At 66.3% G+C, this 113,286-nt stretch carries 104 protein-coding genes, 6 tRNA genes and 1 pseudogene (2 of these 111 only partly in view); 47 read left to right on the top strand and 64 right to left on the bottom strand.

From position 1 onward, the window contains the following. Positions 1–574, bottom strand: the 5' portion of a protein-coding gene (locus CAFEA_RS08410; RefSeq protein WP_034998297.1) for a hypothetical protein. 95 nt of this gene lie to the left of the window's left edge; the window shows 574 of its 669 coding nt (coding positions 1–574); the start codon lies at positions 572–574; the stop codon falls past the left edge of the window. Positions 575–661: 87 nt separating this feature from the next. Next, positions 662–2,500 carry an AMP-dependent synthetase/ligase gene (locus tag CAFEA_RS08415; RefSeq protein ID WP_063938163.1) on the bottom strand — a complete coding sequence of 613 codons (1,839 nt, stop codon included), beginning with the start codon at positions 2,498–2,500 and terminating at the stop codon, positions 662–664. Positions 2,501–2,553: 53 nt separating this feature from the next. On the opposite strand from CAFEA_RS08415, the gene malQ reads away from it, so the two are divergent. After that, entirely contained in the window at positions 2,554–4,689 is a 2,136-nt protein-coding gene (malQ, locus tag CAFEA_RS08420) for a 4-alpha-glucanotransferase (protein ID WP_063938161.1), read from the top strand. Here malQ and CAFEA_RS08425 read toward each other — a convergent pair. The 4 genes from CAFEA_RS08425 to CAFEA_RS08440 all read right to left on the bottom strand — a co-directional run bounded on the left by CAFEA_RS08425 (position 4,686) and on the right by CAFEA_RS08440 (position 8,243). Beyond that, positions 4,686–4,826 carry a hypothetical protein gene (locus CAFEA_RS08425; protein WP_172796724.1) on the bottom strand — a complete coding sequence of 47 codons (141 nt, stop codon included), beginning with the start codon at positions 4,824–4,826 and terminating at the stop codon, positions 4,686–4,688. The genes malQ and CAFEA_RS08425 overlap by 4 nt on opposite strands. A 24-nt stretch (positions 4,827–4,850) precedes the next feature. Continuing rightward, on the bottom strand, positions 4,851–5,015 hold the full coding sequence (locus CAFEA_RS08430; protein ID WP_156490103.1) for a hypothetical protein: 165 nt from the start codon (positions 5,013–5,015) through the stop codon (positions 4,851–4,853). Beyond that, positions 5,015–6,196, bottom strand: coding sequence for a chymotrypsin family serine protease (locus tag CAFEA_RS08435; RefSeq protein WP_063937992.1), 1,182 nt, complete (start codon positions 6,194–6,196; stop codon positions 5,015–5,017). The genes CAFEA_RS08430 and CAFEA_RS08435 overlap by 1 nt, the downstream gene beginning before the upstream one ends. 91 nt (positions 6,197–6,287) lie before the next feature. Next, positions 6,288–8,243 (bottom strand): M3 family metallopeptidase, encoded by a 1,956-nt coding sequence (locus CAFEA_RS08440; RefSeq protein ID WP_063937989.1) that lies wholly within the window; start codon positions 8,241–8,243, stop codon positions 6,288–6,290. Between the two features lie 32 nt (positions 8,244–8,275). Here CAFEA_RS08440 and CAFEA_RS08445 point away from each other — a divergent pair, with 32 nt between their 5' ends. Beyond that, a complete protein-coding gene (locus CAFEA_RS08445; protein ID WP_063937987.1) occupies positions 8,276–9,049 on the top strand; it encodes a carboxylesterase family protein in 774 nt (257 codons plus the stop codon). On the opposite strand, the gene CAFEA_RS08450 is transcribed toward CAFEA_RS08445, so the two are convergent. Then, the gene (locus tag CAFEA_RS08450; protein WP_063937985.1) at positions 9,046–9,642 is read right to left on the bottom strand and encodes a hypothetical protein; all 597 of its coding nucleotides are present in this window, start codon (positions 9,640–9,642) and stop codon (positions 9,046–9,048) included. The genes CAFEA_RS08445 and CAFEA_RS08450 overlap by 4 nt on opposite strands. Positions 9,643–9,716: 74 nt before the next feature. Here CAFEA_RS08450 and CAFEA_RS08455 point away from each other — a divergent pair, with 74 nt between their 5' ends. The 11 genes from CAFEA_RS08455 (at position 9,717) to CAFEA_RS08505 (ending at position 24,242) form a co-directional block, all read left to right on the top strand. Then, on the top strand, positions 9,717–11,606 hold the full coding sequence (locus tag CAFEA_RS08455) for an ABC transporter ATP-binding protein (RefSeq protein ID WP_063937984.1): 1,890 nt from the start codon (positions 9,717–9,719) through the stop codon (positions 11,604–11,606). A gap of 278 nt (positions 11,607–11,884) precedes the next feature. Then, a complete protein-coding gene (locus CAFEA_RS08460) occupies positions 11,885–14,401 on the top strand; it encodes a glycosyltransferase 87 family protein (protein WP_082855685.1) in 2,517 nt (838 codons plus the stop codon). After that, entirely contained in the window at positions 14,334–15,455 is a 1,122-nt protein-coding gene (locus tag CAFEA_RS08465; RefSeq protein ID WP_076589967.1) for a MalY/PatB family protein, read from the top strand. The genes CAFEA_RS08460 and CAFEA_RS08465 overlap by 68 nt, the downstream gene beginning before the upstream one ends. An 87-nt stretch (positions 15,456–15,542) precedes the next feature. Beyond that, on the top strand, positions 15,543–16,973 hold the full coding sequence (brnQ, locus tag CAFEA_RS08470; protein ID WP_063937980.1) for a branched-chain amino acid transport system II carrier protein: 1,431 nt from the start codon (positions 15,543–15,545) through the stop codon (positions 16,971–16,973). 13 nt (positions 16,974–16,986) lie between these two features. Further along, positions 16,987–17,970, top strand: coding sequence for an LLM class flavin-dependent oxidoreductase (locus tag CAFEA_RS08475; protein ID WP_063937978.1), 984 nt, complete (start codon positions 16,987–16,989; stop codon positions 17,968–17,970). 120 nt (positions 17,971–18,090) lie between these two features. Next, on the top strand, positions 18,091–18,870 hold the full coding sequence (locus CAFEA_RS08480) for a GntR family transcriptional regulator (RefSeq protein WP_063937976.1): 780 nt from the start codon (positions 18,091–18,093) through the stop codon (positions 18,868–18,870). A gap of 10 nt (positions 18,871–18,880) precedes the next feature. After that, the gene (locus tag CAFEA_RS08485) at positions 18,881–20,308 is read left to right on the top strand and encodes an ABC transporter substrate-binding protein (RefSeq protein WP_082855684.1); all 1,428 of its coding nucleotides are present in this window, start codon (positions 18,881–18,883) and stop codon (positions 20,306–20,308) included. Then, on the top strand, positions 20,305–21,228 hold the full coding sequence (locus CAFEA_RS08490) for an ABC transporter permease (RefSeq protein WP_063937974.1): 924 nt from the start codon (positions 20,305–20,307) through the stop codon (positions 21,226–21,228). The genes CAFEA_RS08485 and CAFEA_RS08490 overlap by 4 nt, the downstream gene beginning before the upstream one ends. Next, positions 21,225–22,004: an ABC transporter permease gene (locus CAFEA_RS08495; protein WP_063937972.1), complete on the top strand. Its 780-nt coding sequence runs from the start codon at positions 21,225–21,227 to the stop codon at positions 22,002–22,004. Before CAFEA_RS08490 ends, CAFEA_RS08495 begins: the two co-directional genes overlap by 4 nt. Then, on the top strand, positions 21,991–23,322 hold the full coding sequence (locus CAFEA_RS08500; RefSeq protein WP_063937970.1) for an ATP-binding cassette domain-containing protein: 1,332 nt from the start codon (positions 21,991–21,993) through the stop codon (positions 23,320–23,322). The genes CAFEA_RS08495 and CAFEA_RS08500 overlap by 14 nt, the downstream gene beginning before the upstream one ends. Before the next feature lie 23 nt (positions 23,323–23,345). Further along, positions 23,346–24,242: a ribokinase gene (locus CAFEA_RS08505; protein WP_034998270.1), complete on the top strand. Its 897-nt coding sequence runs from the start codon at positions 23,346–23,348 to the stop codon at positions 24,240–24,242. A gap of 112 nt (positions 24,243–24,354) precedes the next feature. Here the strand turns inward: CAFEA_RS08505 and CAFEA_RS08510 are convergent, their stop codons facing one another. Then, on the bottom strand, positions 24,355–25,572 hold the full coding sequence (locus tag CAFEA_RS08510; protein WP_063937968.1) for an alpha/beta fold hydrolase: 1,218 nt from the start codon (positions 25,570–25,572) through the stop codon (positions 24,355–24,357). Between the two features lie 16 nt (positions 25,573–25,588). Between CAFEA_RS08510 and CAFEA_RS08515 the strand changes: the two genes are divergently transcribed. Then, positions 25,589–27,580, top strand: coding sequence for a hypothetical protein (locus CAFEA_RS08515; protein WP_063937966.1), 1,992 nt, complete (start codon positions 25,589–25,591; stop codon positions 27,578–27,580). On the opposite strand, the gene lepA is transcribed toward CAFEA_RS08515, so the two are convergent. Continuing rightward, positions 27,581–29,455: a translation elongation factor 4 gene (gene lepA / locus CAFEA_RS08520; protein ID WP_034998263.1), complete on the bottom strand. Its 1,875-nt coding sequence runs from the start codon at positions 29,453–29,455 to the stop codon at positions 27,581–27,583. A gap of 46 nt (positions 29,456–29,501) precedes the next feature. Here lepA and CAFEA_RS08525 point away from each other — a divergent pair, with 46 nt between their 5' ends. The 4 genes from CAFEA_RS08525 to CAFEA_RS08540 all read left to right on the top strand — a co-directional run bounded on the left by CAFEA_RS08525 (position 29,502) and on the right by CAFEA_RS08540 (position 32,440). Beyond that, a complete protein-coding gene (locus CAFEA_RS08525) occupies positions 29,502–30,371 on the top strand; it encodes a CPBP family intramembrane glutamic endopeptidase (protein ID WP_159437629.1) in 870 nt (289 codons plus the stop codon). Positions 30,372–30,404: 33 nt separating this feature from the next. Next, positions 30,405–30,911, top strand: a complete 507-nt coding sequence (locus CAFEA_RS08530) for a type II toxin-antitoxin system PemK/MazF family toxin (RefSeq protein WP_063937962.1) — start codon at positions 30,405–30,407, stop codon at positions 30,909–30,911. A 187-nt stretch (positions 30,912–31,098) separates the two neighbouring features. Continuing rightward, positions 31,099–31,362 carry a 30S ribosomal protein S20 gene (gene rpsT, locus CAFEA_RS08535; protein WP_034998260.1) on the top strand — a complete coding sequence of 88 codons (264 nt, stop codon included), beginning with the start codon at positions 31,099–31,101 and terminating at the stop codon, positions 31,360–31,362. 91 nt (positions 31,363–31,453) lie between these two features. Further along, on the top strand, positions 31,454–32,440 hold the full coding sequence (locus CAFEA_RS08540) for a CE1 family esterase (protein ID WP_082855683.1): 987 nt from the start codon (positions 31,454–31,456) through the stop codon (positions 32,438–32,440). Here the strand turns inward: CAFEA_RS08540 and CAFEA_RS08545 are convergent. Next, the gene (locus CAFEA_RS08545) at positions 32,437–33,084 is read right to left on the bottom strand and encodes a LysE family translocator (RefSeq protein ID WP_063937960.1); all 648 of its coding nucleotides are present in this window, start codon (positions 33,082–33,084) and stop codon (positions 32,437–32,439) included. The genes CAFEA_RS08540 and CAFEA_RS08545 overlap by 4 nt on opposite strands. Continuing rightward, on the bottom strand, positions 33,081–34,016 hold the full coding sequence (gene holA / locus CAFEA_RS08550) for a DNA polymerase III subunit delta (RefSeq protein ID WP_063937958.1): 936 nt from the start codon (positions 34,014–34,016) through the stop codon (positions 33,081–33,083). The genes CAFEA_RS08545 and holA overlap by 4 nt, the downstream gene beginning before the upstream one ends. A 203-nt stretch (positions 34,017–34,219) precedes the next feature. On the opposite strand from holA, the gene CAFEA_RS08555 reads away from it, so the two are divergent. Continuing rightward, positions 34,220–42,964 (top strand): Rib/alpha-like domain-containing protein, encoded by an 8,745-nt coding sequence (locus CAFEA_RS08555; RefSeq protein WP_076589969.1) that lies wholly within the window; start codon positions 34,220–34,222, stop codon positions 42,962–42,964. Positions 42,965–43,012: 48 nt separating this feature from the next. Here CAFEA_RS08555 and CAFEA_RS08560 read toward each other — a convergent pair whose 3' ends face one another. The 11 genes and pseudogenes from CAFEA_RS08560 to proB all read right to left on the bottom strand — a co-directional run bounded on the left by CAFEA_RS08560 (position 43,013) and on the right by proB (position 51,769). After that, positions 43,013–44,590: a ComEC/Rec2 family competence protein gene (locus CAFEA_RS08560; protein WP_063937954.1), complete on the bottom strand. Its 1,578-nt coding sequence runs from the start codon at positions 44,588–44,590 to the stop codon at positions 43,013–43,015. A gap of 3 nt (positions 44,591–44,593) precedes the next feature. Next, the gene (locus tag CAFEA_RS08565) at positions 44,594–45,259 is read right to left on the bottom strand and encodes a ComEA family DNA-binding protein (RefSeq protein ID WP_063937952.1); all 666 of its coding nucleotides are present in this window, start codon (positions 45,257–45,259) and stop codon (positions 44,594–44,596) included. 102 nt (positions 45,260–45,361) lie between these two features. Beyond that, positions 45,362–46,162 carry a DegV family protein gene (locus CAFEA_RS08570; protein WP_063937950.1) on the bottom strand — a complete coding sequence of 267 codons (801 nt, stop codon included), beginning with the start codon at positions 46,160–46,162 and terminating at the stop codon, positions 45,362–45,364. Then, on the bottom strand, positions 46,163–46,795 hold the full coding sequence (locus CAFEA_RS08575; RefSeq protein ID WP_063937949.1) for a histidine phosphatase family protein: 633 nt from the start codon (positions 46,793–46,795) through the stop codon (positions 46,163–46,165). A 3-nt stretch (positions 46,796–46,798) separates the two neighbouring features. Further along, entirely contained in the window at positions 46,799–47,272 is a 474-nt protein-coding gene (gene rsfS, locus CAFEA_RS08580) for a ribosome silencing factor (protein ID WP_034998223.1), read from the bottom strand. A 65-nt stretch (positions 47,273–47,337) separates the two neighbouring features. Beyond that, positions 47,338–47,958, bottom strand: a complete 621-nt coding sequence (gene nadD, locus CAFEA_RS08585) for a nicotinate-nucleotide adenylyltransferase (RefSeq protein WP_063937947.1) — start codon at positions 47,956–47,958, stop codon at positions 47,338–47,340. Between the two features lie 6 nt (positions 47,959–47,964). Continuing rightward, positions 47,965–48,363, bottom strand: coding sequence for a hypothetical protein (locus CAFEA_RS08590; protein WP_063937945.1), 399 nt, complete (start codon positions 48,361–48,363; stop codon positions 47,965–47,967). Then, the gene (locus CAFEA_RS08595) at positions 48,363–49,301 is read right to left on the bottom strand and encodes a hypothetical protein (RefSeq protein WP_159437630.1); all 939 of its coding nucleotides are present in this window, start codon (positions 49,299–49,301) and stop codon (positions 48,363–48,365) included. Before CAFEA_RS08595 ends, CAFEA_RS08590 begins: the two co-directional genes overlap by 1 nt. Before the next feature lie 9 nt (positions 49,302–49,310). Next, positions 49,311–49,658 (bottom strand): annotated as a pseudogene (locus CAFEA_RS08600) (glutamate-5-semialdehyde dehydrogenase); the annotation flags it as partial. Positions 49,659–49,726: 68 nt separating this feature from the next. Next, positions 49,727–50,635: a D-isomer specific 2-hydroxyacid dehydrogenase family protein gene (locus CAFEA_RS08605; RefSeq protein ID WP_063937941.1), complete on the bottom strand. Its 909-nt coding sequence runs from the start codon at positions 50,633–50,635 to the stop codon at positions 49,727–49,729. Between the two features lie 18 nt (positions 50,636–50,653). Then, positions 50,654–51,769, bottom strand: a complete 1,116-nt coding sequence (gene proB, locus CAFEA_RS08610; protein ID WP_063937939.1) for a glutamate 5-kinase — start codon at positions 51,767–51,769, stop codon at positions 50,654–50,656. A gap of 308 nt (positions 51,770–52,077) precedes the next feature. Between proB and CAFEA_RS08615 the strand changes: the two genes are divergently transcribed. After that, on the top strand, positions 52,078–52,713 hold the full coding sequence (locus tag CAFEA_RS08615; RefSeq protein ID WP_063937937.1) for a DUF3053 domain-containing protein: 636 nt from the start codon (positions 52,078–52,080) through the stop codon (positions 52,711–52,713). Here the strand turns inward: CAFEA_RS08615 and obgE are convergent. From obgE to CAFEA_RS08650, 7 genes are all read right to left on the bottom strand, one after another. After that, positions 52,710–54,215, bottom strand: coding sequence for a GTPase ObgE (obgE, locus tag CAFEA_RS08620; protein ID WP_063937935.1), 1,506 nt, complete (start codon positions 54,213–54,215; stop codon positions 52,710–52,712). The genes CAFEA_RS08615 and obgE overlap by 4 nt on opposite strands. Before the next feature lie 90 nt (positions 54,216–54,305). After that, entirely contained in the window at positions 54,306–54,650 is a 345-nt protein-coding gene (gene rpmA / locus CAFEA_RS08625) for a 50S ribosomal protein L27 (protein ID WP_034998211.1), read from the bottom strand. A 20-nt stretch (positions 54,651–54,670) separates the two neighbouring features. After that, positions 54,671–54,976, bottom strand: a complete 306-nt coding sequence (gene rplU, locus CAFEA_RS08630; protein WP_063937933.1) for a 50S ribosomal protein L21 — start codon at positions 54,974–54,976, stop codon at positions 54,671–54,673. 184 nt (positions 54,977–55,160) lie between these two features. Further along, a complete protein-coding gene (locus tag CAFEA_RS08635) occupies positions 55,161–57,881 on the bottom strand; it encodes a translation initiation factor IF-2 N-terminal domain-containing protein (protein WP_082855682.1) in 2,721 nt (906 codons plus the stop codon). 186 nt (positions 57,882–58,067) lie between these two features. Next, positions 58,068–58,625, bottom strand: coding sequence for a TetR/AcrR family transcriptional regulator (locus CAFEA_RS08640; RefSeq protein WP_159437631.1), 558 nt, complete (start codon positions 58,623–58,625; stop codon positions 58,068–58,070). A gap of 138 nt (positions 58,626–58,763) precedes the next feature. Continuing rightward, positions 58,764–59,174: a nucleoside-diphosphate kinase gene (gene ndk / locus CAFEA_RS08645; protein WP_034998207.1), complete on the bottom strand. Its 411-nt coding sequence runs from the start codon at positions 59,172–59,174 to the stop codon at positions 58,764–58,766. 28 nt (positions 59,175–59,202) lie between these two features. Further along, positions 59,203–59,508 carry a hypothetical protein gene (locus tag CAFEA_RS08650; protein ID WP_063937929.1) on the bottom strand — a complete coding sequence of 102 codons (306 nt, stop codon included), beginning with the start codon at positions 59,506–59,508 and terminating at the stop codon, positions 59,203–59,205. Positions 59,509–59,533: 25 nt separating this feature from the next. On the opposite strand from CAFEA_RS08650, the gene CAFEA_RS08655 reads away from it, so the two are divergent. Further along, on the top strand, positions 59,534–60,943 hold the full coding sequence (locus CAFEA_RS08655) for an AMP-binding protein (protein ID WP_063937927.1): 1,410 nt from the start codon (positions 59,534–59,536) through the stop codon (positions 60,941–60,943). Positions 60,944–60,951: 8 nt separating this feature from the next. Here the strand turns inward: CAFEA_RS08655 and CAFEA_RS08660 are convergent, their stop codons facing one another. From CAFEA_RS08660 to CAFEA_RS08675, 4 genes are read right to left on the bottom strand one after another with little or no spacing between them, the layout of a single operon-like run. Continuing rightward, positions 60,952–61,377, bottom strand: a complete 426-nt coding sequence (locus tag CAFEA_RS08660) for a DUF4233 domain-containing protein (protein ID WP_063937925.1) — start codon at positions 61,375–61,377, stop codon at positions 60,952–60,954. Continuing rightward, positions 61,374–62,867 carry a bifunctional tetrahydrofolate synthase/dihydrofolate synthase gene (gene folC / locus CAFEA_RS08665; RefSeq protein ID WP_063937923.1) on the bottom strand — a complete coding sequence of 498 codons (1,494 nt, stop codon included), beginning with the start codon at positions 62,865–62,867 and terminating at the stop codon, positions 61,374–61,376. The genes CAFEA_RS08660 and folC overlap by 4 nt, the downstream gene beginning before the upstream one ends. Further along, positions 62,868–65,579: a valine--tRNA ligase gene (locus CAFEA_RS08670; protein ID WP_063937921.1), complete on the bottom strand. Its 2,712-nt coding sequence runs from the start codon at positions 65,577–65,579 to the stop codon at positions 62,868–62,870. A gap of 22 nt (positions 65,580–65,601) precedes the next feature. After that, positions 65,602–66,555 carry a malate dehydrogenase gene (locus CAFEA_RS08675; RefSeq protein ID WP_063937919.1) on the bottom strand — a complete coding sequence of 318 codons (954 nt, stop codon included), beginning with the start codon at positions 66,553–66,555 and terminating at the stop codon, positions 65,602–65,604. A 143-nt stretch (positions 66,556–66,698) separates the two neighbouring features. Here CAFEA_RS08675 and CAFEA_RS08680 point away from each other — a divergent pair, with 143 nt between their 5' ends. Beyond that, positions 66,699–67,424, top strand: a complete 726-nt coding sequence (locus CAFEA_RS08680) for a TetR/AcrR family transcriptional regulator (protein WP_063937916.1) — start codon at positions 66,699–66,701, stop codon at positions 67,422–67,424. Positions 67,425–67,442: 18 nt separating this feature from the next. Here the strand turns inward: CAFEA_RS08680 and clpX are convergent, their stop codons facing one another. Beyond that, positions 67,443–68,723 carry an ATP-dependent Clp protease ATP-binding subunit ClpX gene (gene clpX / locus CAFEA_RS08685; protein WP_063937914.1) on the bottom strand — a complete coding sequence of 427 codons (1,281 nt, stop codon included), beginning with the start codon at positions 68,721–68,723 and terminating at the stop codon, positions 67,443–67,445. A 187-nt stretch (positions 68,724–68,910) separates the two neighbouring features. Here clpX and CAFEA_RS08690 point away from each other — a divergent pair, with 187 nt between their 5' ends. After that, on the top strand, positions 68,911–69,552 hold the full coding sequence (locus tag CAFEA_RS08690; RefSeq protein ID WP_034998196.1) for a hypothetical protein: 642 nt from the start codon (positions 68,911–68,913) through the stop codon (positions 69,550–69,552). A 63-nt stretch (positions 69,553–69,615) separates the two neighbouring features. On the opposite strand, the gene CAFEA_RS08695 is transcribed toward CAFEA_RS08690, so the two are convergent. From CAFEA_RS08695 to CAFEA_RS08715, 5 genes are all read right to left on the bottom strand, one after another. Beyond that, the gene (locus CAFEA_RS08695; RefSeq protein ID WP_063937911.1) at positions 69,616–70,236 is read right to left on the bottom strand and encodes an ATP-dependent Clp protease proteolytic subunit; all 621 of its coding nucleotides are present in this window, start codon (positions 70,234–70,236) and stop codon (positions 69,616–69,618) included. A gap of 30 nt (positions 70,237–70,266) precedes the next feature. Next, positions 70,267–70,863 carry an ATP-dependent Clp protease proteolytic subunit gene (locus CAFEA_RS08700; RefSeq protein ID WP_063937909.1) on the bottom strand — a complete coding sequence of 199 codons (597 nt, stop codon included), beginning with the start codon at positions 70,861–70,863 and terminating at the stop codon, positions 70,267–70,269. Positions 70,864–71,242: 379 nt separating this feature from the next. Next, positions 71,243–72,604, bottom strand: a complete 1,362-nt coding sequence (gene tig, locus CAFEA_RS08705; RefSeq protein ID WP_063937907.1) for a trigger factor — start codon at positions 72,602–72,604, stop codon at positions 71,243–71,245. Positions 72,605–72,683: 79 nt separating this feature from the next. Continuing rightward, positions 72,684–72,760, bottom strand: a tRNA-Pro gene (locus tag CAFEA_RS08710). 139 nt (positions 72,761–72,899) lie between these two features. Beyond that, positions 72,900–72,974: transfer RNA gene (locus tag CAFEA_RS08715), tRNA-Gly, on the bottom strand. Positions 72,975–73,114: 140 nt separating this feature from the next. Between CAFEA_RS08715 and CAFEA_RS08720 the strand changes: the two genes are divergently transcribed. The 5 genes from CAFEA_RS08720 to CAFEA_RS08740 all read left to right on the top strand — a co-directional run bounded on the left by CAFEA_RS08720 (position 73,115) and on the right by CAFEA_RS08740 (position 78,203). Next, positions 73,115–73,849 (top strand): DUF1542 domain-containing protein, encoded by a 735-nt coding sequence (locus CAFEA_RS08720; RefSeq protein ID WP_253704991.1) that lies wholly within the window; start codon positions 73,115–73,117, stop codon positions 73,847–73,849. A 60-nt stretch (positions 73,850–73,909) separates the two neighbouring features. Beyond that, entirely contained in the window at positions 73,910–74,683 is a 774-nt protein-coding gene (locus CAFEA_RS08725; protein ID WP_063937905.1) for an electron transfer flavoprotein subunit beta/FixA family protein, read from the top strand. Between the two features lie 9 nt (positions 74,684–74,692). After that, positions 74,693–75,622: an electron transfer flavoprotein subunit alpha/FixB family protein gene (locus CAFEA_RS08730; RefSeq protein WP_063937903.1), complete on the top strand. Its 930-nt coding sequence runs from the start codon at positions 74,693–74,695 to the stop codon at positions 75,620–75,622. Continuing rightward, positions 75,622–77,055 carry a cytochrome b/b6 domain-containing protein gene (locus tag CAFEA_RS08735; protein WP_063937901.1) on the top strand — a complete coding sequence of 478 codons (1,434 nt, stop codon included), beginning with the start codon at positions 75,622–75,624 and terminating at the stop codon, positions 77,053–77,055. The genes CAFEA_RS08730 and CAFEA_RS08735 overlap by 1 nt, the downstream gene beginning before the upstream one ends. 110 nt (positions 77,056–77,165) lie before the next feature. Then, the gene (locus CAFEA_RS08740; RefSeq protein WP_063937899.1) at positions 77,166–78,203 is read left to right on the top strand and encodes an HNH endonuclease signature motif containing protein; all 1,038 of its coding nucleotides are present in this window, start codon (positions 77,166–77,168) and stop codon (positions 78,201–78,203) included. A gap of 60 nt (positions 78,204–78,263) precedes the next feature. On the opposite strand, the gene CAFEA_RS08745 is transcribed toward CAFEA_RS08740, so the two are convergent. From CAFEA_RS08745 to CAFEA_RS08760, 4 genes are read right to left on the bottom strand one after another with little or no spacing between them, the layout of a single operon-like run. Then, positions 78,264–79,058, bottom strand: coding sequence for an N-formylglutamate amidohydrolase (locus CAFEA_RS08745; RefSeq protein ID WP_063937897.1), 795 nt, complete (start codon positions 79,056–79,058; stop codon positions 78,264–78,266). After that, positions 79,027–80,802, bottom strand: a complete 1,776-nt coding sequence (locus CAFEA_RS08750; protein WP_063937895.1) for a glycosyltransferase — start codon at positions 80,800–80,802, stop codon at positions 79,027–79,029. The genes CAFEA_RS08745 and CAFEA_RS08750 overlap by 32 nt, the downstream gene beginning before the upstream one ends. Beyond that, positions 80,799–81,914, bottom strand: coding sequence for a glycosyltransferase (locus CAFEA_RS08755; protein WP_253704984.1), 1,116 nt, complete (start codon positions 81,912–81,914; stop codon positions 80,799–80,801). The genes CAFEA_RS08750 and CAFEA_RS08755 overlap by 4 nt, the downstream gene beginning before the upstream one ends. Further along, complete coding sequence (locus CAFEA_RS08760; protein WP_253704982.1) at positions 81,911–82,840, bottom strand: glycosyltransferase; 930 nt, start codon at positions 82,838–82,840, stop codon at positions 81,911–81,913. The genes CAFEA_RS08755 and CAFEA_RS08760 overlap by 4 nt, the downstream gene beginning before the upstream one ends. 36 nt (positions 82,841–82,876) lie before the next feature. On the opposite strand from CAFEA_RS08760, the gene CAFEA_RS08765 reads away from it, so the two are divergent. From CAFEA_RS08765 to CAFEA_RS08775, 3 genes are read left to right on the top strand one after another with little or no spacing between them, the layout of a single operon-like run. Continuing rightward, on the top strand, positions 82,877–83,701 hold the full coding sequence (locus CAFEA_RS08765) for a WcbI family polysaccharide biosynthesis putative acetyltransferase (protein ID WP_063938143.1): 825 nt from the start codon (positions 82,877–82,879) through the stop codon (positions 83,699–83,701). After that, positions 83,698–84,567 (top strand): glycosyltransferase family protein, encoded by an 870-nt coding sequence (locus CAFEA_RS08770; protein ID WP_063937893.1) that lies wholly within the window; start codon positions 83,698–83,700, stop codon positions 84,565–84,567. The genes CAFEA_RS08765 and CAFEA_RS08770 overlap by 4 nt, the downstream gene beginning before the upstream one ends. Continuing rightward, positions 84,543–85,649, top strand: a complete 1,107-nt coding sequence (locus CAFEA_RS08775; protein WP_063937891.1) for a glycosyltransferase family 2 protein — start codon at positions 84,543–84,545, stop codon at positions 85,647–85,649. Before CAFEA_RS08770 ends, CAFEA_RS08775 begins: the two co-directional genes overlap by 25 nt. 4 nt (positions 85,650–85,653) lie before the next feature. Here CAFEA_RS08775 and CAFEA_RS08780 read toward each other — a convergent pair whose 3' ends face one another. Both CAFEA_RS08780 and CAFEA_RS08785 read right to left on the bottom strand, forming a co-directional pair. Continuing rightward, positions 85,654–86,121: a ribose-5-phosphate isomerase gene (locus tag CAFEA_RS08780; RefSeq protein WP_063937889.1), complete on the bottom strand. Its 468-nt coding sequence runs from the start codon at positions 86,119–86,121 to the stop codon at positions 85,654–85,656. Between the two features lie 5 nt (positions 86,122–86,126). Continuing rightward, positions 86,127–86,744 carry a mycothiol-dependent nitroreductase Rv2466c family protein gene (locus tag CAFEA_RS08785; protein ID WP_063937887.1) on the bottom strand — a complete coding sequence of 206 codons (618 nt, stop codon included), beginning with the start codon at positions 86,742–86,744 and terminating at the stop codon, positions 86,127–86,129. A gap of 33 nt (positions 86,745–86,777) precedes the next feature. Here CAFEA_RS08785 and pepN point away from each other — a divergent pair, with 33 nt between their 5' ends. After that, the gene (pepN, locus tag CAFEA_RS08790) at positions 86,778–89,171 is read left to right on the top strand and encodes an aminopeptidase N (protein ID WP_063937885.1); all 2,394 of its coding nucleotides are present in this window, start codon (positions 86,778–86,780) and stop codon (positions 89,169–89,171) included. Here pepN and CAFEA_RS08795 read toward each other — a convergent pair. After that, complete coding sequence (locus CAFEA_RS08795) at positions 89,158–90,300, bottom strand: cystathionine gamma-synthase (protein ID WP_063937883.1); 1,143 nt, start codon at positions 90,298–90,300, stop codon at positions 89,158–89,160. The genes pepN and CAFEA_RS08795 overlap by 14 nt on opposite strands. Positions 90,301–90,365: 65 nt before the next feature. Here CAFEA_RS08795 and CAFEA_RS08800 point away from each other — a divergent pair, with 65 nt between their 5' ends. Then, positions 90,366–91,322: a mechanosensitive ion channel family protein gene (locus tag CAFEA_RS08800; RefSeq protein WP_063937881.1), complete on the top strand. Its 957-nt coding sequence runs from the start codon at positions 90,366–90,368 to the stop codon at positions 91,320–91,322. Beyond that, the gene (locus CAFEA_RS08805) at positions 91,306–91,719 is read left to right on the top strand and encodes a globin (protein ID WP_063937879.1); all 414 of its coding nucleotides are present in this window, start codon (positions 91,306–91,308) and stop codon (positions 91,717–91,719) included. The genes CAFEA_RS08800 and CAFEA_RS08805 overlap by 17 nt, the downstream gene beginning before the upstream one ends. Here the strand turns inward: CAFEA_RS08805 and CAFEA_RS08810 are convergent. From CAFEA_RS08810 to CAFEA_RS08830, 5 genes are all read right to left on the bottom strand, one after another. Then, positions 91,716–92,342, bottom strand: coding sequence for a DUF8185 domain-containing protein (locus CAFEA_RS08810; protein ID WP_063937877.1), 627 nt, complete (start codon positions 92,340–92,342; stop codon positions 91,716–91,718). The two genes, CAFEA_RS08805 and CAFEA_RS08810, sit on opposite strands and share 4 nt — an antisense overlap. After that, positions 92,343–92,756 carry an acyl-CoA thioesterase gene (locus CAFEA_RS08815; protein WP_034998136.1) on the bottom strand — a complete coding sequence of 138 codons (414 nt, stop codon included), beginning with the start codon at positions 92,754–92,756 and terminating at the stop codon, positions 92,343–92,345. It lies immediately after the preceding gene. 9 nt (positions 92,757–92,765) lie between these two features. Further along, positions 92,766–94,436, bottom strand: coding sequence for an energy-dependent translational throttle protein EttA (gene ettA / locus CAFEA_RS08820; protein ID WP_063937875.1), 1,671 nt, complete (start codon positions 94,434–94,436; stop codon positions 92,766–92,768). Between the two features lie 118 nt (positions 94,437–94,554). After that, positions 94,555–95,187: a single-stranded DNA-binding protein gene (locus CAFEA_RS08825; protein WP_051106317.1), complete on the bottom strand. Its 633-nt coding sequence runs from the start codon at positions 95,185–95,187 to the stop codon at positions 94,555–94,557. 169 nt (positions 95,188–95,356) lie between these two features. Beyond that, complete coding sequence (locus CAFEA_RS08830) at positions 95,357–97,339, bottom strand: bifunctional copper resistance protein CopD/cytochrome c oxidase assembly protein (protein ID WP_063937873.1); 1,983 nt, start codon at positions 97,337–97,339, stop codon at positions 95,357–95,359. Positions 97,340–97,394: 55 nt separating this feature from the next. On the opposite strand from CAFEA_RS08830, the gene CAFEA_RS08835 reads away from it, so the two are divergent. Further along, positions 97,395–97,468 (top strand) — tRNA-Arg (locus CAFEA_RS08835). 20 nt (positions 97,469–97,488) lie between these two features. On the opposite strand, the gene CAFEA_RS08840 is transcribed toward CAFEA_RS08835, so the two are convergent. Then, the gene (locus CAFEA_RS08840) at positions 97,489–97,677 is read right to left on the bottom strand and encodes a PspC domain-containing protein (protein ID WP_074431983.1); all 189 of its coding nucleotides are present in this window, start codon (positions 97,675–97,677) and stop codon (positions 97,489–97,491) included. Positions 97,678–97,929: 252 nt separating this feature from the next. On the opposite strand from CAFEA_RS08840, the gene CAFEA_RS08845 reads away from it, so the two are divergent. From CAFEA_RS08845 to CAFEA_RS08870, 6 genes are all read left to right on the top strand, one after another. Continuing rightward, complete coding sequence (locus CAFEA_RS08845) at positions 97,930–99,312, top strand: MFS transporter (RefSeq protein WP_082855678.1); 1,383 nt, start codon at positions 97,930–97,932, stop codon at positions 99,310–99,312. 41 nt (positions 99,313–99,353) lie between these two features. After that, positions 99,354–99,794: a hypothetical protein gene (locus tag CAFEA_RS08850; RefSeq protein WP_076590047.1), complete on the top strand. Its 441-nt coding sequence runs from the start codon at positions 99,354–99,356 to the stop codon at positions 99,792–99,794. Then, the gene (locus CAFEA_RS08855) at positions 99,791–100,111 is read left to right on the top strand and encodes a transcriptional regulator (RefSeq protein ID WP_063937869.1); all 321 of its coding nucleotides are present in this window, start codon (positions 99,791–99,793) and stop codon (positions 100,109–100,111) included. Before CAFEA_RS08850 ends, CAFEA_RS08855 begins: the two co-directional genes overlap by 4 nt. A gap of 10 nt (positions 100,112–100,121) precedes the next feature. Next, on the top strand, positions 100,122–100,928 hold the full coding sequence (gene cmrA, locus CAFEA_RS08860) for a mycolate reductase (RefSeq protein WP_063937867.1): 807 nt from the start codon (positions 100,122–100,124) through the stop codon (positions 100,926–100,928). After that, positions 100,929–101,558, top strand: a complete 630-nt coding sequence (gene orn, locus CAFEA_RS08865; RefSeq protein WP_063937865.1) for an oligoribonuclease — start codon at positions 100,929–100,931, stop codon at positions 101,556–101,558. It begins immediately after the preceding gene. Positions 101,559–101,605: 47 nt separating this feature from the next. Continuing rightward, positions 101,606–101,681 (top strand) — tRNA-His (locus CAFEA_RS08870). 149 nt (positions 101,682–101,830) lie between these two features. Here the strand turns inward: CAFEA_RS08870 and CAFEA_RS08875 are convergent. Further along, positions 101,831–103,027, bottom strand: coding sequence for a L,D-transpeptidase (locus CAFEA_RS08875; protein WP_063937863.1), 1,197 nt, complete (start codon positions 103,025–103,027; stop codon positions 101,831–101,833). Between the two features lie 210 nt (positions 103,028–103,237). Here CAFEA_RS08875 and CAFEA_RS08880 point away from each other — a divergent pair. Both CAFEA_RS08880 and CAFEA_RS08885 read left to right on the top strand, forming a co-directional pair. Beyond that, a tRNA-Lys gene (locus CAFEA_RS08880) sits at positions 103,238–103,310 on the top strand. A gap of 151 nt (positions 103,311–103,461) precedes the next feature. Continuing rightward, a complete protein-coding gene (locus tag CAFEA_RS08885) occupies positions 103,462–104,028 on the top strand; it encodes an isochorismatase family protein (RefSeq protein ID WP_063937861.1) in 567 nt (188 codons plus the stop codon). A gap of 6 nt (positions 104,029–104,034) precedes the next feature. Here CAFEA_RS08885 and CAFEA_RS08890 read toward each other — a convergent pair whose 3' ends face one another. Then, positions 104,035–104,679, bottom strand: coding sequence for a DUF305 domain-containing protein (locus tag CAFEA_RS08890; protein ID WP_253704981.1), 645 nt, complete (start codon positions 104,677–104,679; stop codon positions 104,035–104,037). A gap of 113 nt (positions 104,680–104,792) precedes the next feature. Continuing rightward, positions 104,793–105,068: a DUF3618 domain-containing protein gene (locus tag CAFEA_RS08895; RefSeq protein WP_034998105.1), complete on the bottom strand. Its 276-nt coding sequence runs from the start codon at positions 105,066–105,068 to the stop codon at positions 104,793–104,795. Between the two features lie 79 nt (positions 105,069–105,147). Between CAFEA_RS08895 and bcp the strand changes: the two genes are divergently transcribed. Beyond that, positions 105,148–105,633, top strand: a complete 486-nt coding sequence (gene bcp / locus CAFEA_RS08900) for a thioredoxin-dependent thiol peroxidase (RefSeq protein ID WP_063937859.1) — start codon at positions 105,148–105,150, stop codon at positions 105,631–105,633. Positions 105,634–105,644: 11 nt separating this feature from the next. Here the strand turns inward: bcp and CAFEA_RS08905 are convergent. Continuing rightward, a tRNA-Leu gene (locus tag CAFEA_RS08905) sits at positions 105,645–105,729 on the bottom strand. A 108-nt stretch (positions 105,730–105,837) separates the two neighbouring features. Between CAFEA_RS08905 and CAFEA_RS08910 the strand changes: the two genes are divergently transcribed. Beyond that, complete coding sequence (locus CAFEA_RS08910) at positions 105,838–106,290, top strand: hypothetical protein (RefSeq protein ID WP_172796723.1); 453 nt, start codon at positions 105,838–105,840, stop codon at positions 106,288–106,290. Next, entirely contained in the window at positions 106,287–106,664 is a 378-nt protein-coding gene (locus CAFEA_RS08915; protein WP_051106315.1) for a DUF3817 domain-containing protein, read from the top strand. The genes CAFEA_RS08910 and CAFEA_RS08915 overlap by 4 nt, the downstream gene beginning before the upstream one ends. Positions 106,665–106,718: 54 nt before the next feature. On the opposite strand, the gene lptM is transcribed toward CAFEA_RS08915, so the two are convergent. The 8 genes from lptM to clpS form a co-directional block, all read right to left on the bottom strand. After that, positions 106,719–107,093 (bottom strand): LPS translocon maturation chaperone LptM, encoded by a 375-nt coding sequence (lptM, locus tag CAFEA_RS08920; RefSeq protein WP_253704979.1) that lies wholly within the window; start codon positions 107,091–107,093, stop codon positions 106,719–106,721. 25 nt (positions 107,094–107,118) lie between these two features. Then, positions 107,119–107,718, bottom strand: coding sequence for an RdgB/HAM1 family non-canonical purine NTP pyrophosphatase (rdgB, locus tag CAFEA_RS08925; protein WP_063937855.1), 600 nt, complete (start codon positions 107,716–107,718; stop codon positions 107,119–107,121). Next, entirely contained in the window at positions 107,712–108,440 is a 729-nt protein-coding gene (gene rph, locus CAFEA_RS08930) for a ribonuclease PH (protein ID WP_034998096.1), read from the bottom strand. Before rph ends, rdgB begins: the two co-directional genes overlap by 7 nt. A gap of 23 nt (positions 108,441–108,463) precedes the next feature. Continuing rightward, positions 108,464–109,231: an MBL fold metallo-hydrolase gene (locus tag CAFEA_RS08935; RefSeq protein WP_063937853.1), complete on the bottom strand. Its 768-nt coding sequence runs from the start codon at positions 109,229–109,231 to the stop codon at positions 108,464–108,466. 33 nt (positions 109,232–109,264) lie between these two features. Then, positions 109,265–110,086, bottom strand: coding sequence for a glutamate racemase (gene murI / locus CAFEA_RS08940; RefSeq protein WP_253704977.1), 822 nt, complete (start codon positions 110,084–110,086; stop codon positions 109,265–109,267). Between the two features lie 10 nt (positions 110,087–110,096). Continuing rightward, a complete protein-coding gene (locus CAFEA_RS08945; protein ID WP_082855677.1) occupies positions 110,097–110,936 on the bottom strand; it encodes a rhomboid family intramembrane serine protease in 840 nt (279 codons plus the stop codon). 228 nt (positions 110,937–111,164) lie between these two features. Next, on the bottom strand, positions 111,165–111,704 hold the full coding sequence (locus CAFEA_RS08950) for a DUF2017 domain-containing protein (RefSeq protein WP_063937849.1): 540 nt from the start codon (positions 111,702–111,704) through the stop codon (positions 111,165–111,167). A gap of 9 nt (positions 111,705–111,713) precedes the next feature. Further along, positions 111,714–112,013, bottom strand: coding sequence for an ATP-dependent Clp protease adapter ClpS (clpS, locus tag CAFEA_RS08955; RefSeq protein ID WP_034999101.1), 300 nt, complete (start codon positions 112,011–112,013; stop codon positions 111,714–111,716). 91 nt (positions 112,014–112,104) lie between these two features. On the opposite strand from clpS, the gene CAFEA_RS08960 reads away from it, so the two are divergent. After that, positions 112,105–113,286: the 5' portion of a nicotinate phosphoribosyltransferase gene (locus CAFEA_RS08960; protein ID WP_063937847.1), read on the top strand. The gene runs 165 nt beyond the window's last position; 1,182 of the gene's 1,347 nt are visible here — the first part of the coding sequence; its start codon is at positions 112,105–112,107; its stop codon lies beyond the right edge, outside the window.

Below are 113,286 nucleotides of genomic sequence, written 5' to 3' on the forward strand. Positions count from 1 at the left end.
GCATGGTGCGCACGAACGCCGGGTGGTCCAGGCAGACGGTCTCCACCCAGCCCACCACGGCCTCCTCGACGATCTCGCCGACACGGGCGTACATCTGCGGCAGCGACACCACGCCGAGCTCGCGGGCGACCATGTCGGTCTGCTCCAGGCAGTAGGACACGATCTCGCCTAAGTGCTGCACCACCAAGTCAGTGCGGCCGGTCAGCGCGTCCTGCATGGTCTGCACCGAGAACGGGGCTTTCAGGGGGAAGAGGTCGTTCAAACCGGAGGCGTCGAGAAGCTCGGGCTCCGGAATGCGCTCCTCCGGTTTCGCACCTGCGGACAGGTGGCCGGCGGCGCGGCCCGAGGTCAGCGCCTGGCGCAAACCGATCAGCTCCGCCACCACGCGGCGGGCGTCCTGGCGCGCATCGTCGACGATCTCCACGAACTCGGCGAGGCAGTCTTCGGTGAGCTCGCCGTCGTAATCGGCGATGGCCTCAGCGAGGTGCTCGGTGTACTCCGCCACCTCGTCGCCGATGTTGTAAATCTCCTGCGTGAGCTCGCGGTGCCGCAGCACGGCGGCAGTCTTGTGCATCGCAAGCCCTCCTTGGAAACGCCTGTGGGAAGTGACAAATTGGCATGCTATGCCACAGGCTCAAAGGAGGAAGGAAGGCGCGCCGAACTAGCGCTGATACAGCTTGTCGATGTCGTCCTGGAAACGCTGGAACACCACGTTGCGCTTGACCTTCATCGTCGGGGTCATCTCGTCGTGCTGCTCGGACAGGTCGCGGTCTAAGATGCGGAACTTCTTAATCGCCTCGGCGCGCGAGACGGTGGCGTTGGCCAGGTTCACCGCGTCCTGAACCTCCGCGCGCAGCGCCGGGTCCTGGGCGAGCTCGGAGACCTTCTTGTTCGCCGGGATGTTGCGGTCGGCCTTCCAGCGCTTGAGCTCTGCCTCGTCCAGGGTGACCAGCACGCCGACGAACGGCTTGCCGTCGCCGACCACCAGCGCGTTCGCGATCAGCGGGTCCTGGCGGATGATCTCTTCCATCGGGCCGGGCGAGATGTTTTTGCCGCCGGCGGTGACGATCAGGTCCTTCTTGCGGCCGGTGATGGACACGTAGCCGTCGTCGTCCACCTCGCCGAGGTCGCCGGTGTTGAACCAGCCGTCCGTGAGCGTCTCCTCGGTGGCGGCCGGGTTGCCCCAGTATTTGTGAAACACGCCGGGGCCTTTGAACTCGATCTCGCCGTCGTCGTTGATGCGCACCGAGTAGCCGTTGACCGGCCGGCCCACCGTGCCGATCTTGTTGGCGTGGGCGTTGTTCACGCAGGCCGCCGCGCACGTTTCGGTCAGGCCGTAGCCCTCGTAGACCGGCACGCCCATGCCGCGGAAAAAGTGCGATAGATCCGCGCTCATGGCCGACCCGCCGGTGATGCCGTACCAGACGGAGCCACCCATGGCCTCCTTGATTTTGCCGTAGACGATCTTGTCGTAGACCGCCCGCTTCGCCTTCTGCAGCCGCGACGGGCCTTCAGCGGTGTCCAGCGCCTTCGAGTACTCGATGGCGGCCTTCTCGGCCTCCAAGAACATGCGCTTGCCAATCGCGGAGCCGTCGGCGGCCTTGTTGTAGGCGCCCTCGCGCACCTTCTCAAACACGCGCGGCACGCCCACGACCAGGTTCGGGCGCACGCGCTGCAGCTCCATTGTCAGCGTTGAGGTGTCGGACCAGTGCGACTGCGTCGCGCCCGAGATCGTCCACGCCAGCGACACCGCGCGCGCCAGCACGTGCGCCAGCGGCAAAAACGTCACCATGCGCTGGCCGGGGAAAGACACCGAGCCGATCTCGTTTTCCAGAAGCGCCCAGCACTGGTACGCCCAGTTGCCGTGGGAAATCTCCACGCCCTTCGGCCGGCCGGTGGTGCCGGAGGTGTAGACGATGGAGCCGAGGGTTTCGTGGCGGGTGGCGGCGACGCGTTCGTCGATAAGCGATTGCTCGACGTCGCGCCCCTCAAACTTCAGCGTCTCCACGCCCGCGGCGTTGAACTCGTAGATGCGCTCGAGCTTTGATGGGGAGTCCGCGAACTTCGGCTTGCCCGTCTCGTCCAGCAGAAACGGGCTCATCAGCTGGGTGTGGTCGCGCGTTTCTGTGAACGCGATTTTCGCGCCGGAATCCTCCAGGATCCACTGGATCTGGTGCATCGAACTCGACGGGTAGATCGGCACCGAGGCGGCACCGGCGGCCCAGATGGCGAAGTCCACCAGCGACCACTCGTAGCGCGTCGACGACAAAATGGCCACGCGGTCCCCCGGCTGGATCCCGGCGGCGACGAGCCCCTTGGCAACCTCGTAGACCTCCTCCAAAAACTCCGCAGCCGTGACCGAGACCCACTCGTAGTTGCGCGGCCGGTAGTACAGCACCAGGTGCGGGCTCTGCTCGCAGGTGCGAATCAGCCGGCTGAGGCACGTGTCCGTGTCTTTGAGCGTGAATCCAAGTTCCGTGGTGTGCGCGTTTGAAGGCATGGTGCCCAAGACTACCCCAGCGTGCGGGCCTGAGCTTTGGCACAATGCGTGGCGTGACCAACGCTCAATTGCTGCACGCCCTCGCCGAGTCCTATGGTTTCGGCACGTCCTACCGCGCCTCGAACGGGCTGGTCACCGAGCCGCCCGCCGAGTCCTTTATCAAGCTGCTGCGAGCCTTGGGGCTTTCGCTTAACGACGAACCTTCGGACGAGGAACTCCAATTCCACCTCGACGCCCGCAGCGAATTCTGGGCGACCAGGCCCATGCCGCCGTGCGTGGTGGCCACCGAGGGCACGGAGAAGCACTTCAACGTGCACGTCCACGACGGGCACTACGCGCACTGCTGGATCCGGCTGGAAGACGGCTCCTCGCGCGACGCCCACCAGGACGAGAACTGGGCGGCGTCGTTTACCGCCGCCGACGGTGTGGTGTGGGGCGAGGCCACGTTCCACGTGCCGGGCGACCTGCCCGCCGGCTACCACGAGCTGCACTTGGAGTCCGACAACTTGGACGAGGTCTGCCCGCTGATCGTGGTGCCGGAAACCTTGTCCACCACCGCCGAGGTTGTGCAGGACCCAGTGTGGGGTGTGATGGCGCAGCTGTACTCGGTGCGCTCGCTGGAGTCCTGGGGCATCGGCGACTTCAACGACTTGGGCGCGGTTGCCGAGGCGGTGGCGGCCGAGGGCGCGGACTACCTGTTGATCAACCCGGTGCACGCCGCCGAACCCGTCCCGCCGATCGAGGACTCGCCGTATCTGCCAACCTCCCGCCGGTTTGTGAACCCGATCTACATCGCGGTGGAGCAGGTGCCGGAGTATGCGCTGTTGGACGAGGGGGACCGGAGGGACGTCGAGAAGCTTGCTGCGGAATTCAAGGCGATGAACCACACCGCGCAGCCGTTGGAGCGCGACCGGATTTTCGCCGCGAAGCTCGCGGCGCTTCGCACCCTGTTTTACCTCTCGGCGGCGGACGAGGCGCGCACGCGGGACTTCGAGCTGTTCTGCCTGGACGAGGGCGAGGGGCTGCGCCAGTTCGCCGAGTGGTGCGCGGCGCAGGCCAGCGAGTCGGAGCACCACGGCGCGCCGAAGCACGCGGGGCGCGACCCGCAGGAGCTGGTGCAGTTCCACATGTGGCTGCAGTTCATCGCCGACGAGCAACGCCGCGTGGCGCAAGAGCGCGCGGTGGCGGCCGGGATGCGGCTGGGCATCATGACGGACCTGGCGGTGGGCATCCACCCCGGCGGGGCCGATGCGGCGACGTTGCACGAGGTGCTGGTTCCCGACGCCTCGGTGGGCGCGCCGCCGGACCAGTACTCGCAGCAGGGCCAGGACTGGTCGCAGCCGCCGTGGAACCCGCAGCAGCTGGCCGAGGCCGGCTACGGGCCGTGGCGCGACCTTTTGCGCACGGTGCTGCGCCACTCGGGTGGGATCAGAGTGGACCACGTGCTGGGTCTATTCCGCCTGTTCTGGCTGCCGCGCATGGACACCCCGATGCACGGCGCGTACATGAACTACGACTTCGAAGCCATGGTCGGCGTATTAGTGCTCGAGGCGCAGCGCGCCGGCGCCGTGGTGGTGGGCGAAGACCTGGGCACGTTCGAGCCGTGGGTGCAAGACGTGCTTCGCGACAAGGGCATCCTCGGCACCTCCGTGCTGTGGTTCGAGTCCGTGCCGCCAGAGGCACCGCGGCCGTCGCAGCAGTACCGCAACTTGGCGCTGACCGCGGTGGGCACCCACGACCTGCCGCCCACCGCCGGGTACCTGGAGGGCGCGCACAACGCGCTGCGCCACAAGCTCGGGCTGGTCAAAGAGTCGCTGGAGGAGCTCAACGCCACCGACGCGGTGTGGATCTCGCAGGTGCTCGCCGCCGCCCAGGCGGAGGGGGCGTTCGACAATTCCCCGCTCGCTGACGTGGACTTCCACGACCGGGACCTTGGCGAGTACGACGACGTGGACACCCTCGTCGAGGGGCTGACCCGCTTCATCGCCTCCACCCCGTCCGCAATGACATGCACGAACCTGGTGGACATGGTGGGCGACACCCGCATTCAAAACCAGCCGGGCACCAACCGCGAGATGTACCCGAACTGGTGCATCCCGCTTTGCGACGCCTCCGGCACCCCCGTCCTCATCGAAGACCTCCCCGACGTCGCGCTGTTTCAGCGCATCGCGGCCGCGAGCGCGCGTTAGAGCGCCCCGGCCAGCGCCGCGACGACGACGAGCGCGATGAGCACCCACATCACCTGGGTCACCCGCGACTGCGGGTACTTGCGCTGCGGCTTGGGCAGCTTTTGATCCTGCTTGCGCAGCTCTTCCGGGTTGGCCATGGTGTGTAAGCCTAGCGCCGCGAGCTAGCGGCGGGAAACCAGGCGGGCCGCGGCTCGCGCGACGCCGTCGATAACGCGCAGCAGCGCGTAGCCGGCCGCGGCAGACAAAGGCGCGGCGGCGGCGAGGAGCACGGGCACCTGCAGCCAGGGGCTTAAGCCCATCACCCAGCCGAGCAACACGCTGCTCATCAGATCAGGCCCATCATGTAGCCGATCGCCGGCACGAGCGCCGCCACGGCAGCCACGATGCCGAGGGTGATCAGCAGCGCATTGGCAACGCTGCGGTCGCGGGTCTCCTCCGCGGTGTCCTCGCTGCTTTGCGCCTCGTCCTCCGCTGGGGCCTCAGGCGTGACCACGGGCGCCTCACTCGGCACACTCGACGGCGTGGCCGCGCCGACCGGGATCGGCGCCTGCAACGTCGCGGCCGGGATCACCACCGACCGCTTCGTCGGCCCAGCAATGTGGATGGTGTTGCCCGATACGGAGGTCACGGCGGGCGACGGCTCGCGGGTGACCTCCGCAACGGGGGTCACCACCGTGCTGCGCACCGGGGACGGCGCCGCCGGCGTTTTCCTGCTCGGCGAGGGCGACGTTGTCGTCGCAGCGAGGTGGGAGCGGAGGAAGGTGTCGATGCGGGAGTCGTCGTAAAGCGCACCGCTTTGCAGCGAGCTGGCGCGCTCGAAGCCGACGATCTCCTCGCCACTCTCGTCCACGAGCGCGTTCGCCCCGGACATCACGCCGACGAGCCCGCGGCCCGGCGCGTAAACCGGCCCGCCGGAGTCGCCGTAGTCGGGCATGCCTGGGGCGTCGAAGTAGATGGTTTTCTCGATCATGCCCACAAATGGCCCGCACGAGGCTTCGGTGGTGCCGCCGTGGGAGGCGTAGCCGTGGTAGCACAGGGTCTCGCCGGGTTCGAGATCCTGGATGGGCACGTACTCGCCGCCGTAGGGGTTTGCGCCGACTTCCACGCCGTTGAACCAGTAGATAACCGCCCAGTCGTTGGCGTTGGAGGCGCCGTAGTAGGCGGCGGCCGGGTAGATCATGCCGGCAGGGGTGGACATTTCGCGGCCCTTGCTGTCGGCGAGGTAGACCAGCGAGCCGGTTTGCCACCCGTAGTCGCCGTTGTCGGCGCAGTGGCCCGCGGTGTAGCTGCGGCGCTGCTCAGGGTCGTTAAAGCCGATTGTGCAGGCGGTGAGGGTGTCGTTGTGCTGGTTGTCCACGAACATGCGGGCGCCTTGCTTGACCACGAGACGCTCCGCCGCCGGCGCCTCCGCCCCACCGACGAGACCAGAAGCTGCCAGCGCAACAGCCGCGGCCGACGCGGCAATACGTGCGCCCGCACGGGGGCGTCGCACTGTTGCGTCCGCCATACAGCTTTCCTTGTCTTTTAAAGGTGGTTCGACTCCGAGAACTGTACCGCACCAAACTGCGGAAACGGTAGACGAGCGCAGCTACACGGCGCTACGCATCGGTGCCGGCGAGCCCGCGGCGCTCGAGCAGCGGGCGGGTGTCCTTGTCGCGGCCGCGGAACGCTCGGTATGCCTCCGCGTAGTCGCGCGAGGAGCCCTTGGACAGGATCGTCTCGCGGAACGTCGCGCCGGTTTCTCGGTTGATGCCCTCCTCGGCGACGAGCTGGTAGCCGTCCGCGTCCAACGCCTCGGCCCACAGGTAGGAGTAGTAGCCCGCGGAGTAGCCGCCGGCGAAGATGTGGTTGAACCAGGTGGAGCGGTAGCGCGGCTCCAACCCTTCGACGTCCAGGCCGAGCTCGCGCAGGACGTCTGCTTCGAAGGCGTCGATGTCCGAAGGGACGTCGCCAGGCAGCGAGTGCCACGCAAGGTCGATCGCTGAGGCCGCGAGGTACTCGGCGGTGGTGAAGCCCTGGCCGAACTGGCGCGAGGCGTCCATCGCCTCCAGCAGCGGCGCTGGGATGACCTCGCCGGTGTCCACGTGGCGGGCGTAGTTGCGGGCGATCTCCGGGGCGAAGGCGTAGTTCTCGTTGATCTGGGAGGGAAACTCCACCCAGTCGCGCGGGACGTTGGTGCCGGAGTGCGAGGGGTAGCGCACGTCGGAGAGCAGGCCGTGCAGGGCGTGGCCGAACTCGTGGAACAGGGTGGTCACCTCGTCGATAGTGAGCAGGTTGGAGCTGATCGACATGACGTTGACCACAACCGGCTTCGTCCCGGCGAGGTGGGACTGGTCCACAAACGAGCTCATCCAGGCGCCGCCGCGCTTGGACGGGCGGGCGTTGTAGTCGGTGAGCAGCAGCCCGATGCCGGTGCCGTCTTCTTCCTTGACCTCCCAGACGTCCACGTCCTCGCGGTAGCCGGCCAAATCCTCGCGCTTTTGCACCGTGACGCCGTAGAGCAGGTTCGCGGCATAGAACACGCCGTCGGTGAGCACCTGCTCGAGCGGGAAGTACTTGCGCAGCTCCGCCTCGTCGATGCCCAGCTCCTCCTCGCGTCGCTTCGCCTGCCAGTACGGCCAGTCCGCGCCACCGAGCTCCTCGCCGGCCAGTTCGCCGGCGAGCTTGCGCTCGGCCTCGGCGTTCGCGGCCGCCGCCGGCGCCAGGTCGGCGATGAGCTGGCGCGCTGCCGCGGCTGTGCCGGCGGTCTCCTCCGCGATGACGTAGTCGGCGTGCGTGTCAAAGCCGAGCAGCTTCGCGCGCTCCTGGCGCAGCGCCACCGATTCCAGCACGATGTCCGGGTTGGTGTCCTTGCCGCGGGCACGGGAGGCGTCGAAAAGCTTGTGACGCGCGGCAGACTCTTCGAGCTCCGATTGCAGCGCCTGGGTGGTGGGCAGCTCGATCGGCACCACGTAGCGCCCGCCGTCCTCGTAGGCGGCGAGCTGGCCCTCGGAGAGCCCCGCGAGCTCGTCGCGGGTGAACTCCACCGCGAGCTTCTTCGTGTCTGCCAGCAGGTTGCGGCCGAAGCGCTCGGACAGCTCGCTCAAGCGCCGGTTGATCTCCTGCAGGCGCGACTTGCCCGCGGCGTCCAGGTCGGCGCCGCGGCGGGTGAAGCGGCGGAGCAGCTCGTCGTGAAGCCTGCGCGATTCGGCGTCTTCCGGCACATCGACGCCCTTAATGCGCTGGTAAAGCGCGTCGTTTTGGTAGATCGAGTCCACGTGCGCAGACAGCTTCGGCACGATGCGGTCCGCCACCGCGTCGAACTCGTCGGTGGAATCGGTGCCCTGCAGGTTGAAGAACCAGGACATCACCCGGTCCAAGTCTTGGCCGGCCAACTCGAAGGCTTCGACGGTGTTCGCCCACGTCGCTTCCGCCGCCGTGGTGATGTCGGCGATTTCGGCGGCGTGGCGTTTGAGTGCCTCTTCAAACGCCGGCTCCACGTGCTCCAGCCGGATCGCGGCGAAGTCCGGCAGGTTGTACGGCAGGGTCGAGGGGGTCAGAAGCGGGTTTGTCATGGCGGTCAGTGTATGCGGATACGATCTGGCGCATGGGTGAAACGGAAATCACATGCGCGGCCGGCACCATCGTGGGCACCACCCGCGGCGGCAAACGCGTCTTCGACGCCATCCCGTACCTCGCCGAGACCCGCCCCTTCGACGACCCGGCGCCCGTCGAGCAGGGATTGCTTATCGACGCCACCGCGCCGAACCCCAACGCCCTGGCCATCAGCACCCCGGCGAGCGCGCGGCCCGGCACGGACTGTCCCGTGATCGTGTGGCTCTCGCAGCCGGTGGAGCCGGGCGACGGCATCGTCCACGTGCACGTGCCCCACCGCCGAGGTTTCGAGGGCTTCCTCCCCTTCGCCGCGGACGCCATCGGGCACTTCCGCGGTGTGGCGGACGTCAAGCTCGCCCTGCGCTGGGTCCAGCAAAACATCGAGGCGTTCGGGGGTGATCCCACCAACGTCGCCGTCGTCGGCGCCGGCGAGGAGGCCGCGGTGGCGCTGTGGCTGTGTCGGCGCGACCACTACGCCGGCGAGTTCCGCCGCGTGTGGGCCGCGGATCCGGTGTTCCCGCGCGCGCCGTACGAGAAACGTAAGTGGATCGTGCGCTACCTACTGTCCGCGCCGCTGACGCGTGCGAAGCTCAACGAGTTGGCGGAAAATCGGCCGGCGCGGCTTGGGCGGAGCTATCGTCGATACGCAAAGTTCTTCGGACCCATGGGCCCGCAGCCTTACGACGCTGCCGAGCTCGCCGACCTCGCAACCGTGCGCGTCGAAGAAGCGCTGGACCCGCACGCGATCGCGGAATTTGCCCGCTAGTTGTTCAGGTTGCCCTTGAAGGTGACGTTGCCGATGGTGAACTCCGCGTCCCACAGGTTGCCGGTGGACACGTCGAAGGGGTACTTCGCGTTCACAGTCGCGCCCGGGCCCAGCGGGCGGTCCAGGCCCACGATGTCCACGCCGGCCTCCTCCGCGATGGGGACGAACTTCGCGTCCTTCATGTTCGGGTTCGAGGTGGAGTTGACGTTGTAGCGCAGCTTCGGCTCGAGGGCGTCCTCCGGCAGCGGGGCGTCCGACTCGTTGGTGATTGCCACCACCACGACCGAGCCGCCGTTCGGCGCGTACGAGGAGCCCTGCCACTTGTAGGACAGCTCCATCGCCGGGTCCTTCATCCGTTCGCCGGTGGTTTCGTCGCTGACCAGCGGCTCCGCCTCGTTGACCTCGAAGGGCTTGCGCTGCACACCGATGCGGTCGTCGGCCTGACCCTGCGGGGCATCCTCGGCGGCGGTGACCTGGGTGGAGCTGACGGTGTCCTCCCCCACCTCGGCGTCCGCGCAGGCAGAAAGCGCCAAGGCGGCTGCCAGGGCTGCGGAGGCCAGGGCGGCCTTGGGGCGGCGGGTGCGGTGGGACATGTGCGCCTCTTCTGTTGTCGCGGTGGTTTTGACAGTTCTGCCCCACTTTACAGCCCTAGTAGGGTGTCGAAATTATGCAGTCTTTGATGCGCGTTATCCGCAGCGCTTCCGCCCTCTGGCCTTTCTATATCGCCGTTGTGGCGGTCTCGACGCTGGTGGCGGGTTTGGGGTTGGTCTCGCCGTTTCTGATTCGGGAGGCGACGGACACCATCGTGGCCAAGCTTGGCGACGCCTCCCTGCCCGACCCCACCCGCACCGTCATCTGGCTCGCCGTGGCACTCTTCGCCGCCGAGGCGTTGGCCTCAGTGCTGCGCAACGTCTCCGGCTACTTGGGCGACGTGATGGTCGCCCGGATCCGCCAGATCCTGTCCACCCGGTATTTTGCCAAGCTGCTGGCGCTGCCGCAGCGCTACTACGACAACCAGGTCACCGGCACGATCATCGCCCGGCTGGACCGCTCAATCGCCAACGTCACGCAGTTCATCCAGTCCTTCACCAACAATTTCCTGCCCATGCTGATGCAGGTGGTGGCGATTTTGGTTATCACCGCCTACTACTACTGGCCGCTGACGGTGCTGCTGGCCCTGCTGTTCCCGCTCTACACCTGGCTCACCGCGCTGACGTCGAAGCGCTGGCAGGTGTTTGAGAAGAACAAAAACGCCAACATTGACCAAGGCAACGGCCGCTTCGCCGAGGTCGTGGGCCAGGTGAAGGTGACCAAGTCCTACGGCGCCGAGATGCGCGAGCTGGAGAAGTTCGGCCGCCACTACACCAACACCGTGGACATCACCCGCCCCCAGTCGCGCTGGTGGCACTCCATGGACACGCTGCGCGGCGTGGCCATGAACCTGATTTTCCTGGGCATCTACCTCATCTTGTTCACCCGCACCCTGGACGGGCACTTCACGGTCGGCGAGATGGTCATGCTCATCCAGATGGTCACCATGGCGCGCCAGCCGGTGACGATGATGAGCTGGATCGTGGATTCCGCGCAGCGCGCCATCGCCGGCTCGCGCGACTACTTCAAGGTGATGGACGAGCCGGTCGAGCCGACCGCGAACCGGCAGCTCGTCGAGGCGACGAAGGCGTCGGACATGCCGGAGGTCGTCGCTAAGCAGCAGGCTCCCCTGCAGGTGCGCGAGCCGGTCATCGCTTTCGAGGACGTCACCTTCGAATACATGGAGGGCGAGCCTGTGCTTCACAGCGTCAACTTCGCCGCCCACGAAGGCGAAACCATCGCGCTTGTCGGCGAATCCGGCGGCGGCAAATCCACCATCGTGAACCTGCTTTTGGGGCTCTACCCCATCACCCGCGGCCGGCTGCGCGTGTGCGGCGAGGAGCTGTCCGAGCTGGACGTCGAAAAACTGCGTGCCACCACCGGCGTGGTGTTCCAGGAGGCCGCGCTGTTTTCCGGCTCGGTGTTTGAAAACATCGCCTACGGCAAGCCGGACGCCACGCTCGAGGAAGTTGTGGAGGTGGCGAAGCGGGCCAACGCGCACGAGTTCATCATGAAGTTCACCGACGGCTACGACACCGTCATCGGCGAGCGCGGCCTGCGGCTTTCCGGCGGGCAGCGCCAGCGCGTGGCCGTCGCGCGCGCAATGCTCAAAGACGCGCCGATTCTGATCCTGGACGAGGCCACCTCCGCCCTGGACACCAAGGCCGAGCGCGCCGTGCAGGCCGGCCTGGACCAGCTGATGGAGGGCCGCACCACCATCATGATCGCGCACCGTTTGTCCACCATCGCTGGGGTGGACACGATCATCACACTTCGCGACGGACACGTGGACGAAATCGGCTCGCCTTCCGAGCTGGCCGTCTCCGGCGGCATCTACTCCGAGCTTTTGCGCCTGACCGCGTCGTCCTCCGCCGCGGACCGGGAACGCCTCAAGGCGTTCGGGTTCCACGTCGACGGCGCCGGTGGCGACGAGGACGAAGACGACGACGGTTCTATCGAGGCGTAGTCCTAGTCACGAGGATCGATCCTCTGGTCGACGTAGGCGTCTACATCTTCGCGGAACTGCTTGAAGTCCACCTTCGGCGACCCTTTAAGTGCGACAATCAGGTCTTCTTTCCGCGCGAACCGAGGTTTTCTCAATGGCCGGAGTTCCCCCACCGGCTGCGAATTGCTTGTAATCATCTCGGTCATACACCGAACGCAGCACCGCGTGCCACGCCTGAGGAAGACGAAGAGTAGGCACTAGCCCGCGGACGGCGCGCTTACCCCCTAATATGCCCATCTGTGCGAAAACTCATCCTTTCGGTGCCGATGATGGCGGTGGCGCTCATCCTGTGCCTGGCCAGCTTGCTGGTGGGCTGGTACCAGCACAGTTACGTGCCCTTCTACACCACGGACCGGCGCGATGTAGAGGATTTTTTGGTCTACTACCGCGGCGCGAAAGCGTTCTGGGACAGCCCGAACGTTTACGAGTCCCTGATCAACACCGGCGCGGCGGGAGAGCTGCCGTACTCCTACCCGCCGTCGTCGCTGCTGTTCTTTTCCCCGCTGACGCTGTTCGGGGAGACGGTGGGCCTGGTGTTGTTTTCGCTGGTGTCGCTGGCGGCACTCTGGTGGGTAATCACGCTCACGCTGCGCAGGTGCCGCATCGACGATGCCGGCAAGTGGGCGCTGGTGGCGCTGCCGCTCGCGTTCTGGATCGACCCGATCCACAACACCTTCCACCACGGCCAGGTCAACATCGTGCTCATGGCGCTGGTGCTCACGGACCTGTGGTGGGACTCGCCGAAGCGTAAGTACCTGCCCACGGGCGTGCTCACCGGCGTCGCCGCCGCGGTGAAGATGACGCCGGCCCTGTTCGGGCTGTACTTCATCTTTACCCGCAACTGGAAAGCGCTGGCCGCGACGTTTCTCACCGGCGTGATGTCGCTGGGGGTTGCGGGTGCGGTGAAACCGGCGGCGCTGGGGTACTACTTCACCACCCAGATCGGGCAGATGTCCGGTGTGCTGGGACTGAACCGCGCGCACAACCAGTCCGCCCGCGGCCTGGTCGCCCGCTTCGTGCCGGCAGACGCGCAGACGTACTTCACCGCGATCATGTTCGCCGGCATCCTCGCCCTTGCGCTTTTGGCGCTGCGCAGCCTGCTCGCCGCGCGCGCCAACGAGGCGGCGGTGCTATGCGTCGCGCTGCTGTCGCTGCTCGTCGCCCCGATTACCTGGCAGCACCACTACGTGTGGGTGGTTCCGCTGTGCATCGTCATGGCCGTCGGCGGCATCCGCAACGCCAACCCGTGGCCGCCGTTTCTGGTGGCGGTGTATTTGACCATCTCCACGATCTTCATCCCGCACAAGCAGATCCTGAACCCGATGGCCACCACGCCGGACTCGTACACCGTGCGCGACTTGGCGCAGTCCAGCCTGGTCGTGTGGGCGATTCTGGTGGTGTTTGTGATGTGGGTGCAGGCGCGGGGCTTCGTGCTCGTCGATAGGCAAAAGCCCCTGCGTTTTACCCAGTTCGTGGCCTTTCCGCCGCTGGTGGCCTACGCGGTGCTGAGTACCTTTGCCACGGCGTGGTGGCGCAAGATGGAATCGCCGATGCTGTCGGCCTACGAGGGCGTGTTCCACCCGCTGGAGCATCTGCAGATGCTGCGCGGGGCGGGCGACGGTTTCTTCGCCGAGCCGGACATCTACTCGGTGGCGTTTAGCTACCCCGACGGGCGGCAAGACTACTTCCTGCATCCCCCGGTGACCATGCTGTTTGGCAAGCTGCTCGGCGCCGGCGAGATGGGCACGTGGGAGGCGTTGCACACCATCGCGGGCACGCTGGCGGTGTGGTGGATCATCTACCTGCTGTTCAAGCGGTTCCGGTGGCCGTCGCCGGTCGCGTGCGCGACGGTGCTGCTGCCGGCGGTGCTGTGGCTGGACCCGGTGCGGTTCAACTTCTACTACGGCGAGCTGACTATCTTCGCCGTGGCGTTCATGGCGACGGACCTGTGGTGGACCCGCCCCGGGCAGTGGCAGCGCTGGGTGCCTGAAGGCCTACTCACCGGCATCGCCGCGGCGTTTACCCTGCGGCCTGCGGTCTTCGCGCTGTATTTCCTCTTCCGCAAGGACTACCGGGCGCTCGGCTGGATGGCGGGCGCGTTCGCGTCCTTCACCGCGCTCGGTGCGGTGGCGCGCCCGGGCATGACAGCCGCGTATTTCACCGACTACGTGCTGCACATCGGCGAGCGCTACGACCTTTCCCAGGCGCAGAACCTCACACTGTTCGGCGCGGCCCAGCGGTTCACGGGCGCAGACGGCGCGAGCGCGCTTTGGGTGCTCGCGGTCCTTGCCGCCGGCGGCGCGCTGATCTACGCCGCCCGCGTTTTTATTCAGCGCGGCGAGACACCGATGGCGGCACTCAGCCTCGCACTGGTGGCACTCACCGCATCCTCCTGGGCCCCGCCGTACGCGTGGGCGTGGATGCTGCCGGGCGCGTTGATCATCGGCGAGTTCGCGTGGCGCCGCCGCGACATCCCCGCGCTGCTGACCACCCTTGTCTACCTGGGGCTTTCCACCGTGTTCGTGCCGCATTCGCAGTTCAAGAACATGGACACGATCGACGGGCGCGACCGGGTCATCGGCGACTGGGTCATGTCGTCCGTGGTGTGGTGGACGCTGCTCGCCGCCGCGGTGTTCGCCGTGTGGACCTCCAAGCATGCCAAGAGCGATGATGGCTACCGTGGGCCCCATGCAATTCCCCGACCTTCACACCCTGCAAGCCCGCGGCACGAGGAAGTGGACGCAGTTCAACCCTGACGTGCTGCCGCTGTTTATCGCGGAGAGCGATTTTCCAACCGCGCCCGCTGTGAAGCAGGCGATCGTGGATGCGGCCGAGCGCGAGATGTTCGGCTACACGCCCGCCCCGCACGCGCACCGGCTGGGCGAGGCGGTCGCCGGCTTCTACGCGGACCGTTACGGCTGGCGCCCGGACGCGGAGGAGATCTTCCCGGTTGCGGACGTGGTGCGCGGCGTAATGCTGGCCATTCAGTACTTCACCGAGGGCGATGTCGTGGTCCCGGTCCCCGCCTACTTCCCGTTTTTGGACGTTGCGGAGGTCGCGGGGCGCAAGCGTATCGACGTCAACTCCGCCGGCGGCCTCAACCTGGCCGAGGTCGAGGCCGCGTTTGCCAACGGCGCGGGCAGCATCATCGTGACCAACCCGTTCAACCCGGGCGGCTACGTGTTCACCGAGAAGCAGCTCGACGAGGTCTGCGCCTTGGCGCGCAAGTACGGCGCCCGGGTGATCGTGGACGAGATTCACGCCCCGCTGGTCTACGACGGCACCCACGTCTGCGCCGCGGCGAACAACCCGGACGTGTGCATCACCGTCACCGCCACCTCCAAGGCGTGGAACGTCGCGGGGCTGAAGTGCGCGCAGATGATCTTCTCCAACGACGAGGACGCAAAGACCTGGAACGCGATGTCGGGCGTGGCCAAGGACGGCGTGGGCACCCTGGGCATCGTCGCGGCGGAGGCCTGCTACGACCACGGCCGCGAGTTCTTGGACGAGGAGATCGCCCAGCTCAAGGCCAACCGCGACTGGCTGGTAGAAAACCTGCCGAAGGCGGTGCCGGGCATCGAGATTGAGGTGCCGGCGGCGACCTACCTGATGTTTTTGAATTTCAAGAACACCAAGCTTGTCGACGAAAAACCTGCCGCGTGGCTGCGCCGCCACGCCAAGGTGGCCATGAACGAGGGAATGGACTTCGGCCCCGGCGGCAAGCACCGCGCGCGGATGAACTTCGCCACCTCCCCGGAGATCCTCGAAGAGGCGGTGCGGCGGATTGGCGGAGCCGTCGCAAAGCTTTAGCGTTTCACTTTATGGAACCCTATTCCCATCTAGCGGTCGGATGGTTTAGACTCTAGGGAACTTCAACCCAATTAGAGAGGACCAACCATGGGTTCCACAGTGGTGTCACAGCCTGAAGGTGGCTCGCAGCGCTCCGCCAGCGCGATCGTTGTCACCAGCCTCGCGCTGTTTTCGATGTTCTTCGGCGCGGGCAACCTCATCTTCCCGCCCATGCTGGCCGTGGAAGCCGGCGACAACTTCTGGCCGGCGCTCATCGGCTTCCTCGCCACCGCTTCCCTGCTTCCGGTGCTGGCCGTGATCGCCATCGCGCTGTCCGGCTCGAACCTCCGCGACCTGGCGCAGCGCGCCGGCTCCATCTTCGGCGTAGTCTTCCCGGTGCTGGCGTACCTGTCCATCGGCGCGTTTTACGCGCTGCCGCGCACCGGCGCCGTCTCCTTTGAAACGGCGATCACCCCGCTGTTCGGCCTCGAATCCTTCGCGGCCTCCGCCGTGTTCAACGTGGTGTTTTTCGGCATTGCCCTGGCGCTGAGCTGGAACCCCACCACCATCATGGAAAAACTGGGCAAATTCCTCACCCCGGCACTTCTAGTGCTGTTGGCCGTGATGATCTCGGTGTCCGCGTTCCGCTGGAGCGCCGAACCGGCCGCGCCGAACGAGCCGTACGACGACGGCCCGCTGTCCGCCGGCTTGCTCGAGGGCTACCTCACCATGGATTCCATCGCCGCACTGGCGTTTTCCATCGTGGTCATTTCCACCCTGCGCCACCGCGGCTTCAGCGAGGGCAAGCAGCTTGTCAACGGCACCATCACCGCCGGTGTGGGCGCCGGCCTGATGCTGGGCCTGGTCTACATCGGCTTGGGGCTGATCGGCCGCGTCATGCCGAACGCCAGCGAGTTCGACAACGGTGCCGGGCTGCTCGCTGAGGCCGCCAACCTGACCATGGGCGGCGCCGGCCAGGCCGTGTTCTCCGCCATCGTGCTGCTGGCCTGCCTGACCACCGCGGTGGGTCTGATCACCGCAACCGGAGAGTACTTCTCCGAGCAGTTCGCAGGCTCCTACCGCCTCTGGGCCGTGATCTTCGCGGTCGCCTCCATGGTGATCGCCACCCAGGGCCTGGAGTTCGTCATGGCCATCGCCGCACCGGTGATTGGCTTCCTCTACCCGCCGGCGATCACCTTGATCGTGCTCACCCTCATCGAGCCGGCCTTCCGCGGCCGCACCCGCTTCAGCTGGGCGTTCTTCCTGCCGCTGTGGACGGCCGTGGTGTGGTCAGCCATCGAGACGTTGATCTCTCTGGAGTGGGGTGCAGATGCCCTGACCCCGATTGTGCAGTGGGCGCCGATGTTCGACGCCGGGCTCGGCTGGGTTGTGCCGGTGGTCATCGCCTTCGCCATCGGCCTTGTCGTGGACGTCACCCGCCCCAAGCCCGCCATGATCCCGGGCACCATGGAATCCGTCGAGGGCGAAGACCTGTCCGCGGAGGGCGACGCTGTCCCCGTCCTGCAAGCCAAGGACTAGTACGGTGGGGCGCATGAACGCCCCACTTTCTCTCATTGATTTCTGCACCCGCTACCCCGGCGAATCCGTCGGCGAAGCGACGCAGCGCTCCGTGGCCTTCGCCCAGCAGGCGGAGGCCTTGGGGTATTCGCGCATCTGGTACGCGGAGCACCACAACATGTCCAGCATCGTCTCCTCGTCGCCGGCGGTGCTGATCAGCCACATCGGCGCGAAAACCAGCCGCATCCGCCTCGGCGCCGGCGGTGTGATGCTGCCGAACCACTCCCCGTACGTGATCGCCGAGCAGTTCGGCATGCTGGAGGAGCTCTACCCCGGCCGCATCGATCTGGGTCTCGGCCGCGCGCCCGGCACCGACCAGCAGACCCTGGGCAGGGCGCTGCGCCGCGACCCGCGCGCAGCCGAAAACTTCCCGCAGGACGTCCAGGAGCTGCAGGCGTGGCTGTCCAACACCTCGCCGCTTCCCGGTGTGACCGCGATGCCGGGCTTTAACACCAACGTGCCGCTGATCATCTTGGGCTCGTCCATGTTCGGCGCCTCCCTGGCCGCGCAGCTGGGTCTGCCGTACGCGTTCGCCTCCCACTTCGCCCCGCAGCACCTGGAGCAGGCCACCGCCTACTACCGCGACAACTACCAGCCGTCCGAGCGCCACCCGGAGCCGTACTGCATTGCGGCGGTCAACGTCACCGCCGCCGAGACCGAAGAGGACGCGAAGCGCCAGACGAAGGTGGTGCACCGCAACCGCGTGCGCGCGTTTATGGGCCGGCAGGGCAAGCAGCTTTCCGACGACCAGCTGGACACCGTGGTCAACTCCCACCAGGGCCGCCAGATCATCGACATGCTGCGCTACACCGCCGAGGGCACCGGCGAGCAGGTCGCCGAGTACCTGGAGGCGTTCCGGGAAACCGCCCAGGCCGACGAGCTGATGATCTCCCTGCAGTCCGGCAGCCACGACGAGGTGAGCCGGTCCATGGAAATCCTCGCCGAAGCCTGGGGCTAACCTGCGGAACACCCCGGGGTTTGTAGGACAGACCTCCAACTACTAGGAGTTACGCTGTGGCTGGTTTAGTATCAGGTGTCGTTACATTCCCGGTTGTCTACAAAGGACGTGATTCCGCCCATGGCGCAACTGCCTACCGGCCCGCTTCGCCGCCCGCAGCAGCACGAAGAGATCGCGGACTACCTGCGCGACGAGATCTTCGCGGGCCACATTCCGGCCGGCGAGTCGCTGCCCAGCGAAGTCGAGCTGTGCGAGCAGTTCAACACCTCCCGCGGGCCGGTGCGCCAGGCGGTGGCCACGTTGCGCGCCGAGGGGCTGTTGTCCTCCGGCCGCGGCCGCCGCTCGTTGGTGCTGTCCAACACGCGCACCGAGACGTTCGAGGAGATTTTGTCCAACACCTCCTGGCTGTTTCGCATGGGCAAAGACCCCAGCGAGGACGTGGAGCAGTTCGGCATGGACACCGCCAGTGAGGAATTGGCGGAGCACATGGGCATTAACCCGGGCGACGAGGTCTTCGTGGTCCGCCGCGTGCGCCGCGCCGACGGTGAGCCGGCGGTGATTGAGCGGATGGCATTTTTGCCGTCGCTGGCAGAGGTCATCGAAACGGTGGACACGTCCGAACAGTCAATCCACCGCGAGCTCATCCGCGCGGGCGCCGACTTCAACAACATCTCACGCGCCTTCACCATCGAGCAGGCGGACGCGGATACCGCCTCCAAGCTGGGCATTGCCGAAAATGCGCCGGTGCTGCGTGTGAAGATCAAGGCGTTGACCCACAACGGTGACGTGCTCGAAGCCGCCGAACACATCTTCCGCGTGGACAATCTCTCCTTCGGCCTGAACAACGTGCGCGGGCACTCCTCCCCGATCTGGTTCCAGACTGAATCCGAGATCCACTAACCTTTCCCTCATGCATCCAAAGACTCTGGTGGCCGCGGCTGCCTTGGCCCTCCCGTTGGCCGCGTGCGGTGATTCCGCACCGCGCGACAACGTGGTGGTGGCGGCGTCGGCGGCCCCTGCGGGGTTGGACTTCACCACCACCGGCGGCGCGGCCGCGCCCCAGGCGCTGGTGGGCAACGTGTATGAAACGCTGGTGCGTATCGACGCCTCCGGCACCCCCGTGCCCCACCTCGCCGAACGCGTCGAGCGAGACGGCGGCGTATTTACATTCCACCTGCGCGACGGCGTGACGTTTGCAGACGGCACACCGTTTACCGCCGACGACGCGGCGTATTCAATCCACTACGTACAAAACGAGTGGACCAACGGGCTGAAGGCCCAAATGGATCCGGTCACACACGTCGAGGTGGTAGACGAGCACACACTGCGCGTGGCCGTCGAAGGCGGCGAGGCTGCCGAAGATGCCTGGCTGTGGTCCATGGGCACCCTGACGGGGGCGATGATGACACCGGCAGGCGTCGATAAGCTTGCGACCGCTCCCCTGGGCACCGGGCCGTACACCGTGAAACGCTTCGATGTGGGCGAGGCCATCGAGTTCGACGCGCGCGAGGATTACTGGGGCGGCGACGTCGCGCGCGACGGGCTGATCCGCTACTTCGACGACCCGGTCTCCGCCGTCAACGCCCTGCGAGTGGGCGATGCGGACGTGGTGTGGGGCATGCAGGCGCCGCAACTGATCGACACCCTGCCGGAGAACATCCGCGTCGGGGTCGGCACCACCAACGGCGAGGTGCTGCTTTCCATGAACAACACCCGCGCGCCTTTCGACGACCCAGACGTGCGCCGCGCCGTGGCCTACGCGGTGGACCGGGCGGCGGTCAACGAGGTGGTCTACAACGGCCTGGGCACCGACACCGGAGGCGCGCCCGTGCCGCCGACGGACCCCTGGTACCCGGGCCGCGACTTCTACCCCTTCGACCCGGACAAAGCCCGCGAGCTGCTCGCCGGGCGCACTCCGGAGATCACCATCACCGTCCCCAACCGCCCCTACGCGCAAGAGGCGAGCGAGCTGTTGTACTCGCAGCTTCACGACGTCGGCTTCCGCGTGCGCCTCGAGACCGTCGAGTTCCCCGCAGTCTGGTTGAACCAGGTGCTCAAGGGCCACGACTACCAGGCCTCGCTGGTGTCCCACGTGGAGCCGCGCGACGTGCCCATGCTGTTTGGCAACCCGGAGTACTACCTGGGCTACGACAACGCGGTGGTGCGCGAGCGCATCGCCGCCGGCGACATGGCCGGGGCGGTGGAGCAGATCATGGACGACGCCGCGGCGCTGACCCTGACCAACGCGCCGAACATCGTGCTCTACGCCCCCGGGGTCTCCGGCCTGGACCCGAACGTGGTCACCGACTCGCTGCCGCTGAACGAGGTGGAGAAATGATCCGCACCATCGGCAAACACATCCTGCGCTTCGTCCTGCTGCTCGCGGCCGCCAGCGTGGTCATTTTCACCCTGCTGCGTTCGGTACCCGGCGACCCGGCGCGCGTGGCGCTGGGTGTCTCGGCCACCGAAGAGGCCGTCGCGGAGCTGTCGGCGCGCCTCGGGCTGGATCAGCCGCTGCCGGTGCAGTACTTCGACTGGGTTTCCGGTCTGCTCACCGGCGACTTCGGCATTTCCATGGCCTCGGGCAAAGACATCACCGACACGGTGCTCGAGCGCGCCGGGGTCTCGCTGACACTCACCCTTGTGGCCATGGCGGTCTCCCTTGCCGTGGCGGTGCCGGTGGGTGTGTACCTGGCGCGGCGCACCCACTCCCCTGACGGCGTGCTCGTCGGCGCGCTGTCGCAGGTGGGCATCATCGTGCCGTCGTTTTTGGTCGGCATCGCCCTTGTCGCCCTGTTTTCGGTGCGGCTGGGCTGGCTGCCCGCCAACGGCTGGGGCACACCTGCGCATGCGGTGCTGCCGGTGGCCTCGCTCGCACTCGTGCAGACATCGATCCTCACGCGCTACGTCGCAGCTTCCGTGCGCGAGGAGATGGGCACGGATTATGTGCGGACGGGCAGGGCCCTTGGTGCGTCGATAGGCAATGTGCTTTTCACCTCGGCGCTGCGAAACGCCGCGCTGCCGGTGTTCACGGTCGTCGGCGTGCAGCTGGCGTCGCTGGTGGTGGGCGCGGTGGTGATCGAGCGCGTGTTCACCATCCCCGGTTTGGGCACCATGCTCCTCGACGCGGTGGGCAACCGCGACCTGGCCACCGTCCAAACCGTGATGATGGTCATCGTCGCGTTCACCCTGGTGGTGAACCTGATCGTGGACCTGACGTACGCGGTGGTGGACCCGCGGATTCGGAGGCAGGCATGAGCTGGCAGCGCAAAGCAGGCGCGGTGATCGTCGCGCTAGTCGCCCTGGCGGCTGTGGTCTCGCTTGCGTGGACGCCCTACGACCCGCTGCAGACCGAAGTCGCCGCGCGGCTGCAAGATTCTTCCCCGGCGCACTGGATGGGCACCGACCAGTTCGGGCGCGACATCGCATCGCGCGTGATGGACGGCGCGCGGCTGACGCTGACGGTAGCCGTGGGCGCCGTCGCGCTGTCCGGGCTTGTCGGCGTGCCGCTGGGGATCTGGGCCGGCATGCGCCGCGGCGCCTCACGGGTGGTCATGGCCGGTGCCGACCTGCTTTTGGCCTTCCCCGCGCTGCTTCTCGCGATTGTGTTCACCGCCGTGTTCGGCGCCTCCATCTGGATTGTGGTGCTGGCCATCGGCATCGCCGGCATCCCCGCCTTCGTGCGCGTGGCGCGCGCCGGGACCATGCAGGTGATGCAGCGCGACTACATCCTGGCCGCGCGCATCGCCAAGGTTTCCGGCCCTGCGATCGCGTGGCGGCACGTGCTGCCGAACATCTGGCCGTTCGTGCTCACCCAGGTCTCCGTCGCCGTTGCGCTGGCCATCCTGGCGGAGGCCGGCCTGTCGTTCCTCGGCCTCGGCGCGCCGGCACCGTACGCCTCCTGGGGCCGCATGCTGCAGGCATCCCAGCCGCACCTGGCCACCTCCCCGCACCTGGCGCTGTGGCCCGGAGCCGCAATCGCCCTGACCATGCTGGGCTTCAACCTTTTGGGAAACGCTGATGATCGACGTTAACCACCTTTCCATCCCCGGCATCCTCGACGACATCACCTTCTCGGTCGCGCCGGGCGAACGCGTCGGCATCATCGGCGAGTCCGGCTCCGGCAAGTCCGTCACAGCGCTTTCCATCATGGGACTGAGCGACCTGCCGGCGGAAGGCTCCATCACCGTCGACGGCACCGAGATGGTGGGCACCCCGGACCGGATGCGCCGGCGCGTGCGCGGCACAAAGGTCGCGATGGTGTTCCAGGAGCCGATGACGGCGCTGGACCCGCTGAAAAAGATCGGCGCCCTCGTCTCCCCTGAGGCATTGCGCGAGGTCGGCGTGGACCGCCCGAACGCCTACCCGCACGAGCTGTCTGGCGGGCAGCGCCAGCGCGTGCTTATCGCGTTGGCCCTGAGCAAAAACCCGGACGTGCTGATCTGCGACGAGCCCACCACCGCCTTAGACGCCATCGTGCAGGCGGAAATCCTGGAGCTTTTGGACCTCCTCGTGCGCGAGCGCGGCATGGCGCTGTTGTTCATCTCCCACGACCTCGCCGTGGTGCGCCGCATGACCGACCGGGTGCTCGTGTTCAAAGGCGGGCGCATGATGGCGCCGGACTCCGACTACGCCCAAGCACTTACCGCGGCGGCGGTGCCCGGCCCGCCCGCCGAGCCCGCCTCGCTCGGCGAGCCGGTGGTCACACTCGACGGGGTCTCGTTGCGGCGCGGGCACACCCTCGCCGTCAACGACGTGGACCTCACCGTGCGCGCCGGCGAGCGCCTCGCCATCGTCGGCGGGTCCGGCTCCGGCAAAACGTCGCTGTTGCACCTCATCGCGGGCCTGCGCGAACCGACCGCCGGCACCGTGCGCGTGCAAGGCGACGTGCAGATGGTTTTCCAGGACCCGTACTCGTCGCTGGATCCGCGGATGGCCGTGAGGACGTCGATACGCGAGGCAGGCGTCGATGCCGCCCGCGCCGACGAAGTGCTCGCGCGCGTGGGGCTCGAAGGCACCGGCGACCGCACGCCACGGCAGTTTTCGGGCGGGCAGCGCCAGCGCATCTCGATCGCGCGCGCCGCGGCACCACACCCGAGCATTTTGCTTGCCGACGAGCCCGTCTCCGCCCTCGACGCCACCATCCAAGACCAGGTGCTGGACCTGCTGCGCGATACCGTCGGCAAGCACACGCTCATCTTTGTCACCCACGACCTGAAAGTCGCCCGCGAGCTGTGCCCCACTGTGGCGGTGATGCGGCACGGGCGCATCGTGGAACGCGGCGCGACCGAAAAGATCTGGGCGGCACCTGAGCACCCGTACACGCGCGAGCTACTCGACGCTGTGCTGTAACTGGGTGCTGTAAGTTAGCGCCCATGAGTATGTGCGTCGTCGGATCCATCAACGCCGACCTGACCGTCAACGTCGAACGCCACCCCACACCGGGCGAGACCCTACTGGGCGCAGGCGGCGGGATTACCGCCGGCGGCAAGGGCGCGAACCAGGCCGTCGCCGCGGCGAAGCTGGGCACCCCGGTCGCGCTCGTCGGCGCAACCGGCACCGACGCCAACGCCGACCCCGCCACCGCGATCCTTCGCGAGGCCGGGGTGGATCTACGCCACGTCGAAGAAGTCGAGGAAGTCACCGGCCTGGCCGTGATCACCGTTGCGGCCAACGGCGAGAACACCGTGCTCGTGGTGCCTGGGGCGAACGCGCTGGTGGACGCGGCATTCGTAGACAGCCACGCAGACGCCGTGGAGACCGCCGAGCTGGTGCTGCTGCAAGGCGAGATCCCCGCCGACGGGTTTGCGCGCGCCGTGGAGTTGGCGCGGGGGCGCGTGGTGGTCAACCTCGCGCCCGTCGTCGACGTGCAGCAGCAGGCGCTGCTTGCGGCCGATCCCCTCATGGCCAACGAGCACGAAGCAGGCCTGATCCTGGAGCAGCTCGGCCTCGACGGCGCGGGCACGCCAGAGGAGCTGGCGCGGCGCCTGCTGGACGCCGGGTTCGCCTCCGTGGTGCTCACCTTGGGCTCCGCGGGCGCGCTGGTGGCCACCGCCGAGGAGCTCACCCACATCGACTCGCCCAAGGTGGAGGCGGTGGACACCGTCGGCGCGGGCGACTCGTTCGCGGGCGCGTTCTGCCACCGCATCCTCGAGGGCGACAGTATGGCCGACGCCGCGGCGTTCGCCTGCCGCGTCGGCGCGTTCTCGGTCACCCGGCCCGGCGCGCAGCCGTCCTACCCGTCTGTGGGAGACGACCTGCCTGAGATCTAGACCGCAGTTTTGGGCCTCGGGTTCAGACCCCAGCCATGCGCCGGGGCCTGGGTCTCGCCCAGCACGCGGGCGAAGACGGTGAATCCGCCGCGGGCGATTTCGATCTCGCGCATCAGTCGAGCCGTTCAAACAGGCCGCGGGCAACTTCGGCGCCGTGCGCCCAGATGCCGTCGTGGAACCACTCGGAGTGCGTCCACACCTGCAAGTTCGGGGTCTTGCGGGCGGATTGGATGGTCAGCTCGTACGGGATGAACACGTCCTTTTCGTACAGGATCGCCGCGGCCGGAACCGTGTTTGCGGACATGTCCTGCGCCTGCGCCTTTAAGTCCGTGCGATGATGCACCTGGTCCACCGCCTCGTAGAAGGGGGTCAGCGCCGGGTCTTCGGCGAAGTGGGTGCGGAAGAAGTGGTTGCCAAGCAGGGGCAGATCATAGAACTCGTCGCGCCAGATGCGGTCCGCGGACCAGTTCACCGCGTGGCCCGGCCGCGCCATCACGGTCTCGTGGATCACGGCCCACAGCGGCATGGTCTCCAGCGAAATGATGCTGCCGAGCTGCGCCAGGAAATCTCCGCGCAGGCGCTTCTCCCCGCCACGGGTGGTAAACGGTGCCTCGAACAGGTTGGCCAGCTGGGCGAAGTCGTCGTCCTCGCCCAGCAGCACGCCGGCCATCTTCATCCTGGTTGCGGACAGGCGCTCCCCGGTGGGCATTCGCTCGTCGTGGTTGTCCAGGTGGTCGGCGACCTCTTCGACTCTGTCTTTCATCCACGGAATCGCGCGGAAAAGCTGCTGCTGCCTCTGCGCAAGCAATTGGAACGTCAGGCGGTTGAACGCGTCGACGTCCATCTCCGGCTCCGGCACCGCGCCCGCCAGATGCACGCGGCGCAAGCCTGACGGGAAATAGGACAGGTACGAGCTCGCGCACGCCGCACCGAAGGAATTGCCCAACAGGTCCCACTGCTCAAGGCCCAAATGTTGGCGCATCGCCTCGGCGTCCGCGGCCACATCCGGCGGGCGCAGGTGCGCGAGCATGTCCGCGGTGATGCGCTCGGGCGTGGTGCGGTCGATCTTGTGGGAGCGGCCCGTGCCGCGCTCGTCCATCAAAAACACGCGGTAGCGCTTCAGCGCCTCCGGAATCCACTCCATCAGCGTCCGGGGGCCGGGCTTGCCGGGCCCGCCCTGGAAATACGCGATGGCCGGCAGGGAGTCGTCGGTAGAAAGCTCGCGGCAAAAGACGCTGATATTGCCTAAGGACGCATCCTCTCGGCTCACCGGCACCTCAATCTCGTGCTCGCGCACGGCGACATCCGGCAAGAAAACGGTGGAGCCCATGGGATACCCTCCAACTATGAAAGTGCGTTCTTACCAGGACATCGGACACGATTTCCTCGTCCCGGAATCGTTCAGTGCAACGATGCTACCGGAGTGGCGGTTAGCGTCCTTTTCTCTGGTGCTTCCCATCCCGGAAGCCGCAAGCCTCACTGCGGACGGAAAACCGTTCGACCTCGGCGCACACGGCTGGGCCTACGGCCGCGACAAAGGCCTTCGCACCATTGAAAACCCCATGTGGGACCATTCGCGCGGCGTCTTCCGCAAACCCGACGAGCGCGAGGGCTACTACGGCGACATCATCGTTGAAGGCGGCCGGCCCTACTACAACGACGCGCGCAACCGGTTCTTGGAGCCGATGCACGACGCCGTGGGCGCAGGCTCCGTCGATGCGGACGTGAAGCGCACCGTGGATAACCGCCCGCACGCGAACCGGGAGGTGTTCGACCACTCGGAGCTGGAAAACGTGGTGGAGAAAAACCGGAGGCGTCGCCAAGCAAACGCCACCACCACCGAAGAGAAGGACCTGGCTGATACCGGCTGGGACCCGGCGATCGCCGCGCACCACTTCGCCTTCGACTCAGTCCCCAACGAAACTGCCTTCGAGCTGGTTAACTACGACCACCAGGTGGCGTGGGAGGACCAGGTGCGCGGCACACGCGGAAGCCACGGCACCGCGACGTTGCGTCTCATGTCGGCGGAGGTGCTGCAGTTCCACGACCTGCACCTGACCAACCTGGCCGCCAAAGTGCCGGAGCCGGCGCACGTGGTCAGCGAGTTTTTGGTGCTCAACGTTGTGGCGGAGAACCTCTCTTCGGCCACGCTAGGATTCTTGAGCGCCGCGCTGACCAAGCCGCGCAACTCGGTGCAGTTCTACGACCGCGCCGGCGACTACGACTACAGCCCGCCGCAGCTGTTCGCCCTGACCAAGTTCGTCAACATCGCCGTGCGCGAAATCGATTCCGCGCTCGGGCGCGAGACCTCGATGAAGCTGTCCACCAGCGGCGGGCTCGTGGCCACCTGCGAAGGCGAGTGCTCGAGCACATTCACGTTGCCCGCCCCGCAGCGCGTGGCCATGGCCATCCCCAACCCCGCGAAGCCGAAGTCGGTGCTGGAAACCTTGAGCGAGGGCAACAACGGCTCGGTGCCTTCGCGTATCGACGCTCCGTTGGTGCTCGACGACCCAGACAGCACCTGGAAGTGGCACGAGCAATGGGCCTGGCAGATCCTCACCGGGGCGGACTCCTACCCCGAGCAGGTGCCACTGCAAACACCCGAGGCGCTAAGCGGGTTCGTGGCGGCGAAGCTGTCGTCCTGGACCGTGATGACCTCCGAGTCCGGCGTGGGCCTGGTGCGCAGCAAATCCGCCAGCCGCGAAGGCATGCGCTACTGGTCTTTGGCCAACACCCGGTTCGTGGACCTAGTGATGCTGCAGATGCGCGCCCAGGCGGGCGAGACGCACCTGCGCAAGTCGCTGAAGATCATCGGCGACTCCGCGGCGCACACCAGCCGCGCAGATGGCGCCGCCGGTACCGAGCAGGTGCAACGCCAAGCGTTGCAGTCGGACCTGGAGCGTCTGGAGAAGCTGCAGCTGGACCACATTGAGATCCGCGACAAGCTGTGGTTTAGGCGCGTGCCGGGCCGCGACATCGACACCCGCGTGCTCAAAGGGCTGCAGCGCGCCACCGGTTTTGACCAGCTACGCGACGATTTCGACACCAAGGTCAAGTCCCGCCAAGGCGTGATCCGCACCCAGTTCGAGCAGGTCTCCGGCGAAATCGCCGAGGCGGAGGCGAAACGATCCGAAGCGATGAACCTGATTTTGGGTTTCGTCGCCGCGGCAATCGGTGCCCCGGACTGGGCCCAGGCCGCCGGCTGGGAGGGCCTGTGGGGCAACCTCGGCATGGGGCTGATCATCTTCGTGCTGATGTTCGCGCTGGTGTGGGCTCTGCAGGCGGTGTTCAGGAAGGCCACGAAGCAGGGACGCCACCTCCGCTTCGTGGAGGAGTAGCTACTCCTCGCCTTCGGTGGACAGCGCCGCCACGAACGCCTCCTGCGGCACGGTGACGGAGCCGATGTTCTTCATGCGCTTCTTACCGGCCTTCTGCTTCTCCAGCAGCTTGCGTTTGCGGGAGATATCGCCGCCGTAGCACTTGGACAGCACGTCCTTGCGCAGCGCGCGGATGTTTTCGCGGGCGATGATCTTCGAGCCGATGGCGGCCTGAACCGGAACCTCGAACTGTTGGCGCGGGATGAGCTCTTTGAGCTTTTTGGTCATCTTATTGCCGTACCACTGCGCCGAGTCCTTGTGCACGATGGCGGAGAAGGCGTCCACCGGCTCGCCTTGGAGCAGGATGTCCACCTTGACCAGGTCGGCGAGCTGCTCGCCGGCCTCCTCGTAGTTGAGCGAGGCGTAGCCTTTGGTGCGGGATTTCAGCATGTCGAAGAAGTCGAAGATGATCTCGCCGAGCGGCATGATGTAGCGCAGCTCCACGCGGTCCTCGGAGAGGTACTCCATGTTCTTCATCTGTCCGCGCTTGGACTGGCACAGCTCCATAGTGGAGCCGACGAACTCCTGGGGCACGATGATGGTCATGTTCACGATCGGCTCGTAGACCTCGGGGGTCTTGCCGCTGGGCCAGTCCGAGGGGTTGTGCACGAGCTGCTCGGTGCCGTCCTCGGAGACCACGCGGTAGGTCACGGAAGGCGCGGTCGAGATCAGGTCCAGGTCGAACTCGCGCTCCAGGCGGGTGCGGGTGATCTCCATGTGCAACAGGCCCAAGAATCCGCAGCGGAAGCCGAAGCCCAACGCGACGGAGGTTTCCGGCTCCCAGGTCAGGGAGGCGTCGTTAAGCTGCAGCTTCTCCAGGCTCTCGCGCAGCGTGGGAAAGTCCTCCTGGCTGACCGGGAACAGGCCCGAGTACACCATGGGCTTGACCTCTTCGAAGCCCTCGAGCGGTTCCTCAGCACCCTTGGAAGCCCAGGTGACGGTGTCGCCGACGCGGGTGTCGCGCACGTCTTTCACACCGGTGATGAGGTAGCCCACCTCGCCGGGGCCTAGCCCCTTGGTCTTTTTCATCGTGGGCGAGACAACGCCGATCTCGAGGATCTCGAGCGTCTTGCCGGTGTTCATCATCAGCACCTTCTGGTTCGGCTCGAGCGTGCCGTCCATCATGCGGATGTAGGTGACCACGCCGCGGTAGGTGTCGTAGACCGAGTCGAAAATCAGCGCGCGGGCCGGCGCGTCGGCGTCAGGCGCTGCCGCGCCCGCCGGGGACGTCGGCGCCGGGATGAGATCCACCACGCGGTCCAGCAGCTCCGGCACGCCCTCGCCGGTTTTGCCGGAGACGCGCAGCACATCCTCCGGCTCGCAGCCGATGATGTTGGCGATCTCCAGGGCGTATTTCTCCGGGTCCGCCGCCGGCAGGTCGATCTTGTTCAAAACCGGGATGATCTCGAGGTCGTTGTCGATGGCCATGTACAGGTTGGCCAGGGTTTGTGCCTCGATGCCCTGGGCTGCGTCGACAAGCAAAATTGCCCCCTCGCAGGCGTCCAAGCTGCGGGCGACCTCGTAGGAGAAGTCAACGTGGCCCGGGGTGTCGATCATCTGCAGCACCATTTGCTCGCCGACGTGATCGCCGGTCTTGGGCACCCACGGCAGGCGCACGTTTTGCGCCTTGATGGTGATGCCGCGTTCGCGCTCGATGTCCATGTTGTCGAGGTACTGGTCGCGCATCTCGCGCTCGGCGACGACGTTGGACAGCTGCAAGATGCGGTCTGCCAGCGTGGACTTGCCGTGGTCGATGTGCGCGATGATGCAGAAGTTGCGGATCCGGGCGGGATCCGTGAACGTTTCCTCTGCAAAATTTGTCGATTTGGCGGCCATAGTTGCCACATCCTACTTTGCGTCACCCCGCGCTACGGTACGCACCATGCCTTATCACCGTCTCGGACTCACTGATCGCACCCGACCCGCCGCGTGGTGGCGGGCGCTGATTGAACTTCTCGTGCTGGTGGGGTTGGTCATCGCCTTCGTGGCTATCTCCGCGATGCTCCTCGGGCTGGCGGCGGGCCTGAGCGGGCGGAACTATCTTGACCTGCTGGCGGGCACGGCGGATCCGCTTACCCCGCTGGTCCAGGTGCTGCTCATCGCCGCGATCCTGCCGGCGCCGTTTCTCGCAGCACTTATCGCCGGCCGCCGCCCGCGTGCGCTGCACAGCACCGCGTTGCGGCTGCGGTGGGGTGTGCTGGGGCGCTCGCTCGCTGTGGTGGGTGCGGTGTACGCAGTATCTTTGCTTATCGACGTCCTCCGGGGCGCCGCCGCCGATACCACCATCAACCCGTTCCGGTTGACCCTAATCGCGGCCCTGTTGATCGCCGTGCCGCTGCAGTCCGCGGCCGAGGAGTACGTCTTCCGTGGCGCGCTGCCGCAGATCCTCGGGCAGTGGCGCGCGCCGGCGTGGCTCGCCTACGCGCTACCGGGCGTGCTGTTTGTGGCCAGCCACACCTACAACTGGATCGGGCTGATCGATATCGCCGTATTCGCCGTGTGCACCGCGGTGCTGACGTGGCGCACCGGCGGGCTTGAGGCCGGGATCGCGCTGCACGCCGTCGGCAACACCGTGTTCTTCTGCTCCGGCGCGGTGGACATGCTCGACCCGAACGCCACGGAGATCGGGTGGCAGCAGATGCTCGGGGCCGCCCTGATGACGATCGTGTGCACCATCCTGCTGCTGTGGGCGCTCAAAGGAGTTTCAGCCGATCAGCAGAAACCCCTTGTCCCAGCAGGCGAGACAGCTTAAGGTTGCAGATAACTGCAATGTGGAGGTGCCAACGTGGCGTTCGAGCGATTTAAGCGCAAAAGTGCGCGACCCCGCACGGCATCGCTCGACCAGGGTCTGGCTCTGCTGCACGACCGGGTGGCCAACCAGATTGAGATGCGCCGCAAGCGCGCCTCGCGCATGGACGTGCGCCCCACCGGCTCGGTGCCCCGCAACGTCTACTACGCCCCCGACATGGACGGCGGCGCCGAACCCGGCGAGGTGGTGTGGGTGACCGTGCCGTCGCACCCGCCGAAAGAGCGCTCGATGCTGGTGGTGGGCCGGGAGCACAGCGACATCTTGGGCCTGCTGATCTCCCCGGAAGCAGGCCACGCGGAAGACGACCGCTGGTTTGAGATCGGCCCCGGCGACTGGGACGCATCCGGCCACCCCTGCTGGGTGCGCTTGGACAAGACCCTCATTGTGCCGGAGGCCGACGTGCACCGGCGCGGCACAACCGTGCCGCAGCGTCGCTTCGAGCGTGTGGCGAACACGCTGCGCGAGCGCTTCCAGTGGCTCTAAGGCCAGTTTGTCCCGGTAGAGACGGGCTGTTATCCTGCTCAAGTTGACCGTCTCCGGCCACTTTCGGGTGCGTGCTGCTACGCGGGCAGGACCTTGGGTTCGCGTTCATAGCCAAAGCAGTGCGCGTTTTTACCCGGCTGGGGCGACGACATCCGTGTTCGATTGAGAAACCAAGAGGTATTTCATAATGGCTAACATCAAGCAGCAGAAGAAGCGCGTTCTCACCAACGAGAAGCGTCGTCAGCGCAACAAGTCCGTCCGCTCCGCCACCCGCACGGAGATCCGCAAGTTCCGCGAGGCTGTGGAGTCCGGCGACAAGGCTGCCGCTGAGGCGCAGCTGCGCGTGGCTTCCCGCAAGCTGGACAAGGCTGTGACCAAGGGCGTGTTCCACCGCAACTCCGCGGCGAACAAGAAGTCCAACATGGCTCGCGCCCTGAACAAGATGGACTAATTCCATCGTGTTTCGCCCCGTGCATCGTTTAACCGGTGCACGGGGCGTTTCGTGTGTAAACCCCTTTGAACCAAGAATCGATGTACCCGCTGTGAAACACTCACGCCGCGCGCTCGCAGCTGCGCTTGCCACCTCCCTGTCGCTGTCGTCGCCGGTCGCGCCGGCCGAGGCGCAGCAGCTAAGTTCCTCCCCCGAGTTTGAGGCGCTATTGGCCCGCTACGCTCCGGGCGTGGACCCGGAGCAGGTGCGCGCGCTCGGGGTGCTGGCGGCGTTGTTGGCCAGCATCGCTATCGCGATTCCGATGGTGAAAAACGGCAAGGTCACCTCGCCTTCGCGCGAGCACACCCACTCGCTGCAGGTTGATGGGCGCACCCGCACCTACGACGTGGTGCTGCCGCGCGGCTTCGACGCGGAGAAGTCCTACCCGGTGGTGCTAGGCTTCGGCGGCTGGCACCACACCTCGGGCAACATGCACGACTACTCCAACCTGGAAAGCCAGTTCCCGGACGCGATCGTGGTCTACGGCCAGGGCGTCGACAACGCCTGGGGAGGCGCGCCGTACGCGGACACCAGCATCGACGAGGATGTCGCGTACACAAAAGCCGTGCTTAACGACGTTGCTTCGCGCTACAACGCCGACACCTCCCGCACCGTCGCCGTGGGGCTGTCCAACGGCGGCGGCATGGTCGCCGCGCTGGCCTGCCACGCCCCGGAGACGGTGCGCGGCGTGGCGTCGGTGGCGGGCGCGTTTTACTCCCCCACCGTCACCGGCTGCACGTCAGGCGAAGTGCCGACGATGATCATGCACGGCACCAAGGACGGCGTGGTGGGCTACAACGGCGGTTTCCGCCACGGCGCGCCTTTCGAGTCCGTGGAGAACGTGGCGCGCACCCTCGCCCGCAAAAACGATTGCACCATGGTGGCATCAACATCGCGCTCCGGCAGCATCACCACCTTCGACTTCGAGCTCTGCTCCGCACCTGTGCGCATCGAGCGCGTCGAGGGCGGCGGCCACACCTGGTTCGACTCGCCTAGCGCGACGCACCGGACGGCACAGTTTTTGCGCCGCTACCTCTAGACCACGCCGACCAGCCCGCGGGCGATGAGCACGGCGCCGACCACCATGAAAAACGCGCCCGCGGCAATGTCGATGTACGGCCCGGCGCGGAGGAACTTCCGGCGCACCCGTTCTGCCGAGGTGATCTGCGCGACCGCCCCGAACAGGGCGAATGAGCTGAGCCAGAGCGCGGCGATGACAATCACCGCGGTTGTCAGTGATGGGTTCGCGGGCAAAAGCGGCGCGATCATGGCGGTCAGCGCGACCACGATTTTGGGGTTGGCCAGGTTGGTGGCCACGCCTCGTCGATAGGCAGCTTGCACCGAGCCCAACCGCTGCACCGCTTCCTCCAGATCCGCGGGTGGATCGTGCCTGTCGCGCAGCCCGCCGCGCAGGTTGTGCTGGCCCATCCAGATCAGCGCCGCGCCGCCGACGACCTGTATGGCGGCGACGGCCTGCGGCACCGCGTGCAGCAGCGCCGCCGCGCCCACGACGGTGAGCGTGAACCACAACGCGGCGCCGGTGTGGATGCCCAGATTGGTCGCCCAGGCGTGCTTTCGCGATCGGGTCGCCGTGCGCATGAGCAGGACCATGTCCGGGCCGGGGGCGGCGGCACCGATCAGGTTGAGCCCGACGATGACCGCAAGATCGCCCGGCGCGATCATGCCAGCTCAGCGATGCGTCGCACCGCGTTTTCGAGGGCGAACTCCGGGTCGCCGCCTTGGCCTTTCACCTCGGCGTCCAAATCGGAGACGATGATCACGGCGTGGGAGACCGCGTCCCCGCTCCACTGGCGCGCCACCTGCATGGTCTTTTTCGCCACGTACGGATGCATGCCGACGGTGCGCGCCAGCTGGTCCGGGTTGCCGCGCACGCCGTGCAGTTTGGCGATGTCGCCGACCTTGCGTGCGAGCGCCGCCGCGATGGACACCGGGCTGGTGCCCAGCTGCAGCGCGCGACGGGTGGAGGCGAGCGCCCGGTCCGCGCGTCCCGCCACTGCCTGGTCCGCGATGTCGAAACCGGCGACCTCAGCCACGCCCACGTAGTAGGCACGCACGGCTTCGACCGTGAGCTCGCCCTCGGTGTCGCTGACCAGCTGGCTGACGGCGGAGGCGAGCTCGCGAAGGTCCGAGCCGACCGATTCCAGCACCGCGGCGGCCACGTCCGGGGTGGGGCGCACACCGTGGCTGCGGAACTCCTCCATCAGCCAGGAGCGGCGTTCGTTGTCTTTCAGCGCATCAGCCTTGTGCACCTCGGCGACCTTGGCAAACTTCTTCACCATCGCCTTTTGGCGTCCGCCGCCGGTGTGCTCGACGATCAGCGTGATGCCCGGCACGGGGTTCACACACGCCTGCAGGAGGATCTCGGTGGGTTCCTTGCCGGCAAGTTCCGCGTGCTTGACCACCACTACGCGGTCCTCCGCGAACAGCGACGGGCTGGTGGCCATCGCGATCTCACCCTCGGAGACGTCGCCGGCGCGCAGGGTGGTCACCTCCACGCCCTCGCCGGCTTGGGCGACGATGGCTTTGGTTGCGCGCTCGGCGAGGAAATCGTCCTCGCCGAGCACCAGGTGCACGGGGTTGAGCATGCGCGCCATCTTACGTCCCGAGCCGCTGCCGCACAGACTTCCATCGCACCGGGGTATTCCCCACAATCACACAGGGTTTTAGTCCCCGTAAAACCCTGGCAAATTCCGCAGTGTGGCTTCATACTTCTATTGGAGACTGCGCAAAGCGTCACCGCCCGTGAGCATCCGCCGGGCCCGTACCGGACCAGCACAACACAACGGAAGGATCCCCTTTGAGCACGCACCTGACCTCCCGCCGCCGCGGCACCTCCATCGCTGCCGCCGCACTTGCCCTTGCCACCGTTGCCCCGCTTACGCATGCGGTGGCCTCCCCCGACACCGCCCCAGAAGCTGAGGCTGTGACCAACAGCAGCCCGGCCGACTCGAAGTGGTCTGCCCCGGCTGGAACCATCGACGCAGACGCCATCAAAAACGGCTACGTCAACAGCGCTGCCGACCTCACTAACGCCGGGAGCCTGCTGTCCGGGCGCGTCGGCGTCATGGAGTCAACCGCGCCGTCGAGCATCAACGACTCCATGGGTCTCAACGGTGTCACCGTGTTCATGCAGTTCCGCGACTCCGACGGCACGCTTTCTCCCGTCTACGCAGCCCAGTCCCAGCCCCTTGCAGGGCAGGCCGCCGGCGCCTACGCCTTCGACCTGCGCATGCGCGACGCAAACGGCAACCTGGTCAAGGATAAAAAGGGCAACTACGTCTCCTTCTACGACGCCAACGGCAAACCGCACCTGTTCAACGCCTCCGGCGTGGGCAACGGCCAGCAGGCGTACCGCCTGTGGGTGGCGGAAAAAGACCTGGTCAACCCGGAAACGGGCAACCAGTACGTCTACACCCGCCAATCCGGCGGCATCGTGCCCAACTCCTGGGTCGGCGTGGCACCGGGCTCTGGCCAGTACCCCGCGGACGCGTCAGGCATGTTCCAGCTGGCTGGCCAGAATATCCAGCGCACCGGCATTTTCCTCACCGAGGTGGTAGACCCCGCCACAAGCTACATGTCCGCCCCCAGCGTCAAGGTTGATCCCCTCGGCCCGCTGAACAACCCGGCGACTACCCTGCAGGTGACCGATACGATCTCCGGCTTTGTGTGGATGGACACGCTCAAGGGCGACCGCCAGGTCGGCCCGCCCACCCGCAACACGGGCGACGGCGACACCAACCTCGAGGGTTACAACGTCTTCGCTTCGGTGCTGACCCCCGAAGCCCAAAAGCGCGTCGAGGCCATTGAAAAAGATTCCAAGATCACGCTGGCGCAGCGAGCGGGCGCTATCAAGGCCATGCTCGAGGAAATGCGGGCTGCCGGCAACGAACCGATCGCGGTGACCGTCACCGGAAAGACCGACGAAAACGGCCAGTACACCCTGCGCACCGACTACAAGGAACTCTCCGGCAACTCGCGCATGTACATGTGGGTCACGGACCAGAACGGCCAGCAGGTCAACGCGTACTCACCTTTCCCTACCCCGGTGTTCCAGAAGTACAACGACAACGCCGGCGAGGCTCCCCGCCCCGCCGCGGCCATCGTGCCGGGCATGAACCCCGCGCCGGACAACTTCTACAACTTCGGCTTCGCGGTCGTGCCCTACGGGCCGGTGAAGTTGGACATTCCCAACTACGACCAGCTGCTGAACCCGTCGCCGCTGGACGGCACGGCGCAGCTCAATGTCACGGGCACGCTGCCGCCGGTGCCGGGCAACCGCATCGTCTGGCGCAACGAAACCACTGGCAAGGTGGTCAAGGAGTGCCCGGTGTCCTCGCTTTCGGACGCGAACGCATGCACCTTCCCGGTGTCTGCGGACCCCTCTGCTGCCGCCGGAACCGTGTACTCGGCAACCCTTTACAGTGGCATCGGCGACCTGCTCGCGTCTGACTCCTTCATCGTGGCCAAGGGGCAAAACGCGGTGAGCCAGCCTGCCTACCCCGCCATGGAAACCTTCCCCGGCAAGGCCGTCACACTGAACCAGACGGACACGTCCGTTCCGGAGGGCACAAAATTCAGCTACGGCACGCCTGTCGACGCCTCCGGTGCCCCCGTTTCCGGCTGGACCACGCTGGCAGCCTCAGGCGCGGGCACCGGCGGGTTCACCGCCACCCCGCCCGCTGGCACCGCGCCCGGCGAGTACACGATCCCCGTGCAGGTGGTTTACCCGGACGGCTCGCAGGAGACGGTCTTCGCCAAAGTCACCGTCACACCGACCCCGCAGGCGGAGGAGTTCACCCCGCAGGGCCAAACCACCGAGGCCGTCGTGGGAACCTCTGTACCGGAGGCGCGCTCCGCCATCGCCAACGTGGTGGACCTGCCGGCGGACGCAACCTACAGCTGGGAAACGCCGCCGTCCACCGACAAGGAGGGCGACTTCCCCGCAGTGGTCCTGGTGACCTACCCCGACGGCTCGGTAGACCGCGTGGAGGTGACGGTGCGCATCACCCCGGCACCCACAAAGCCGCTGAACCAGACCAACGACCCGGCTGGTCAGGACCAGACGGTCAACCTGGGCGATACGCCGACCGCGCGCGCCTCTATCGCCAACGCCGACGACATGCCGGCCGGCACATTTTTCGCCTTCGAAACTCCGGTGGATACCTCAACGTCCGGCGCGAAGCCGGCCGTTGTTCTGGTCACCTACCCCGACGACACCGTGGACCGGGTAGAGGTGACGGTGCACGTGCGCACCCAGGCGGAGCAGTTCGACTCGTCCGGGCAGCCGCAGACGGTGGACAATGGTGCTGAGGTGGACCCGAAGGCGTCGATAAGCAACGCAAGCGAGCTGCCGGAAGGCACGACCTTCGAGTTCGAGGACACCCCGGATACCTCCACGCCGGGCACGAAGGACGCCGTGGTTGTTGTCACCTACCCGGACGGCACTGAGGACCGCGTCCAGGTGCAGGTGACGGTGACCCCGCAAAACGAGCAGTACGCGCCGCAGCCGGCGGTGCAGGTGGTGGATCAAGACACGACGCTCGACCCGGAGCTGTCCCTGCTGCCGAGCCAGCAGCTTCCCGACGGCACCCGCTTCGAGTGGGCCACCACTCCGGACACCTCCTCGCCAGGCACGAAGGACGGCGTGGTGCGCGTGACGTACCCGGACGGCACCACCGAGGACATCAAGGTGCAGGTGGAAGTGCGCACCCAGGCCGACCAGTACGCTCCGGTGGCGAAAACGCAGACCGTCGACAACGGTGCCACGCCGAAGGCGCAAGACTCCATCGCCGATACCGCATCGTTGCCGAAGGGCACCACGTTCGAATGGGAGGAAGCACCCGACACCTCCTCGCCGGGGTCGAAGGACGCCGTTGTGGTGGTCACCTACCCGGACGGCTCCACGGAGAAGGTGCCGGTGAGCGTTGTTGTGCGCTCGCAGGCCGACACGTTCTCCCCTGAAGGCCAGGATCAGACCGTGGACTACGGCACCGACGCCGACCCGAAGGACTCGATCGCAAACGCCGGCGACCTGCCGGAAGGGACAAAGTTCGCCTTCGAGGTGCCGCCGGCGGGCGCGCAGCCTGGCACCCACTCCACCAACGTCATCATCACCTACCCCGACGGCACCGTGGACACGGTTGCCGTGAAGGTGACCGTGCGGCCCTTGTCGGACTCGGCCGACCCGCAGGGCGCCGACGTCACCGCCGACATCGGAGACCACGTCACGGCAGAAGACCTGCTGGCCAACGAGGACACGCTGCCGGAAGGCACCACGCTCGCGCTGGAGAACCCGGTGGACACCTCGAAGCCAGGCAAGCAAGAGGTCACCGTGGTTGTCACCTACCCGGACGGCTCCACCGAAAAGGTCACCACAACCGTCACGGTGCGCCCGCAGGCGGACACCAACTCCCCCGCTGGCCAGGACATCGACGTGGTCGAAGGCGCCGAGGCGTACCCCGAGTCGGCGATCACCAACATCGGCGACCTGCCCGCCGGCACCACCTTTACCTGGGCCACCGAGCCGGACACCAGCGCAACCGGCACCCAGGACGCGGTCGTGCGCGTGACCTACCCGGACGGCTCCACCGATGACGTGCCGGTGCAGGTCAAGGTGACGCCAAAGCCGGCAGAGCCGATGAACACGACCAACGATCCGGCCGGCCAGGACGTCACCGTCCAGGCCACCAGCGCGCTGAACGCCCGCGATGCCGTGGCAGACGCGGACTCGCTGCCGACTGGCACGCACTTCGAGTTTGTCAACCCGCCGTCGACGGACAAGCCCGGCACGTTCGACAACGTCGAGGTACGCGTGGTGTACCCGGACGACACGGTCGACACCATCACCGTGACGGTCACCGTCACCCCGCTTGCGGACGACTACGCTCCCGCCGCCGCGGAACAGACCGTGGACAACGGCGCCACCCCGGACGCCGCCGCATCCATCGGCAACCTTTCGGACCTGCCGGCCGGCACGAAGGTGGAATGGGACAGCACGCCTGACACCTCCTCCCCCGGCGACAAGACCGGCACCGTGAAGGTGACCTACCCCGACGGCTCCACCGACACCGTCGAGGTCACCGTCACCGTGCGGCCGCAGGCCGACACCTCCACCCCCACGCCCAAGGTGCGCACCGTGGAAAACGGCGCCAAGGACCTGCGCCCGGAGGACTCCATCGCCAACACAGACGACCTGCCCGGCGCCACCTACACCTGGCAGACGCCACCGGACACCAGCCAGACCGGCGTCCAGGACGTCTCCATCACCGTCACCTACCCGGACGGCTCCTCCGAGGAGGTCACAACCCAGATCGTTGTGAGCCCGCTTGCGGACGCGAACGAGCCGACTGGCCAGCCGCAGACGGTGGATAGGGATGCTGCGGTGGACCCGAAGGCGTCGATAAGCAACGCAAACGACCTGCCCGAAGGCACCACCTTCACCTTCGAATCTCCCGTGGACACCGCGACCTCCGGTGCCAAGGACGCAGTGGTGCTGGTGACCTACCCGGACGGCTCCGTCGACCGCGTCAGCGTGCAGGTCGACGTACGCACCGACGAGCAGTACTACGCCCCCGCCGGCAGGACCCAGACCGTCAACATCGGCGAAGACCCCGCGCCCGCCGCCTCCATTGTGCACCCGGATTCGCTACCGGTGGGCACCAAGTTGACGTGGGAGAGCGCACCGGATACCTCGAGCAGCGGTGTGAAGGACGCCGTGGTGCGCGTGGAGTACCCCGACGGGACCAGCGAAACCGTGAGCGTGACCGTTAGCGTCCGCTCCAACGAGCAGCAGTACACCCCGCACGCGGGGCTGCAGGTGGTGGACAAGGGCGCGCAGCCGCAGGCCGCCGACTCCGTGGACAACGCCAACGAGCTGCCGGACGGCACCGAGTTCACCTGGGTGTCCACGCCCGACACCTCCTCGCCTGGACAGAAAACAGGCGAGGTGCTGGTGACCTATCCCGACGGCACCACGGAGACCCTCACGGTTGTGGTGCAGGTGCGCGACGACGCCGAGATGCACGATCCCACCGCCGCCGACCAGGTGGTGAACCAGGGCGAGGCCGCCGACCCGCGCGCGTCGGTGTCCGGCGACCTGCCGGACGGCACGAACCTCACCTGGGAGCAGCCGGTGGACACCTCCACATCCGGCGTCAAGGACGCCGTTGTCGTGGTGACCTACCCGGACGGCTCCGTCGACCGCGTGCCGGCGAAGGTCATCGTGCGCACCCACACCGACCAGCACGACGCTGCCGGCCAGGACATCACCGCTGTCGAGGGCGTCGACGCGCCGCCGGCGCGCACGGCCATCGCCAACGTGGCGGAGCTGCCGGCCGATGCCGTCTACACGTGGTCGGTCGCGCCGGATACCTCTGCAACCGGCGACGTCCCGGCCGTCGTGCTGGTGACCTACCCGGACGGCACGGTGGATCGCGTCCCGGTCACCGTCCACGTTGTCGCGGCACCGAAGACCCCGATGAACGAGCAGCACACCCCGAGCGCTGGCGAGCAGACCGTCAACGTCGGCGACAGCGTCGTGCCTCGCGCTTCCGTTGGCAACGTCGACGACCTGCCGGCCGGCACCCACTTCGAGTTCACCCAGCCAGTGGACACCTCTACCCCGGGCAATAAGGACGCCGAGGTCCTGGTGACCTACCCGGACGGCACGACCGACACTGTGAAGGTCACTGTTGCCGTGCGCTCCCAGGCCGACCAGTTCTCCCCGGAGGGCCAGCCGCAGAGCACCAACCACGGGCAAGTGCCGGCGGCCACCGGCTCGATTGCCAACGTCTCCGAGCTGCCTGCCGGCACCACGGTGACCTGGAAGACCGAGCCTGACGTCTCCGCCCCGGGCGACAAGGACGCCGAAGTGCTGGTGACCTACCCCGACGGTTCCACTGAGACCGTGAAGGTAAAAGTCAGCGTCCGCGAGCAGTCCCAGCAGTTCAACCCGGTCGGCCAAGACCAATCTGTTCAGCAGGGCGATGCCCCTGAGGCGTCCGCGTCTATTGCCAACCCGGAGCTGCTCCCCGAGGGCACCACGATTACTTGGGAGGACGCCCCGGACACCTCTACCCCGGGCACGAAGGACGCGACGGTGGTGGTGACCTACCCGGACGGCACCACGGACAAGGTCAACGTCCAAGTTGCCGTCGGTTCCATGGCCGACCAACACGACCCGGTTGGAAAGGATCAGAGCGTCACCAGCGACGATGTGCCGCAGGCCGGAAACTCCGTGGCGAACGTGGCCGACCTTCCCGCGGGGACCACATTCGGTTGGGAAACTGCCCCGGACACCTCTACTCCGGGCGCAAAGGAAGCCACGGTGGTGGTGACCTACCCGGACGGCTCCACGGACACCGTGGAGGTCACCGTTGACGTGGCGAGCCAGGCCGACACACACGACCCGCAGGGCCAGGGCATCCAGGCCGTGGAGGACACGCCTGCGCCGAACGCCGCCACCGCTATCGCCAACGCGTCCGACCTGCCGGCCGGCACCACCATCACCTGGGACAGCGAGCCCGACACCTCCAAACCTGGCACCACTGCCGCGACTGTGGTGGTGACCTACCCGGACAAGACCGAGGACCGGGTGCCGGTGGAGGTCACCGTCATCGAGGCCCCCGCGACCCCGATGAACGAGTCCCACCAGCCTGTCACCCGCCCGGTGTTTACGCAGCAGCTTGTCGACGCCCCTTCGGCCACCACCGCCGTCGTCAACGCCGACACCTTCCCGCCGGGCACCCACATCGAGTGGACCACCGAGCCGGACACCTCCGTGCCCGGCGAGCAGACAGCGTCGATCACCGTGACCTACCCGGACGGCACCAAGGACGTCGTGGAGACCACCCTGACCGTGGGTGAATCGCTGTCCACCACACACACCCCGTTCTGGGACCAGACCCACGCCCAGCCGGGCGCCAAGGTGACCCTGCCGCAGGTCGGCGACCACTCCATGCCGGAGGGCACCACCTTCACCGTGGATAACCCGGAGTTCGTCATCGCCGACGACGGCACCGCCTACGTCACTCTGCCTGCGGATGCGGCACCGGGCGATGTCTTTACCACCACCGTGACCATCCGCTACCCGGACGGCTCGTACGAGACGGAGGAGATCCGGGTCACCGCCGAGCTGCCCTACAACCCGGGCTACGGCGACCCCGTCACCGCCGCGCTCGGCGGTTCCGGCACGGCGCTTCTGACCTTCGATGTCGCTCCGGATGTCTCCGAGGCGCACATCACCGCAACGCACGACCACAACGGGCTATGGCAGATCTCCGACCCGGATGCCCGCGGCAACATCACCGCAGTGGGTCCGACGCTGGAGGCGCTGGCGAAGTTGTACACCGGCAAGGAGTCGGTCGCGGAGCTCGCGTCGCTTTTCGACGCCTCCGCCGACGTCACCGTCACCTACCGCCCAGGCGTGCCCGCTGACGAGGACGTCACCGCCCGGTTCACTCTCGTGGCGGTCGACGGCACGCCGATGGCGCAGGTGTCCGACTGGGACGGCGACGGTGTGTCCAACGAGGACGAGGTGAACAAGGGCACCAACCCGTTCGACCCGGCGTCTGTGCCGGCCGAGCCCGCTCCCGAAGCGCCCACCGACGTCTACCCGCCGGAGGTCAGCGTCACCCCGGGTGGCACCACTGAAATCCCGGCGCCGGCACTGCCGGATGATGCCACCGTCACTCCGGCGCCCAGCGTGCCCGACTGGGTCGAGGTCAAACCCGACGGCAACGTCATCGTCACCCCGCCGGAAGACGTCAAGCCGGGCACCTACCCCGTCGAGGTCGAAATCACCCGCCCCGACAAGGACCCGAGCAAGGCCACCATCGACGTCACCGTCACCGCTCCCGAAGCGCCCACCGACGTCTACCCGCCGGAGGTCAGCGTCACCCCGGGCGGCACCACCGAGATCCCGGCACCGGCACTGCCTGACGACGCCACCGTCACCCCGGCGCCCAGCGTGCCCGACTGGGTCGAGGTCAAACCCGACGGCAACGTCATCGTCACCCCGCCGCAAGACGTCACCCCGGGCACCTACCCCGTCGAGGTCGAAATCACCCGCCCCGACAAGGACCCGAGCAAGGCCACCATCGACGTCACCGTCACCGAGCCCGCTCCGGTGCCCGAAAAGCCCACCGACCCGGCCCCTGCGCCGTCTGGTTCCTCGGCGCTGACGGATGAGGAGCGCGGTCGCTGCATCGCCACCGGTGTCGGATTCGGGCTGCCGCTGCTCGCGCTGATCCCGATCGCGATTGGCTCGCAGGTCAACCTGCCGTGGGTCGACGAGTTCTCGCAGCAAGCGCACTCGGCACTGCAGGACTTCAACACCCAGCTGCAGCAGAAGACGGGCCTGTACAACCCGGATGTTGCGCAACAGGTGGACAGCATCAACCGCCAGTTGCAGGCGTTCGGCCGCGAGCACGGCACGTTGATCGGCGGCGCTGGCGCGGTTGCCGTGGCAGCACTCGTTGTCACGCTGCTGTGGAAGAACTGCACCCCGGGCGAGCAGCTGAGCTCTGACTCGAGCAGCGAGTAGGCCTCGCTGAGCCCAAAAGGCACCTGATCGGTGGCGTTTGCCCGCCGGTCAGGTGCCTTTTCGGTTGGGGAAGATCACGGGGATGCCGTCGCGGGTGGCTACAGGACGTTTCTTCGGCGGGCCGCTTTCAAGCACAACCACCAGCTGCGCCCACTGCGGCACCGGCTCAGCCTCCTCGGCGGTGTCCACCACATACGCGCGCAGCCCGGTGTAATCCACCGGTGCGGCGGGCTGATTCATCGCGGCGGCAACAATCACGCATGCGGCCGCGGCGCACACCGTCGCGCGCGGGCGGCCCGCCAGGAAACCGGCAACGACCCACCCGTAGGCCACCAAGGCCGTAAGCGGGGTTGCGCTCACCGTCGCGCTGGGCAGCCCCGCCCCCACCCGAGCCACCGTGTGCACCCACCACGCCAGTGGCTCCACGCACCACAGCACCGGCACCTCCAGGCAGCCGGGCAGCAGTGAGCAAACCGCGGCGACGAGGCCGAGCACCGTCACCGGCCCCACCACGGGTGCCACCAGCACGTTGGCACCGACAGAAACCAGCGAGACTCTGCCTGCCATCAGCGCCACAATCGGCATGGTGGCTAGGTCCGCCGCCACCGCCACGGCCAGTGCCCGCACAAGGATGTCCGGCCAGGCAGTCACCGCCAGCGCGCGGTACAGCAGCGGGTAGAGCGCCACGATGCCCGCCGTCGCCGCCACTGACAGGGCGAATCCGTAGTGCACCGCCAGGTCCGAATCCACCAGCACCAACCCGACGACGGACAGGCACAACGCGTGGACGGGCTCGGCTTGCCGGGAGGCAAGCACCGCCACCAGCCCCACCAGGCCGGATACTGAGGCGCGCAGCACGCTCGGCTCCGGCCCCACCAGCGCGGCGTAGACCAAAAGCGCCACCGCGGAGGCGGCGATCCTGCCGCGCAGCCCCGCGCCTATCGCAGCCGCCGCCACCGTGGCAAAGGTGGCCACAATGGCGATATTCGCCCCAGACACCGCCGACAAATGGGATAGGCCCGTATCGATGTACATCTGTTGTTCGGCGGCGGGTTGCAGGGAGACGTCGCCAAGCACCATGCCTGGGATGAGCCCGCGCGCACCTTCGCCCACCTGCGCCTCCACCGCCGCTGCGAAGGTGGAACGCACGTGGTGCGCGAACGCCGCCAAACCTTCAGGCGGGCCGAGGACCTCGACGTGTCCGTCGAGCAAGAAAGGGTTCACACCCGGCACGCCGGATTCCTTGGACACGCCGCGGCTCACTACCTGCGCGCCGGCGACCGCTCCGTCGGGCAGCTCGTCGGCGAACACCGGCGTGGTCGACGGCTTGCCTGGTACTCGCACACGCACCAGGTAGGCGCCCGTATCCGTCTGCTTCGGGGTGCCGCTGATCGTGCCCACAACCTCGGAGGCGGGGGCGCTTGCGCGGGTGCGCACCGCAGCCGTGAGCGCCCCCGCCGCGCCGAGGCCTGCGGTGAGCACAGCCTGGCCCGGCTCGCGCGCGGCCAGACAACATACGGCGAGGACCCCGGCGACGAGAAGCGCCGCCCAGACCCCGAAGAGGATGCAGCACGCCGCCGCGGCCCACACCGCCAGCGCCGCCGGCACCAGCCGCAGCTCCGACACCGCTTACAGCCCCACCATGTCGCGCATGGCCTCGAACTTCGCAGGCCCGATGCCGCGGACATCCGTGAGCTGCTCCACCGCGGTAAACGGCCCGTTGGTCTCCCGGTGGGCCACGATCGCCGCCGCGGTCGCCTCCCCCACCCCGGGAAGCGCGGTCAGCTCGGAGGCGGAGGCGGAGTTCAGCGACACGGTGCCGGACTCTGCAGGCGCCGCTCCTTCTGCACCGCCGGCCTGGGATGCGCCGCCGGCCGGGGGTGTGGCGCCGATGGCTTGGACGTGGATCTGCTGGCCGTCCACAAGCAGTTGCGCCTGGTTGTGCGCCAACAAATCGGCGTGTGGCAGCGGCTGCGCGATCTGGAGGGCATCGGCGATGCGGGAGCCCTCGTTCAGCGTCATCAGGCCCGGGTTGGCCACCTCCCCCACCACCGCCACGACAACCACCTCGCTGACCTCGGTCGGCGACGCCACCTGCTCCCACGAAACTTCATCACCCTCCCCGCCCCCGCCGCGCAGCGCCGCCCATGCCCCCACCGCAACGAGCAGCGCGACCACCGCCGCGGCGGCCGGCTTCACCGGCACGGACACCCGCGGCGCGGGATAGCGCACGGCAAGCAGGTCCTCTTCCCCGGTGGGCCGGGTGAGCTCCTGGAGACGGTCAATGGCGTTCATGCCCGGCACGCTAAGCCCGGCAGCCACGCACCGGAAGCCCCCATCGAAAAACCTGTGGATAACGTTGTTGCAACGTCACCGATTAGGGCGGGTTATCCACACCTACTGGGCGGATTCCGGAGAAGAAAAGACAACCGACAGGCCGATGGCGCCGGGTCCGGTGTGGACCGCGATGACGTCGACAAGCGGCTCGCACATCACCCGCGAGCCTTCCGGCAGCTGGGCCTCAAGCGATGACGCCAGCTGGTCAGCGGCCTCCTCGGCGTCAGCGTGCTGGATCGCCGCGAACACCGGCTGGCCGCCGGCGCGCTCCACCACCAGCTCCGTGAGCTTGGCAAACGCCTTCGACTGGGTGCGGGTTTTGCCGGCGAGTTCCAGCTTGCCGTCGTGGATGCGCAAAATCGGCTTGTTGGCCAGAAGCGCCGCGGAAAGCACGGCGGTGCCGGTGGGCAGGCGGCCGGACTTGCGCAGGTCGTCGAGCTGGTGCAGGTACACCCACGTCTCGGAGCGGGCGAGTGTGGATTTCGCCATCTCCTCACACGCGGCCAGATCCCCACCCTCCTGCGCCACGGTGGCGGCGGCCATGGCGGCCGCGCCGATAGTCATCCCGGCGGCGTCCGTCTCCACCACTTTCACCGTGCCGGGAAACACCGCAGACGCGGCCACCGCCGCCGACCACGTGGACGACAGCGACTTAGACAGGTGCAGGGCGATCACGCCGTCATCGCCGCCGCGCTCCAACTGGCGCGCGTAGCAAGCCGCAAGCTCCAGCGAGGACACCCCAGAGGTGCCCTTGTCCTCACCGCTGCCGATGACGTGCATGTCGGCGACGGTGATGTCCAGCTCACGGACGACCTCAGCGGGCAGCCCCGCCGAAGAATCCACCACGACGCGCACCGCCATCTAGTTCAGCCCCCGGTTCCAAGCTTCGAGGTACCAGCGGGTCTGCGTCGGCTCGTCCAGGCGCGGCATTGCCACGAGCCGCGCCGTGTTCGCGTTGCCCAAGCCCTTGATCGCCGGGTACTGCGCCACCACGAAGCCCAGCAGCGACGCGGTCAGCGCGGCGATGGTGCCGCCGTGGGAAACCAGCAGCACAGCGGAGTTGTCCCACTCGTCGTAGTCGCTCATCAGCTCGTCCACCACGGCCTGCGCGCGCGCAGCGACCTCGAGGCGGCTTTCACCGCGCGGGGGCGCCCATGTCGCGTCCGTGCGCCACACCGCACGTGCACCTTCGTGCTCGGTGTCCACTTCGGTGTGGGTTTTGCCTTGCCAGTCGCCCAGGTGCGTCTCGCGCAGACGCTTATCGACGTCTACAGCCAACCCCAAATCCGCCGCCACCACGTCAGCAGTGTTTTTCGCGCGCACAAGGTCGGAAGAGATGATCTTCGAGATGCCCAGGTCGCGCAGCTCTTGGGCCGCGGCGTGCGCCTGGCTGACGCCGCGCTCGGACAGGGTCGTGTCCAGCTGCCCCTGCATGCGAGAGGTGGCGTTGTAGTCCGTTTCGCCGTGGCGCAGCAGGATTAAACGACGTTGCATGGCCTAGAACTCGTCGTCGGCGGCTGCCGGGCCCTCGCCCGCCAGCGGCAGATCCTCGATGTTCTGTGCCTCGCGCATCTCGGCTTCGTTGCCGAAGGTGGCGGGGCGTTCGTAGGGCTCCAGGCCCTCGACCTCGATGGCTGGGCAGTCCGCGTACAGGCGGTCCAGGCCGTAGAACTCGCGCTCGGCGTCGCGCTGGATGTGCACGACGAAGTTGCCGTAGTCCAAAAGCACCCAGCGGTTTTCGCGGTTGCCCTCGCGGCGCTTCGGCTCCACGCCTGCGTCCGTCAGGTCGCCTTCGACCTCTTGGACGATGGCGGCGACCTGGCGCTCGTTGTCGGCGGAGACGATCACGAACACGTCCGTGATGGCCATAACGTTGGACACGTCGATGACAGCGATGTTCTTGCCAAGTTTCTCGTCGGCGGCCTTCGCGGCAATCTTGGCCCGGTCGATGGAGATCTGCGGAGCGGTCAAGTGGGAACCCTTCGTTGGTTGGACAGACGCCGCCATTGTCCCACGACACGGCCTAAGAGTGCTACTTAGGCGTACAGGGCGTTTTTTGCGATGTACTGCACCACCCCGTCCGGCACCAGGTACCAGACGGGCCGCCCCTCGGCGGCACGCGCGCGGCAGTCTGTGGACGAGATGGCCATCGCCGGAATTTCCACCAGGTGCACGCGCTTTTGGATGTCCGTCGGCAGCATGTCTTCGCGCAGGTCGTAGCCCGGGCGGGTCACGCCGACGAACTCGGCGAGCTGGAACATCTCCTCCCAGTCGTGCCAGGACATGATGGAGGCCAGCGCGTCGGCGCCGGTGATGAAGTACAACGCTTCGTCCGGGAACTGTTGGCGCAGATCCCGCAGGGTGTCGATGGTGTAAGTCGGACCGTCTCGGTCAATGTCCACCCTGGAGACGGAAAAGCGCGGGTTGGAGGCGGTGGCGATCACCGTCATCAGGTAGCGGTCCTCCGCCGGGCTGATGGTCTTACCCGCCTTCTGCCAGGGCTGGCCGGTGGGCACGAAGATGACTTCGTCCAGGTTGAACCGGTCCGCCACCTCGCTCGCGGCAACTAGGTGGCCATGGTGGATGGGGTCGAACGTGCCGCCCATCACCCCGATGCGCCGCGCCTCATCCAGGGAGGCTGCAAAGTGTTCTGCCATGTGCCGCTACCTCGCCGGAGGCAGCATGGTGATGTCCACGGACTCGATGAACAGCAAACCGCCGCCGAGCACCAGCGCGAGCAGCGCGCCAACTACGCCGACGATGGCGCCGATGCGCAGCTCATCAGTGGTGTCGTCCGCCCACTTACTGGCGCTGCTGCTGGAGCCGCCGGCGACCTTCTTCTCCTCGCACACCTGTTTTCCGTCCTTGTCGGTGACGGGAATCGGGTTGCCGTCTGCGTCGATGATCGGGTTGCCCTTCTCATCCACCTTCATCTTGCAGGTTTTTTCTACCGTCACGCGCTCCTCGGTGTCGCGCGTGATGGTTTCCGCGCCCGCCGGCACGGCGGTAAGCGCAACGGCGCAGGCGGTCGCGGCGGCAGCGGAACGGATACGACGTCTCATTAGCCGTACCGTACCTGATCCACGAACCGGCCGAACGAGTCGGAGACCTGATTGTCCCAGCGGGAGTGCCAGCGGAAGTAGCGGGCGTGATTGCCGCCGGTGGGGCGCGAGGCTTCCAGGGTCTGGCGCGACAGGTCGCACACGGCGTCCAGCGGCAGGCAGTAGTTCACGCGGTTACGGGTCGCGGCCGCGGTCTTGGTGTTAAACGGCAGCGCGCCGAGGATGCCGCCTGCGCCGCCGCCGCGCACGCCCACGGTGGACCAGTCGCCTCGGGCAGTGTTCGGGTTGCCGAAGTAGACAACGCCGGCGAGCTGGCCGCGGCGGGCCAGTTCACGCTCGTGCTCGAGCAGGATCATCGCGCCCTGCGAGTAGCCGGACAGGATGTACTTCGGGCGGCAGCCGGTGGTGCGCTCGTAATCGTTGACCATCTGCATCACACCACCGCGGCCGATCTTCACCGAGTCCAGGAACTGGTTCGCGGCGGTGCGCGCCATCATGAACATCGGGCTGGCCCACTGGAAGGCGAGACCGAGCGCCTGCAAAAACGTCGACGGCACGGCGACCTCGGGCACGTCGTACTCCGGGAATGTTGCCGGGTAGTAGCGCGGCTCCAGGCCGATGACTTCGACGTCCTTCATCAGGGAATTACCGCCGTGGGTGGCCACGTAGCGGCGCTCCGCATGCTGCAGGAAGGCACGGATGGTCTCCGCCTCCCAGCCGTTGGAGGTCCAGGCCGCCCCGCCCGAGTAGCGCGTGGGGTAGATCTGGTTGTTTTGGCCGGAGCCGCGGGCGGCGATGACCGCGACGGCCGGGCAGCGGGTTTGCGCGTCGGCCTCCGGAACGGGCGCGACGGGGGAAACGGTGGCTGTCACGGCGGTGGCGACAGCGGTGGCGAACAGGCCGATACGGGCCCGCCAGGAGGAACGGGATTTTTTCACGCGGATAGACTAGCGCACCTGGCCTGCACCTTCCAGGATCCATTTGGTGGTGGTCAGCTCCGGCAGCGCCATCGGCCCGCGGGCGTGCAGTTTCTGGGTGGAGATGCCGATTTCGGCCCCCATGCCGTACTGCTCCCCGTCCGTAAAGGCGGTCGATGCGTTGAGTACGACTGCTGCGGCGTCGACGGCGTCAGCGAATCGTCGTAAAGCATTGGCGTCTTGGGCCGCAATTGCCTCGGTGTGGCCGCTGGAGTAGCGCGCGATGTGGGCGATCGCACCTTCGACGCCGTCCACGACGGCGCTTGCGATGTCCATGCTGAGGTACTCCTCGGCGAAATCAGCCTCCGTTGCAGGCACAACATCCGCACTGAACGTTCGCGAGCACCTCCTCGCGCTCGGCCTGTCTTTGCTGGTCAGTCTGCATGCTAGTACCCCGCGTCGACGTCCACTTCAGTGGCCATCTTCTCGCCCGCGGTAAACAGCTCCCAGTTCTTCGCGGCCAGCCCGCCGATGCGGCGCTCCATAAACCGCGGGATGTTGGCTACGTGTGGGGTGATCACGCAGTTGTCCAGGCCCCACAGATCGTGGTCGGCGGGCAGCGGCTCGGGCTCGGTGACATCCAGGCCGGCGCCGCGCAGGTGGCCGTCGGCAAGTGCCTGCGTGAGCGCCTGCGTATCGACGAGCGGCCCGCGCCCCACATTGACCACCACCGCGCTATCAGGCATTTTCCCGATGGTCTCCGCGTTGACCATGTGGCGGGTTTCCTCGGTGAGCGGGGCGATGAGGACGAAGTAGTCGTGGTTGTCCCAGACATCGTCGGAAAGCGTCACGGTATGGTCTGCGCCCTCGACGGGGTTGCCGGAGCGGTTCACCGCAGTGATCTCCATGCCGAAGGGCTCCAGGAAGCGGATCAGCGTTTTGCCGATGCCGCCTGCACCGATGATCGCGAGCTTCTTGTTGTCGAAGAGGTACTGCTTCTCCTTGAACAGCTGCGTATTGTTCCACTCGCGGTCCACGGCCTTCATGCGGTGCTCCACCGCGAGCAGCAGCGCGAGGGTGGACTCGGCGACGGTGTCGTCGTACAGCCCGCCGGCGTTGGCGAAACGCACGCCGTTTGCCGCGTGCTTGGCAAAGACATCCTGCAGGTTCTCCACGCCCGCGTACTGGATCTGCACGACCTTGACGGAATCGGGCAGCTGGTCCGGGAAGTCGCCCGGGCCGCCGCCGAAGAGGATCATGTCCGGGTTGTCCTCGAGGGCCACATGCTGGTGGCCCTCCGCCTCCAGCGCGGCAATCGGCTCGTCTTTGGGCTTGGGCAAAAACGTGAACTTCATGCCCGCCCAGACTAGTTACTACAGGCGCGAGGCGTAGTTGGACAGGTAATCCGCGTGCACCACGGCCCTGCGCTGGTGGGTGGGCAGCTCGTCGGAGTGGCGACCACACATCGCGGCAGGCTCCGCGGCGTCGTAGGCGACCTCGCCGCGGCCCACGGCTTCAGAATCCGGGCCCAGGATTTCCACGATGTCGCCGGCGTGGAATTCGCCCTCGATGCCGGTAATCCCCACCGCGAGCAGGCTCGTGCCGCCGCGGGTCACGGCCTCGACGGCGCCCTTGTCCAAGCGCAGCACGCCCTCGGCGTCCGCTGCGTAGAGAGCCCAGAACTTCCATGCCGAAAGTTTCCGGCCTGGGCGCGTGTGGAACACAGTGCCCACCTGTCCGTGATCGAGCGCGGCGTCGATGTTTTCCGTGGCGGTCAGCAGCACCGGCACGCCGCCGCGGGTGGCCAGGCGCGCGGCCGAGACCTTCGCCGCCATGCCGCCGGTGCCGAAGACGCCCCCGTCGCCGGCTTCGACGTCGGTGAGGTCGTTGCCGGAACGGACTTCGTCGAGAAGCTTGGCGCTCGGGTCTGATGGATTTTTGTCGTAGAGTCCATCCACGTCCGACAGCAGTACCAGCGCGTCCGCGGACACGAGGGTGGCCACGATGGCGGAGAGGCGGTCGTTGTCGCCGAAGCGCATCTCGGAGGTGGCTACCGTGTCGTTCTCGTTGACGATCGGCACCGCGCCCATCTGACGCAGCCTATCGATCGTGCGCTGCGCGTTGCGGGCGCGCTCTCGGGACCCGGCGTCGCTCTGCGTGAGCAGCACCTGGCCAACCGTCCTGCCATAGCGCGCAAAGGAGGCGCCCCACACCTGCGCGAGGTGGATCTGCCCCACCGACGCGGCCGCCTGTTTGGTGGCCAGATCGCGCGGGCGCGCCTTTAACCCCAGCGGCCCCATGCCCGCCGCGATCGCACCCGAGGAAACCACGACCACTTCGGAACCGCGCGCGATGCGGTGCTCGATAGCGTCCACGATGCCGTCGATCTTCGCCGGATCCAGCTCGCCTGAGGCGTTTACCAGGGAACTTGTGCCCAGCTTGACCACAATGCGGCGGGCGGCGGCGATCTGGTTGCGAAGCGTTGTCATGCGTGTGAAGTCTACGCCTGTGAATAACCCGCCCAGCGTTATCCACAGATTTCGGAAGGGTCTTGCGCGTTCCGTTTTTACGGATAGTTTTCGACACGTGAACGAATTTGACACAACAGCGCTCGAGTTCCTGGAGCACTTCGACCGCCAACAACTAATCGACGCCGGCCACAGCCCGCGCGCGGGTACCTCGTGGCTAACCCGCACGGGCACCACGGCGCGATGGACCTGCTGTTAGGCAAGCGCAGGCCCTGAAACTTTCATCAATTGCACAGTAGATTGACAGGGAATGCGCTATAGCTATATCCATGAAACGCCTTCTAGCACCCGTTGCCATTTCCGCATGCCTCCTTCTCACCGGTTGCGGTGAGAAAGAACCCACCTTCACCGAACTGCAGGCATTTCCAGGGGTAGAGTTACCCGAGTTCACGGAATCCCAGATCGTGAACTATCAGGCCGACGAAACCGGCCAGCTAACCACTGTCTACTACCCCGACACAGATCCACAGGAGATTACGGAGTATCTCGAGTCCGACTTTCCCGGTGTCGGATACAAAGGTGTCAAATTCCGCTCGACGATTCCGGGCTCCACCAAGATGATCCAGCTCGGCGACACCAACGTTCAACACCTCGGGACGCAGTGCTACGCCACCGACCGAGTGAATATGCGCGCCGATCGCATGCTTACGATCACCCCTATGGCCGACACAAATGGCGGCACCTACCTCGAACTGCTCGAGGGCACAAACACGTGGGGCTGCCGCGACAAGGAATACCAGGACAATAAGTTTGCCTTCGAGGCAACCATGTGGGCCGATAAGAAACTCAAGCAGTTTGAGCAGTGGATCGTTAGCGGCAAGTGGAAGGGCACCGCCTGCGCCGCAGCCATGGGCGGGCTCGGCGCCGACTTCGATGACGTGATGGAGGTGTGCAGCGGCTTCTAGCCCTGCCAGCGCTCGCGGTCGGCTTCTTCGCCGGTGCCGTAGTCGTACTCGTCGATCAGGCCGCGGCGGGCCTGGGACGCACGCTTGCGCTCGGCGGCGGACGTGCGGTCCGTGCCGCCCAGGCGCGCGTCCTGGCCGCGGCCGGCCAGCGTCGGGTCGCCCCCGATGGTCGGCTCCCAGTCGAACGAGATCTCGCCGATGGTGACCGTGTCGCCCTCGTGGGCGCCGGCCTTGCGGAGCATGTCTTCCACGCCTGCCTTGTTTAGGCGGTCCGACAGGTAGCCGACGGCCTCGTCGTTTTCGAAGTCCGTCTGGCGCACCCAGCGCTCCACCTTTTCGCCGGTGACCAGCCAGCCTTCCGGGTACATGGGGTCGCGCACGACCTCCACGCCGCCGTCGTCGCCGCGTCGGCTGAGGGCTTTGGGGCGGATGACCTGTGGTTCGTCGATAGGCGTGGTGCGACGCTTTTTGCGGGTGCGCTTGACGATGTCCCACATTGCCCACTTCAGCTCGTCCAGCCCCTCACGGGTGGCGGTGGAGATCATGTACACCGGCCAGCCGAACTTCTCCTCGATGTCCGCGCGCAAAAACTCAGCGAGCTCCTTGGCCTCCGGGATGTCCATCTTGTTCAGCACCACGAGGCGCGGGCGCTCGCGCAGGTCACCCAGGCCGGAGTCCATGTCGAGGGCGTCGGCGTAGGTGTCCAGCTCGTGTTCGAGGGCCTCGATGTCGGAGAGCGGGTCGCGGCCCGGTTCCATCGTGGCCACGTCCACGAGGTGCGCCAGCACCGCGGTGCGCTCAATGTGTCGCAAAAAGTCCAGGCCGAGTCCCTTGCCCTCGCTTGCGCCCGGGATCAGGCCGGGCACGTCCGCGATGGTGAAGGTGTCGTGGCCGACGTTGACCACACCCAGGTTCGGCGCGAGCGTGGTAAACGGGTAGTCCGCGATCTTCGGCTTTGCGGCGGACAGCACAGAAATAAGCGAGGATTTGCCTGCCGACGGAAACCCGACCAGGCCCACATCCGCCATCGACTTCAGCTCCAGGATCAGGTCGTGCGCCTCGCCTGGTTCGCCTTTCAGCGAGAAACCGGGGGCTTTGCGCTTCGCCGTCGCCAAGGCTGCGTTGCCCAAACCTCCGAAGCCGCCCTCCGCGGCGATGAAGCGGGTGCCCGGCACGGTCAAGTCCGCGAGCACGTCGCCGTCCTCGCTGCGCACCACCGTGCCCACCGGCACCTGCAGCACGAGGTCCTCGCCGCGCGCGCCGTTGCGACAATCGCCCGCGCCGTTCGCGCCGCGTTGCGCCTTGATGTGCGGGCGGTACTGGAAATCCAGCAGCGTGTGCACCTGGGTGGATACCTCGAGGATGATGTCGCCGCCGTGGCCGCCGTTGCCTCCGTCCGGACCGCCGAGCGGCTTGAACTTTTCGCGGTGGACGGACGTGCAGCCGTGGCCGCCGTCGCCTGCTTGCAGGTGCAGGGTTGCGCGATCAACGAATTGGGCCATGGTGGTTTGCCGCCTTTCTTTAGGACACGGACGATGATAAGCAAAAAGCGCCGTCGGCCCGAATGGACCGGCGGCGCCTACGCTTCGCGGTTACGCGGTGGCGGTTGCCTCGTCGGCGGTGCCTTCGTCGACAACGCCTGCTGCCTCAGCCTGCTCGAGGACCTCGGAAGCAACACCCTGGCCGTCGGCCGGGACGATGTTGACGATGCGGCGCTTGCGCTTGATGCCGAACTGGACGGAGCCTGCGGTCAGTGCGAACAGCGTGTCGTCGCCGCCGCGGCCGACGTTGTCGCCCGGGTGGAACTTGGTGCCGCGCTGGCGGACGAGGATCTCGCCGGCCTTGACCTGCTGGCCACCGAAGCGCTTCACACCGAGGCGCTTGGACTCAGAGTCACGACCGTTCGAGGAGCTGGATGCACCCTTCTTGGTTGCCATTGTTCAATTTCTCCTAGTGGTTACTTAATGCCGGTGATCTTGACGGTGGTCTGCGGCTGGCGGTGGCCCTGGCGGACCTTGTAGCCGGTCTTGTTCTTGTACTTCAGAATGTTGATCTTCTTGCCCTTGCCGTGCTCGACGATCTCTGCGGTCACGTTGACCTTGGACAGTGCGTCGGCACCGGAGGTGACGTCTGCGCCATCTACGAGAAGGATCGGGGTGAGTTCGACCTTGTCGCCTGCTTCACCCTCAAGCTTCTCGACCTTGACGAGGTCGCCCTCGGCAACCTTGTACTGCTTGCCGCCGGTCTTGACGATCGCGTACATAGAGGGTTACCCCTTATCTCTACTCGCCCGCCCCCTGCATGCTCGGGGGCGGAAATGGAACAGTTTGAGCGCTTCGGGGCCTATTGTGGCCTGCCGTGCCCGCATGCGTAGGCAACGAGGCGGCACGCCCCGAAACAGCGACTCGGCAAGACTACACCGGCACCATGCGCTTTACCAAACCGCGTTAGCTGCTGCGGCGGGTGGCGCGCCTGCGTCCGCGCCGCGGGGAAGCCTTTGCTTCTCGACGACGCTCCGCCTCCCGACGCTTCTCCTTCTCCCCAGATCCAGCGTCGCGCTGCGCGGCTGCTGCGTTTGTTGTGGCGTTGGCTGTGGCGTTGGACTTGCGCACGGCGCGACGGCGGCCCCTGCGGCCCGCCGCCGGCTTCGCCTTCGCTACCGGTTCATCCTTCTCGGCGTCCGGGGCAGCTTCTGCGGCGGTGTCCTGGTAGTCCTGGCGGCGTGGGCGGACGTCGGAGCGGGAATTGCCGCGGGTGCGGCGCTTGCGGCGCGGCGAGTTGTCGAACTCCTCCACCGCTTCCTCGAAGCTCTGCTGCGGGACGTCCTTGTCGCTTTCCGGGCGCTTGTCGCTTTCCGGGCGTTCTTCCTGCTTGCCCTGGGTGTCTGTCTGGGGCCCGCGGCCGCGGTTGCCCCCGCGGCGGCCCCGGCGGCGCGAGGAACGGCGGCGCCCCTCGGAAGCGTCGCTGTCGCTGCCGTCGCTGCCATCCCTGTCGTCGCCGTCGTTGCTGTCATCGCTGAAGATCGAGTTGAGCAAGTTGTCCATCTCGTCTTCGTTGAGCTGCTTGCGCTTGGAGCGGCGTGGCCGGCGCGCGGTCTCGGCGTCTGAGTCGGCGGACTTGTTCCGGCCGCGGGAGGAGCGGTGCTCGTCGTCACGCGAACGGCGCTTGGAGCGCTCGTCGCGGCCACGCTCGGAGTACGGGTCGTGCTCGACGGGGTCGTCGGTGACGATGATGCCGCGGCCGCCGCAGCACTCGCACTCGGTGGAAAACGTCTCCAGCAGGCCGTTGCCCAGGCGCTTGCGGGTCATCTGCACCAGGCCCAGGGAGGTGACCTCGGAGACCTGGTGGCGGGTGCGGTCGCGGCCGAGTGCCTCGTTGAGGCGGCGCAGTACGAGATCCTGGTTTTCGGGGAGGATCATGTCGATGAAGTCGATGATGATCATGCCGCCGATGTCGCGCAGGCGGACCTGGCGCACGATCTCCTCGGCGGCCTCCAGGTTGTTGGAGGTGACCGTCTCTTCCAGCGAGCCGCCGGAGCCGGTGAACTTGCCGGTGTTGACGTCGATGACGGTCATGGCCTCGGTGCGGTCGATGACCAGGGTGCCACCCGACGGCAGCCACACGGTGCGCGACAGCGCCTTTTGCAGCTGCTCGTCGATGCGGTGGACCTCGAAGGCGTCCTTGCCGTCGTGGCTGGAGCGGTCAAACTTCTCCAGGCGATCCAGAAGGTCCGGGGCGACGGACTGCACGTAGGCGTGGACGGTGTTCCACGGCTTGCGGCCGTCCACGATGAGCGAGGTGAAGTCCTCGTTGAACAGGTCGCGCACAACCTTGACCAGGATGTTCGGCTCCTCATACAAGGTCACCGGCTTCGCGCCCTTGGAGTTTTTCTCCTTTTCCGCCTGCTCCTGGATCGCGGTCCACTGGTTGTGCAGCCGGTTCACGTCGGCCGCGATGGCTTCTTCCGGCACGTTTTCGGCGGCGGTGCGGATGATCGCCCCGCCCTTGCCGGGCACGACGTGGTTCAGGATTTCCTTCAGGCGCTTGCGCTCCGGCGCCGGCAGCTTGCGGGAAATGCCCGCGCTGCGGCCGCCCGGCACATACACCAGGTAGCGTCCAGCCAGCGAGATCTGGGTGGTCAGGCGCGCACCTTTGTGGCCGACGGGGTCCTTAGTCACCTGTACCAGCACCTGGTCGCCGGATTTGAGGGCCTGCTCAATGCGGCGCGAGCGCCCGCCCAAACCGGCGGCCTTCCAGTCCACCTCGGAGGCGTAGAGCACGCCGTTGCGGCCCTGCCCGATGTCGATGAACGCGGCTTCCATGCTGGACAGCACGTTTTGCACGCGTCCCAGGTAGATGTTGCCGATCATGGAGGACTGGCTTTCGGCGGTGACGAAGTGCTCCACCAGAAGCCCGTCCTCGAGCACGCCGACCTGGGTGATCTTGCCGTGGCCGTCGCGGCGGTCGCGCTCGCGCACCACCATGTGGCGCTCGACGGACTCGCGGCGCGCCAAAAACTCGGCCTGGCTGACAATGCGGGAGCGTTTGCGATGCTCTTCGCGCTTTTCTGTGCGGCGGCGGCGCTGCGCTTCCAAGCGGGATGAGCCCTTGATCGCCTTCGGCTCTTCGATCACTTCGGGCTCTTGCTTATCCGCGTCCTCCGGCGAAACCTCGTCGATAGGCTCGGGCTCCTTCTCCTCGCTCGGCGCCGCGGCGCGGGTGGCGCGGCGGCGCTTGCGCTCCGGGGCCTTGAAGACGGGGGCGCGGTTGGCGGTCTCCTCCGGCACGGGGGTGATCTCCGGCTCGACGTCGGTGAGCGGGCCCTCGCGCAGGTCCGCCTCGACCTTATCCTCGATTTGGTGGATCTCGTTTTCCACGTCCTTGCGCACGCGCTGGCGGATCTTCTCGTCCGCGGCGTCGTCTGCAGTCTCCTCGTCGTCGGTGGTGGCGGCGGTGTTCGCGAGTGCGTCGAGAAGCTGCTCGCTTTCAGCGCGCGTCAGCGTCGACTGCGCAACTTTGACCACGCCGAGCTCCGACAGCGCGACCACGAGCTCCTTCGACGGCACGCCCAGCGCTTTAGCCAGCGTGAACACGCGGGTTTTCTCCGCCAGCTGGGAACGGTCGAACGCGGCGTAAATATTCTCTTCGGATGCCTTGTGACCAGCCAATGTGCGTCACTCTCCAATTTTGCTCAGCCGCAACCCGCCGGGGTGGGCCGGGCGCTGGCAAAACGTTGCCGAAGCGGCCGCACGGCGAACCCCACGGTGCGGTACATGTGAAAGTTTCCTAGCGTCGCGTCGCGGCGCTTGCGCTTACCATTGTGGCACAGCGATCCCTGGGGTGCGGGGCAAGGATTACTTCTCGGCCAGTCGCAGAAGGTCGGCCACCGCCGCAACGGGGGCGTTCTCGTGGCGTTCAGTCAGCGCCGTGCCGACCACGATCTGCAGCACTCGCGCGGAGTTGAAATCCACACCGGCGCGTTGCAAAAGCTCCGCGATGAGATCTTTGAGCTCGTCGGTGGATTGGCGGACGTAGTCGCCGACTTTGCCTGTTTCGCGCTGGGCCTCGATGAACGCGGCGACCACCGCACTCGCGCGCGTCGTCTGCCCGCACGCCACAACGTCCACGACCGACTCGGCCAACTGCACCGGGTCTGAAAGCTCGACCCCTGCGCCCTTCGCGCGCTCCATCGCTTCCAGGCGGACCTGCACCAGTTGCTCGAAGCAGGTGGCCACCAGCTTGTCGCGTGTGGAGTAGTAGTACCCGATGGATCCCACCGGCACCGATGCGGCCGCCGCGACCTGCCGGTGCGTCAGCCCCTTGAGCCCCTCCGCAAGCAACAGGTCAATCGCCGCATCCAGGATCGCAGAGCGCTTCTCCACCGCCCGTACCTGCTCGCTGCGAGATGCCACCACGGTTCACCTTTCTCACTATGCGGATCACATGCGACTCTATTTATACAACAATTAGCCCGTCGCGACTGAAATTCCCCCGCCCTAGACGTGAAAAACACCGCAGCCGTGGCGGCTGCGGTGTCTGACTACGTGCGCTTAGAGGTTCGGGAACCAGATGCCGATCTCACGCTCAGCGGACTCCGGCGAGTCGGAGCCGTGGACCACGTTTTCCGCCACGGACAGAGCGAAGTCGCCGCGGATGGTGCCCGGGGTGGCCTTGGCAACCGGGTCGGTGCCGCCGGCCAGCTGGCGCCACGCCTCGATGGCGCGCTCGCCCTCGACGATGCCGGCGACCAGCGGTGCGGAGGTGATGAAGTCCACCAGTTCACCGAAGAACGGCTTGTCCTTGTGCTCGGCGTAGTGTTTCTCAGCGGTTTCGCGGTCTGCGGTGCGCAGGTCCAGCTCCACAAGCTTCAGGCCCTTGCGCTCGATGCGGGAGATGATGTCGCCGACGTGGCCGTTTGCAACACCGTCGGGCTTGATCAGGATCAGAGTACGTTCAGTCATAGCCCAAAATCTTACCCCAAAGTCGTATTTATGCCTCCCGTACGATGCGCGCTGCGTCCTCTGCGGTGGTGCCCCGGAACCACAGCTGCACCTGCTGCACCGCAAGCTGGAAGTTGCCCTCGGCTTTCATGCGCTGGACGGTGGCGCGTTGTTCGTCGTCAAGCTCGGGCGCGATGTCTTCCCGGCGCTTGTACTGCTCGTAGAACCCGAGCACCAAAAACAGCCCGGCGGCGACGATCGCCACGGTGCCCACCCACCCGGGCAGGGTTGTGTACACGGCCACCACAGCGACGATGGAAAACACGGCGGCTAGGGCGAAACTCACGATGCGCATGGGCCATACCGTAGCCTTGTTGCCCATGGTGCACAGCTCTCCCCTGCCGGATGTCGCGCTGCCGAACACTGCGCTCGACCGCCTGGTCCCGCGCGGGGAGCTGCCCGCCATCACGGAGTACGACACAGGCCGCACCGTCACCTACGACGAGCTGTGGGCGGTAGCGGACGCGGCCGCCACCCGCCTGCGAAACCGCGGCGTGGATCCGGGCAGCGTGGTTGAGCTGCGGCTGCCCAACTCCATCGACTTCGTGGCCGCACTACTCGCCGTCTCGCGCACGGGTGCGACGACGTGCCTGATCGGGCATTCGCTTATCGACGCCGAAGCGTCGCGTCTTTCCGCCCTCGCCGGCGTCACCCACCGAATCGAGCCGGGCGATCTCGCCCCCGGCCCCGCCGACGCTTTTGCTCCGGCGGACCCCGGTTCGGTGGCGGTCATCCCGTTTTCCTCCGGCACCACCGGGCTACCCAAGGGCGTGGAGTTGACCCACCGCTCGATTACAGCCAACGCGGTGCAGTTCAACGCGGCGCTAGCCGCCAGCGGCATCGGCGAGGGCACCCGCGTGGCCGCTCCCCTGCCGTTTTCCCACATCTACGGCTTGAACACGCTGCTGCTGTCGTCGCTTGCCGCGGGCCGGCACGTGTTCACCGCCGCGCGCTTCGACCTCGCCGAGTTCGCGCGCGCCCACCGCGCGCACTCCATCGAGCTGAGCTTCATCGCCCCGCCGATCGCGCTGGCGCTGGCGAACTCCCCCGCCATCAACCCGGCCGATTTCGCCGCCTGCGCCCACATGGTCTGCGGCGCCGCACCCTTGGACGAGGCGCTGGCTCGCCGCGTCGAGGACCGCCTGGGCATTGTCATGCTGCAGGGCTACGGCACCACCGAGTCCTCGCCTGTGACGCACGTCGGCATCGCCGGCCGGTCAAATCCGGGCACCATCGGGTACGCCATCCCAAACACCGAATTCCGCGTGGTGGACTCAGATACCGGCGCGGAACTGCCCGACGGCGCCGACGGCGAGCTGCAAGTCCGCGGCCCCCAGATCATGCGCGGCTACCTGGGGAACCCCAAGGCCACCCGCGGTGCCATCGTGGACGGCTGGCTGCGCAGCGGCGACATCGCGCGGGTCAACCCGGACGAGACAGTCACGGTCGTCGACCGCGCAAAGGACGTGTTCAAGTACCACGGGTTCCAGATCGCCCCGGCCGAACTCGAAGCACTGCTGCTGACGCACCCGCAGATCAGCGACGTGGCTGTTGCCGAGCGCGGCGGGGTGCCGAAGGCTTTCGTCGTCAAGCATGGGCCCCTAGACGAGGCCCAAGTGATGGAATGGGTGGCGGCGCGCGTGACCGCCTACAAAAAGGTGCGCGCCGTGGCGTTCGTGGACGCGATCCCCCGCAATGCCGCCGGCAAGATCCTGCGCAAGGACCTCTAAGTGCCCCTCTAAGTGCCCAGGTGCTGGGTGGTGAGGTAGCCGCCACGCATACGCTGGACGATCTCCGAGCGCATGCGGATGACGAAGTACCACACGATGCCGAAGATGATGCCCACCGCCGTGACCGACCAGTGGATGAAGAAGCCGAAGATCAGCGGAATCTGCAGCGCAATGTCGATCCAGAGCGCGGCCGGCTTCTTCTGGAAGAACGCCATGACCACGTGCGCCAGGCCGATCACGGTGATGTAGACCCAGTTGAAGGTGGTCCAGTGTTCGCCGCCGTCGACTTTGAGGATGACGGTGAGGATAAGCAGAACCGTGATGGCCTCCATGATCAGCGTGCCGGAGAGCACGCCGGTCAGCCCCGACATCGGGTCTTTAACCGGTTCCTTGCCGGGGCCGAGCGGGCCCATCTGCTGGTTGCTGCGTGTCATTGCGGGTCCTTTCCAAACATCGCGCGGGCCTCGCCGGCGGTGACCACCGAGCCGGTGATGAGCACGCCGGAGCCGGACTGCACGCCCACCTCGGCGAGCGCCTCCTCCGCCAGCTCCACGGCGAGCTCGTAGGCGGATGGCAAGTGCTCCTCGACGTGCACGCGCTCGTCGCCGAACACCTCGCGGGCGGTTTCCGCCAGCTCGTAGGCGTCCGTGGCGCGCGGGGACGTGTTCTGCGTGATCACGACCTCGGTGAGCACCGGCTCAAGCGCCTCCATGATGCCCCGGGCGTCCTTGTCGCCCAAAATGCCGAGCACGCCGATCAGGCGCGTGAAATCGAAATCGCGCTCCAGCGCCGCCGCGAGCGCCTGCGCGCCGTGCGGGTTGTGGGTGGCGTCGATGAACGTCGTGGGGGTGGCGCGCACGCGCTCCAACCGGCCCGGCGAGGTGGTGGCGGCGAACCCCTCGCGCACCGTGTTCGCGTCGAGCGTGCGCTCGGCGGATGCGCCGAGGAACGCCTCCACCGCCGCCAGCGCCACCGATGCGTTGTGCGCCTGGTGCGGCCCGGACAACGGGATAAACACGTCCGCATACTCGCCCGACAGCCCCTTGAGTGTGAGCGTCTGCCCGCCCACGGCCACCTCGCTGGCTGCCACACCGAACTCCTGGGCGAAGCGTGCTACCGGCGCGCCGACCTCCACGGTGCGCTCCAAGATCACGCGCATTGCGTCCGGGTCCTGCTGGCCGATCACGGCCACGGCGTCCGCGCTGCGGATAATTCCGGCCTTTTCGCCTGCGATCTCGGCGAGGGTGTCGCCCAAGTAGTCGGTGTGGTCCAGGCCGACAGGCGCGATCACGTCCACGTCCGCGTCGACCACGTTGGTGGCGTCCCAGCGCCCGCCCATGCCGACTTCGACCACGGCGACGTCGACAGGCGCATCCGCAAAAGCCGCGAACGCGATGCCGACCATGACCTCGAAGTAGCTCATGGGTACACCGGTGCGCTCGTCCACCATCTGGATGTACGGCTCGATCTCGCGGTAGATGCGCACGAAGTCCGCCGGGTGGATCGGCTCGCCGTCGATGCCGATGCGCTCGGTGACGGACTGCAGGTGCGGACTCGTCGTGCGGCCCACACGGTTGCCAAACGAGCGCAGCAGCGACTCCACCATCCGCACGGTGGACGTCTTGCCGTTGGTGCCGGCGACGTGGATGACCTTGAAGGACTTCTGCGGCTCGCCGAGGAAATCCATGAGCAGCGCGATGCGCTCCAGCGACGGGTCAATGTCCGTCTCCGGCCAGCGGGCGGTGAGCTCGGCTTCCACCTGCGCGAGCGCGGCTAGATCTTCCTCGCTCACGCCGCGCGGGGCGAGCTGATCGCTCTCGTTGCTCTCCCCCGGCGCGCCGAGGTTAAGCGTCAGGCCGGCGTCGGTCTGCTGGATGTCGTACTGCTCCGGAAGTTCGGGCAGTTCAAACTCTTCGCTAGCCACTTAGGCCTCCGGCAGCTGGTCCAGGCGTGCGGTGACGCGCTCGAACTCTTCCTGCGCGACCTGCTGGCGGACCTTGATCTTTTCCACCACGGCCTCCGGCGCGTTGGCCAAAAACTGCTCATTGGCCAGCTTCGCGCCGGTGGTGTCCAGCTCCTTTTGCGCCGCGGCGAGCTCCTTTTCCAGGCGCTTGCGCTCGGCGGCGACGTCGACGGTGCCGGAGGTGTCCAGGGCGACGTCGAGGTTCGCCTTGCTCAGGCGCATCTCAATGCTTGCCGACGCGCTAAAGCCCTCCCCCGGCTTTTCCACCCTGGCAATCTGGCGGACCACGTCCTCCAGCTCCGCCAGGTCCGCGGACGCGAAGTCCACGCGGGCCGGCACCTTCTGTGAGGGCTTGACACCCTGGTCGGAGCGGAAGCGGCGCAGCTCGGTGATGAGTTTGATGGCGTCCTCGACGCGGGTGCGCGCCTGGGTGTCAGTCTCAGCGCCGCCGTTGGTGTCGTCCGCGGTCGGCCACGGCGCGGTGGTGACGGTGTCATTGCCGGTGAGCGCCTTCCACAGCACCTCGGTGACAAACGGCATGGTCGGGTGCAGCAGGCGCAGCATGACGTCGAGCACGCGGCCGAGGACGATCTTGGTGTTTTCGCCCTGCTCGGTCTCGCCCTCTTTGGGGATCTGTGTCTTGGCGATCTCCAGGTACCAGTCGCACAGCTCGTCCCACGCGAAGTGGTAGAGCGCCTCGTTGGCCTTGGCAAACTGGTAGTCGTCCAGGTAGGCGTCCACCTTGGCGCGCACTTCCTCGGCGCGGTCCAGGATCCAGCGGTCCGCGTCCGTGAGCGCCTCGCGGGCCGGCAGCTTATCCACGTGCGCGCCGTTCATCAGCGCGAACTTGGTGGCGTTGAACAGCTTGGTGGCGAAGTTGCGGGCGGCGGTTGCGTGGTCCTCGCCGATGGGCAGATCCACGCCCGGATTCGCGCCGCGGGCCAGGGCGAAGCGCAGCGCGTCCGCGCCGTATTGCTCCACCCAGTCCATCGGGTCGATGCCGTTGCCCAGGGACTTGGACATCTTGCGGCCCTTTTCGTCGCGCACCAGGCCGTGCAGGTAAAGGTGCTCGAACGGAACTTGAGGCCTCCGCTCCGCTCCGGCCCCAAGGACCTCCGGGGTTTCCTGGCCGGCGAAGGTGCCGAACATCATCATGCGCGCCACCCAGAAGAACAGGATGTCGTAGGCGGTGACCAGCACGGTGGTGGGGAAGAACTTCTCCAGCTCCGGGGTCTTCTCCGGCCAGCCCATCGTGGAAAACGGCCACAGGGCAGACGAGAACCAGGTGTCCAGCACGTCCGGGTCCTGCTCGTAGCCTGCCGGCGGCTGCTCGTCGGGGCCGACGCAGACCACGTCGCGCTCGCCGTTTTCGTCCTCCGGGCCGTACCAGATCGGGATGCGGTGGCCCCACCACAGCTGGCGCGAGATAGTCCAGTCGTGCATGTTGTCCACCCAGTCGAAGTAGCGCTTCTCCATGGAATCCGGGTGGATGACGGTGTCGCCGGAGCGCACGGCGTCGCCGGACATCTTCGCCAGCTCGTCGACCTTGACAAACCACTGCAGCGAAAGCCGCGGCTCGATCGGCTCGCCGGAGCGCTCCGAGTGGCCCACGGAATGCACGTACGGGCGCACTTCCTTGACAATGCGGCCCTGCTCCGCCAACGCCTCGCGCACGGCTACGCGGGCCTCTTCGCGGGTCATGCCGTCGAAGCGGGTGCCGGTATCGGCGATGCGGCCCTTCTCGTCCATCACGATCGGCATGTCCAGGTTGTGGCGCAGGCCCATCTCGTAGTCGTTCGGGTCGTGCGCCGGGGTAATCTTCACCGCACCGGTGCCCAGCTCCATGTCCACGTAATCGTCCGCGATGACCTCAAGCTTCAAATCCTCGCGCAGCGGGTGCTCGAAGACCTGGCCGATGAGGTGCGCGTAGCGCTCGTCTTCCGGGTGCACGGCGATAGCGACGTCGCCAAGCATTGTCTCCACACGAGTGGTGGCAACGATCAGGTGCGGCTCGTCGTCGTTGAGCGAGCCGTAGCGGATGGAGACGAACTCGCCCTCGACGTCCTTGTACACCACCTCGATGTCGGAGACAGCAGTCTCCAGCACCGGCGACCAGTTGACCAGGCGGTAGTCGCGGTAGACCAGCCCGCGGTCGTAGAGCTGCTTGAAGATGGTCTGCACGGCGCGCGAGAGGCCGTCGTCAAGCGTGAAGCGCTCGCGCGACCAATCCACCGAGTCGCCGATGGCGCGCATCTGCGTGGTGATAGTGCCGCCGTACTGCTGTTTCCACTCCCAGACGCGCTCGATGAACTCCTCGCGCCCGTAGTCGTAGCGGTCCTTGCCCTCTTCCGCCTTGAGCTTGGCCTCCACCTTGGTCTGGGTGGCAATGCCGGCGTGGTCCATACCCGGCAGCCAAAGCACCTCGAAGCCCTGCATGCGCTTGCGGCGCACCAAAGAATCCATCAGCGTGTGGTCGAGCGCGTGGCCCATGTGCAGCTGGCCGGTCACGTTCGGCGGCGGCAGCACGATCGAGTACGCGGGCTTGTCCGACTGCGGATCCGCCGTGAAATACCCGGCGTCGACCCAGCCTTCGTACAGGTCGCGTTCGTGGGCGCTGGGCTCCCACGACTTGGGCAGTTGGTTCGCGCGGTTCAGATCGTTCGTCTCAGTCACGCGCCCTATCTTAACCAGCGCCCTAAAACAGCTTGTCGGCGATGGCGGCTTCCTTCCGCAGGGCCTCGATGTTGCTGTCGAGGCGTGCCCTTTGGTCGTCGTTAAGCGAAAGCCCCTCGACCACATGCCAGGCGCCGTCGCTGGTGGCCGGGAAGCCGAACATGAGGCCCTCGTCCACGCCGTACTCGCCTGTCGACGGCAACGCCACCGTCGCCCAACGCCCATCCGTGCCCTGCATCCAGTCGCGCATGTGGTCCACCGACGCCGAGGCCGCGGACGCCGCGGAGGACTTGCCGCGCACCTCGATGATCTCCGCGCCGCGCCCCGCCACCCGCGGGATGAACTCCTCGGTGTACCAGTCGCGCTCCACCTCCACCGGCGCGCCGTCGGCGCTGGCGTAGGTGACGTCCGGGAACTGCATATCCGAGTGGTTGCCCCACACCACGAGGCGCTCAATGCTTCTCGACGGCACGGACAGCCGGTCCGCCAACATCGACTGCGCCCGGTTGTGGTCCAGGCGCATCAACGCGTTGAAGCGGTCTTTCGGCACATCCGGTGCCGCCTTCGAGGCGATATAGGCGTTGGTGTTGGCCGGGTTGCCCACCACCAGGACGCGAATGCCGTCGGCGGCGCCGTTGTTGATGGCCTCGCCCTGGCGTTTGAAGATCTGGCCGTTGGCAACGAGCATGTCCGAGCGGGACTCGCCCTTGCCGCGCGGCTTCGCGCCGACTAAGAAGGCGGCCTCTGCCCCGTCGAAGGCCTTAGCGGCATCGTCGGTGACCTCGATGTTGCCCACCAGCGGCAGCGCGGAATCAGCAAGCTCCATCGCGGTGCCCTCCGCGGCGCGCACCGCGGCCGGGATCTCCAGCAGGGTCAGATCCACCGGCTCGTCGCCGAAGACGTCGCCGGCGGCGATGCGCCACAGCAGGGAGTAGGCGATGTTACCGGCGGCGCCAGTGACCACGATCTTTGCCATATGTCTTTCTCCTCTTCTCGTACATCATGTGCGTTGACTCACAGATAACCTACCCCCGGCCGGGGCGGAATTTCACGGCTATACGCCCGAGAGTGGGCATCTGGTGCACGATTGAGGGGTATTTCAAACGAAAGGGGACGGACGTGACCGACGGTGCCGACGCGACCTCCCCTGACTCCGTGGTCCACGCCGCCCTGGCCGCGTTCGCCCGCAAAGGCTACACCGGCGCGAAAGTGGAAGCGCTGGCCAAGAAAACCGGCATGACCAAGCGGATGATCCACTACCACTTCGGCGACAAGCACGGCCTCTACGCCGCGGCGCTGCGCCTCGCGCTGGACCAGCTCGCGCCGCCGGAAAACATCCTCAACCGCTCGCACGCCGTGCCGGTAGAAGGGATGCGCCGCTTCGTCGACGCGCTCTACCACGCCTTTTTGCACAACCCCGACGCCGTGCGCCTGATCCTGCGGGAAAACCTGGACCCGGCTGTAGCGGCCGAAGACGCCTCGGCACTCGCCGGCGTGCGCGACGTCACCCTCCACGCCGAGCGGCTCCTGCTCGCCGGCCAGGACGCCGGCGCGTTCCGCCCCGGCATCACCGCGGTGGACCTGCTCACCCTGATCTCGTCGCTGTGCCTCTACCGCGTCGGCAACGCCGCCACCGCCAAACACGTCTTCGGCGTCGACGTCGAAAGCCGCCGCAACATCGACGGCATGCGCCGCATGGTCATCGACACCGTACTGGCGTTTCTGACCTCAAACATCTCGTACTCCGGCTACGAGTCCTACCTCGAAGCCACCCCGGCACCTACCGAGGATGCAGACCCGGACGAACTGTTCGACATCTACGGCGACGAGGGCCGGATCGTCTAACGGACCGAAGGTGAGCTCTTAAGCAGACTGCTTTTCCTCGGCCTCGATGTACTTCGGGTCCCCCTCGCCGAGGGCCACAGCCTCATCGACGACAACCTCCGCGACATTCTCGCGGTCCGGCAACTCGTACATGATGGGGACGAGCAGCTCCTCCATAATCGCGCGCAGACCGCGCGCACCCGTCTTGCGCTCCGCCGCCTTATCGGCGATCACACCGAGCGCCCCGTCAGTGACGGTCAGCTCGGCGCCGTCCATGGCGAACAGGCGCTTGTACTGCTTTACCAGCGAGTTCTTCGGCTCCGTGAGCACGCGCTTCATCGAATCGCGATCCAAGTCGTTCACGTGCGCGAGGATCGGCAGACGGCCGATGAACTCCGGGATGAGACCGAACTTCACCAGATCGCCCGGCTGCACCTGGGCGAGGAGGTCCGCCTCGTCGCGCTGCTCCTTCGAGTCGATCTCCGCGCCGAAGCCGATGCCCTTCTTGCCCACACGCTCCGCGACCACCTTGTCCAGCCCCGCAAAGGCGCCCGCGACGATGAACAGGATGTTCGTGGTGTCCACCTGGATGAACTCCTGGTTCGGGTGCTTGCGCCCGCCCTGCGGCGGCACCGACGCGGTGGTGCCCTCCAGGATCTTCAGCAACGCCTGCTGCACACCCTCGCCGGAGACGTCGCGGGTAATGGACGGGTTCTCGGACTTGCGCGAGATCTTGTCCACCTCGTCGACATAGATGATGCCCTGCTGCGCGCGGTTGACGTCGAAATCCGCCGCCTGCAAAAGCTTCAGCAGGATGTTCTCCACGTCCTCACCCACGTAGCCCGCCTCGGTGAGGCTGGTGGCGTCCGCGATGGCGAACGGCACATTCAGCATCCGCGCAAGCGTCTGCGCCAGGTACGTCTTGCCCGAGCCAGTGGGGCCGAGCAGGAGGATGTTCGACTTGGCGATCTCCACGTCCTCGTCCCGCTTGCGGCTGGACACATTGGAACCTTCCGCCTTGATCCGCTTGTAGTGGTTGTACACCGCCACCGCAAGGGTCCGCTTCGCGGTGTCTTGACCAATGACGTACTCGTCCAGAAACGCCGTGATCCCGCTCGGGCGCGGCAAGCGGTCCGGGTCGTCCGCGCCCTTGTTGTTCTGCGCGCCGGCGAGCTCCTCCTCGATGATCTCGTTGCACAGCTCGATGCACTCGTCGCAGATGTAGACGCCGCCGCCGGCGATGAGCTTGCGCACCTGTTGCTGGCTCTTCCCGCAAAAAGAGCACTTGAGCAGGTTCGCGCTGTCGTGCGTAGTTGCCATATGCGCCTATCTACTCCCGTCTTCGGTCAATCCCAACCGAGTGTAGTCGTTGCGTCAAACCATAGCTTTCACGCCACAAAGGGGCCATGACGCGGTTTCCCGTAATCGCATCCGCTAGCCTGTACACGTTAAACAATCGTGCCCACCGGTGCGCCACTAAAACGCGCACCCCGAAAGGAACCGATCCGTGAATCGCAGCCGCACTTTCTCTGCCTTCGCCGCAGCCGCCCTCGCCGCGTCGCTGCTGGCCGGTTGCTCGGACTCAAACGCGGACGTAGAACCCCTGGCGGAACCCGTGCTGGACTTCCCACAGACCAGCACCACCCCCACCCCGACGCCGACGACCACCAAGTCCGACGACGATGAGGACGATAAGGAAACGACCACCTCGTCCTCCACCACGACCAAGAAGTCCTCGACAAGCTCGTCCACTAAGTCGTCCACGCGCACGTCCACAAAATCCAGCTCGAAGCGCTCCGAGTCCCGCAGCTCGAACAACTCCAATAAGGAGGCGCGCGAGCCAGCACCGGTGCGCGAAACCATCATCGACGACCGCCCGGGCGCCACCTGCGCCTGGCCCACCCAGGGTGAGGCCAGCGGAAGCCAGGAATACAGCACGTTCTGCGACCGCGAATGGGCCCGCACCGTCACCTCCGATGGACAGGACTACTACTGGGCAGCCAAGGGCCAAGGGTGGGTCTCCGTCGACCCGACCACCACCGACGACGGCGATATCTGCTGGGCACGCGAGGACTTCGAAGCCGCGCCTGAGGCCATCCGCAACGCCGTGGCATTCTGCGACCCGGCATCCGGGGATAAGGCGGAGTAGCCGAAGGTTTCGTCGCAAAGCAAAACGCGCCCGGAGCGAACCGGGCGCGTTTTTCATGTGCTTTTAGCCGTTGAGCTTGCGGTAATCAAAGACCTGGTCGATGATGCCGTAGTCCACAGACTCAGAAGCGGTCAGGATCTTATCGCGGTCGGTATCAATGCGGACCTGCTCGGAGGTGCGGCCGGTGTGGTGCGCGAGCGTGTCCTCCATGAGACGGCGCATGCGCTCAATCTCCGCGGCCTGAATCTCCAGGTCAGACACCTGGCCCTGGGTGCCCTGGGTAGCCGGCTGGTGGATCAGCACACGCGAGTTCGGCAGCGCGGCGCGCTTACCCGGCGCACCGGCGGCGAGGATCACCGCGGCAGCCGACGCGGCCTGGCCGAGGCAGACAGTCTGCACGTCCGGGCGGACGTACTGCATCGTGTCGTAGATAGCCATCAGCGCGGTGAACGAACCGCCCGGGGAGTTGATGTACATCGTGATGTCGCGGTCCGGGTCCTGGGACTCCAGCACCAGAAGCTGCGCCATAATGTCGTTCGCCGACGTGTCGTCCACCTGGGTACCCAGGAAGACGATGCGCTCCTCGAACAACTTGCCGTACGGGTCGATCTGCTTCGTGCCAAAGCTCGTTTCCTCCAGGAACTGCGGCAGCACGTAGCGGGAGTTGGGCATCTGGAAAGTCATAGTCGGTGTCTCCTTAATTCCTCGTGTGCCTTAGTTGTTCCCGATGGCGTGCTCGCCAGCCTGGGCGGCGCTATCGATGACATGGTCCACGATGCCGTACTCCTTCGCCTGCAGGGCGTTGAACCAGCGGTCGCGGTCCGAATCCTTCGTAATCTGCTCGAACGTCTGGCCCGTGTGCTCCGCAATGAGCTCGGCCATCTCGCGCTTCGTCTGCGCGAACTGCTCAGCCTGGATAGCGATGTCGGCCGCGGTGCCGCCGACGCCTGCGGACGGCTGGTGCATCATGATGCGCGCGTGCGGCAGAGCGTAGCGCTTGCCCTTCGTGCCGCCCGAAAGCAGGAACTGGCCCATCGACGCCGCCAGGCCCATGCCGTAGGTGGCGATGTCGCACGGGGAGTACTTCATCGTGTCGTAAATCGCCATACCGGCGGTGACGGAGCCGCCCGGCGAGTTGATGTACAGGTTGATATCGCGCGTCGGATCCTCCGCCGACAGCAGCAGAATCTGGGCGCACAGCTTATTGGCGATCTCATCGTCCACCTGCTGGCCCAGGAAAATAATGCGCTCCCGGAGGAGACGCTCATAAACGGAGTCTCCCAGGTTCATGCCTTGGGTCGGGGAAGTCATGTAAGACGCTCCTTTGCTAGTTCATCCGGTAACGCCACTACCCTACTCGGGTGATTCTGTAACTCCGAGCCTGTTCGCTACCGGCGTACGGGTCGGGTTTTGGGGTGGGGGTTGGGGTCGGGGTTGACGATTCCTGACAGATTCCGCCGCGAAGTGTCGGGGTGGGCGCCCCGGTTTGGGGTGGGGCTGCAAAATAGTTCACTAGACGATGAACGATCCTGCATCGGGGTTTCCGGCGGCCTGGGGAAAGTGAACTATCCATCCGTCCAAGTGGGAACTAATTCATCGCGTGCCTTCGAGGGAGTGAACGATCCTGCAGCGGGCACGCAAAAGCGGCCGGGGCAGACACGCCCCGGCCGCTCGCTAGCGCGAGAAGTTTCTACTTCTCCTCAGCCTCGGTGGTCTCAGCCTCGTCCTCTTCGACCTCGCCGAAGTACTCGTTCGGGTCGACCTTGTTGCCGGCCTCGTCCTCGACCTGGGTGCGGGAGATGGCAATGGCCAGGGCCTTGCCGCGGCGCACGTCGGAGAACAGGTTGGCAATCTGGCCGGACTGCTGCAGCTGGGCCACGAACTGGTTCGGGTCCATGCCGTAGGACTGCGCAGTGAACAGGATGTGGTCGGTCAGCTCCTGCTGGGAGACCTCCGGCTGCTCCTGGTCGGCCACAGCGTCGAGGAACAGCTGGGTGCGCACGGACTCTTCAGCCTGCTCGCGGGACTGCTTGTCAAACTCCTCGCGGGTCGTGCCCTGAGCCTCGAGTAGCTGCGCCAGCGCGTTCTCGTCGTGTGCCACCTGGCCCAGCAGCTGGTGCAGCTGATTGTGCACCTGCTCGTCCACCACGGACTCCGGCAGGGCAAACTTGGACTCGGCCAGGGCAGCCTTGAGCACCTCGTCGCGGATGTCCGCGGCCTGCTTCGCCTTGGCGTTCTCCTCGACCTGCTCGCGGGTGGAGTTGCGCAGCTCCTCGACGGTATCGAACTCGGACGCCATCTGCGCGAAGTCGTCGTCAAGCTCCGGCAGCTTACGCTCCTTGGTCTGCTGGACGTGGACCTTCACGGTCGCCTTCTCGCCCTTGTGCTCGCCGTACTTGATCTCGGACTCGAACTCGTTGTCCTCGTCGGTCTTCATGCCGCGCAGCGCGGTGTCCAGGCCCTTCATCAGGTCGTCGGCGCCGACGCGGTAGGTCAGGCCCTCGGCGGAAGCATCGTCGAGCTTCTCGCCGTCGACGGTCGCTTCGAGGTCGATGATCGCGTAGTCGTCAGTCTTCAGCTTGCGCTTGGTGTCCTTGAGCTCGCCAAAGCGCTCACGGAGGGTGTCCAGCTCGGCGTCGACTGCTTCGTCGTCAAGCTTAAGCTCCGGGACCTTCACGGAAATCTTGGAGAAGTCCGGCACCTCGATCTCGGGGCGGACGTCGACCTCAGCGGTGAACTCGACGACGTCGTTGTCCTCAATCTTGGTGACCTCGATCTCCGGCTGGCCCAACGGGTTAATCTCGTTTTCCGCCAGGGCCTGCTCGTAGCGGGTCGGCAGCATGTCGTTGACAACCTGCTCCAGGATCGGGCCGCGGCCGAAGCGAGCGTCGATGAGCTGGCGCGGAGCCTTGCCACGACGGAAGCCCGGGATATTGACCTGCTGGGCGATGGCCTTGTAAGCCTGGTCAATTTCCTTGCCCAGCTCGTCGAACGGCACGCTGACGTTGAGCTTCACGCGGGTGTCGCTGAGCTTGTCGACGGAAGTCTTCACGGATTTCTCCTGTACTAGATCGAAACAACGATTGTCAGATGTCTATATGTGGCGGGCCCGTGAATCCACGGGCCCGCCTTGGTCGGGGCGACAGGATTTGAACCTGCGACCCCCTGCTCCCAAAGCAGGTGCGCTACCAAGCTGCGCCACGCCCCGTTGCGGTAAAACCGCACGGTATGAACCACATTCGTAGAACGTGTGCGGTTCAGGACAGTCATTGTAGCGGTGCTTGAATCACTGTCCGCATTGAGGGCACAAAAACACCGGCCCCGCAACCGGAACCGGTGTTTTTGTGTGGAGGGAATGACGGGAATCGAACCCGCGTCTTCAGCTTGGAAGGCTGAGGTATTAGCCACTATACGACATTCCCATACGCCAAAAGCGCTGTTGGGAATGTTAGCGCAGCCGGTACGGTTGAACCAAACACGTGACCAGACGCGCAAAGGAGCCACTGTGTTCGGACTACTTTTTCTGCTGTTCATCCTTGCCCCCATCCTGTTTTTGCCGATGATGGGCGGGCAACGCCAGGTGCAGCCGTCGCGCCGCCAGGTGGCGCAGCAACAGCAGCTGTCATTCGACGACGCATACGCCGACGCCAAACGGTGGACCGACCGCCTCGGCTCGCAGGTGCTGAACCTCTCCGGCAACGACACCGCATCGCAGCAGGCGATGGCCGACGCCTCGGAACGCTTCAACGCGGCATCCGCCGGGCTGAGCGACGCACGTTCCGTGAAACAGGCGATGCTGGCCCGCGAATCCGCGCTGGAGGGCCTGCACTACGTCAACGCGGCCCGCGAGATTATGGGCCTGCCCGCCGGCCCGCAGCTGCCGGAGCTGGAGGGCCAGCGCCAGGCAGGGCGCGTGACCGAGCAGCGCACCGTGACCCAACAGGACGGCACGCAGGTCACGGCGTCGCCGCACGCCACCGCGCAGACGCCGCACTACTACCCCGGCGGCGCCGTCGCGGGCCGCCCCGTGCCGGCCGGCTGGTACTCCACCGCGTGGTGGGGCCCGGCGATGATGACCGGCGTGTGGGCCGCTAGCTCCATGATGTTCTACTCCACCATGTTCGCCGGCATGTCCGGCGTGGCGTCCGCGGAGGCGTTTGAGGCCGGCGGGCTCGGCGAGGGAATGGACGGCACCGGCGACATGAGCGAAATGGGCGACATGGGCGACGCCGGTGGCGGAGACTTCGGCGGCTTCGGCGACGGCGGCGGCTTTGACTTCGGGGGATTCGACTTTTAGCCGTGCGTTACACTGCACAGCGATCGCGAACCCCAGAAAGCTCAAGAGCAAGGAGTGGCCGTGCGCATTGCAGTGCTGCTGAAAGAAGTGCCGGACACGTACAGTGACCGCGAAATGAACCTTCAGACAGGTTTGACGGACCGCTCCGGCGACGTCGTCGCCGACGAGGTCAGCGAACGCGCCGTCGAAGCCGCGCTGCGCATCGCCGAAGCGGGCGAAAACGTCGAGGTGGAGATCTTAAGCGTCGGCCCGGAGTCCTCCGCCGATTCGGTGCGCCGCGGCATCGCCATGGGCGCGAGCGAGGCGTACATCGTCTCCGACGAGGCTCTCACCGGTGCGGATGTGACGTTGACGGCTGAGGTGTTGGCGAAGCTCGTCGAGAAGCAGGGCTACGACCTTGTCATCGCAGGCGCCGAGTCTTCCGACGGCGGCACCGGCGTCATCGCCCCCTTCATGGCCGAGCTGTTGGACTGGCCGGTGCTGACCAACCTCACCGAGCTGACGCTCGAGGGCGACACCGTGCGCGCCACCCAGGCTTCTGACGCCGCCACCGCCCAGCTTGAGGCCCAGCTGCCGGCCGTGGTGTCCGTCGCCGACGAGTTCGCGGACCCGCGCTTCCCCAACTTCAAGGGCCTCATGGCCGCGAAGAAGAAGGAACTGCACGCCATCACGCTCGCCGAGCTCGGCGTGGACCCGGACGACTTCACGCATCCGCGCGCCATCATGACCAGCATCGAGCGCCGCCCGGAGCGCGAGCGCGGCGAGATCATCGACGGCAATTCCACCGCCGCGGCCCGCCTGGTGGACTTCCTCGAATCCGAAAACGTCATTTAAGGAGCAGCCATGACCCAGATTCTTGTTGTCCCGGACCGCTCCTTCGATGGTGCGGTGAGCCCCGGTGCGGCCGAGCTCATCGGCGCCGCATCCGCCGTCGGCACCCCGGTGGTGCTGGCGCAGGACCCCGCACACGCCGAGGAGCTGGGTGCCGTCGGCGCCGCCGTCGTGCTCGTGTACAACGCCCCGCTTATCGACGCAGCTGCCGCCGCCTTCGACGAACTCTTCCCAGCAGCCGTCCTGTTCGCCCACACCGTGCGCGGGCGCGAAGCCGCTGGCCGGCTCGCGGCGCGCAAGGGCAAGGCGCTGCTTACCGACGTCACGGCCATCACCCACGACGACCAGGGCATCGTCACCAAGCACCAGAACTTCGGCGGCGTCTACACCGCCTCCGCCGCGTCGACGCACTCCGCGCCGGTGATCACCGTGCGCAAGGGCGCTGTGGAAACGCGCGCAGACGCGACCACGCCTGAGGTGCGGGAGTTGGAGGTGGCGCCGTCGGGGCGTCGAGAGGCAGAAGTGCTCTCCGTGACCCCGGTTGAGCGCACCTCCAACCGCCCAGACCTGCTCACCGCCGACAAGGTCGTCGCAGGCGGCGTCTCGCTCGGCGACGAGGACATGTTCGAGGACCTCGTCGGCGGGCTTGCCGACGCCCTCGGGGCCGCCGTCGGCGCCACCCGCTCCGCCGTCGACGAAGGCCAGGTTGCCTACGAGGCGCAGATCGGCCAAACCGGCGTCATGGTCAGCCCGAAGCTTTACATCGGCGTGGGCATCTCCGGCGCGGTGCAGCACCTGGTGGGCATGCAGACCGCCGACACCATCGTGGCGATCAACTCCGACGAGGACGCCCCCATCTTCGACATCGCCGACTTCGGCATCATCGGCGACCTGTTCGACCTGGTTCCGGACATCATCTCCGAGATTGAGGCGCGCAAGTAATGCAGGTAGAACTCCGCCGAGGACTGCCCCGCGTGCCGGGCGGCGAACCGTGGCCGCCCGCAGGCACCGTCAACGTTGCAGACGCGCTGGTTGAGGCCGCGCCGATTGAGGCCGCACCGACGCCTGTCTCCGCCGACACCGTTGAGGTGCCGCTGCGCCGGGGCCTGCCGCGCGTGCCGGGCGGCGAACCGTGGCCGCCCGCCGGGACCGTGAAGGTTGCCGCACCCGCCGTGCCCGCTGCCGAAACCGCCACGGTTGACGACGCAGAGCCCGCGCACACCGTCGAGGTGCCGCTGCGCCAAGGCATGCCGCGCGTCGAGGGCGGCGAACCGTGGCCGCCCGCCGGCACCGTGCGCGTCGCCGCCCCAGCACCGGGAGCTGAGCCCGAACCGCAGCCGGAAACCGAGGCAGCACCCGCGGCGCCTGTGGCGGCGACGGTGGTCGACGACGCTGTCGCCAAGACGGCGCCCGAGCCGACCCCGCAGCCGGCCCCGCAGCCGGCCCGAGAACCGGCCCAGCAGCCAACCCCGCGGCCGGCTCGGGTGGAGACGGCGGGGAAACCGGAGGGCGTCGCAAGGCAATGGCTCCCCTGGGCGATTGGTGCCCTCCTGCTGCTGGCAGCGGCCGTGTTCGGCGCGCGCTGGTACGTCGGCACCGAGGCGGGCGCCGACTTCATCGCCCGCTACAACGGCATCCAGCCGCTGCCGGACAACGCCCCCACCGGGCTGCCCGGATGGCTGAACTGGGCGCACTTCTTCAACATGTTCCTCATGGCGCTGATCATCAAAACAGGCATCGACGTGCGCCGCGAGAAACGCCCCGCCGCCTACTGGCAGCCGAAGAAAGGCGGCAAGAAGATTTCGGTGACGCTGTGGCTGCACCAGGCGCTCGACATCGCGTGGGTTGTCCTCGGCGTGGTGTTCTTCGTGCTGCTGTTTACCACCGGGCAATGGATGCGCATCGTGCCCACCAGCTGGGAGGTTATCCCGCACGCGGTGTCGGCGGGCCTGCAGTACCTCTCGCTGGACTGGCCGACGGAGAACCCCTGGCTGCACTACAACGCGCTGCAGGAGTTGTCGTACTTCGTCACCGTGTTCATCGCCTCCCCGCTGGCCATCGCGTCCGGTTTCCGCATGAGCGGGATGTGGCCAGCATCGTGGAAGGCCGTGCCGATGTCGTGGGCGCGCGCGGTGCACTTCCCCACCATGATTTACTTCGTGGCGTTTGTGGTGGTGCACGTGTTCCTCGTGCTCACCACCGGCGTGCGCGGCAACATGAACGCAATGTTCGCCGCGCGCGAGGACGCCACCAGCTGGATCGGCGTGGTGTTGTTCCTGGTGGCGGCGGGTGTCACCGCGTTGGGCTGGTTCTTCGCGCGTGCCTCCGTCGTCGCGCCTGTGGCAGGCAAGACCGGCAAGGTGTCCAAGCGCTAAAGCTGGTGCTGTGGATAACCGGCGTTGTCTGTTGACGCTTCAACGCGGTTATCCACAGATTTTTCGCGGATGCTTTTCGACGCCCCATCCGTTGCCCTAGCTTCTGGGCCATGAACTTCACCGACTTTGTCACCGCAGGCGTGGGCATGCTCGCCGACTTCGACCGCGACATAGCCATGTCCGCCGGCCTGTCCACCGGCCGAGTCCGCGATTTGGCGCGGGTGCACCACGCGTATTACGGGCCGACCCAATTCACCCGCAAACAACAAGACGCTTTAGCCGCCGCCGAGGGCATGCCCGTCGACCAACTCATCCACATCGAGAAAAAGCTGCTCGCCGTCGAAGGAGCCGCGGAACGCTGGCGCATCCGGTTGGATTTGGTGCGCCACCGCGGCTCGTATCGGGCCTTAACCAAGCGCATCAAGCGGCTGATCAAACAACCCGTCAAACCAGCCCCACCCTCGTGCAGGTTTTCCCGCTCCAAGGCGGGCATGCGCACCATGATCCTGACCTACAACGAGCGCGATCTGGCGGACCTAGAGCACCTGCTGCGCAAACTCATCGACGCCGACGACCCAGCCGCTGCCCAAATGGCCCACACGCTTATCGGGATCCTGCGCGACGGCAAAGGCATACCGAAGGCGAATTTCCGGCCGATCATCCTGGTGCCGATCGCCGACTGGACCCGCATCCAATCCGGCACCGGCGATGAAGTCACCCTGATCTGCACCGACGGCACCACCATGACAGGGGCCGAATACATGGAGCACGAATTCGGCGACATCCTAGAAGTCGCCGCGTTCCACCCCCAAGAAGGACCGGTCAACCTCTACCACGCAAAGCGCTGCGCCAACCCCAAACAAAAGACCATGTCGAAGCTGCTCTGCCCGGCCTGTGCGTTTCCCGACTGCAAACACTCCGCCGAAACCACCCAAACACACCACATCAACGCCTGGCGCTACGGCGGGATGACCAACATGGACAACCTCGCCGAACTCTGCCCCTTCCACAACGGGGTCAACGCCGACAACAAAAACGGCCCGTTCGGCTACATCGACAACCCCAACGCCCGCATCCACTGGGTCGCCCCCAACGGCACACAAGTCCCCATGACCACCCCCGGCGCGATGGAGCTGCTCTTCGACTAAAACCCACCCCCAACACCCCGCCCCACCCGGGCGGGGCATACAGGCATGCCCAAAAAACGGCTACATCGGGCGGCCCATGTCGGTGCGGGAAATCTCCACGGCCTTGCGGATCACTTCGGCCAGGGCCGCCTCGACGCGCACGCGCGATTCGTCATTTTCCAGCAGGTCTTTGCGCACCTCGAACATCACGGCCAACACGGAGGTGTTCTTGTCGTAGTCCACCGGCACGTACGCCCCGGCGAAGGGGGTGTTGCGCTCCACGTTGAAGCCGGCGGCGGTGAAGGTGCGGTCGGCTTCGTCGGCAAGCACGGCGGGTGTGTGCACGGAGTGGGTGCCGATGCACACGTCCGGGAGGAGTTTGCCGGGGTGGATGCGGTACTCGTCGGGTTGGTTGTTGTAGGAGTGCACGTCCACGATCACGGCGCAGCCGCAGTCTTGGATGCGGCCGGATACCAGCTTGGACACAGCGTCGGCGTACGGGAAGTAGTACTTGGCTTTCAGGTCGGCGATGTCCATGTCCAGCGGCCGCAGCGGGTTGCCGTCGCCGAGTTTGAGGAAGATGGCGCCGCGCCCGGTGGAGTCCATGGATTCGCGTTCGTTGGAAAACCGCCCCGGGTCCGCGACCAGGCGGGAGAGGTTGTTCACGATCATCCACGGCGCGCAGCCGGATTGCTCGGCGGCGGCCGCGGCGAGGGTGTCGGTGTGGTCGTCGGTGACGCGGTCGAGCTCGCGCGCAATTTGTTCGTCGGTGGCGATGAAATCGGCGGCAACCTCGGCCGGGATCTCGCGCGACGCGTGCGGCGCGTGCACGATCACTGGGCAGTCAGTGCTTCCTTCGTGGATGGTGAAGTTCATAGTTTCGCAGGATATAGCGCTCTGGGGCTTCTTGCTTCTCGACGGCACCTTCGGCCTCAAACGCCTCCAACCAACCTTCCATGGGGAAGGTTCCCCATTTGTCGTGGAATCGGTTGGCGTTGGCGACGATGTCGTCGACGTGTTCCCACGGCGGCGACGACACGGGGTGCCACTGGTGGTAGGCGTGGGCGCCGCCGACCCAGACGAGCGGGATGCGGTGGCGCTGAAGTTCGCGGGCGAAGTCCGTGTCTTCCCCGCCGTAGCCCTCGTAGCCGGGGTCGAAGCCGCCGAAGTCCCGCTCGATGCGCGCCCACGTCTTTGCGGTGAGCGCGAACGACAGGGACCAGAACAGGTTGTAGTTGTCGGCGTCGACGAGCTCGCCGTCGGCGGGGTTGGGGCGGGCCGGGTGCGGGTCGGGGTCGGTGACGCGGATTTGACCCTCGTCCATGTAGGTCACCGGGCCGGCGGCCACGGCGTCGGGGCGCTGCTGCAGCGCCGCAACATAGCGCGGCACGAGCGCGTCGGAGGCGAGGCAGTCCGCGTCGAGGAACACGAGCACCTCGGCGCCGCGTTGGATGGCCACCTTCGCGCCCAGGTTGCGGGCGGCGGCGAGGTTGTCAGGCCCCGCAACCACGTGGCTTTTCGGCACGGCCTTGGCCAGCACGTCAGCATCGGCGAGTGCGACGGTGACGTGGTCGACGCCCATCGGCATGAGGTTGACCTGGTGGGTCAGGTGGTCGCGCCGGTTCGCGTCGGCAAGCGTAATCACGCAGGTCGCAGGCTGGCCGGGGTCGGCGGCCACGCCGGCGATGACCTCGGCGGCCCGGCGCGCCGCGCCGTGCGTCTGCCAGCGGCCCCAGTCGGTGTCGCGGCGGCGCAGCAGTTCGGGCCATTCTTCGGGGGCTGGGAAGGCGTTTCGTACCGTCGCTAGGCATTCGAGTGCTTTCGCGCCCGCTTTTTGCTCGGTGAAGGGGCGCGGCTGCGGCAGGATCACCGCCGGGGTGTCGGTGGCGGCCAAATCCGCCACGGAATTTTGCCCGCCGGCGGTCACGGCGATGCCCGCGGACTGCAGCAGCTCGGTCGGGTCGTCGACGTGGTTGTCCCCGCCCAAGAAGGTGAACCGGTACTCGGGGCAGGCGCGCCGCACCGCCTCCCAGTCCTCGGGCGACCACGTCGAGCCACCCAGGCCCGCCATCACGACCACGTGGTTCGGGTCGCGCTTCACCCCCTCGCGCGGGGACAGCCGCGAGATCCCGCCGACGGCGTGCAGCCGGTCGGCGTGCGCCCGCAGGTGGCTGGGCACCTCGACCCAGTCCGGCCACGCGGCCACGATCGCGTCGGCCTGCGCGTAGGCGAGCTGGTGCGGGGCGTCGCCGCGGTAGCCGGGCATCGCGTGCACCACCACCGGCACGCCCATCAGACGCACAAACGCGGCGACCTCGTTGGACACGTCCACGTAGAACGCCTCGGGCTGGTTTTCTGCCACCCAGTCGGCGATCTGCGCGAACCGCGATGCGATCTGCGGCGCCCCGTACGGCGCGTAGTGCAGCGTGCCGCCGGCGGTCATGGCGCGTGCACTGCGTAGGGGCCGTGGGGTGTCGCTGGCGTCGTCGAGAAGCGTAACGTCCCCGCCTGCGGTGGACAGGATCTGCGCTTCGTGGCCCATCGCGCGCAGTTCGCGCTGGATGGCGCGGCAGCGGTGCAGGTGCCCGGAGCCGTGGTGGTGGGCGTAAATCCCGATCATTTTCCTACCTTTCCAAACGCCGCCACCTGGCGGAAGATGTCGGTGTAGTGCCTCGCGGTTTGGGAGAGCGAATGCCTATCGACGACCCAACGGCGCACCACGTCCCTGCCAATCCCACGCGCCTGCGTAATCGCGGCGGCGAGTGCGTCGACGTCGTCGGCTGGGGCGAGCGCCGCTGGGGCGTCGCGCAGCAGCTCGCCCATGCCGCCGCGTCGAAACGCTGCAACGGGGGTGCCGCACGCCATCGCCTCGAACGCGACGAGGCCGAACGGTTCCTCCCACCGCGGGCTGACCACGGCGACGCCGCACCCGGCAACCAGGCGCCGCAGTTCTGCGTGGGAGAGCTCGCCGATCCATCGGGCGCCGTCGCCGAGCCTGGGTTCGATCTCGTCGCGGAAGTAGTGGTGGTCCCCGTTGCGGCCCGCCAGCACCAGCGGCACGCCGGCTTTGCTGCAGGCGTCGATGGCCAGGTGCGCGCCTTTTTCCGGCACGAGGCGGCCGAACCACACGGCGATGTCGCCGCCGTCGCCGGGGCGCCACAGTTCCACGTCGACGCCGTTGGGGATGATCACCGGCTCGCTGGGCAGGCGCCAGTCGCGTGCGGTGGTGCGGCTCACGGCGGCGAACCGCCCGGCGCGCAGGCCGGCTGCGGTGATGGCGGCCTGGATGTCGTCGACCATCGGGGTGTGCAGCGTGGTCAGCATCGGCAGCGGCTCCGGCGACGCTGCCGAGGGGAAGATGTACGGGTTGAGGCTGTTGTTGTGCACCACGTCGTAGCCGCGAGCAACCAACAGTCGGCGCAGCTGCACAAACGCGGCGTTTTCCCGTTCGCGGCCGCCTTCAGGGTAGGTGGTGTCGGTGGCGTCAGCGGCGTTCGCGCCCCAGTCCACCCCGGGCAGTTCGAGTGTCTTGTCGTTGCCGTCGGAGCCTTCGGCGGCGAAGAAGTCCACGTCGTGACCGAGCTCGCGCAGCGCGGCCACCATGGTGTGGCAGAACGCCTCCAGCCCGCCGGCGTACGGTTCGCGCACCGGGTAGCGCGCGGGCCCGACCAGCGCGATGCGCAGTTTGCCGGTGCGCGAGGTCTGCAGCGCGGGTTTTGCGGCAACGGTCACTCGCTCACCACTTTCCTGTAAATCTCCTCGTGCGCCCGGCGCACCTCGTCCAGCTGCTTCACCCGGTCGCCGGCAAACGGCACCGGCCCGCGGGCGAGCAGCCGCGCCGCCGCCTTACCGGCCGCGCGCCCGTCGCCTGCAGCGTATACCTCCACCGCCTCGCGCGTGTCGGCTTGCCCGGCGTAGCAGCCACAGTCCGGCACCGCAACAGGAACGCCCAGGTCGCGGCACATTTCCAGCCACCCCGAGTGCGTGCCGCGCGTGTAGGGCAGCACGCACACCCCGGCGCGGCCCACGGCGGCGTGCAGCTCGTCGTCGGGCATCGGCTCGTGCTCGATCACCCTCGCATTGCCTATCGACGACAGCTCCGCTCCCCCATGCACATACACATCCAACGGCACCTGCGCTGCGATATCGGCGTAGAACTGCGCGTCCGCGACCACGTTGGAGCGCAGCGATTTCAAAAACACCGCCGCGCGCCGGCCCGGTTCCACCAACACTGGGTCTTCCACGATCCGCGGGTGCGGCACCACGCGCACGTCCGCTGCGCCGAAGTCGCGGCGCAACACCTCGGCGGCTTGATCGGTGAGGGTGATCAGGGCGGAAGCTTCGTCGATAAGCAATTGCAACCGCTGGTGGTGCTCGGTCTGATCCGTGAGATGCGGGTTGTCCAGGTCGTGGACGGTGAGCACCAGCGGCACCGGCAGCCCGCGGCACAGCTCGGCGATCTGCGCGGGCGTGCGGTGCTCGAAGCCGAAGTGAATGTGCACGAGGTCCACGGCGGGCGGGTCGCGCCAATACTCGGCCTCGAGCGCCGGGTGCGGCCACCAGTTGCCGTCGATGTCCGGGTCCGGCAGAAACTCCACGCCGGCAGGGCGGATAGCCTGCGTGTACGGGTGACCGGAGGGGATAGACAGAACGCGCACCCCACTAATATAAACGTTTTCGCATACTGTGTTGGCATGCTGCTTGTTGTCGTCGGTAACTGCCAAGCGGAGTCCACCCGCAAACTGCTCATGTCCACCGGACACTTCACCGGCGAGCGCATCGCCCCGGTCCACGAGCTTGAAGCGGCGGACATGGGGTGGTTTTTGGACCTCGTCGCCCGCGCCGACGTGTTAGTCACCCAGCCGATCCGCGACAACTACCGCGGCCTGCCCGTGGGCACCCGGCAGCTTCGCTCGTCGGCGCGGCGGGTGGTCGTGCCGGTGCTGCGTTTCGACGGGCTCATGCCCTACCAGGCCATCATCCGCGACCCTGATGATCCGTCGTTGAACCCGCCGGTGGTGCCGTACCACGACCTGCGCACGCTGGTTGCGGCCGCGGGGTACGCCCCGGCCGCGGCGCCGTCGCCGGATGCGTTGCGCCGCGCCGCCGACATGTCCGTCGAGCAGATCCGGCGCCGCGAGCAGGCCCACGGCACGGTTGTGGTGTCGGACTATCTTAAGACCAACCCGGTGTGGCACACCGTCAACCACCCCGACAACGCCACCCTTGCGTTCATGGCGTCACGGGTACTTCAAGAGCTTGGGCTTTCCGACGAGCCCTCGCCGCCGGACTACGAAATGCTCGGCGGGCTCGACGCACCCGTCGACGCCGCGGCGGCTGCATCGTTGGGGGTTACGGTGACAGGCCGCGATCAGTGGCGCGAGCGCGGCGGCGGGGTCATCGACGCCGACGAGATCCGCGCCGCGCAACTGGAGTTCTACCGTGGGCGCCCGGCGCTTGTCGCTCATGGGTTGCAGCGTCACGCGGAACGCATTGCGAATCTAGGGTTGCTTGCATGAAACATCTCATCGTCGGCCCCGCGGGCCACGGGGTGACCGAGTACGCCCTCGGGCTCGCCCGCGCCACCGCAGCCGAGGTGATCCGGGAAGAGACATTCGGCAACTCCCCGCTCACCGGCCCCGTCCACGTCACGTTCACCGACCACCTCTTCGGCGACACCGCCGAGCGCCTGCTTGCGCGCATCGACGGCCCGCTGTCCGTGAGCCTGCACGACATCCCCCAGCCCGAGGAGGGTGCCGAGCGCTACGAACGCCGCGCACGCGTCTACCGCGAGCTCGTCGAGAAGGCGGACGTCGCGGTGGTCAACTCCAACCACGAGGCGTCCTTCTTCGACGCCGAAACGTCCGTGATCCGCCTGCCCATCCCGGTGATCGACTCCCCCTTCAACCCCGAGGAAGGAACCGTCGGCGTGCTGGGCTTCCTCTACCCCGGCAAGGGCCACGAGGACCTCATCGAAGCGCTGCCGGATAGCCGACTGCGCTTCCTCGGCGCGGTCTCGAAGGGCCACGAGGACTGGGCGAAACGCCTTGCGCGCCACGCCGAACTCACCGGCTGGCTCACCGACGCCCAGCTCGCTCAGGAGATGGGCCGCATCGCCCACCCCGTGTGCCCGCACCGCCACTTCTCCGCCTCTGGCTCGCTGATGGCATGGCTGGGCGCGGGCCGCACCGTGCTGGTGCGCGATTCCGACTACGCCCGCGAGATCGACGCGTGGCTGCCCGGTCGCGTCACGCTGGTGGGAGATGGGGGCTGGCGCGACGCCGTCGATAGGCATGAGCCCGAACAGATGGCCCCGCCGCGCTACGGAAGGGCCGAAGTCGCGCAACTGTGGGAGGAAACATGGCGTTTCGCTGGCCTGATGTGAGCGTGGTCATCCCGCACTACAACGACACGGAAGCGCTCGAGCGGGTCGTCGCGGCGGTGCGGGCGCAGGACTACGCGGGCGAGGTGGAGATCATCGTCGCCGACGACGGCTCCACCGAACCACCCGCGATCGAGGGCGTGCGCGTGGTGCGCCAGGAGGACAAGGGCTTCCGGGCGGCCGCGGCGCGCAACCTGGGCGCGGATGCCGCGCGCGGCGAGGTGCTCGCGTTTCTCGACGCCGACACCGTGCCCGAGCCCGGCTACCTCTCGGCGGTCGTGCCGCACATCGTGGGGGATGCGCGGGCGGTGGTCGTAGGCGCGCGCCGCACCGGCGCCGAGGACACCGAACCGCAATGGCTTATCGACGCCTGGTCCGCCACCGCCAACCTCCGCGACGCCGACCACAGCTCCTGGCGCTACATCATCTCCGCGGTGCTGACGTGTTCGCGAGAGTTCTTCGACGCGGTCGGCGGCTTCGACGGCACGCTTGTCGGCTACGGCGGCGAGGACTGGGAGTTCGGCTTCCGTGCGTGGAACGCAGGCGCGAGCTTCGTGCACGAGCCGGCGGCCGTCGCGCACCACGCGGAGGAGGACTTCGGGCAGCGTTACGACGACCCGGCGGCCGCCACCGCCGTCAAAAACGCCGAGTCGCTGGCGCTGGCCCGGCGCGTGACTCACCCTCTGGCGCGCCCGGACGGGGTCATCTTCGACACCTTCGACATGCAGGTGGAGGTCCCGGATTTGGACGGCGAGGGGGTGCGCGAGCTTGTCATCGCGGAGTGGCTAAAGGTCGGCGCGTACGTGCGCGTGGCAGAGGTGCCGGCGCTGTTCGCCAACGACCCGCGCGTGGGCACCGACGAGGTTGAGGCGCGGGTCAACATCGCCGTCGGTGCGGGCTGGGCGCCGCAGAACATGGACGCGCTGCTGGCGGTGGAGTACGTGCTCTCCCCCGACGGCACGGTGGTGCGCACAAGGCGCGCCGCCGCGCTGGGAATGGAGCCGGCCACGGCGCACCCCGAGGACATCGGGCTCACGCCGGTGGCGGGCCCGCTGCAGCTGGAGCGCTACTTCGCCGGCTGGTGACACGCTACGGCAGCTCGGGGGCAACCCCGGTGCGCTCGTACTCGGCGAGGATGTCGATGCGGCGCTGGTGGCGTTCCTCTTCGCTCCACGGCTGGGACACGAAGGCGTCGACAATTGCGAGCGCTTCTTCCTCGGTGTGCATGCGGCCGCCGATGCCGATGAGCTGCGCGTTGTTGTGCTCGCGGGCGAGTTTCGCGGTCTCTTCCGACCACGCCAGGGCGCAGCGCGCACCCTTGACCTTGTTCGCGGCGATCTGCTCGCCGTTGCCGGAGCCGCCGAGCACGATGCCCAGCGAACCCGGATCGTTGACCACGGCCTCAGCCGCGGCGATGCAAAACGCCGGGTAGTCGTCCGCGGCGTCGTACTCGTGGGCGCCGCAGTCGGTCACCTCGTGGCCCTGGGCCTGAAGGTGGGCCTTGATCTGGTTCTTGCGCTCGAATCCGGCGTGGTCTGCTCCAAGGTAAATACGCATGGCGTTTAGCGTACCTGGGGCATCTCCGTGCGGGTGCGCTTGAGTTCGAAGAAGTACGGGAACTCGGCCAGGCCGACGGCGTGGTCAAACAGCTTGCCCGCCTCTTCGCCCTCCGGCACACGCGTGATCACGGGGCCGAAAAACGCGGTGCCGTTCAACGCAACCACCGGGGTGCCCACGTCGTCGCCGACGGCGTCCATGGCGGAGGCGTGGAAGCCGCGCAGCAGGTCGTCACAGTCGGACGTGTTGGCCACCTCGGCGAAATGCTCGGGCAGGCCGACGGCGTCAAGCGCCTTGGCGATGATCTCGTCGTAGGCGCCGTGGCCCTTCTTGCCACCTTCGCCACCGGCGTGGATCAGCTCGCCCATCGCGGTGTACAGCTCGTCGACCTTCTCGGCCTGCTCTTCCTTGACCTTCGCGAACACGCGCGCCGGGCCCCAGTTGGCCTCCATCATGGCGGCGTAGTCGTCGGGGATGTCGCGGCCGTCGTTGAGCACTGCGAGCGACATGGGCACCCACTCGATCTCGATGTCGCGGACCTTTTCCACTTCCTTCATCCAGCGGGAGGTCTGCCATGCGAACGGGCAGGATACGTCGAACCAAAAAGTCACTTGTTCCGTCATGGCGCCCACAATAGCGCGTGTAGGTTGGGGCAGATGAAGACAAATTTGACTCGCAAGGACGCGCAGGCGCGCGCTGAACTGATTTCGAACGTCCGCTACGACATCGCCGTGGACATCACCGGGGCGGACGAGTTCACCACTGTAAGCACCGTCCATTTCGATTCGAAGGCGGGCACGACCCACTTCGACCTGGTCGCGGCCGGGTTCGAGGCCACCCTCGACGGCGACGAGACGGGCCGGGAGCTTTCGCTTGACGACGGCGCCCACACCCTGGTCGTCACCTCCCACGACGCCTACAACCGCACCGGCGAGGGCCTGCACAAGTTCACCGACCCGGTGGATGGCAAGGACTACCTGTACACCCAGTTCGAGCCGGCGATGGCGATGAAGGTGTTCGCCGGCTTCGACCAGCCGGATTTGAAGGCCACCTACAAGGTCAGCGTGAAGGCGCCGGAGCGCTACACGGTGATCCTCAACGAAGCCGCCACCCGCACAGGCAACGGCGACGGCACCTCCACCTGGACCACGGTGATCGACTACCCGCTGTCGACCTACCTCATCGCCATCTGCGCCGGCGAGTTCGAGCGCATCTCCGACACCTACGACGCCGGCGACGGCAGGACGATCGAGCTCGGCCTGTACGCGCGCGCCAGCCTGATCCCCCACATGGATTCGGAGCGCCTGTTCCGCCAGACCAAGGACGGCTTCGACTTCTACCACGCCAACTTCGGGCGCACTTACCCGTTCGGCGACAAGTACGACCAGGTGTTCTGCCCGGAGTACAACATGGGCGCGATGGAGCACGTCGGGTGCGTGACCTACCGCGACGAGTACGTGTTCACCTCCGAGCCCACCCCGTACCGCCTGGAGCGCCGCAACGACACCATCTTGCACGAGATGGCACACATGTGGTTCGGCGACCTGGTGACCATGCAGTGGTGGGACGACCTGTGGCTCAACGAGTCGTTCGCCACCTGGTCCGCGGCCACCGCGCAGACGGCGATCGGCGAGTACGCGGATGCGTGGACCACTTTCGCGTCCGTGGAGAAGGCGTGGGCGTACCAGCAGGACCAGCTGCCGTCGACGCACCCGATCGCGGCGGACGCGCCGGACATTGAGACCGCGGAGCAGAACTTCGACGGCATCACCTACGCGAAGGGTGCCAGCGTGCTGAAGCAGCTGCAGGCGTACGTGGGCTACGAGGAGTTCTTCGCAGGGGTGCGGCGCCACTTCGACAACCACGCCTACTCCAACGCCACCTTCGACGACCTGCTGGGCGCGCTCGAGGAGGCGTCGGGCCGTGACCTGTCGGGCTGGGCGGAAAAGTGGCTGCGCACCACGGGCCCGTCGACGCTGCGCCCGGAGATCGGCGAGGGCTTTGCGGTGCTGCAGGAGGATCCGCGCCCGCACCGTGTGCGCGTGGGGCTCTACAAGCTAATCGACGCCTCCGTCACCCGCGTCAAGCAGATCGAGACCGACATCGACGGCGAACGCACCGAACTCCCGGAGCTCGCCGGCGTCGAACACGACCTGGCGATTGTCAACGACGACGATCTGACCTACGCCAAGATGCGCCTGACGCCGGAGCACCAAAAGTTTGCGCTGGAGCACATCGGCGAGATCGAGGATCCGTTGGCGCGGACTGTGATTTGGTCGTCGCTGTGGGAGTCGGTGCGCGACGGCGAGCTGGCCGCCCGCGAGTTTGTGAAGCTGGTCGCCGCCCACGCCCCAAGCGAAACACACCCGAGTGTGCAGGAGCGCCTGCTGGCGCAGGCAACGCAGGCGGTGCGCCAGTACGTCGACCCCGCCTGGCAGGGCGAGGGCATGGACTTGCTCAACGCCGCCTTCCGCGGCGCGCAGCCGGCCGCCATCTTCGACCGCGCGCTGGCACGCCTGACCCCCACCGAGGACACCGTCACGTACTTCAAGGAGCTGCTTGAGCGCTCGGATAACCAGGAGGTGCGCTGGCTGGCCATCACCAACCTCATCGCCGCCGGCGCCCTGCCACTGGAAGCGGCGGAGAAGGAGCAGGACAACACGTCGGAGGGCGCGATTTCACGTTTGCGGGCGAGAGCTGTCGTCGATAAGCGATGGGCTTGGCAGAAGCTCGTCGAAGACGACCTGACCAACCTCGAAGCCCGCTACCTCATGGACGGCCTGACGTTCACCTACGACGGGCTCGAGGGCCTGACCGACGAGTACTTCCGCCAAGCCCCTGCGCTGTGGGATCGCCTCACCAACGAGATGGCGCAGCGCACCCTCGAGGGCATGTACCCGCGCTGGGATGTCACCGCGGCGGCCGTGGACAAGGCAAATGCGCTGCTGGGTGGGGACGCCCCGGCCGGGTTGAAGCGCGTCATCGCCGAGGGCCAGGACCGCATCGCCCGCGCGGTGCGCAACCGCGAGGTCGACGCTACAAGCGCGTAAGCGCCTGCTCGAGGTCGGCGATGAGGTCGGCCTCCTCCTCGATGCCCACCGAGATGCGCACGAGCTCGCCCGGCACCTCGAGCGCGGAACCGGCGACGGAAACGTGCGTCATGGTGGCGGGGTGCTCGAGCAGGCTCTCCACGCCGCCAAGGGACTCCGCCAGGCAGAACAGCTTGGTGGACTTGCAGAAGGCTTTGGCCTGCTCGGTGGTCTGGAACAGCACGGAGACCATGCCGCCGAAGCGGGTCATCTGCTTCGCCGCGACGTCGTGGGCGGGGTGGGTTTCAAGGCCCGGGTAGCACACGCGGGCGACCTGCGGCTGGGCGTCGAGAAACTTTGCGACGGCCTCCGCGTTGTCGCAGTGCTTATCCATGCGCACCGACAGCGTCTTCAGGCCGCGGCCGGTGAGGTAGGTGTCGAACGGCGACGGGTTCGCGCCGACCCAGCCGAAGAAGAAGCGCAGCTGCTCGTGAAAGCCGGGCACGCGGGAATCGTCGCCGCAGACGATGCCGCCGACGACGTCCGAGTGGCCGCCGATGTACTTCGTGGTGGAGTGCACCACCACATCCGCCCCGAGCTCGAACGGCTTTTGCAGGTACGGGGAGGCGAAGGTGTTGTCCACCACCAGCGCGGCCTGCTGCTTCACGGCCGCGATCGCCTCGATGTCCACGATGTCCAGCATCGGGTTCGTCGGCGTTTCCACCCAGATGGCCTTGGTGTTGTCCTGCACGGCGGCGGCGACTTCTTCCGGGTTGGTCATGTCCACCACGGTGTTTTCCACGCCCCACTGCGTGAACACCTGCTGGATCAGGCGGTAGGTGCCGCCGTAGGCGTCGTTGGACACGACGATGTGGTCGCCGGGTTTGAGCAGGATGCGCAGGATGACGTCGATAGCCGCCATGCCCGAGGAGTACGCGACGGCGTACTCGGCGCCCTCCAAAGCGGCGACGGCCTTTTCTAAGGCGGTGACGGTGGGGTTGCCCACGCGGGTGTACTCGTAGCCGCCGCGCAGCTGAGCCAGCCCGTCCTGGGCGAAGGTGGTGGAGGCGTAGATCGGCGTGTTGATCGGCCCGTACAGGCTGTCGGGTTCGTAGCCGGCGTGAATGGCGTCGGTAGCAAATCCAGTCATGTCTGCAGACAGTAGACCAAGCGGTTCACTAAGGCTTCATTTTTATGCACTAGACTCGGGACCCGATGAAAGCGCAAACAGAAACTGTCGAAAAGGTCGACGACGCCGTCGACGGCGTCACCAACTGGTGGAACGACCCAGCCACCCACGAACTCATGGTGGAACGCCCCCTGAAAATCCTGCTGATCCTCATCGTGGCGCTGGTGCTGAGCTGGGTGGCGCGCAAAGTAATCAACCGCGCCACACGCCACGGCATTGAGCGCACGCCCTTGATCACGCCGGAGGTGGACGACACTCTCCAGTCCCGCGCACAGGAAGCCCGCCGCGCGCAACGCATGAAAACACTGGGCAACGTGGGCCGGTCTGTGGCCGCGATTGTGATCTGGACGTGGGCGGCTCTGGCGGTGCTGGATCAGCTTGGCGTGAACGTCGCGCCGCTGATCGCTTCCGCCGGCGTGGTTGGCGTGGCTATCGGTTTTGGCGCACAGTCGCTGGTGAAGGACTTCTTCTCCGGCATGTTCATTCTCATTGAGAACCAGTTCGGCGTCGGCGACACCATCCAGGTCGGCGATGTAGTGGGCGAGGTGGAGGAGATGTCGCTGCGGATTACCACGCTGCGCGACATCGACGGCGCCCTGTGGCATGTGCGCAACGGCGACATCAACCTGGTGGGTAACCATTCCGCCCGTTTTTCCACGGCGCGCCTGCAGATCCCGGTGTCTGTCATGGCAAACCCGGACAAGGTGTCGCGCGTCATCGAGGACACGGCGGTGGCGGCGTGTCAGGACCCGGAGATACGCGATGTGGTCATGGGCTCCCCGACCATGCTTGGCCCCAGCGAGTTCAACCCGACGTACGTGTCCTTCCGCCTTGCCGTGACCACGATGCCGGGCGAGCAGTGGGGCGTGGCGCGCCACTTGAACCACCGGATCCTCGCGGCGCTGCACGAGCAGGACGTGGTGCTCACGGCGATGGATTCTGTGCTTGTAGAGATGAAGGAGAACAATGGAAATCGGTCCTAAGCAGGAGCAAACGCTTTACGACGCCGTCGGTGGCGACCCGTTCTTCCACCGCCTCGTCAAAGGCTTTTACACCCAGGTCAAAAAGGACGACCTCATCGGCCCGATGTACCCGGACCAGGATTGGGACGGCGCGCAGGACCGCCTGCGCTGGTTCTTGGTGCAGTACTGGGGCGGCCCCCGCCTCTTCCAGGAAAAGCGCGGCAACCCGATGCTGCGCAAGCGCCACCTCCCGTTCGCCATCGGCGAGGCCGAGGCGGACCGTTGGCTTGAGCTCATGGGCAATTCCATGGAGCAGTTTTCTGACGACGAGCTCCCGCCCGCCTACCGCGCCCAGATGTGGAACCACATGCAGCGCGTGGCATACATGATGATCAACCAGGGCCCGCGCGCCTACTAGAACAGCAGATTGGGGCGGGTGCTGCGGTAGACGGAGCCGAACGGCGCGTCTAGGCGCACCCAGCTGCCGGAGGTAGCGACGCGCATATGGCGCGGGATCTCGGCGGGGGCTTCGAAGCCGGGGATCAGCCCCAGTGCGGTGCAGGCGAAGATCATCCGCATGGGGATCTCCACCGGTGCGTCGCTGTCGGCGTCGGCGGTGAGCACTACCCCGTCGAGAAGTGAGCGGGGTGGGCCGGCCGGGCCGGAGAATTGCCGCGCCAGGTTGCGGCCCTCGTCCGCCAAGCGGCGGGCAACGCCGATGGGTACCTCCTCGCGCGCGATGAAGCCGCTGGCCGGCGGCAGGGCCCCGGGCCAGGCGGCGTCGCGTGCGGGGCCGACCTCGGCTGCGCCAGCCTTTAACGCGTCGAGCATGGCGCGGGCGCTGACGGTGGCGCCGGGGTGGGTGGTGGAGCCGGAGGTGCGTCGAGAAGCAATGGCATCAAACGGCGTGGTGACGAAGACGTCGAGCTGGCCCTCGCCCACCTCCTGGATGCGCGCGCTCGCCTGGGCATCTAGCGCGAGCGCACGCGAAAGTAGCGCGGTAAGCCCGCGCGCGCCGCGCTCAATCCGAACCGCGACCACTTACGCCCCGGCAGTCTGCGACAGGATGCCGATCTCCTTCTGCGTGATCTCGCGCGGCGAGGTCGTGGTGGTATCCACCGTGACCTGCACGCACTCGATCACGCAGCAGACCTTGCCCTGCGCGTCCTTGATCTCCTGGCGGGTGGTGAACGACGTGTTGCCCACGTTGGCCACCTGCGTCTCCACCGTCACCGCCGTGGTGTTGGGCAGGATCGGGCGGACGTAGTCCACCTCGAGGCGGCGCACGAACACCACGAACTCGTGGCCCTGGGAGAAGAAGAACTCCTGGGCGAACGCCAGGCGCGCCTCCTGGGCGAGCTCGATGTAGGCGGAGTTGGTCACGTGCCCGTAGCGGTCGAAGTCGCTCCAGCGCACCGGGATAGTGTGGACGTGGATCCTGTTCGGCTCAGCCATGGGGTACTCCTATCGGGTGAGCTTGCGGTGGGTGACGCGCGACGGCTTCGCGGCTTCCTCGCCGAGGCGCTCGACCTTGTTGGCCTCGTAGTCGCCGAAGTTGCCCTCGAACCAGAACCACTTGCCCTCTTCCACGTTGCCCTCCCAGGCCAGGATGTGGGTACAGGTGCGGTCCAGGAACCAGCGGTCGTGCGAGATCACCACGGCACAGCCCGGGAAGGCCTGCAGCGCGTTTTCCAGCGAGCCGAGCGTTTCGACGTCGAGGTCGTTGGTCGGCTCGTCCAGCAGGATCAGGTTGCCGCCCTGCTTCAGCGTCAGCGCCAGGTTCAGGCGGTTGCGCTCGCCGCCGGAGAGCACCTTGGACGGCTTCTGCTGGTCCGGGCCCTTGAAGCCGAAGGCGGACAGGTAGGCGCGCGACGGCATTTCGTTCTGGCCGACGTGGATGTAGTCCAGGCCGTCGGAGACGACCTCCCAGACGGTCTCCTCCGGGTTGATGTTTTCGCGGTTCTGGTCAACGTAGGAGATCTTGACGGTGTCGCCGACCTCCACGGAGCCGGAATCGGCTTCCTCGAGGCCCACGATGGTCTTGAACAGCGTGGACTTGCCCACACCGTTGGGGCCGATCACGCCGACGATGCCGTTGCGCGGCAGGGTGAACGACAGGTCCTTGATCAGCACGCGGCCGTCGAAGCCCTTGTTCAGGTTCTCCACCTCGACGACCTTGTTGCCCAGGCGCGGCGGGGTGGGGATCTGGATTTCTTCGAAGTCGAGCTTGCGGTACTGCTCGGCCTCTGCCGCCATCTCCTCGTAGCGCTCCAGACGGGCCTTGTTCTTGGCCTGGCGGGCCTTCGCGGAAGAGCGGACCCAGTCCAGTTCCTTCTTCAGGCGCTTCTGCAGCTTCTGGTCCTTCTTGCCGGCGACCTCGAGGCGCTCGGCCTTCTTCTCCAGGTAGGTGGAGTAGTTGCCCTCGTACGGGTAGAGCTTGCCGCGGTCGACCTCGCAGATCCACTCGGCGACGTTGTCCAGGAAGTAGCGGTCGTGGGTAATGGCCAGCACAGCACCCGGGTAGGTCTGCAGGTGCCTCTCCAGCCACAGGACACTTTCGGCGTCGAGGTGGTTGGTGGGCTCGTCGAGGAGCAGCAGGTCCGGTTCGCTCAGCAGCAGTTTCGCAAGTGCTACTCGACGGCGCTCGCCACCGGACAGGTTGGTCACCGGTGCGTCGGAAGGCGGGCAGCGAAGGGCCTCCATGGCCTGCTCGATCTTGGAGTCGATTTCCCACGCGTCGGCCGCGTCGAGCTCTTCCTGCAGCTTGCCCATTTCCTCCATGAGCTCGTCGGAGTAGTTCGTCGCCATTTCCTCGGCGATGGCCTCGAAGCGCTGCTTTTTCTCAAACAGCTCGCCGAGGCCTTCCTCGACGTTGCCGCGCACGGTCTTTTCCTCGTTCAGCGGCGGCTCCTGCAAAAGGATGCCCACGGACGCGCCCGGCTGGAGGAACGCCTCGCCGTTGTTCGGCTGGTCGATGCCGGCCATGATCTTCAGCAGCGACGACTTACCGGCGCCGTTCGGGCCCACGACGCCGATCTTTGCGCCCGGGTAAAACGCCATGGTGACGTTGTCCAGGATGACCTTCTCGCCGATGGCTCGGCGGACGTTTTTCATCGTGTAGATGAACTCAGCCACTACGAATCCCCTTTGTTGGTGAGTGCGGAGGTGAATACCGCACTTAGGGTACATCACGCGCACGCGCGCCCCGCCGCTTCCAAAGCGCGCTGGAAGCGGCGGGGCAAAAGCACCAAAATTAGAAGGGCGCGCCGGCGGCGGCGAGCTCCTCGCCTTCCGTGTCTGTGTCGGTGTCGGCGTCGGTGCGGCTCACCCCGTCGACGTCCTCTGCGCTGACGCGGTGCTCTTCCACCGCCGGAGTGTCCGACAGGCTATCCCAGCCGCTCTCCGGCTCGGGGTTGTCGTCTTCCTCGCCGTTGAGCTTCCTGTTCAGCGCCTTGGCGTCCATCGCCTGAGGCATCTCGTGGCCTTCGAGCGTGTTGCCGGAGACTGACGTGCGCACCGAGTTGACCTGGTAGCGCGCGAGATCGAACGCCACATGGCGTGCTTTGACCATGGTCTTGGACCGCAGGACCGGCTCGCCCTTGTCGTCTTTGCCTTCCCAGTACTCGTGGACAAGCTTGCCGATGACAATCACCGGGAAGCCCTTGCGCAGCGACGCGCCAGCGTTGATCGCGAGCTGGCCCCAGCACTCGACGTCGACGTAGAACTGGTTGTAGTCCCGCCAGACCTCGTTGCCGTTGTCGTTCTTTTCTTTCTTCGCGTCCGAGGTGGCCACGCGGAAGCGCAGCACGGCGTTGCCGGAGTTGAAGGTTTTGAAGTGCGGCTCGGCGATGAGGTTGCCGAGCAGCGTGTAGTCGATGTTGGCCATGTGGTTGGCCCCTTTCTGCGTGTGTGCGGATGGTGTGCGGTTGCGGGGGCGGAGCTTTGCGTCGATAAGCAATTGCCCCCTGCGCGAGCAGAGTCGCACGAAACACACACCGGAAAAAGGGGTCGGCCAAATTGTGGATAACTTAACCTGAGAAATTCACAATCCGCAGCTAGCGGCCATGAATTTGAGAAAGCATCTCGTTGTAGCGGCGCCATTCCTCGTCGTCGGTCTCCTCCGCGCGGCGGTCCGAGGCGGCCGTTTCCGCCTTATCCTCGCGCCACCACCGGATGAACAGCTCGCCGAAGACGATCACCAGCGGGAAGGAGCCGGACGCCCACGCGATGCCGCCGCCGTCCTTCTGCACTTTGAGCAGGTCCGGGTTCCAGGGCAGCTCCAGCGAGCGGTAGAAATCCTCGGCCATCACTGAGCCGAGCTGCATGAGGTAGACACCCATGAACAGGTGGAACGGCATGGACACCCACAGCCACAGCAGGCGCACCTTCGCGGTGGGGCGGCCTTGAATCTCGTCGGGGCCGATGAGCTCCCAAAAGTAGAGGTAGCCGGAGACGAGGAACACAGCGTTCATGATCACGTGCCCGGCGTGCTCGGAGATCATGAGCTCGTAGAACGGCTGGATCACGTACATGGCGTAGAAGAACACCAAAAACTGGATGGTGGACACCGGCGAGAACGTCACCACGCGCAGGAACTTTGAACGCTGAAAGCTTTCGGCCCACAGGCGCGGGTTGAACTCGCCGGCCGGGTACGCCTCGCGCACAAGTGTCAGCGGCGCGCCGAGCACCAGAAACACCGGCACGCCCATGGACAGGATCATGTGCACCGTCATGTGCGCCGAGTAGGAAGCGGGCATGTGCATGCCCATGCCGGAGCTCAGCGTGACGACGAGCGTTGCGCAGCCCAGCAACCACCACAGCGTGCGCGCAACAGGCCACCCCTCCACCCGGCGGACCAGGTGCAGGTAATAGGCTGCCAACAGGATCGCAATCACGCTGAACAACAGCTCCGGACGCCAGGTGGTCAGCCAGTTGGTCCAGGTCAGCGGCTCGGTGAGGTTGTAGCCCATCTGGATCTGCATGCGGGTTAAGTTCGGGTCCAGCGGCGGCGGGGGCGGGGTGCGGCCGAGCGTGACCGCCAAGCCGGAAATCGCCGCCATGATGAGCACCTCTCCCGCGGCGAGGCGGGTAAATGCGCGCGGTTGGGTGTGAAGCTGCGGGATGGTGCGCTCACGGTGGACAAAGCCGATCATGCCGAGAACGATGATGCCGACGGTCTTGATAATCAGCACCCAGCCGTAGTTGTACTGCGTCAGGTCCTCTAGGCGCACCCGCACCAGCGCGTTGACCACACCAGAGACGGCCATGGCCAGGATGGAAAACAGCGCGATGCGTGAGTAGCGCTGGGTGGCGGCGGGAAGGCCGGGGCCGCGTCGTAAAGCATGTGCGACAAGCGCCATCAGCCCGCCGACCCAAAGCAGCATGGCCACGAGGTGCCAGATCAGCGAGTTGGTGCCGAAGTCGTGCGCGCCGCCGGTGGCCGAGTGGCCCGTCAGCGCGATCGGCATGACCACCACAATCGCGCCGAGGAACAGCCAGACCTGGGACCACCAGCTGGTCGCGGCGTACCCCAACGCCGCGACGACCGCCGCAAACGCCGCGACGATGAGCCACACGCGCGCGTCCGCCACTTGGTCCAGCGCCTGCGACCACGCGGCCGCCTCGAACAGGACGGTGTTGAGGGGCTGGCCGGAGACGTCGGAAAGCACCAGCGGAATCATGACCAGGCCAATCAGCGCGATGCCCGCGCTGGCGTGGGCGCCGGTGCGCGAGGCGAGGTGCCCGTCCACGGTCAGGCGCGCGCCGTTGAGGTCCTCTTGGGTCTGCTTCGGCGCGATGAGGAAAGCCGAGAGCAGAAACGAGCCCGTCGCCAGCGCCATGAGCAGCCACGCGACGCCGCGCAGCGCTGGGAGACCCACCGTGGTGGCCGCGCCCGGGTCCGGAATGCCCAGCTCCGCGAGCGAACCGCCCGAGAACGCCTCCCCCACCGCGCCTGCGACAACCGCCGCGATGGCGAACGCGGCCAAATACAGCGGCCAAGCGGGGGCAATGGTGCGAGTGCGTGCAGGTGCATTCATGCCGCATACCCTACTTTCGCGCTGGGCTGAGCCATAACTACAATCAGCCGGTATTGCCCCCATAGCTCAGTGGATTAGAGCATCCGGTTTCTACCCGGCTGGTCGCGGGTTCGAATCCTGCTGGGGGCGCAAATTGCCGCCTTGAGCACTCAATATCGCGGGTAGATAGCCCACTGCAATAAGTAGACAATAACCATGGGCGCCCCGCAGAGACTGGCAATCACGTAAATGGTCCTAACCGTGTTGGCGGAGGTTCCGTAGGTTTCAGCTACTCCAGCACAGACCCCTGCTATGAGCTTGCCCTCTTCGACTCGGTGCCATTTTTCTCGCTGGGACATTATGAAACTCCGTACCGCGCTGCCGGTTTTCGCAAGATTTTACATAAAGCGAGACGCTGGCAATAAGTCTGCAACCTGCGCGTTGATTCTCGTCCGCGAACCCCGATCGTCAACTTTTACGAGAGCACCCCTTCGCTTAACAACGTCATTCGCCCGCCCACCGCGAATTTGAGACACATTTCTCACACTGTGGTACATTCACAATCATTCAATGAGATATTTATCTCGCACAGTGGAATGAAAGGACGGGCGATGACTACCAGCGTCGAACACCACCCCACTCCCCAACCGGCGGCACCCGCCGCGCTCCGGGAGACCACCCCGGAGGAGCGCCGTCGCGTCAAGATCGCGTCCACAATCGGCACGACGATCGAGTTTTACGACTTCTACGCCTACGCCACCGCAGCCGTGGCCGTCTTCCCGTTCCTGTTCTTCCCTAAGTCGGAGTCCAGCACGGTGGCCCTTTTGTCATCGTTTGCCACGTTTGGCCTGGCATTCATTGCCCGCCCACTGGGCTCGGTGCTGTTCGGCCACTTCGGCGACAAGGTCGGCCGCAAGGCCACCCTGGTCGGCGCGCTGCTGACCATGGGCATCGCCACCTTCATCATCGGTCTTTTGCCCACCTACGCGCAGGCCGGCATCTGGGCCCCGGCGCTGCTGGCCCTGATGCGCTTTTGCCAGGGTCTGGGCCTGGGCGGCGAGTGGTCCGGCGCGGCCTTGCTGTCCACAGAAACAGCCGCTAAGGGCCGCCGCACCTGGGCCGGCATGTGGCCGCAGCTGGGCGCGCCGTTCGGTTTCCTGCTGGCCAACGGTCTGTTCCTGATCCTGGTCACGGTACTGGGCCACACCTCCGGCGATTTCGAGGGCGCGTTCATGGCATGGGGCTGGCGCATCCCGTTCCTACTGTCCATCGTGATGGTCATTATCGGCCTGTGGGTGCGCCTGCAGGTTGAGGAGACCCCGGTGTTCCAGCAGGTGGAACAGTCCGACCAGAAGGCCGCCTCCCCGTTGGCCGAAGTGTTCAAGACCGCCTGGAAGCCCCTGATCCAGGGCACGTTCATCATGGTCGGCTGCTACACACTGTTCTACATCGTGACCACTTGGTTTTTGTCCTACGGCATCGGCTCCGCCGAAGAGGGCGTGGGCCTGGGCATCGAGTACCCGACCTTCCTCAAGCTGCAGCTGGTATGCATCTTCGGCTTCATCCTGGGCATCCCGGTCTCGGCGCACTTGGCCGACACGTACGGCCGTCGCCCGACGCTGGGTCTGACATCCGCGGCGATCATCGTCTACGGCTTGAGCTTCAAGTGGCTGCTCAACCCGGAGACGTTCACCATGGTTTCCTTAGGTGTCTTCCTGTTCATCGGCATGATCCTGATGGGCTTCATCTTCGGGCCGATGTCGGCGATTTTGCCGGAGCTGTTCCCCTCCAACGTGCGCTACACCGGCTCCGGCATCGCCTACAACGTCTCCTCGATTCTGGGCGCGGCGATCGCCCCGTTCATCGCGACGGCACTCAACGCCCAGTACGGCCCGAAGGCGGTGGGCTACTACCTGGTGGTTGTCACCGCGATTTCCCTGGTGGCGATTCTCTCTGCACACGAGACCAAGGACCAGGAGATGCACGAAATTTAAAACCCTTGCTTTCCATGCCGGCAAGTGACACACTTGCGTACATGGAAAGCAACCAGCCGCCGCAAACGCAGATCTCCCAAGAAGAAGCCCGCGCCGCCCTCGAACAGATCGACGGGATCGAGCACAACACCCAGCACAAACACACACCACCGTGGGCTTACGCCATCCTCGGCACCAGTTTCGGCGTCACGATCGCCGGCACGATCATCGGCTGGAAGTACTGGTGGGTGCTGTTCGTACTCATCGTCGTCGCCTGCATCGCGCTCGTCGTCTGGGACAACAATCGCAACGTACGCCCGAGCATGAAGCAGCCGCTGCAGGAAGACCCGAAGCCGAACTGGGCCGCCGCACTTGCTCCAATGCTCGTCTTTCCGCTGACCTGGCTGGTCCCCGAGGGCAGCGTGGTCGGCGGGACCATCGCCGGCGTAATCACGGCGGTCATATTCACGGCCGTCATGATCCACGAAAGCAGGAACCGATGAGCGCCCTTAAAATCGACCCTGTCATCCACCCCCTGGCGCGGCTGAAGATTTGTGCGGCGCTGTACGGGGCGGGAGCCGTCGAGAAGCAAACGTCCCGGCACGAGATGCGCTTCAGCTCGCTGCGAGACAAAACCGACCTGTCGGATTCGGCCCTGTCGAAGCAGCTGGACAGGCTGGAGGAGCACGGCTACGTCACGCGCTTCCGCGAGTACGGCTCCACTCGCGCGAAGGACACGGTGTGGGTCACGCTCACCGCAACGGGCGCGCATGCCTTTGAAAACCACACGGCCGCGTTGCGCGAGATCGCGGGCGGGTAGATTCGTCCCCATGAGTTTTCCCGCACCTGCACCCGGCGCGTTCGCGCTGATCACCGGCGCGAGCCAAGGCATCGGCGAGGCCATCGCACGCCAGCTCGCCGCTGAAGGCCACAACATCATCCTTGTGGCGAGGCGCCAAGAGGTACTGCAAAAGCTTGGCGACGAGCTCTCGCTCGCCCACGGCATCGATGTCGAAATCTTCGCCGGGGACCTGTCCAAGGCGCGCGACGTGGACGCCCTGATTGAGCACATCGCTAACCGCACTGTTTCGATCTGCGTGAACTCGGCAGGCATAGCCAGCTTCGGACCGTTCATGGCCCAGGACTGGGAGTACGAGACGAACCAGTTCAACCTCAACGCCACGGCGGTGTTCCGCGTTACCAAGGCGGTGCTGGACCAGATGGTGCCGCGCGGCGAGGGCGCGTTGTGCAACGTCGGCTCCGCCGCCGGCAACCTGCCCATCCCGAACAACGCCACCTACGTGTTCACCAAGGCCGGCGTGAACCAGTTCACCGAGGCGCTGCACTACGAGCTCAAAGATTCCGGCGTGCACGTCACACTGCTCGCGCCCGGCCCGGTGCGCGAGGCGTACATCCCGGAAGAAGAGCAGTCCATCGTGGACAAGGTCGTGCCGGATTTCTTATGGACCACTTACGAGTCCTGCGCCGCCGACACGATCAACGCGATGCGCAAGAACCGTCGCCGCATCGTGCCCGGCCCGCTTTCCAAGGCCATGGATGTGGTCTCCAACTACGCCCCGCGCGGGTGGCTGCCGCCGATCATGGGCAAGTTCTACGCACAGATGGGAGAGGAATAGATGGACATCGCCGCCAAAGACAACCGCATCGTCTGGGTGGATCTGGAGATGACAGGGCTGGATCCCTCCCGCCACGTCATCGTGGAGGTCGCGGCCCTGGTCACGGACGCTGAGCTGAACATTATCGACGAAGGCGTGGACCTGGTCGTGCACGCCACCGACGCCGAGCTCGCCGAAATGGACGACTTTGTCACCCAGATGCACTCCGACAACGGGCTGCTGGACGACATCAAGGCGTCCACGGTCAGCATCGAGGAGGCGGAAGGTGCGGTGCTCGAGCTCGTGGAGAAGCATTGCGATCCTGCCCACCCCGCACCGCTTGCAGGCAACTCGATCGCCACCGACCGCACGTTCATCAAGGCGCAGATGCCGCGCCTCGACGCCGCGCTGCACTACCGCATGATCGACGTGTCCACGGTCAAGGAGCTGTCGCGCCGCTGGTTCCCCAAGGCTTACTTCAACCAGCCGCAAAAGGGCATGGCACACCGCGCACTGGCGGACATCGTGGAGTCCATCCGCGAGCTGGATTACTACCGCCGCGCGGTGTTCGTGCCCGCCCCCGGGCCGGATACGGAGGCCGCCGTTGATGCGGCCGCAGGCGCAACCGACGCCTACCAGCCGTTTTTGTGAAAACACGGTGAGGGGCTAAGGTGGTTCCCGCTGCAAAAACAGCGATGGTGGCTGTAGTTCAGCTGGTAGAGCACCAGGTTGTGATCCTGGGTGTCGCGGGTTCGAGTCCCGTCAGCCACCCCAAAGTTTAAGGCCTGGCCTGCGGATTCGCGGGCCAGGTCTTCGTCGTTGGCGCCTGGTTGGTCCCTGGTTTGGTCGCCCGGGTTGCGGCTGCGGGTGTCCCGTTTTGGCAACGTGGCAAATATTTGCCACATTGCCAAAACAGCACTCCCCTACTCGTACAGCGGATCCTCCGAACCGCCGGAGCGCTGCTCCCAATCGAGGTTCCAGTACCCCAGGCCGTCGTAAGGCGTGAGCGTGCCCCCGGCGGTGTTCTTCACCACCACCGGGTCGCCGCGCTTAACAAAGTTCTGGAACCACTGCGCGTTGTCATAGGAGGCGTTGATGCAGCCGTGCGACTGGTTGTAGCTGCCCATCGCGCCGAGCGCCCACGGGGCGGAGTGCAGGTAGATGCCGGAGTAGGACAGCTGCGTGGCGTAGTCCACCGGCGTGACGTAGCCACCGGCGTCCAGCGCTAGGCCGAAGGAGCGCGAATCCATGGTCAGCTTCTCGTGCTCGTCGCCGACCACATACACCCCGTTGGGGGTGTCGTACTGGCCGTCGGTGCCCAGCGAAATCGGGAACTCCTTGACCAGCTCGTCGCCCGAGTACACGCGCAGCATCTTGTCGGCGTTGTCCACCACGGCCTCCACTTTGTCGCCAATGGTGAAGTTGGTCTCGTTGTCCCCGCCGCCGTAGAGGCCCTTGCCGAGCTTCTCGCCGTAGATGTCCACCTTCACGCTGACTTCGGTGCCGGGCTCCCAGTAGTCCTTGGGTCGCCAGCGCACCTCGTAGGGGTCCAGCCAGAAGAACGCACCTTCGGTGTCGTTGGAGGTCTCCACATCGATGTGCTCCTCCATCGCCTTGGTGTCTTGCACGGGGCTATCGAAGCGGATGGTCACGGCCTGGGCCACGCCGACAGTCGCGCCGTCCAGCGGGCCGATGTAGGAATTCACCGTCGCGTCCGGGGTCAGCGTAGTAAACGAAGAGACCACCTTTTGGCCTTCCTTGTCCCGCGCTTCCACGGTGTAGGTGCGGCCGTAGCCGAGCGGCTCGGTGACGGACCACTCAGACTTGTCGTCGCCGAATTCGCCCTCGACCTCTTTGCCGGCCTCGTTGGTCATGGTCACCGAGGACAACCCGGCAGCGGCGGTCACCGTAATCGGATCCAGCGGCGCGACTCCAGTCTCCCCGTTTGCCACGTTGACTTTGGGTGGGCGCGGCGAGGCCTTCTCGGTGGTCTTTTCCACCAGCGAAGCGTCAGAGGTGTGCGCGGCCGGCTCTAGCCTGCCGGTGTCCCCGATGGTGCACGACGCAAGCGTCGCCGCTGCTGCTACCAGCGCACAGGCGCGTACCACTTGACGGACCACGGCTTACCCCTCAATTCTCTGGACAACACTGAGTTTGCGAATCCCCCACACTCTATCCCCTTACCAGCCAAAGTCCACTATTGTCGCCCGCGTTTCTACGCACATTGCCTATCGACGAATTCTTGCACCTGACCAGCCGATTTCACGCTGAGACAAGTGGGTGCTACAGTTTCTTTTCGTTGCCGAGAGCAACAGAGAAAAACAAAATACGCGCCATTAGCTCAATTGGCAGAGCAACTGACTCTTAATCAGTGGGTTCGGGGTTCGATTCCCTGATGGCGCACAACCGCGACGAGGCCAGCAGGAATGTTACCTGCTGGCCTCGTTTTGTTCTGTGCGGAAAACCTGGCGGAGCACCTACGTCCATTTCCGAAGGCCACACCCCGCCGGTGAAGTGCGCCCACTGCCCGTCCCCTGAGAGTAGGCTTAAGCCCATGAAGACAGCATTAGTGATCGTGGACGTGCAGAACGACTTCTGCCCCGGCGGTGCCCTGGCAACCGCGCGCGGCGACGAAGTGGCGTCCAAAATCGCCGAACTGATCTCCACCGCGGACAGCCGCACTCACGAGTACGACTACGTCGTGGCCACTCAGGACTGGCACATCGACCCGGGCGCGCACTTCTCGGAGACGCCCGACTTCGTGGATTCGTGGCCGCCGCACTGCGTGGCTGATTCCTACGGCGCGCAGGTTCGCGGGCCGGTGAAGACCGATCTGATCGACCAGTTTTTCAAGAAGGGCCATTTCACCGCCGCCTACTCGGGCTTCGAGGGTGTCAACGGCAACGACGAGCTGCTGGCGGACTGGCTGCGCGCGCAGGGTGTCTCCCGCCTGGATGTCTGCGGCATCGCCACCGACCACTGCGTGCGCGCGACTGTCCTGGACGCACTCAAAGAGGGCTTCAAGGTCAAGGTGCTGCGGGGCATGTGTTCGCCTGTCGACGATAAACGCGGCGCCGACGCGCTCCAGGAAATGATCGACGCCGGCGCGGAGCTGGTTTAGCCAGCCTTAAGGCGTGTAGCCGAGCAGCTCTTCCATTTCACCCATCTCGGCAGTTTGTACCTCGATCATTTCTTTCGCCATCTCGCGCAGCGGCTCGTACCCGCCGCGGTCCACCTCATCCTGCGTCATCTTGATCACGTGGTTGTGGTGGAAGTGCATCATCTCTAAAAACGCGGTGCGCAGCTCGTCGCCGCGCAGCGCCTCGAACTGCTCAAGCTGCTCCGGGTGAAACATGCCGTTGGCGATGTGGGTGGAGTGGTGCTCCATGTCCTTTTCAATGCCCCACTCGTCCGCCCAAGCGCGCATCTGCTCATTCTCGCGCTCCTGGCCGTCTTTGATGCGCTGTGCGAGGTCACGGACCTTAGCGTCGTCCACGTCCGAACCCAGCAGCACGTCCGACATGTCGATTGCCTGCTGGTGGTGCGGCACCATCATGCCCAGGAAGTGGACGTCGGTGTCGTTGTAGCCCGCCTGCCCGTCTGCGGAGGTGGAAGTCTCGGGGGTAAACGCGGCGCGTAGCGACGGCCCCGCGAACGTCAGCGTCAACGCCAGCGCCGCAATCACCGCAACCGCGATCCACAGCGGTTTCTTACTGGGACGCATCTCTTCGAGTTCCGGATCATGCTCGGTCTGCGCATGCTCATTCGTCATTGGTATGCCCTTTCTGCTTTGCTTGATCGTAACCCAAAAACCGCGCCGACACACTGCGTTTTATGCAGCGTATCGGCGCGGTGGGAATGGAAACTCAGCTATACCGCCGTCGATTAGCGGTTGGCGAGAAGCTTCTGCAGCTCCTTGAGCTCGCTCTTGCGCTTGCGACCGTTGTACGCCTTGATGCTGATCAGAGCTGCGATACCGGCAACAACGCCGCCGATGACCTTCTGCACAGTGGGATCCTGCAGCCAGTTAGCGGCCTCAGACTTCGCGCTGCCGGCCAGGGTCTTCGGGTTGGTACGGTCCGCGAGCTCGTCCAGGGTGCTGGCGAGCTGGTTGCGGGTGCGCTCGAGGTCGCGCTCGATATCGTGAATGTCTCGTGCCACTTTGGGAAACTCCTACGTCTACGTTGACTTTTACAGACTCACGTCTTTTCGTCTCCACAGTAGTGTAAAACGGGGAAGCATGACTGAGTCGATGAGATTGGACAAGGGCGACACCGCCCCCGCTTTCACCCTGAAAAACGACCGCGGCGAAGACATCTCGCTCGCCGACTTCGCTGGCCAGCGCGTCATCGTCTACTTCTACCCGAAGGCCAACACCCCCGGCTGCACCACCGAGGCATGCGACTTCACCGACAGCATGGAGCAGTTCCGCGACGCCTCCGTGACTGTGCTCGGCATCAGCCCCGACCCGGAGGACAAGCTGGCCAAGTTCCGCGCCGACCACGAGCTGGGAGTGGAGCTGCTCTCCGATCCGACGAAGGAGACGATGGAGGCCTACGGCGCCTTCGGCGAGAAGAAGAACTACGGCAAGGTGGTCCAAGGCGTGATCCGCTCGACGTTCCTGGTCAGCGTGGACGACGCCGGCAAGGGCACGATCGATCACGCCCAGTACAACGTCAAGGCCACCGGGCACGTGGGCCGCATCCTGCGCGACTGGGATATCTAGCCCCCGAAAAGTGGTGCGCCCGGAGAGACTTGAACTCTCACGCCATAAGGCACTGGAACCTAAATCCAGCGCGTCTGCCAATTCCGCCACGGGCGCGTCAATCGTTGAATGTTACACCGCCTGCTGCGGCGGGCGGTAACCCATCGTTGCGCGGCATCAAACTTTCGTTTGGTGTTTGCGCGCTGCCGGGTAGACTGACCAGCTGTGAGCGAAGAGAACAAGGCAGTTGAGAGCGCTGAGACGGTGCCCCAACGCGAGCGCGTCCGCGTGCGCTGGTGGCACATCGTGCTGCTGGTCGCAGCAGCCGTGACCTGTCTCCTGCTCGCCAACTGGCAGTGGGAGCGCTACCAGTCGGGCTCGGGAACGTTCCAAAACCTGGGCTACGCCCTGCAGTGGCCGTGCTTCGCGGCGTTTTTCGTCTACGCCTACCGCGTGGGTATGCGCATGGAAAACGACAAGATCGACGCCGAAAACGCCAGCCTGACCATGGACGACCTCTACGAGGCCGACCTTGCCAAGTACGGCGAGGTGAAGGAACCCACGGCGATCGACGAGGACTTCCTCCCCTCTCGCCCCGAGCTGGACGTGGAGGAATACAACAAGCTTGTAGCCCCGCGCAGAAGAACGAACATTGAAGGTAAAGGTGAATCAGCATGACGCAGCCCGCCCCGCAGACCCAGCCCGCCCAGCCCGCGCGCATCCACCCGGAGCGCCAGCGCCGCGTGAAGCAGGCACTGCAATTTTTCACCGTCACCGCATGGATCACCGGTGTGCTGCTGCTCCTGCTCGTCGCGCGCATGATCATGCAGTACGGCTTGGACATGAACGTCGACTACCTGTCCTGGGTCGCCCGCGTGCACGGCTTCGCGTTCGTGGCGTTTTTGATGGCGTCGCTGAACCTCGGTTCTAAAGCCCGTTGGTCTGCGGGCACCTGGATCGCCACGGCCCTTTCGGGTGTGGTGCCGTTTATGTCCTTCGTCATTGAGGGTAAGCGCCGCAATGAAGTGAAGGAGAAGTTCCAGCTTTCCTAAGCACCAACAAAGGCCCGGCAGCACTCGTCTGCCGGGCCTTTTGCTTTGCGACGTCTACTTCTCGCCGGTCTTGGTTAGCACCATCACGCCGACCTTTTCAGCTGGCCCGTTGTCCGGGCTCAGCGTGAGGGTGTCGCCGCTGCGCTCGGCGTCGTATTCAAGGTCCTGGTGGGTCAGGGGATCCTCGAGCTTGAACTCCTTGTCGTCGCGCAGGCAGTTCGCCTCGTTGGTTTCACCGTCGGTCTCGGTCATCTGCCAGTCGCAGTCCTTGCCGTCGATAGTGATGGTGGCGTGGCCTCCACCCTTGCCTTCCTGGGTGGAGGTGATCTCGCCGGTCCACTCGCCGTCAAAATCGCCCTTCTGGCCGCAGCCGGTCAAAAGCGCGCCGGAGGCGAGAACAGTGCCTACAAGTGCAATCGTCTTTTTCATCATTGCCCCACTGTAACGAATTGCGTCAGCGCAGGGCCGCAATGTGTGGGGCGAGCGCGCGAAGCGCCTTGCCGCGATGGGAGCGTGCGTTCTTCTCCTCAGGCGTGAGTTCGGCGGAGGAGCGACCGTCGGCATCGGCGGGTTGGAACAGCGGGTCGTAGCCGAAGCCGTTCTCGCCACGCGGCTCGCGCAGCAGTTCGCCCTCCCAGCGGCCCTCGGCGGTGAATTCCTGCCCGTCTGGGGCGGCCAGGGCACAGCAGGACACGAACGCGGCGGCTCGCTCGTTGATGTCCGCCATTTGGGCTAGCAAAAGGTCGTTGTTGGCCTGATCGCCGCCGTGGTTGCCGGACCAGCGGGCGGACAGGATGCCCGGCATGCCGTTGAGCGCCTTGACGGACAGGCCGGAATCGTCGGCAACGCAGGGCAAACCGGTGGCTTTTGCTCCGGCACGGGCCTTCAATAGGGCGTTGTCCACGAAGGTGAGTCCGTCTTCGACGGGGTCGGGGTACGGCGGAGCGTCGTGAAGCGAGACAAGCTCCACCCCTTCAATGTTGAGCTCGCGGAGCACCTGCTCGAGCTCGCGGACCTTACCTTGGTTCCTAGAGGCGACGAGGACTTTTACCATCCCAGCGCCGCCTTCTGCGCTGCGATGAGCTCCTCGCAGCCCTTGGCCGCGACATCCAGCATCTCACCGAGCTGCTCGCGGCCGAAAAGGCCGTGCTCGCCGGTGCCCTGAATCTCCACGAAGTTTCCGCCCTCCTGCATCACCACATTCAGGTCGACCTCGGCGCGGGAGTCCTCCTCGTAGGGCAGGTCCAGGCACACGTGGCCGTCGATAATGCCAGCGGAAACCGCGGCAATGGGCTTGAGCAGCGGTTCGCCCGGGACCACGCCGCGCTCTTTGAGCACCGCGATGGCGTCCGCGAGCGCGACATACGCGCCGGTGATGGAGGCGGTGCGGGTGCCGCCGTCGGCCTGCAGCACATCGCAGTCCAGCTGAATGGTGTTCTCGCCGAGCTGGCTCAAATCCACAGCTGCGCGAAGCGAGCGGCCCACCAGGCGCGAGATCTCGTGAGTGCGGCCTTTGACCTTGCCCTTCATGGACTCGCGCGGCATGCGGTCATGCGTTGCGGAAGGCAGCATGGCGTACTCGGCGGTCAGCCACCCCTCGCCAGAATCCTTCTTAAAGCGGGGCACACCCTCCTCCACGGAGGCGGTGCACATCACACGGGTGTTGCCGAACTCCACCAGCACGCTGCCGGCGGGGTTTGAGGTGAAGCCGCGGGTGATGCGCACGGGGCGCAGTTGATCGAAGGCGCGGCCGTCCAGGCGCGAAAAATCAGTCATGTGCCCAAGGGTAACGCAGGTGCCTACAGCTCGAAGGTGGCGCCGGCGGTGCCCAGGACGATCTCGCCGTCGAACTCGGTGCGGGCGGCTGCGAGGACCTCGTCCGGGTCGGTCCACGGCTGGATGTGCACCAGCACCAGGGTTTGCACGTCGGCCTCGCGGGCGATCCGACCGGCCTCCTTGCCGGACAGGTGCATGCCCTCAGCCTTGCCCTCGGAGGTCGCGCCCCAGGCGGCTTCGCACAGGAAGAGGTCGGCGGCGCGGGCGGCGTCGATAAGCGTTGGCGCGAACCCGGAATCCCCGGAGAAGGTGATGACCTTGCCGGAGGCGTCCTCGATGCGCAGCGCGTGGGACTCCTGCGCCGGGTGGACCACATCAAACGGGGTGATGGTCAGCCCGCTGAGCTGCTCCGGCTGCCCGGTACGCCAGGTGGTGAACTCGAAGGTGTCCGAAAAGTCGTCCTGCTCCCCCGGCGCGTCCGCGCTCATGCGGCCCAGGTGCTCCGGCGCGTACGAGGGGCCGATCAGCCTGTGGCGCTGCTCCGCCGGGGCTGTGGGGTGGTAACGGCGCCACACAAGCAGCGACGGGAAGTCCGAGCAGTGATCGGCGTGGAGATGGCTGAAGATGACGTGCGCCGCAGACGGGTCGAACCGCTCCTGCATGGCGGCGAGCGCTCCCGGACCGAAGTCCATCACCACATCCGTTTCACCAGGTACGGAGATGACGTAGGAGGAAGCTGGGTTACCGGGCGCGGCCAGGCTCCCGGAGCACCCGAGGATGGTCAACTGCATGGACACACTCTGCCATGAATGGCGCACATTTTCCTAGTGAATTCTCAAATCGCGGCCCACGGCGTGCACCGGAGGTGCCAGGAAGCGGCGGGCGAGCGCGTCAAAGGTGTCAGGGTCACCGGTGGATTCGAAGATGTGGGTGGGGGCGGACGTGCCGTCGTTAAGCATGTCGCCCTCAGTGAGTACTCGGAGCACATCCTTAGAGGTCTCCTCGGCCGAGGAGACGAGCGCGACCTCATCGCCGATGGCCAGCTGGATCACACCCGACAGCAGCGGGTAGTGGGTGCAGCCGAGCACGAGCGTATCCACGCCCGCCTCGCGCAGTGGTGCCACGTAGCCGCTGGCGACCTCGAGGACCTCCCTGCCGGAGGTTTTGCCCTGCTCTACAAACGGCACGAACTCCGGGCATGCCTGGGCGGTGACCTCCAGGCCCGGGTGAATGGAAAACAGGTCCTGGTAGGCGCCGGACTTCACCGTGCCTTCGGTGCCGATCACGCCGATTTTCCTGTTGCGGGTGGTCGCGATCGCCCGGCGCACGGCCGGCTGGATCACCTCGATGACCGGGATGTCGTAGCGCTCGCGGGCGTCGTGCAAGAACGCCGCGGTGGCGGTGTTGCAGGCGATGACCAGCATCTTGCAGCCGCGCTCCACCAGCTCGTCGGCAATGCGCTGCGAATGCGCACGTACGTCCGCGATCGGCTGCGGGCCGTAAGGGCCGTGGGCGGTGTCGCCGATATAGATCAGGGATTCGCCCGGCAGCTGGTCCATCACCGCACGGGCGACGGTCAGGCCGCCGACGCCGGAATCGAAGAGCCCGATCGGTGCTGAATTTGGGTTGCCGGCGAAAGTATCCACGCCGGAAATCCTATCGCTGCCCTGGAGGCTGCAATGAACGCGCTTTGGCCTCGCGCTTCGCCACCAGCTCCGGCGGGTCGTCGGAGGTGATCACCATGCCAGCGATAAACCCGCCGATAGCGCCGAACAGGTGAGCCTGCCAGCTCACACCCTCCGTGCCCGGCAGCAGCCCGAAGATCAGGCCGGAGTAGAAAAAGCCGAGTACGACGCCGGTGATGATCTGGCTGATAGAGCGGTTGAAAAAGCCACGGATGATCAGATACGCCAACCAGCCGTACACCAGGCCGGACGCGCCGATGTGGTTCGTGCCCACACCACCCAGCAGCCAGGTGCCAAGGCCGCCGATGATCACCACAAACGTGGTGACCTCCCAGAACACCCGCTTACCCGAATACCCCACCAGGAACGCGAAAATTGCGCCGGGGATCGAGTTGGAGATGATGTGCTCCAGGTTCGCGTGCAACAGCGGCGAGGTGAAGATCAACGGCAGGGAAGACACGTCCAGCGGGTGGATGCCAAACGCCTGCAACCACGGGAACACCAGCTCCAGGATGAACACAACCCAGATCGTGGCAAGGAAGCCGCCGGCGAGATTCAGGCCCGTGCTGCGCTGCGCCTTTCGCTTCGGCACCCGTTTCGTTCCGCGGGTTTGGTTGTATTGGGGCTGGCCGTTACGGCCCTGCTGCTGCTGCTGCGGGGTCGCGTACGGGTTGTACGGCTGGACGGGCTCGCTAAACGCCGGCTGCTGCCACTCCGGGTGCGAGAACGGTCGCTGGAACGGCTTCCCGTAACCCGGCTGCCCGGTCTGGCCGTAGCCCCAGCCCTCGGGGGTGTGGTTGTGATCGCTCATCGTGGTTGAAGTCTAGCGGGTTCGCCGATTGTGGGCCGGGCTGTGACGCGGCGGTGCTGCGCCTGTCTTTGCGTCAAACCCTGAGTACGGGATCCAGAGCATGGCCAGTTTTGGGCCATACTCTGGATCCCGTACTCAGGGTCTGCGGAGGGATGTGGGGAGGGGGTCTGCGGAGGGTCCTGCTGCGGTGGCCGACCGGAGGGCGTCGAAAAGCTGCGGGCGTACCAGCTAGCCCATGAGAGCTTCGAGGAGAGAGTCCTGGCAATAGGCCAACCAGTCGATCAGGCGCTGGCGGTCCTCGCGCGCGGCCTCGCTGCCGGAATCGTCCGCGGAGGCGTACAGGCGCATGTCGTTGAGCGCGGCGATGAACTGGTGGGCCTCGCCCTCTTCGATGGCCACCTCCACGCCGCCGGTGGGGCCGAGCGCGGCGTTGATCACCTGCAGGTTGACCAGCTTGGCCTTGATGATGTCGTTTTCGTGCAGGCTGCGCAGCAGGCCGTTGTCGCCGTCGAACTCCTCGTCGCCCTCGCGCTCGAAATCGGGCAGAAGGCGCGCCAGGCGCGGGTCCTCAGGCGCCTCGGTGTGCCCGGTGGCGACGCCGAGCATCTCCGCGAACTCGTCCTTCGGCGCGGACTGAGCGCGTGCGATCAGCGCCTCGGACACGGTGGCGGTGAGGTCGCCGATGACCTCGCGCTCCATCGGGTCAAAAACGGTGGTGTACTTCGGCGTCGAGCGCATCAGGCCCTTCTTTTTACGCCACGGCTGCATGAATCTCCCCTACCCTGCCTGCTGCATCGTGGCCCACAGGCCCGCGGTGTGCAGCTTCTTCACGTCGGTTTCCACCTTGTCCTTCTCGCCCGAGGACACCACGGCCTTGCCCTCGGTGTGGACCTGCATCATCAGCTCGGTGGCGCGCTTGCGGTCATACCCCAGCACGGTCTGGAACACGTAGGTGACGTAGCTCATCAGGTTGACTGGGTCATCCCACACGATGCACAGCCACGGCAGGTTCTCGCTCGTGGCCACGTCCACGTCAAGGGCCTCGTCCAACTCCGGGGTTGCCAGCGGCGAACCCATGCGCTGCGCACGGCTGGCCGCAGGAAAATCGGCTGAGGAAAACATGTGCACCACCTTACCTTCTCGTACCAGCAGGGTACGCTGGCTCACCATGAACGACACTCCCACGCACTCCACCGGCACGCAGGGCTCCACCGCGTTTTTCACGGACATGTACGAGCTGACCATGCTCGATGCCGCCATCAAGGACGGCACCGCACAGCGCGACTGTGTTTTCGAGGTCTTCGGCCGCCGCATGCCTAACGAGCGCCGCTACGGCGTGGTCGCTGGCACCGAGCGGGTGCTCGACGCGATCACCAAGTTCCGCTTCACCAAGGACCAGCTGGACACCGCGGACTTCCTCTCCCCTGAGGCGCGCGAGTACCTGGAAAACTACAAGTTCTCCGGGCAGATCGACGGCTACCGCGAGGGCGAACTGTACTTCCCGTACTCGCCGATCATGACGGTGCGCGGCACGTTCGCGGAGTGCGTGATCTTAGAGACGGTCCTTTTGTCCATCCTCAACTCCGATTCCGCCGTCGCCTCAGCAGCGTCGCGCATGGTCTCTGCCGCGGACGGGCGCCCGATCATCGAGATGGGCTCGCGCCGCACCAACGAGCAGGCGGCCGTCTCCGCCGCGCGCGCGACCTACATCGCCGGCTTCAACGCCACCTCCAACATGGAGGCCTCCCTGCGCTACGGCATCCCCGCCTCCGGCACCTCCGCCCACTCCTGGACGCTGTTGCACGTGGACGAGGACGGCAACCCGGACGAGAAGGCCGCGTTCAGGGGCCAAATCGACTCCCTCGGGGTGGACACCACGCTGCTGGTGGACACCTACGACATCACCAAGGGCGTGGAAAACGCGCTCGAGGTCGGCGGCACCGAGCTGGGTGCGGTGCGCATCGACTCTGGCGATTTGGGCATCGTCTCTAGGCGGGTGCGCAAGCAGCTGGACGAGGCCGGGGCGTTCAACACCCGCATCATCGTCAGTTCTGACCTGGACGAATTCGCCATTGCTGGCCTGCGCGGCGATCCGGTGGACGGATTCGGCGTGGGCACCTCCGTGGTCACCGGCTCCGGCGCGCCCACCGCGGGCCTGGTGTACAAGCTGGTGGAGGTGGACGGCCACCCCGTGGCCAAGCGCTCCTCCGGCAAAGTCACCTACGGTGGCGGCAAGACCGCCCTGCGCGCGTACCGCTCCTCCGGCGTGGCCGTCGGCGAGGTTATCCACCCGCTCGGTGTGGACGTGCCGCGCAAGCCGAACCTGGAGTACCGCGAGATGACGGTGCCG

The sequence above is a fragment of the Corynebacterium afermentans subsp. afermentans genome (assembly GCF_030408355.1).
GTDB lineage: Bacteria > Actinomycetota > Actinomycetes > Mycobacteriales > Mycobacteriaceae > Corynebacterium > Corynebacterium afermentans.

What these genes read in the sequence shown, in the direction of transcription:
- ndk (WP_034998207.1), bottom strand. Translation starts at nt 59,174, where the DNA reads ATGACTGAACGTACTCTGATCCTGATCAAGCCCGACGGTGTTGCAAAC.
- CAFEA_RS08825 (WP_051106317.1), bottom strand. Translation starts at nt 95,187, where the DNA reads ATGGCCAACATCGACTACACGCTGCTCGGCAACCTCATCGCCGAGCCG.
- CAFEA_RS08805 (WP_063937879.1), top strand. Translation starts at nt 91,306, where the DNA reads ATGGAAATCGGTCCTAAGCAGGAGCAAACGCTTTACGACGCCGTCGGT.
- CAFEA_RS08425 (WP_172796724.1), bottom strand. Translation starts at nt 4,826, where the DNA reads ATGGCCAACCCGGAAGAGCTGCGCAAGCAGGATCAAAAGCTGCCCAAG.
- clpS (WP_034999101.1), bottom strand. Translation starts at nt 112,013, where the DNA reads ATGGGTTCGCCGCTGGCAACCCCGGAGTTGGACGAGGCCCTTGACGTG.
- CAFEA_RS08730 (WP_063937903.1), top strand. Translation starts at nt 74,693, where the DNA reads ATGACCCAGATTCTTGTTGTCCCGGACCGCTCCTTCGATGGTGCGGTG.
- CAFEA_RS08525 (WP_159437629.1), top strand. Translation starts at nt 29,502, where the DNA reads ATGCCTTATCACCGTCTCGGACTCACTGATCGCACCCGACCCGCCGCG.
- CAFEA_RS08485 (WP_082855684.1), top strand. Translation starts at nt 18,881, where the DNA reads ATGCATCCAAAGACTCTGGTGGCCGCGGCTGCCTTGGCCCTCCCGTTG.
- CAFEA_RS08785 (WP_063937887.1), bottom strand. Translation starts at nt 86,744, where the DNA reads ATGACGGAACAAGTGACTTTTTGGTTCGACGTATCCTGCCCGTTCGCA.
- CAFEA_RS08700 (WP_063937909.1), bottom strand. Translation starts at nt 70,863, where the DNA reads ATGACTTCCCCGACCCAAGGCATGAACCTGGGAGACTCCGTTTATGAG.
- CAFEA_RS08945 (WP_082855677.1), bottom strand. Translation starts at nt 110,936, where the DNA reads ATGAGCGATCACAACCACACCCCCGAGGGCTGGGGCTACGGCCAGACC.
- CAFEA_RS08590 (WP_063937945.1), bottom strand. Translation starts at nt 48,363, where the DNA reads ATGAGACGTCGTATCCGTTCCGCTGCCGCCGCGACCGCCTGCGCCGTT.
- CAFEA_RS08655 (WP_063937927.1), top strand. Translation starts at nt 59,534, where the DNA reads ATGGTGCACAGCTCTCCCCTGCCGGATGTCGCGCTGCCGAACACTGCG.
- CAFEA_RS08740 (WP_063937899.1), top strand. Translation starts at nt 77,166, where the DNA reads ATGAACTTCACCGACTTTGTCACCGCAGGCGTGGGCATGCTCGCCGAC.
- CAFEA_RS08855 (WP_063937869.1), top strand. Translation starts at nt 99,791, where the DNA reads ATGAGCGCCCTTAAAATCGACCCTGTCATCCACCCCCTGGCGCGGCTG.
- CAFEA_RS08500 (WP_063937970.1), top strand. Translation starts at nt 21,991, where the DNA reads ATGATCGACGTTAACCACCTTTCCATCCCCGGCATCCTCGACGACATC.
- CAFEA_RS08770 (WP_063937893.1), top strand. Translation starts at nt 83,698, where the DNA reads ATGAAACATCTCATCGTCGGCCCCGCGGGCCACGGGGTGACCGAGTAC.
- CAFEA_RS08465 (WP_076589967.1), top strand. Translation starts at nt 14,334, where the DNA reads ATGCAATTCCCCGACCTTCACACCCTGCAAGCCCGCGGCACGAGGAAG.
- CAFEA_RS08935 (WP_063937853.1), bottom strand. Translation starts at nt 109,231, where the DNA reads ATGCAGTTGACCATCCTCGGGTGCTCCGGGAGCCTGGCCGCGCCCGGT.
- CAFEA_RS08570 (WP_063937950.1), bottom strand. Translation starts at nt 46,162, where the DNA reads ATGGCGGTGCGCGTCGTGGTGGATTCTTCGGCGGGGCTGCCCGCTGAG.
- nadD (WP_063937947.1), bottom strand. Translation starts at nt 47,958, where the DNA reads ATGGCAGAACACTTTGCAGCCTCCCTGGATGAGGCGCGGCGCATCGGG.
- CAFEA_RS08450 (WP_063937985.1), bottom strand. Translation starts at nt 9,642, where the DNA reads ATGTCCCACCGCACCCGCCGCCCCAAGGCCGCCCTGGCCTCCGCAGCC.
- CAFEA_RS08815 (WP_034998136.1), bottom strand. Translation starts at nt 92,756, where the DNA reads ATGGCTGAGCCGAACAGGATCCACGTCCACACTATCCCGGTGCGCTGG.
- CAFEA_RS08745 (WP_063937897.1), bottom strand. Translation starts at nt 79,058, where the DNA reads ATGAACTTCACCATCCACGAAGGAAGCACTGACTGCCCAGTGATCGTG.
- brnQ (WP_063937980.1), top strand. Translation starts at nt 15,543, where the DNA reads ATGGGTTCCACAGTGGTGTCACAGCCTGAAGGTGGCTCGCAGCGCTCC.
- CAFEA_RS08735 (WP_063937901.1), top strand. Translation starts at nt 75,622, where the DNA reads ATGCAGGTAGAACTCCGCCGAGGACTGCCCCGCGTGCCGGGCGGCGAA.
- CAFEA_RS08720 (WP_253704991.1), top strand. Translation starts at nt 73,115, where the DNA reads ATGGGCGGGCAACGCCAGGTGCAGCCGTCGCGCCGCCAGGTGGCGCAG.
- CAFEA_RS08850 (WP_076590047.1), top strand. Translation starts at nt 99,354, where the DNA reads ATGGAAAGCAACCAGCCGCCGCAAACGCAGATCTCCCAAGAAGAAGCC.
- lptM (WP_253704979.1), bottom strand. Translation starts at nt 107,093, where the DNA reads ATGAAAAAGACGATTGCACTTGTAGGCACTGTTCTCGCCTCCGGCGCG.
- bcp (WP_063937859.1), top strand. Translation starts at nt 105,148, where the DNA reads ATGACTGAGTCGATGAGATTGGACAAGGGCGACACCGCCCCCGCTTTC.
- rph (WP_034998096.1), bottom strand. Translation starts at nt 108,440, where the DNA reads ATGACTGATTTTTCGCGCCTGGACGGCCGCGCCTTCGATCAACTGCGC.
- rpsT (WP_034998260.1), top strand. Translation starts at nt 31,099, where the DNA reads ATGGCTAACATCAAGCAGCAGAAGAAGCGCGTTCTCACCAACGAGAAG.
- rplU (WP_063937933.1), bottom strand. Translation starts at nt 54,976, where the DNA reads ATGTACGCGATCGTCAAGACCGGCGGCAAGCAGTACAAGGTTGCCGAG.
- CAFEA_RS08480 (WP_063937976.1), top strand. Translation starts at nt 18,091, where the DNA reads ATGGCGCAACTGCCTACCGGCCCGCTTCGCCGCCCGCAGCAGCACGAA.
- rdgB (WP_063937855.1), bottom strand. Translation starts at nt 107,718, where the DNA reads ATGGTAAAAGTCCTCGTCGCCTCTAGGAACCAAGGTAAGGTCCGCGAG.
- CAFEA_RS08650 (WP_063937929.1), bottom strand. Translation starts at nt 59,508, where the DNA reads ATGCGCATCGTGAGTTTCGCCCTAGCCGCCGTGTTTTCCATCGTCGCT.
- CAFEA_RS08800 (WP_063937881.1), top strand. Translation starts at nt 90,366, where the DNA reads ATGAAAGCGCAAACAGAAACTGTCGAAAAGGTCGACGACGCCGTCGAC.
- CAFEA_RS08840 (WP_074431983.1), bottom strand. Translation starts at nt 97,677, where the DNA reads ATGTCCCAGCGAGAAAAATGGCACCGAGTCGAAGAGGGCAAGCTCATA.
- CAFEA_RS08430 (WP_156490103.1), bottom strand. Translation starts at nt 5,015, where the DNA reads ATGAGCAGCGTGTTGCTCGGCTGGGTGATGGGCTTAAGCCCCTGGCTG.
- CAFEA_RS08890 (WP_253704981.1), bottom strand. Translation starts at nt 104,679, where the DNA reads ATGACGAATGAGCATGCGCAGACCGAGCATGATCCGGAACTCGAAGAG.
- CAFEA_RS08915 (WP_051106315.1), top strand. Translation starts at nt 106,287, where the DNA reads ATGACGCAGCCCGCCCCGCAGACCCAGCCCGCCCAGCCCGCGCGCATC.
- orn (WP_063937865.1), top strand. Translation starts at nt 100,929, where the DNA reads ATGGACATCGCCGCCAAAGACAACCGCATCGTCTGGGTGGATCTGGAG.
- cmrA (WP_063937867.1), top strand. Translation starts at nt 100,122, where the DNA reads ATGAGTTTTCCCGCACCTGCACCCGGCGCGTTCGCGCTGATCACCGGC.
- CAFEA_RS08615 (WP_063937937.1), top strand. Translation starts at nt 52,078, where the DNA reads ATGAAACGCCTTCTAGCACCCGTTGCCATTTCCGCATGCCTCCTTCTC.
- clpX (WP_063937914.1), bottom strand. Translation starts at nt 68,723, where the DNA reads ATGGCAACTACGCACGACAGCGCGAACCTGCTCAAGTGCTCTTTTTGC.
- CAFEA_RS08660 (WP_063937925.1), bottom strand. Translation starts at nt 61,377, where the DNA reads ATGACACGCAGCAACCAGCAGATGGGCCCGCTCGGCCCCGGCAAGGAA.
- CAFEA_RS08445 (WP_063937987.1), top strand. Translation starts at nt 8,276, where the DNA reads ATGGGTGAAACGGAAATCACATGCGCGGCCGGCACCATCGTGGGCACC.
- CAFEA_RS08830 (WP_063937873.1), bottom strand. Translation starts at nt 97,339, where the DNA reads ATGAATGCACCTGCACGCACTCGCACCATTGCCCCCGCTTGGCCGCTG.
- proB (WP_063937939.1), bottom strand. Translation starts at nt 51,769, where the DNA reads ATGACAACGCTTCGCAACCAGATCGCCGCCGCCCGCCGCATTGTGGTC.
- CAFEA_RS08440 (WP_063937989.1), bottom strand. Translation starts at nt 8,243, where the DNA reads ATGACAAACCCGCTTCTGACCCCCTCGACCCTGCCGTACAACCTGCCG.
- CAFEA_RS08545 (WP_063937960.1), bottom strand. Translation starts at nt 33,084, where the DNA reads ATGATCGCGCCGGGCGATCTTGCGGTCATCGTCGGGCTCAACCTGATC.
- CAFEA_RS08435 (WP_063937992.1), bottom strand. Translation starts at nt 6,196, where the DNA reads ATGGCGGACGCAACAGTGCGACGCCCCCGTGCGGGCGCACGTATTGCC.
- CAFEA_RS08575 (WP_063937949.1), bottom strand. Translation starts at nt 46,795, where the DNA reads ATGCAACGTCGTTTAATCCTGCTGCGCCACGGCGAAACGGACTACAAC.
- CAFEA_RS08695 (WP_063937911.1), bottom strand. Translation starts at nt 70,236, where the DNA reads ATGACTTTCCAGATGCCCAACTCCCGCTACGTGCTGCCGCAGTTCCTG.
- obgE (WP_063937935.1), bottom strand. Translation starts at nt 54,215, where the DNA reads ATGGCCCAATTCGTTGATCGCGCAACCCTGCACCTGCAAGCAGGCGAC.
- holA (WP_063937958.1), bottom strand. Translation starts at nt 34,016, where the DNA reads ATGGCGCGCATGCTCAACCCCGTGCACCTGGTGCTCGGCGAGGACGAT.
- rpmA (WP_034998211.1), bottom strand. Translation starts at nt 54,650, where the DNA reads ATGGCAACCAAGAAGGGTGCATCCAGCTCCTCGAACGGTCGTGACTCT.
- CAFEA_RS08885 (WP_063937861.1), top strand. Translation starts at nt 103,462, where the DNA reads ATGAAGACAGCATTAGTGATCGTGGACGTGCAGAACGACTTCTGCCCC.
- CAFEA_RS08765 (WP_063938143.1), top strand. Translation starts at nt 82,877, where the DNA reads ATGCTGCTTGTTGTCGTCGGTAACTGCCAAGCGGAGTCCACCCGCAAA.
- CAFEA_RS08845 (WP_082855678.1), top strand. Translation starts at nt 97,930, where the DNA reads ATGACTACCAGCGTCGAACACCACCCCACTCCCCAACCGGCGGCACCC.
- CAFEA_RS08510 (WP_063937968.1), bottom strand. Translation starts at nt 25,572, where the DNA reads ATGGGCTCCACCGTTTTCTTGCCGGATGTCGCCGTGCGCGAGCACGAG.
- pepN (WP_063937885.1), top strand. Translation starts at nt 86,778, where the DNA reads ATGAAGACAAATTTGACTCGCAAGGACGCGCAGGCGCGCGCTGAACTG.
- CAFEA_RS08795 (WP_063937883.1), bottom strand. Translation starts at nt 90,300, where the DNA reads ATGACTGGATTTGCTACCGACGCCATTCACGCCGGCTACGAACCCGAC.
- CAFEA_RS08675 (WP_063937919.1), bottom strand. Translation starts at nt 66,555, where the DNA reads ATGGCAAAGATCGTGGTCACTGGCGCCGCCGGTAACATCGCCTACTCC.
- CAFEA_RS08415 (WP_063938163.1), bottom strand. Translation starts at nt 2,500, where the DNA reads ATGCCTTCAAACGCGCACACCACGGAACTTGGATTCACGCTCAAAGAC.
- CAFEA_RS08505 (WP_034998270.1), top strand. Translation starts at nt 23,346, where the DNA reads ATGAGTATGTGCGTCGTCGGATCCATCAACGCCGACCTGACCGTCAAC.
- lepA (WP_034998263.1), bottom strand. Translation starts at nt 29,455, where the DNA reads ATGGCCGCCAAATCGACAAATTTTGCAGAGGAAACGTTCACGGATCCC.
- CAFEA_RS08775 (WP_063937891.1), top strand. Translation starts at nt 84,543, where the DNA reads ATGGCGTTTCGCTGGCCTGATGTGAGCGTGGTCATCCCGCACTACAAC.
- CAFEA_RS08495 (WP_063937972.1), top strand. Translation starts at nt 21,225, where the DNA reads ATGAGCTGGCAGCGCAAAGCAGGCGCGGTGATCGTCGCGCTAGTCGCC.
- CAFEA_RS08750 (WP_063937895.1), bottom strand. Translation starts at nt 80,802, where the DNA reads ATGATCGGGATTTACGCCCACCACCACGGCTCCGGGCACCTGCACCGC.
- CAFEA_RS08565 (WP_063937952.1), bottom strand. Translation starts at nt 45,259, where the DNA reads ATGAACGCCATTGACCGTCTCCAGGAGCTCACCCGGCCCACCGGGGAA.
- CAFEA_RS08455 (WP_063937984.1), top strand. Translation starts at nt 9,717, where the DNA reads ATGCAGTCTTTGATGCGCGTTATCCGCAGCGCTTCCGCCCTCTGGCCT.
- CAFEA_RS08780 (WP_063937889.1), bottom strand. Translation starts at nt 86,121, where the DNA reads ATGCGTATTTACCTTGGAGCAGACCACGCCGGATTCGAGCGCAAGAAC.
- CAFEA_RS08475 (WP_063937978.1), top strand. Translation starts at nt 16,987, where the DNA reads ATGAACGCCCCACTTTCTCTCATTGATTTCTGCACCCGCTACCCCGGC.
- CAFEA_RS08950 (WP_063937849.1), bottom strand. Translation starts at nt 111,704, where the DNA reads ATGCAGCCGTGGCGTAAAAAGAAGGGCCTGATGCGCTCGACGCCGAAG.
- CAFEA_RS08490 (WP_063937974.1), top strand. Translation starts at nt 20,305, where the DNA reads ATGATCCGCACCATCGGCAAACACATCCTGCGCTTCGTCCTGCTGCTC.
- CAFEA_RS08605 (WP_063937941.1), bottom strand. Translation starts at nt 50,635, where the DNA reads ATGAAGTTCACGTTTTTGCCCAAGCCCAAAGACGAGCCGATTGCCGCG.
- CAFEA_RS08515 (WP_063937966.1), top strand. Translation starts at nt 25,589, where the DNA reads ATGAAAGTGCGTTCTTACCAGGACATCGGACACGATTTCCTCGTCCCG.